Raw genomic sequence first — 114,658 nt, 5'->3', positions numbered from 1 at the left:
CTGAGTTCAGCATCCAGCGCACCCGGCGTTTTACCAAGCAGCACCGCCAGCCCATTCATCGCCTGTCGCGCCTGCGACTGATACTGCGGCAGTTGCGCCTGCAGCGTACTGAGCTGGGCTCGGGCATTTTCTACATCGGTCAGCGGTGCCAGACCATTCTGCTGCTGACTTTGGGTCAGTTCGGTGGTCTGCTGCGCCACCTCAATCTGCTGCTGTAGCGTCTGAATGGTGCTCTGCGCGCCACGCAGCTGCAGCCAGGCTCGCGCCACTTCGGCTTCCAGCGAGACCAGCGCATCGTTGCGCTGCTCAATCGCCACCTGCTGCTGGGCATTGGCGGCCTCAACCTGACGGCGCACTTTGCCCCACAGATCGAGTTCCCAGCTGGCATCAAAGCTGCCCTGATAGAGGTTAACCGGCTGAGTCAGACCATTGAGCTGGCTGGCTACGTTACTGTCGAGCTGATCGGTAGCGCCATTGGATTCCAGTAAGCCTTTAAGTCCGAGCTGCTGACGCGTCACTTTGGCCGAGCCGTTCAGACTGGGAAACAGACTCCCCTGCGCCTGCGTCAGCTGTTCACGCGCCCCGGCAATGCGCAGCACCGTCTGCTGCAGGCTAAGGTTGCCCGCGATCGCCCGTTCAATCAGGCTGTCGAGCTGCGGATCGTTGAAGCTGCGCCACCAGCGGGAATTAATCGCGGCAGTTTGTGGTTTTGACGCTTCCTGCGAATCCAGCGTGTTGTAGCTGCCTGGCACGGCGGGTTTCGGTGCCTGATAGTCAGGTCCGACGGCGCAGCCTGCCAGCCCGAGGGCCAGCAGTAAACTCAGGGGTTTCAGGCGATGAGAGAAATAAACCTTCATGTTAGTGTGCTCCTGCACTGCCTTCGCTCTTAATCGGCGACAGCAGCCAGCAAAATGGAATCAAAATCAGGGCGACAATACTCAGGCCTGAGAAGACATCGATGTAAGCGAGGATGCGCGACTGCGCAATCATCTCCTGATAGAGCTGTCCGGTTGCCAGCGTAACGGGATCACCCACCGCCGAGGTAAAATCACGTATCGCCTGCGCCCAGTGCTGAAGCGTAATGTTGAACGGCTCGTTCAGCGGCGTCATGTTATGCACCATATGCGCCGAGCGTACCTGTTCACGCTCAGTAATGGCCGCGGTCGACAGCGAGATCCCGATCGATCCCGCCACGTTACGGAACATGGTAAACAGCGCCGAGGCATCAGCATTGAGTCGCTGTGGAATGGTGACAAAGGCGATAGTCGTGAGCGGGACAAACAGGAAGCCCAGCCCGATCGACTGTGCGCTGCGCATCAACACCAATGTTTTGAAATCGACATTGGGCGTTAAGGTGGAGGAGTAGAGAAACGCCACAGCCAGACAGCTGAAGCCAAAAGCGATGATGTATCGCGTCTGTACAATCGGCATCAGTTTCAGCACCAGCGGAATCGTCAATACAATCAGCACTGCGCCGGGCGACAGCACCAGCCCTGACCAGGTGGCGGTGTAACCCAGATCCTGCTGCGCCAGCTGTGGCAATACTACGGAGCTGCCATAGAGAATCATCGCCATCCCTGCCATCAGCAGGCCAGCCACCCAGAAGTTGCGGTCTTTCATCACCAGAATATCGACCACTGGCTTACGGGCATACATCAGCCAGTAGATGGCCCCGAAGATACCGACCAGCGCAAGAACTGCGAACAGCACGATAAAGTGCGAAGCGAACCAGTCCTCATCTTCTCCACGATCCAGCATCACCTGCAGGCAACCCAGCCCTAAGGTAATCAGGCTGATACCGATATAATCGATCTTCAGCTTCCCTTTGGCCCATTTACGCTCCCAAGGTGGATCTTCCAGCAGCTGATAAATTGCCAGCACGGTCAGCACGCCGACCGGAATGTTGATAAAGAAGACCCAGCGCCAGCTGTAGTTATCGGTAATCCAGCCACCTAATGTCGGGCCAATCACCGGCGCGACAATAATAGCGATGGAGGAGAGACCAAAGGCCTTGCCGCGATCTTCCGCTTTAAAGTAGTCGAGCAACACAGACTGCTGAACCGGCTGTAATCCGCCGCCGAAAAAGCCCTGCAGCACGCGGAACAGAATGATCTGCCAGAGTTCCGTGGCAATGCCGCACAGGAACGAGCAGATGGTAAACATCACGATGCAAATCAGGAAAAACTGTTTGCGGCCAAACAGCCGGCTGAAGAACGCAGAGATAGGCAGCACGATACCGTTCGCCACCAGATAGGAGGTCAGCACCCAGGTTGACTCATCGTAACTGGAAGAGAGCGAACCGGCGATGTGCGGCAGCGCCACGTTAACGATGGTGGTGTCGAGGATCTCCATAAACACCGCCAGCGTTACCGTGATCGCCACTAACCACGGATTACTGGCGGGTTTCCAGCTCTGCGCCGTACTCATTCCACGGTTACCTTCGGTTCAACCGAGAGACCCAGCGGCAGCGGATGGTTTGGATCAAGGCCCTTATCGATAACGATTTTCACCGGCACGCGCTGAACGATTTTCACATAGTTACCGGTGGCGTTCTCTGACGGGAAGGTTGAGAAGCGCGAACCGGAGCCCATCTGAATACTGTCAACATGCCCTTCAAGCTTCATATCCGGCCAGGCATCAACGCTGATTTCCACTTTGTCGCCCGGATTCATACGTTGCAACTGAGACTCTTTGAAGTTCGCCGTGACCCAGATCTCAGGTGAGACCAGCGAGAACAGTGAGGTACCGGCCTGCACCAAAGTGCCCAGCTGAACGTTACGCCTGGTGATAAACCCGTCATAAGGCGCACGAACCTGGGTATAGGAGAGATTCAGATCGGCCGTGCTTAACTGTGCTTTAGCCTGCTCAACCTGTTGCTGACGCGCTTCAACATTGGTTTCCTGCTGACGAATCTGCAGGGCAACCTGTGAGGCAACTTCAACCTGAGCTTTCGCGCTTTGTAACTGCGCCTGCGCCGAACGTAACTGCGCGGACGCACTGTCAATATTACGCTGACTGGTCGCACGCGGGTCGACGCCACGCTGGCGACGATAATCCGCCTGCGCATTCAGCAGGTTCGCTTCTGCTTTCGCCTGGTCCGCCAGCGCCTGATCGCGCTGTGCCGGATACTGTACTTTTGACAGTGCCAGCTGTGCCTGCGCCTGATGCAGCTGTGCAATCGCTAAACCGAGCTGCGCATTAGCCTGTTCGCGCTGAGCCCGATTGTCGCTGGGATCGATTTCCACCAGCAGATCGCCCTTCTTCACCCGCTGGTTATCTCTTACCAGCAGCTTCACGACATAGCCGGACGCTTTAGGCGCAATGGTAACGGCATCGCCTTCGGTGAAAGCGTCATCCGTGGTTTCAATATTGCGGGTAGAGAACCAGAACCAGAAGCCGACAATCAGCATAATCACCACCACCACCGCCAGAATAATCAGCGGCTTTTTACCGGGGCGTTTGCGCTCAGGCTGCTGGTCGTTGTCCTGATTTTCCTCTGACTGACGGCTTTTATCCGCCGCGTTATCTGCGTCCTGCTGGTGTTGATCGCGTTGATTATTCTCGCTCATAGTTCCCATCACTGGCTAAGGCCCTGATTCCGGGCATAAAGGTCCTGTTAACCTTATCTCGGAAATTGACAAAATCCAGTGCAACTTTACGAAACTTGAGGAATGGCGCACATCCTGCCACTTGTTGAGCGTAGCAGGAGGCGTCAGGGCTAATGGAGTAACTGCAACAGCAGCCAGCCGCTGGCCATCGACCAGGCCAGCAGAGGAAGGGAAAAGAGATGGAATTGCCACCAGACAGCTTTGTCTTTCGCCATGCGCAGGGCAATCAGGTTAGCAAGAGAACCTGGCAGCAGACCGAACCCGCCAATGTTGACGGCCCAGGCGAGCACATCCGTGGGCGGAACTTTTTGCAGCAGCAGAATCGTCGCCGGGACGTTACTGATCACCTGAGACAGACCAATCGCCAGCAGATAGAGCTGTCCCTGGCCAAAATGCGCCACCGCCTCGAAGTGCGCCTGCATCACCGGCAGACGCGTCAGCAGGAAGACGTCAATAAACATGGCGATAAACACCGTCAGCAGGCTCCAGTCGATGCGCAGCAGCACAGGACGTGCCATCACCAGGAAAGTGGCGAGGATTAGCAGCAGTATCCAGCCGGTGATCTCCAGCTCAAGACCGGCGATAAACAGCAGGTACAACACGACGCTGACGATAAACAGCGGCTTCTGCCACTTCGGCTGTTCCGGGTTGTCATGCTTATCAATCGACCGCTTTGAAAAGCTGAACCAGGTTAATAGCATCAGACTCAGCAGCAGCCACGCGGCCAGAGGCAGCATCTGCACGATAAACGCCACCACGCTCAGCTTGCCGTGGCTCCACAACAGAATGTTTTGCGGATTGCCAACCGGCGTCAGCAGCGATCCGGCATTAACCGCCAGCGCCTCAAAAATAATCAGTCGCGAGATCGGTAAACGGGAGAACTTACGCAGCGTCAGCGTCAGCGGCACCAGAATGAACAGCGCCACATCGTTGGTCAGAAAGGTTGAGAGCAGCGCCGCAGCCAACACCATAAAGAGTGCCAGTGCCCGTTCATGCCGGAAACGCGCAATCAGCCGTCCTCCCAGCACGTCAAAGTAGCCGCTGGTTTCCAGCCCCTTGGTCAGGATTAACAACCCGGTGAGCGTGATAATGGTATGCCAGTCTACGGCACCGGGCAGATCGGGCCAGCGGAAATCCGCCAGAAATGCCAGAACTACGCCAATCACGATTAATAAATGCAAAATAGAGTCATGCAAAAAAGATCGAAGCAGTTGAGGCATGGTGAGGGTACGCCTTAGCGTTAACGGGTTTCGGAGAACTTCTTAAAGACAGCCAGCGTTTCATCACTGACGTGATGCTCAATACCTTCTGAATCGCGTCGGGCCGTTTCGGGACTGATGCCTAACGCCAGCAGAAAACTTTCAACAATATGATGGCGGGCGCGGCTCTCCTCTGCCAGCTTCTCACCTTCACCGGTCAGGAAGACCCCCCGGTAAGGCACCTGCTCAACCAGCCCGGCACTGCCAAGCCGCTTCAGCATTTTCGCTACGGTAGGTTGCGAAACGCCCAGACGGGCCGCCATATCGACCTGACGCGCTTCGCCAAATTCACCAATCAAATCAGAGATTAACTCAACGTAGTCATCAATTAATTCCCGACGATGCGCTTCACGCACCTGCCGAAAACCTTCGACATGCTCTTCAATATCTTTCAGTGGTCCTTTTGGCGCAGAAACCACGCTTTTAGCACGACGACTCATTCAGCTTCCTCATTATTATTTCCCGTACCGACACTGCTATACGGATTTAGCTGCGCTCATTGTAAACCAGCCGCAAAGAAGCTCAAATTTTTCGTCATTAGGCGTGGCTAAACAATATAGCCAGTGCTATATTTGTTGATAATGTAAGCAGCAAAAAGCGGGATCCTGATTGATCCGCTGTTGCGCAGGTGTGATGACGTTTCTCACCGCAGGCTGCTGACTACCGCGTCGACAATGATTGGGAGGTGATTCTATGAGCACCCTGAAATGTTGCTTAGATTGCAGCAAATGCTTCCAGGCTGAAAAGAAAACAACCACGGAGATGAAATCCTGGCTGTGCCTGCTGACGCGTTCCCCGTTCACACTGCGTCTGATGTTGATTGAAAAGCTGCTGGGCCATAAGCCTGCCGATCGTCGCTGCCAGAATCTGATCTGGCGCGGCTAACCTTGATTCAGCGCCTTTCAGCCAGCGGCTGAGAGGCCCACTTCCCTCTTTCTGCACCCCTTTTTCTTATTTGTTCTCGAAACCTGTATGCCTTGCGGCATTAACGGCTATGGCTGGTTATTGGCTGTGGACAGCAGAAGCCATCGGAGATCGATTCGAAGTGAAAGGCAGGAGTGGTAAAACCAGCACAATAAAAAACGGCCCACAAGGGGCCGTTTTTTTGCAGGTCAGCTAAGCTAAACTTAGAAGCTGTAACCTACGCCGGCAATCCAGGTGCCAACGTCAACATTGCGGATGCGGCTCTGCTCGTAGCCCACGTCCAGCGCGACGTCCTGAATTGGGTTAAACTGCAGACCTGCACCGTAGGAGAAGCCTACGTCGCTTGAATCAGTTTTAGCGCGTGATGCGGTATCGTTCTGCTGGAATTTACCGTAGCCGATACCCACAACACCGTAGATGCTCGCCCAGTCGTTCAGACGGTAAGCAGGACCACCGGTCACACCGTAGTACTGGCCTTTATTGTAGATGCCAGCTTCGGTACGATCTTTTTCAGTGTAGGTGAATGAACCGATCCAACCCAGTGGGTTAGAACCGTCTTCGTAGCGGTATTTCAGGTTGAAGCCGTTAGCTTTGTTAGCCACGCCCTGATAGTCGCTCTGAGCATAGCCACCAGTTACGGTGCTCTGTGCCATTGCTGAACCTGCAGATACTGCCAGTACACAGGCTAATGCTGAAAGACATGCAATTTTTTTCATAACCACCTCAAATGTGAAAATACTTCTCTCCTGACAACGCTGAAAATATAACAAAAAATAGCGAGAAACTCTGCCCGGATTTTGTTGTCTAACAGAAAGTTTGGTGTAACAGGAAGTTAATGTGACATCCTATGTCATTCATTTTTCTTATAAAATCCGTCATCTTTCTGCAATAATCATTTTGTGCTCATTTCATGCTTTAAGTTAAATCCTAAAAAATCCTGACATTTCTTTACCTAAATGGCCCTGATTCTGGCCAAAACTTGCTCAGTTAAGTCAAATATAAAACGCGATTTCGTAATTCTTTGCTCGCTATTTCCTTTACACTGGCTGCCTCATTACGTTAATGGCCAGGAAAAGTACACAGGATGTCTGCCTCTCCCGCTTCCAAAAATCTTGCCCCGATAGTTATGCCTATTGCCGTGCTACTGATTGCGATGCTGTCGCTGCAGGGCGGCGCTTCACTGGCAAAAAGCCTGTTTCCCTCAGTAGGTGCCACCGGGATTACTGCACTGCGCCTGGGCTTTGGCACCCTGATCCTCTGCGTCATTTTCAAGCCCTGGCGTTTACGCTTCAGCCGGGAGCAGCGTCTGCCCCTCCTGATGTATGGACTGGCTCTGGGCACCATGAATTTTACGTTCTATCTGGCGATTCGTACCGTGCCACTGGGCGTGGCAGTGGGACTGGAATTTACCGGCCCGCTGGCGCTGGCGCTGTTTGGATCGCGGCGGCCACTGGATTTTGTCTGGGTGTTGCTGGCGGTAATTGGCCTGTGGTTCCTGCTGCCTTTTGGTACGGACATGACCGCGATTGACCCGCTGGGCGCAGCGCTGGCAGTGGGTGCGGGTGCCTGCTGGGCGATCTATATCCTGGCGGGACAACGGGCAGGCGCAGAACATGGCCCCGCAACCGTGGCCATCGGTTCGCTGATTGCCTCAGTCATTTTTGTGCCTCTGGGGCTGACATTCGCCGAAAGCGGCATCTGGACATGGGCCGTTATGCCGATCGCGTTGCTGGTCGCGCTGCTCTCCAGCGCCATTCCCTATTCACTGGAGATGATCGCCCTCACCCGCTTACCGGCGCGCATTTTCGGTACATTGATGAGTCTTGAACCCGCCATGGCCGCCTTTTCCGGCATGCTGTTTCTGGGAGAAACGCTGACCGGGCTTCAGTGGCTGGCGCTGCTGGCCATCATCATCGCCTCAGCAGGTTCAACACTGACTATGCGTCCGAAAAAGAGTCAGTTAAGCAGCATTGAATTATCAGACAACAGGCATAAATAAGCGATTTCAGCCCGCCATGCTGGCGGGCGAAATAACAATCATGCTCAGCATGAGAATTATTCTTAACCGCTGCGCTTTACGGTTCATCCTATTTTGAAACAGTCACTTACCTGATATTTACAACTTAGTATAACTTTATGATTTAAATGGCTATTTATTAATATCCATATTTTAACATAGCTTTAACCTTACCCGCACCGTCCTGCTTTTAATAAAGACGCACGCTATTTCATCCATCGTCAAAGTCGTTTCTGCAAAGCTGAAAAGCGCTGCTATACTTATTCGGTACTTGATTAGGACAACCATCAAAGAGAGGACTGAAACGATGAGTACCGCTAAATTGGTTAAAACGAAATCTTCTGACCTGATTTATACCCGCAATGATGTGGCCGAAGATGAGAAGAAAGCCACCATCGCGGTGTTGAACCGTCTGGTAGTCGAGTTTATTGACCTGTCATTGATCACTAAGCAGGCGCACTGGAACATGCGCGGTGCGAATTTCATCGGTGTGCATGAGATGCTGGATGGCTTCCGCACCACGATTACTGACCATCAGGACACCATTGCTGAGCGCGTCGTACAGCTGGGCGGTGTGGCGCTGGGCACCACGCAGGTTGTGAATGACACGACTCCGCTGAAAAGCTATCCGCTGAATATCCATAGCGTTCAGGATCACCTGAAAGCCCTGGCAGACCGCTACAGCGTTGTTGCTAACGATACACGTAAAGCCATTTCTGAAGTGAAAGACGAAGATACCGCTGACATCTTCACTGCGGCATCGCGTGATCTGGACAAGTTCCTGTGGTTTATCGAAGCCAATATCGAATAACACGTAATGTACTTAATCAGGCGGGGAAACCCGCCTTTTTTACGTCTGTGTTACCGCAATTTTATGACCCTGTTAACAGTTATTCCCTCCCCCGCTTCACAGCCTTAACATCTGAGGCACACTACCGCTTGCACCAAAAAAGTTATCTGCACCAAAGTTGAGCACCAACAGGGTGCAATGACAGAATTAACTGCAAAATCGTGTCAGCTGTGTTATTTAACTTTCTGATTTCGCGGATTTTGCAAAGTTGGCATAATTCTTTCATATGACAAGCCGCAAACGCAGGCCCTGCCGCCTGGTAGTAAAAAAAGGAAAAATGATGAAGTCACTGTTAAAAGTTTCTGTGGCCGCGCTGGCGCTGGCCTTCTCCCTCTCCTCCACAGCAGCAGAAAAGAAGCTGGTCGTTGCTACCGACACCGCCTTTGTTCCGTTTGAATTCAAACAGGGTGACAAGTATGTCGGCTTTGATGTGGATCTGTGGGATGCCATTGCGAAAGAGCTGAAGCTCGATTACACCCTGAAGCCAATGGACTTCAGCGGCATTATCCCTGCACTGCAAACGCGCAATGTCGATCTGGCACTGGCGGGTATCACCATTACTGAAGAACGCAAAAAGGCGATCGAGTTCTCTGATGGCTATTACAAAAGCGGTCTGCAGGTGATGGTGCGTAGCAATGAAAACGACATCAAGGGTATCAGCGATCTGAACGGCAAAGTCGTCGCGGTGAAAAGCGGCACCGGCTCTGTGGAGTACGCTAAAGCCAACATCAAATCGAAAGATCTGCGTCAGTTCCCTAACATTGATAGCGCCTACATGGAGCTGGGCACCAACCGTGCGGATGCCGTGCTGCATGACACGCCAAACATCCTGTACTTCATCCACACCGCCGGTAAAGGCCGCTTTAAGGCGGTAGGCGATTCGATTGAAGCGCAGCAATATGGTATCGCGTTCCCGAAAGGCAGCGACGATTTGCGTGAGAAAGTAAACGGCGCACTGAAAACCCTGAAAGAGAACGGCACCTACAACACGCTTTATAAAAAATGGTTTGGCACCGAACCTAAATAATAATTTGCCCGTTATCTGATTTCAGCAGGGAAACTTTTTCCCTGCTTTTTTCCATCGCAACATATCTGGAGTGACACCATGGAGTTTGACTGGAGCGTCATCTGGCCCGCCATGCCAGCGCTGCTCGAAGGCGCCAAACTGACCTTAATTATCTCAATCATTGGCCTGGTTGGCGGCCTGTTTATCGGGCTGGTGGCCGGTTTTGCCCGCGCTTACGGTGGCTGGATCACCAATAACATCGCACTGGTGTTTATCGAGATTATCCGCGGCACCCCTATCGTGGTGCAGGTGATGTTTATTTACTTTGCGCTGCCGATGGCATTCCCTGACCTGCGTATTGATCCTTTCACCGCCGCAGTGGTGACCATCATGATTAACTCTGGCGCGTATATTGCCGAGATTACCCGTGGTGCCGTGCTGTCGATCAACAAGGGATTCCGTGAAGCCGGACTGGCACTTGGCCTGTCGAGCCGCGAGACGCTGCGCTACGTCATTATGCCGCTGGCACTGCGTCGTATGCTGCCGCCGCTGGGCAACCAGTGGATTGTCAGCATCAAAGATACCTCACTGTTTATCGTTATCGGCGTGGCTGAACTGACACGTCAGGGTCAGGAGATTATTGCCGGTAACTTCCGCGCTCTGGAAATCTGGAGCGCCGTCGCGATCATTTATCTGGTGATTACGCTGGTGTTGAGCTTTGTGCTGCGCCGCATTGAGAAAAGGGTGAAAATCCTGTGATTGAATTTAAAGATGTCTCCAAGCATTTTGGCCAGACCCAGGTGCTGCACAATATCGATCTGAAGATTAACCAGGGTGAAGTGGTGGTCATTATCGGCCCATCCGGTTCCGGTAAATCGACTCTGCTGCGCTGCATTAACAAGCTGGAAGAGATCACCAGCGGCGAGCTGATTGTTGATGGCCTGCGCGTCAATGACCCGAAAGTTGATGACCGTCTGATCCGCCAGGAAGCCGGTATGGTGTTTCAGCAGTTTCATCTGTTCCCACAGATGAGTGCGCTGGACAACGTCGCCTTTGGTCCGATCCGGGTACGCGGTGCCAGCAAAGAAGCCGCACGCCAGCTGGCGCGAGAGCTGCTGGGTAAAGTGGGCCTCGCTGAGCGTGCGCATCATTTCCCATCTGAACTGTCGGGTGGCCAGCAGCAGCGCGTGGCGATCGCCCGCGCGCTGGCGGTGAAGCCGAAGATGATGCTGTTCGATGAGCCAACCTCAGCGCTGGACCCGGAGCTGCGTCACGAAGTCCTGAAAGTGATGCAGGATCTGGCGGAAGAAGGCATGACGATGGTGATTGTGACGCACGAAGTCGGCTTCGCACAGAAGGTCGCCTCGCGTCTGATCTTTATCGACAAAGGCAGGATTGCGGAAGATGGCGATCCCGACAGCCTGATCAGCAATCCCCCCAGCGAACGTCTGCGCGAATTCCTGCAGCACGTCTCCTGATCAAAACGGGCCGCTTAGCGGCCCGTTTTGATTGTTGGCAAAGTCTGCCCTGCCCAACTGTGAGACCGACCCTGCGAAGGGAACACGGGCAGATCGGAAAGTCGCTTAAACCATCCCTGGTCGCTCGGCCCGCGCCGTCCATGGCGCGGGACGCTTTCCTCCTCTGCCCGTGTTCCCTGCGCTATTAGCTAATGTGTTGCTGCCATAGCAACCCTGATTGGGTTTGTCAGCAGTCTGAAACGGCCGCATCGCAGCCCGTCCTTTTTTCTCAGCAGAGAGATTCCTGTTACCTGCGTAATGAGATGACTCAGTTCCCCAGGCGACTCAGCAGCTTGCTGCGCTGGGCGGCAGGCATAAAACTCCACGCCAGGAAGCGGCTCTGCTTTTGACCCTGCGCCATATTGACCACCCGCACCTCGGCGACGTCGAGCGTCTGCAGCTGTTTCTCCAGCGCCGGTAAATTTTCTTTGCGCGACACCAGTGAGGTAAACCAGCCAATCTGGCGACCAAACGCTACGCTCTCGGCGATCATTTTGCCGATGAACGCCTTTTCGCCACCGGGATACCACAGCTCATTGTGCTGCCCGCCAAAGTTAAGCGGCGCACTTTTATCGAGTCCAAGATTGCGCACTTTACGCTGTGAACCCGATGCGGCCTCTTCCGCCGACGCGTGGAACGGCGGGTTACACATCACCGCGCTGAAAAATTCATTTTTGCTGACCACACCCGCCAGCACCGCATCGCTGTTTTTCTGACGACGCAGACGGATCTGACGCGTCAGGCGCGGATTGGCTGAGACAATGCGGTTAGCGGCTTTGATGGCGGCTTCATCAATTTCGGTACCGGTAAAGCGCCAGCCATATTCCGCCGCCCCAATCAGCGGATAGATACAGTTTGCGCCGCAGCCAACATCCAGCACGTCCGCCGCCGGGATCGCGCCGTTGTTGTCCAGCGCCAGCAGATCGGCCAGATAGTGCAGATAATCGGCACGTCCTGGCACAGGCGGGCAGAGTGAGCCGGGTGCCAGTTGCCAGTCGATGTCATAAAAGAGTTTGATGAGCGCCTGGTTCAGCAGCATCACCGCCTCCGGGTCCGCGAAATCCACGGACTGCACGCCATAACCGTTAGGCCGGACTTTCGCCGCCAGCGGCGGATGGGCAGCGGTTAGTGCGGCAAAATCGTATTCTCCCTGATGGCGATTGCGGGCGTGGAAGGGCGACGTGCTGGCTGACTTTTTCATACGTTCTCTCAATTATTCAGGCGCGCGTACAATACGCTGTAGGCGGCGGAAAATAAACCCGCACCATCCGCTTACCTCTTTCCGATTCCGTCGGGTGATGCTGTCGGGCTAAGATAAATAAAATCCCCTGCCGGAGACGTTATGAGCCATAAACGCTATTCCTATCAACCCCGTGCTGGTCACGGACTGCCGCACGATCCGCTGAACGCCATCATCGGGCCGCGCCCGATTGGCTGGATTAGCTCAGTCAGCGCCAGCGGTCAGCGCAATCTGGCCCCTTACAGCTTCTTCAACTGCTTCAACTATCATCCGCCGATTATCGGTTTCGCCAGCAGCGGCTGGAAAGACAGCGTGCGGAATATTGCAGAGACCAAAGAGTTTGTCTGGAACCTGGCAACCCGTCCGCTGGCCGAAGCGATGAACGAAAGTTCTGCCTCGCTGCCAGCCGATCAGGATGAGTTCGCCTTTGCGGGACTCACGCCGCTGGCCGCTTCACAGGTCAGCGCCAGCCTGGTGGCAGAGAGCCCAGTCAACTTCGAGTGCCGGCTGACGCAGCTGATTCAGTTGCAGGATGCCAGCGGTAACCTGCTCGACAGCTGGCTGGTGATGGGCGAAGCGGTGGCGATACACATTGATGAATCGCTGCTTGAAGAGGGCATCTATCAGACCGCCAAAGCCGAGCCGATTTTGCGGGCGGGCGGACCCAGCGCCTATTACGGGATCAGTGAAGCGCAGCGCTTTGATTTAGTCCGTCCGGACGCCCGCCGCAGCTAATCTCACTCCAAAAGCGCATCGGCCCGGTGCGCTTTAATCTGCGCCACCGCGCGGGCGATGTCAGGAGCCAGCCAGCGATCCTGCTGCCAGCGCTCAACCACCTGCCGCAACAGCTGCCAGGCGCGCCGTGTGCCCGCTGCCAGCTGTGACTCACCGTGAAATTCCAGCGCCTGTGCCGCCAGCAGGTACTCAATGGCAATAATGTGATCAACATTGCTGACCAGCTTCAGCAGTTTCAACGCTGATCCGGTGCCAAGGCTCAGATGATCCTCCTGCAATCCCGACGTCACATAGTTGTCGAGCACCGCAGGCTGCGCCAGCTGACGGTTTTCCGCGCAGAGTGATGCCGCCACATATTGCGCAATCATCATGCCGGAATTGACGCCGGGCTCCGCCACCAGAAACGGCGGCAGACCGCTGACCAGCGGATTCACCAGCCGATCCAGCCGTCGCTCGGCAATGCTGCCCAGCTCCGCCAGCGCAATCGCCAGCAGGTCGCAGGCCATTGCCACCGACTCACCGTGCGGATGTGACTGCGACACCACGCGCCAGGCCTGTGGGGTGCCCAGAATCAGCGGATTGTCGGTACAGGCGTTGAGTTCGGTCTCCACCTGACGGGCGGCATGGTCGAACTGATCGCGGCAGGCACCGTGCACCTGCGGCATCGACCGCAGACTCAGCGCATCCTGAGTCCGGATGCCGACGCTCGCGTTCAGCAGCGGGCTGTCACGTAACAACTGGCGCAGACGTTCGCCGCTGCGCTGAATCCCCGGACTGGCCTTGAGCGCCAGCACCTCAGGGTCAAAGGCCACCCGCTGTCCGCGCAGCGCCTCAAAGCTCATCGCGCCGGTAACATCTGCCCAGTCCAGCAGACGCTCAGCATCGTCCAGCGCCAGACAGGCTAAGCCGGTCATGCAGGGCGTGCCGTTAACCAGGCTCAGCCCCTCTTTTGCGCCAGGCCGGTAAGGGGCTAACCCCGCCTGTACCAGCGCCAGCTGCGCGGGCATGATTTCGCCACGCCACTCCACCTCGCCGATACCAATCAGCGCCAGGCCGATATGCGCCATGTGGGTCAGATACCCCACCGATCCCTGCGACGGCACCTGTGGCGTAATCTGCTGATTCAGCAGCGCCAGCAGCTGCTGTACCAGCGCCACTGAGACACCCGATTTGCCGTGGCTGTAGTTAGCAATCGCGGCGCACAGAATGGCGCGCACCTCCGCTTTTTTCAGCACCGGTCCGACGCCACAGGCGTGGCTCATCAGAGTATTGCGCGACAGCTGGCCCAGCTCATCTTCAGACAGCGTAATATTGCAGAGCGCCCCCAGCCCGGTATTGATGCCGTACGCCACCTGCCCCGCCGCCACGATGTTGCCGACAATTTCACGGCTTTGAGCGATTCGCTGCCAGGCACTGTCGCTCAGCGTCAGGGTGGCACCGTGCCGGGCAACCTGTACCAGTTCCTGCCATTTGAGCGGACCATCGCCCCAGACCTGCGTCTGCTTCGTCACGTCACTCATACCACCGGTTCCACCTGATGGTGACTGGAGATGAACTGCTTAAAGCGCGTCGATCCCGCCTCGCCGAACATCGCCTCTGGCGTGCCCTGACAGTCAATCGTGCCCTGATGCATAAACACCACCCGGTTAGAGACATTGCGGGCAAAGCCCATTTCATGAGTGACTACCAGCATGGTGCGCCCCTCTTCCGCCAGGCTGCGCATTACCTTCAGCACCTCGCCCACCAGTTCCGGGTCCAGTGCTGACGTCGGCTCATCAAACAGCATTACCTCCGGATCCATTGCCAGTGCGCGGGCAATCGCCACCCGCTGCTGCTGACCGCCCGAAAGCTGAGCGGGATAGAAATCTTTGCGGTTCAGCAGGCCAACCCGATCCAGCAGCTGCTCCGCCTGGGCGATACAGGCTTTTTTATCGCGCTTCAGCACATAGTGCGGCCCTTCAATGACATTTTGCAGCACGGTGAGGTGTGACCAGAGATTAAAGCTCTGAAACACCATCCCCAGACGGGAACGCAACCGTTCAATCTGACGCGGATTGGCGGCCAGCTGATGCCCGCGTGCATGGCGCTTCATCTCTATGGTTTCACCGCCGACGCTGACCACGCCGGAATCGGGCGTTTCCAGCAGGTTAATGCAGCGCAGCAGCGTACTTTTGCCCGAGCCGCTGGCACCGAGAATGGAGATGACATCGCCCTTGTGCGCCTGCAGCGAGATGCCTTTCAGCACCTCCATAGCACCAAAAGATTTATGGATATCGCTGGCCGACAGCGTGACGGGTTGCAGTTCAGACATTTTTCTCTCCTCCGGTAATCGGCTTAGCGGTCAGTAACGGCTTTTTTTCCGGTTTATGTACCGGCGTCAGACGCCGCTCCAGCAGGGCGTAGAGTTGAACAATAATGAAGTTGAGGATCAGGTAGATCGCCGCCGCGCAGAGAAACACCTCCATGGCGCGGTAGGTGCGCTGAATGATCTGCTGCGCCACGCCGGTGACATCCCAGACCGTCACCAGGCTGGCCAGCGCGGTCGATTTCACCAGCAGAATCGCTTCGGTGGAGTACGCGGGCAGCGCGTAACGCAGCATCACCGGCGCGATAATCCGTCGCAGCAGCAGCCCGCGCGACATACCGCACGCCATTCCCGCCTCCACCTGACCGGGCGGCACCGCCAGCAGCGCACCGCGCAGGATCTCCGCAGTGTAGGCAGCGGTACAGAGCGACAGTGCCAGCACTGCACAGGTAAAAGGCTCTCGCAGGAACGGCCAGAAGAGACTATGACGGATCACACCAAACTGCCCCAGACCGTAGTAGATCAGGAAAAGCTGAATCATCAGCGGCGAGCCGCGAAATACCAGGATGTAGCCACGGGCAAACGCACTCAGTACTCGCCAGCGGCTCATGCGCAGCGCCAGAATACCCACCGCCAGCACGCCTCCGCAAAGAAACGCACTAATAAACAGGCCTAGCGTGACCGGCAGTGCGGCGCTGAGTTTAAGGAAGGTGTCAGTGAGGAACGCAAAATCGATCATAAGTCTCCTTAGTGCTGCGCAGCGGTGCGGCCTTGCCAGGCGCGACCAAGACGGGATTCGGCGCGCAGAAAGGCGCGGTTCGACAGCAGCGTCAGCAGCAGGTAACAGGCTCCGCCCACCAGGTAAAAGGAGAAGTAGTTACGGGTCGAACCGGCCGCAATCTGGCTGGCCCGCATCAGCTCGACAATGCCGGTCACCGACACCAGCGCCGAATCTTTCAGGCTCATCTGCCAGACGTTTGACAGGCCGGGCAGCGCATAGCGCGCCACCTGCGGCAGCAGAATGCGTTGCCGGATGCGCCAGCGCGGCATGCCAATTGCGACAGCGGCTTCAATCTCCCCTTTCGCCAGTGCCAGCCGTGCGGCGCGGTAGACTTCCGCCTGATAAGAGCCGGAGATAAGCCCGATAGCCAGCGCCCCGATCAGAAATGGCGGCGCTTCGATAAAGCCGTCCGCGCCAAACAGCTGTCCGATCTGCGTGATCAACCCCGATCCGCCGAAGTAGAACAGGTAGATCACCAGCAGCTCAGGAATGCCACGAAAGATCACCGAGTAACCTTCCCCCAGCCCGCGCACCGCCCGATGCGGGGATAACTTCGCGGCGGCAACGCCCGATCCCACCACTGCGCCAACCAGCAGCGCGGCAAACGACAGCAGCAGCGTGGTCAGCGTGGCACTCAGAATCAACCGTCCCCATCCGTCCGGGCCAAAACTCAGCAGGCTTATCATCCGTTACCTCTCTCAGGGTGTGACGTCAGTTTTGAACCACTTCTCGCTCAGCTTTTTGACGGTGCCGTCGGCCAGCGCGGCTTTGATCGCCTGATCCAGCCGGGCTTTCAGATCGTTGTCTGCCATGCGCACGCCCAACGCCTCGCCCTCTCCCCAGATTGGACCACCCAGCTGTGGACCGCTGAAGCTGAGGTTACGGTTATCCGGTCGCGCCAGCATCGACTGCGCAAAGGTCACATCGTCAAACACCGCATCAATGCGTCCGGCCTGCAAATCAAGGATTGCATCGGCTGAGCTGGTGTATTCACGCACATCCGCCACATCTTTGAAGTACCTGTCGATAAACGGCGTGTAAACCGTGCCGGAGGCGATACCGATCGTTTTGCCCTTCAGCGCCGCTTTCAGCCGGGCGATGGCAGGCTCCACGGTTTTGGCATCGTCGGTGAGCTTGATGATCTGACTGTCGGCGGGCAGCAGTGACCCTTTCACGGTGATAAAGGTGGCGGGCGTGGAGGCGTACGGTAGGGTGAAATTCACCACTTTTTTGCGATCGGGTGTAATCACAATCGCATCCATGATCACATCATATTTTCCGGCATTCAGTCCGGCGATCATGCCATCCCAGTTCTGCACCACCAGCTTGCACTGGATCGCCATGCGCTGGCAGAGATCCGCCATCAGCTCAGGCTCGAAACCGCCCAGCTTGCCGCCCGGCAGGGTGAGGTTCCAGGGTTCATAACTGCCTTCAGTGGCAATGGTGATCGACTTCCACTCTTTAGCCTGGGCGCTGACGCCACAGAGCAGCAGACTGGAAACCAGCGTAGTGAGACATAAACGGCGAAGAGTCAGAGGGTGCGTCATACGGTTCTCCTGAAAGTAGCGGCCTGGTGATCGCCCTGACGATATTTAACATAAATTTCACAGGATGATATGTCATGTATATACAAGTTAACGCAGTGCAGTTCATTGCCGGCTTTATCATTTTGTGAGTCAGACGGGATTTATTCAGATGAAGCACGCGCTTCAGCACTTGTACATACAACCAAGCAAAGGTTATGCCAGCTCTGCAAAAGTGACGAATGGAGGTGGAAGCAAGGGAGCAGCCAGACAGGCTGCCCTCCCCTGCACCCGATTAGCGCAGCGATGCACCAGGGCGGCGCATCGCTGATTGATTACGGCCTGGCCTGCGCCAGCATGGTGTGGATCATCGCCTTCAACACTTTTTGTAACTCGGCGGCACGCACCTGCTGCCAGGCATAAGGCGGGGTTTCATCCATGTAGTTCAGCTGCGCCAGCTCCAGCTGAACCGCCTCGATCTGCTGCTGTGGCTGGCCATAAGCGCGAGTGATGTAACCGCCTTTAAAGCGGCCGTTGAGCACCCAGCTGTAGTCGTGCTGTGCGGCGCACACCGCCTTTATGGCCGCGCTCATTTCAGGCGTGCAGCTTGCGCCGTCATTGGTGCCGATGTTGATATCGGGCAGACGCCCCTCAAACAGGCGGGGAATTTCACTGGCGATGGAGTGGGCGTCAAACAGCAGCGCATAGCCGTGCTGCTGTTTGAGCCGCGCCAGTTCCTGCTGAATCTGCTGATGGTAAGGCTGCCAGATTTGATCGATGTAGCTCTGACGCGCCGTGGCATCGGGCGTTTTGCCTGGTGCAAAGGTCGGCGTGCCGTCGAACAGGGTTTCCGGGAACAGGCCGGTGGTCGCGGTGGTGTAGAGCGGCTGGTTGTCAGGCGGACGATTAAGATCGACGACAAAACGGGAATAGCGGCCAATTAGCACACTGGCCCCGAGGTCACGCACAAAATCATACAGCAGCGGGATGTGCCAGTCGGTGTCGGGCAAGCCGCGCGCGGCCTCGCTCAATCCGGCGTCCACCTCAGGCGTCAGTTCAGTACCGGCGTGGGGAATGCTGACCAGCAGCGGCAGGCTGCCCTGGGAAAAATAGAAAGGGTTCATTGCGGTTCTCCACGATAGATAACGGTACAGGGCAGTTCACCACCCAGCCAGTAAACCAGTTCTGCCGGACGAGCCAGTGGCCAGTGGACGAAGTTTGCCACTTTCCCCGCCTCCAGCGAGCCGTGACTCTCCGCCAGCCCCAGCGCTTTTGCCCCCCACAGGGTGACGCCCGCCAGCGCCTCTTCCGGCGTCATACCAAACAGCGTACAGCCCATGTTGAGCATCAGACGTAGCGACAGCGCAGGCGAGGTGCCAGGATTGGCATCGCTGGCCAGCGCCATCGGCACGCCGTGGCGGCGGAAAAGATCTACCGGCGGGCGCTGGGTTTCGCGCAGCAGATAAAACGCACCGGGCAGCAGCACCGCCACGGTGCCATGCTGCGCCATCGCCCTGGCATCCTCTTCAGTGGCATATTCAAGATGGTCAGCCGAAAGCGCACCATAGCGGGCGGCCAGTGCAGCGCCGCCCAGCGCTGAAAGCTGTTCCGCATGCAGCTTCACCGGTAAGCCCTGCGCGACAGCCCGTTCAAACACCCGCGCCACCTGCTCCGGGGAAAAGGCGAGATGCTCGCAGAATGCATCCACCGCATCCGCCAGCCCCAGCGTCTTCACCTGCGGCAGCAGACGGTCGCAGATGATATCGACCCAGCCATCCGGGTCATGCTTAAACTCCGGCGGAAAGGCATGCGCAGCCAGGCAGGTGGCGTGGACATCGGCGGCCACGCTCTCTCCCAGCCGGCGAATCGCCCGTAGCATCCGCAGTTCGCTCTCTTCATCCAGACCATAGCCGGACTTTATCTCTACGGTGGTGACACCCTCCGCCAGCAGGCGATCGAGTCGCCAGCGGGCCGAGGTCACCAGCTCATCTTCAGTCGCCGCGCGGGTGGCGCGCACGGTGGAGAGAATGCCGCCGCCCTGCGCGGCAATCTCTGCGTAGCTGACGCCATTCAGCCGCTGTTCAAACTCCTGACTGCGGTCACCGCCGAACACCAGATGGGTATGACAATCGACCAGCCCTGGCGTCACGATACCGCCAGGCAGACGATGATGTTGATCGGCAACGAAGGCGGGCATCTCCGCTTCAGGCCCGACCCACACCAGCCTGCCTGCCCGCACCGCCAGTGCGCCCTGTGGGATCAGATGGTACTTTCCGTCACGCATGGTGACCAGGTCGGCCCCCGTCCACACCGCCTCTACGCGCATCTCTTCTGTCATCGCTGCCTCATGCCTCCGCCGTTTACACTGTGCCTTAAAGTATGTATATGTATATACAACCACATCCGATGAGGATCAACCATGGCGACTTTTTTTGCCCCGCGCGCACTGCTGGCGGAGGGCTGGCAGCAGCAGGTACGTATCACAGTCAATCAGGCCGGTTTTATCGACTCTCTTACCCCGGAAAGCCACGCGGATCAGGCTATCCGGCTCAACGGCGAGGTGATCCCGGCCATCGCCAACCTGCACTCGCACGCCTTCCAGCGGGCGATGGCGGGTCTGGCGGAAGTGGCGGGCGATCCACAGGACAGCTTCTGGACCTGGCGGGATCTGATGTACCGCATGGTACAGCGCCTGACGCCAGAGCAGGTGGGTGATATTGCCGCCCTGCTCTACATCGAGATGCTGAAAGGCGGCTACACCCAGGTGGCAGAGTTTCACTATCTCCATCACGACCCCAGCGGCGCGCCCTACAGTGATGACGCGATGCTGCAACAGCTGATTGAAGCGGCGGAGATTGCCGGTATCGGCCAGACAATGTTGCCGGTGCTCTACAGCTACAGCGGCTTTGGCAGTCAGCCAGCGGCGGCGGGTCAGAAGCGTTTTATTCAGCAGACCGAACACTACCTGCAACAGCAGGCGCGGCTGGATACGTGGCAGCAGCGGCGGCCCCTGCTGAACCGTGGTCTCTGTTTCCATTCGCTGCGGGCAGTGAGCGAAAGCCAGATGCACGAGGTGCTGGCGGTCAGCGATCCGGCGCTGCCGGTGCATATTCATGTGGCTGAACAGCAGAAAGAGGTGAATGACTCGCTGGCGTGGAGCGGCGAACGCCCGGTGGCCTGGCTGCTGAACCGCTTTGCCGTGGATGCGCGCTGGTGCCTGATCCACGCCACCCATCTGGATGAGAGCGAACTGTCGCGCCTCGCGCAAAGCGGCGCGGTAGCGGGTCTCTGTCCGACCACCGAAGCCAACCTCGGGGACGGCATTTTCCCGGCGGTGGAGTATATCGCGCAGGGCGGACGCTGGGGCATCGGCTCCGACAGCCATGTCTCGCTCAGCGCCCAGGAAGAGCTGCGCTGGCTGGAGTATGCACAGCGGCTGCGCGATCAGCGCCGCAACCGCATTACCCTGCCCGGCCAGCCGTCGGTGGGCGATTTGCTGTGGCAGCAGGCCGCGGCGGGCGGTGCCCAGGCGTGCGGCATTCAGCAGGGCGCGCTGGCGGTGGGACAACGTGCCGACTGGCTGGTGCTGCGCGATGATGCATGGCTCGGCAGCGTGGAATCTCAGGCGCTGCTGAACCGCTGGCTGTTTGCCGGACAGCGCGATCAGATTCGGGACGTTTATGTGGCGGGTAAGGCCGTGGTTAAAGATGGGGTGCATCCGCAGCAGGCGGCGTGTGCTGCACGCTTTGCTCAGGCGATGGCGGCGCTGCGATGATCGCCCGGTTCACGTACGACGATCTGGCGGTCAGCCGCTGGCGCAACGGCGGCGGCGAAACCCGCGAGATCATCAGCTTCCCGCCCGGCGCGGAGCACTTCGGCTGGCGGGCCAGCATTGCGACCCTGGCGCATGATGGTCCCTTTTCGGCCTTTCCGGACATCGATCGGGTGATTACCCTGCTGCATGGCGATCCGGTGTTGTTAACCGCGCCCGGCGTGCAGCATCGGCTGACGCCGCAAAATCCCTGGGCATTTGCCGGAGAACTCGCCTTAACGGCGCAGCTGCAGGGTAGCGTCAGCGAAGATTTTAATATCATGACCCGGCGCGGTGAATGGCAGGCCACGGTGGAGGTAGTTACCGCGCCGGTCAGTAGTCTGCACGGCGTCGCCTGGGTGCTGGCGGGCGCATGGCAGACCGCTGAGGGAGAAAGGCTGACCGCGCAACGGGGCGCGTGGTGGGTCGATGAGGAAACACAACTCAGCCCGTGCGAGCCGGATGCCCGGCTGCTGTTTACCCGGCTTAACCGTGTCCCCTGAAGCGCCCCAGCAGTTTGTAGCGTGAGCCGGGATAGAGCAGTCGCGCATAGGTGACGATTTTTGTGTCGCTCCAGGTCTGACGGCGAATCAACAGGCAGGGTTCGTGTTCATCCAGCGACAGATGTTTACGCTGACGCGCATCGGGCAGCACCGCTTCAACAATGTGCTCGCCTGCCGTCAGCGGCGCGACCCGCATCAGATAGGTGTAGGGCGTCATCTGCTGATAATCCTGCGTCAGGTAGTCGGGCGCGACCAGCGGATTGACCAGTCGATCCTCAAGCTGCACAGGCAGATCATTTTCGTAATGCACAATCAGCGAATGGTAGAGCGTCTGTCCGGTGGTGAGCCCCAGCACGGCGGCCTGCTCAGGATCGGCTTTGTCCTGGCCGATGGCGAGAATTTTACAGCTGTGCTGATGACCACGCTGAGCGATCTCATCAGCGATGTTATGCACCTCCAGCATAGCGGTATAGCCTTTCATCTCCGCCACGAAGGTGCCGACGCCCTGCATCCGCACCAGAAAACCTTCGCTGGTCAGTTCGCGCAGCGCCCGGTTAATGGTCATGCGGCTGACGCCCAGCTCATTCACCAGTTCACTTTCTGATGGCACACGCTGATTCGCTTTCCACAATCCTTCACGGATCTGGCTGATGATGGCCTGCTTCACCCGCTGATAGATCGGGGCGGGTTCATCGCTCATTGCCGCCGCCAGTTGTGCCAGTGCCGTATGCTCGACCATTTGCTGTTCCTTATGCTGAAAGTCCCTTAAGTTTACTGTCTCACTGCGTGAATGTATATACATCCAGTAGCGCACGCCGTGCCTCACTGGTGCAGTCTGCGCATCCTGATGGTGCACTCTCTCCGTCGCGTTTAACCCGCGACCCGCGCCGGGCGCATATGCGATTTTTGTGATCGGTCTGGCACGGCACTTGCTTAGTCTGTTTAATTGTATAGACAAGAATAGACAAGGATAAACGCTTATGTTTCACTCGCATTATTCCGCTGGTTCAGGGCAAGGAAAGCAGCTTAGCCACGCCAGCACACTTGTATAGACAGGAGTAGACTATGTCAGGTTCGTTTCAGGCATTGCGCCTGGTGCCCGGCGAGGTGGACCTCGCCACATTACGCGCTATCTATCAGGGTAACGTCACGCTGAGTCTTGACGACAGTGCGCGTCAGGCGATTGCGGCGGCGCAGCAGACCGTGGAGACGATTGTCGCCTCCGGCAACGTGGTGTATGGCATTAATACCGGCTTTGGCAAGCTGGCACAGACGCAAATCCCGGCCAGCCGTCTGGCGGATCTGCAGCGCAATCTGGTGCTGTCACACAGCGTGGGTCTGGGCGATCTGCTGCCTGACAATGTCACCCGTCTGGTGGTCGCCACCAAAATCATCAGCCTGGCGCGCGGTCACTCTGGCGTGCGTATCGAACTGGTTGAGGCGCTGCTGGCGCTGTTCAACGCGGGTGTTATGCCCTGTATTCCGGAAAAAGGCTCGGTCGGTGCCTCCGGCGATCTGGCACCGCTGGCGCACATGTCGCTGATGCTACTGGGCGAAGGTCAGGTGCGGGTCAATGGCACGCTGATCCCGGCAACAGAGGGACTGGCAAGCGTGGGCCTGTCGCCGTTTGTGCTCGGGCCGAAAGAGGGCCTGGCGCTGCTCAACGGCACCCAGGTTTCGACTGCGCTGGCGCTGCGCGGCCTGTTTGAAGGTGAGAACCTGTTTGCCGCCGGTCTGATGGCCGGTGCGCTGTCGCTGGAGGCGATCAAAGGCTCGCTGAAACCGTTCGATGCCCGCATCCACAAGGCACGCGGTCAGCAGGGCCAGATTGCGGTCGCGGCAGCCGTCAGCACCCTGATTGAGGGCAGTGAAATTCTGCAGTCGCATACCCATTGCGGCCGCGTTCAGGACCCTTACTCCATCCGCTGCGTGCCCCAGGTAATGGGTGCCTGCCTGGACAACATCTGCCACGCGGCGCGGATTCTGGAAATCGAAGCGAACGCCGCCTCGGACAACCCGCTGGTGTTCAGCGACAGTGGCGATGTGATCTCCGGCGGCAACTTTCACGCCGAACCGGTCGCTTTTGCTGCTGACATCCTCGCGCTGGCGATTGCCGAAGTGGGTGCCATCTCTGAACGGCGACTGGCGCTGCTGCTGGACAGCGGCTTATCCGGTCTGCCGCCCTTCCTGGTGCGTGACGGCGGCGTAAACTCCGGCTTTATGATCGCCCAGGTCACCGCCGCGGCGCTGGCTTCTGAGAACAAATCGCTGGCCCATCCGGGCAGCGTCGACAGTCTGCCCACCTCTGCGAATCAGGAAGATCACGTCTCCATGGCGACTTACGCCGCGCGCCGTCTCGGCAGCATGTGCTTTAACAGCGCCGCCGTAGTGGGCATCGAGGCAATGGCCGCCGCGCAGGGCATTGAATTTAACCGGCCACTCAAAAGCTCCTCGCTGATTGAGCAGGCCATCGACACCCTTCGCGAGCAGGTCGCCTTCCTTGAGGAAGATCGTCTGCTGGCACCCGATATCGAGGCAATGCGTCAGTGGGCAAGTCGCACTGACTGGCCTCAGGCATTGACCGCGCTGCTGCCGAGCATGCGCCCAACTTCTTGAATTAAGGAATCTTTCATGAGCGAAACTCTTTCTCAGGCTGTGGCACGTGAGATCCGTGCACCACACGGTACTACGCTGCACTGCGCCAACTGGCTGATTGAAGCGGCTTACCGCATGATTCAGAACAACCTCGATCCCGATGTCGCCGAACGTCCGGAAGATCTGGTGGTGTACGGCGGCATCGGTAAGGCGGCACGCAACTGGGAATGCTTCGAGCAGATCCTGCGTTCGCTGCGGGCGCTGCAACCGGATGAGACGCTGCTGATCCAGAGCGGCAAACCGGTCGGCATCTTCCGCACCCACGCGGATGCGCCGCGCGTGCTGCTGGCGAACTCCAATCTGGTGCCGCACTGGGCGACCTGGGATCACTTCCATGAGCTGGATAAAGCGGGTCTGATGATGTACGGCCAGATGACTGCCGGTTCCTGGATCTATATTGGTGCACAGGGCATCGTGCAGGGCACCTATGAAACCTTTGTGGAAGCGGGCCGTCAGCACTACAACAACGACCTCAGCGGCCGCTGGATCCTCACCGCCGGGCTGGGCGGCATGGGCGGCGCACAACCGCTGGCGGGTGTACTGGCCGGGGCCTGTGTGCTGGCGATTGAGTGCCAGGAGTCACGCATCGATTTTCGTCTGCGGACCCGCTACGTGGACTACAAAGCCACCACGCTGGATGAAGCACTGGCGTTAATCAGCGAAGCCACCGCCGCGAAAAAAGCGATTTCGGTCGGCCTGCTGGGCAATGCCGCCGAAATCCTGCCGGAGCTGGTGAAACGCGCTCAGGCGGGCGGGCCGAAGCCGGACATCGTGACCGATCAGACGTCGGCGCACGATCCGATTAATGGCTACCTGCCGATTGGCTGGGATCTGGCGCGCTGGCAGCAGGCGCGCGTCTCACAGCCGAAGGCCGTTGAGAAAGCAGCCCGTGCTTCTATGGCGGTTCATGTCCAGGCGATGCTCGACTTCTGTCATATGGGCATCCCGACTGTGGATTACGGCAACAATATTCGTCAGGTGGCGCTGGATGAGGGGGTCAGCAACGCATTCGATTTCCCTGGTTTTGTGCCAGCCTATATTCGTCCGCTGTTCTGCGAAGGCAAAGGCCCGTTCCGCTGGGTGGCGCTGTCTGGTGACCCGGAGGATATCTACAAGACTGACGCGAAACTCAAAGAGCTGTTCCCGCACCATAAAACGCTGCATCGCTGGCTGGATATGGCGCAGGAGCGCATCGCCTTCCAGGGCCTGCCTGCCCGCATCTGCTGGCTGGGACTGGGTGAACGGCATCTTGCCGGTCTGGCGTTCAACGAAATGGTCCGCAACGGCGAGCTGAAAGCGCCGGTAGTCATTGGCCGCGACCATCTCGACTGCGGCTCGGTTGCCTCTCCTAACCGTGAGACCGAAGCGATGAAAGATGGCTCGGATGCGGTCTCTGACTGGCCGCTGCTCAACGCCCTGCTGAATACCGCAGGCGGCGCAACCTGGGTCAGCCTGCATCATGGCGGCGGTGTCGGCATGGGTTTTTCACAGCACTCCGGTGTGGTGATTGTCTGTGACGGCAGCAAAGAAGCTGATGCGCGTCTGGGGCGCGTATTGTGGAACGACCCGGCCACCGGTGTAATGCGTCATGCGGATGCAGGGTATGAGCTGGCGCAGCAGTGCGCGGCTAAACATGGCCTTAACCTGCCTATGCAGAAATAATCCTTTGACTGGGGCGGGCAGCAGCTTGCCCCCTTTTCCCCCGCGATTCCCTTCTTACACCCTGGCATCAACATCACTTCCTTATTACTTATTCCATTTTGATTTAGCCTATAGCCAGATTTAGTCCTGACGGCGATAGACGCCGCATCGTCCGACCACTAAAGTGAAATCTTCTCATTCTGTATGGAGCGCGACTCTGCATGACCCTTTCTTCTGCCCTGCTTGAAGATGCCCTGCGCTGGCGTCGTGAGTTTCATCGCCACCCCGAATTAGGTTACCAGGAACAGCAAACCAGCCAGTTTATTGCGGAAGAGTTAGCGCGGGCGGGTTTGCAGGTGTTTCGTGGCCTGGCGGGCACCGGCGTCATCGGCACACTGGAAAACGGTCCCGGCCCGGTTATCGGGCTGCGTGCAGATATGGATGCGCTGCCGATTACGGAAAAAGGCGACGCTGAGTGGCGTTCTGCGACGCCCGGCGTGATGCACGCCTGTGGACACGACGGTCATAGCGCTATTCTGCTGGCTGCTGCCCGCCAGCTGGCCGCTACACGTCAGTTCAGCGGCACAGTGCATTTCATCTTTCAGCCTGCCGAGGAGAATCTCGGTGGCGCACGCAGAATGGTGGAAGAGGGGCTGTTCCAGCGCTTTCCGATGGATGCGGTCTACGCCATGCATAACTGGCCGGGACTGCCGCTCGGCTCACTGGCGGTTAACCCTGGCGCGATGATGGCGTCGCTGGATTCGTTTGAAATTACGCTGCACGGCAAAAGCTGCCACGCGGCGATGCCGGAAAGCGGTGCCGACCCGATGGTGGTGGCAGCTGAGCTGATTCTGGCGCTGCAGACCATTCCGTCACGCCGGCTCTCGCCGCTGGCGTCAGCCGTGGTCAGCGTGACGCAGATTCACGGTGGTGAAGCGATCAACGTCATCCCGGAGCAGATTGTTTTACGCGGCACGGTGCGCTGCCTGCAGACCAGCGTGCGCGAAAAAGTGCGCGGACTGATTGATGAGTTTGTCGCGACCCTGCCGCGTCCGTTTGGCGTGAGCGGTGAGACTGAGTGGCTGCCGGGCTACCCGGTCACCGCCAATCATGTGGCACCGGCTGAGCGGGTGCGCGAGGTAGCGCGCTCGACACTGGGTGCTGAACAGGTTCACTGGCAGGTCAATCCGTCGATGGCCTCAGAAGATTTTGCCTGCATGATGGAAGCCTGTCCCGGCGCTTACTTCTGGCTGGGCGCGGACGGCGAAACGCCCTCCGCGCCGCTGCACAACGCCCGCTATGACTTCAACGACGCGCTGCTGCCCATTGGCATCCGTTTCTGGCAGAACCTGGTTGAACAGGCGCTGCCGGTAGCCTGAGTCAATACCCGGCGGCGAGGATCTGCTGCTCTGCCGCTGCCAGCGAGTCGCACTGGCCGCTGGCGCGCAGGCAGCAGGCGAGCTGCAGTCGCAGTGACGCAGGCACCGGGCGCTGTTGATTCAGCACCTCTTCGATCCAGCGCGCAGTCACCTCTGCCGTCTTGTCTGCCGGCAGTTCGACGGCCACGTCTGGCTGACGCTCCACCCACACTTCCGCTTCCACGCCTGCGCCCTGAATCATACTGATCGCCGGGCAGCGCTGGGGATTCGCATAGACTTCCCCTTCGGTGCCATTGAGCAGTATCGCAGGCGCATCGATGTCGCTGAAGAATTTCGCCACACGCGGTACATATTCAGGATGCGAGACGCTCGACAGCCGCAGCGCCGCCCGCTCCGCAAACGGCGTCGCCAGTTTTGCCAGCGTGTGCGCACTGTTACGCACGCCCATTCGCCAGCGCAGCGACAGCTGTTTCGCCATCGGCGGGCAGAGGTGATCGATGGTGATAAAAGCCAGCTCGCCCTGATCCAGTCTGGCCTGCGCCGCCTCTGCCGTGGTGACCGGTGCGATGCCGAGCGCCGCAAACACCGCCTCGCTGGTAATGCGCGTCGCGTCGTCGCTGACGCCATGCACCAGCACCGGAAAGCCGAATTTTACCAGCAGCAGCGCCAGCAGAGGCGTCAGGTTGCCCTGACGACGGGCACCGTTGTAGCTGGGGATCACGATCGGCATCGGGCGGTTTTCCGGCGCACGCAGCTGCATCATCTGCGCCTGCATCGCCTGATAAAAGCCGCGCATTTCGGCTTCACCTTCGCCTTTAATGCGCAGCGCAATCAGAATAGCGCCCAGCTCCAGATCCGGTACTTCGCCCGCCAGCATCGCGCCATAGAGCGCCACGGCAGTATCAAAGTCGATATCGCGGGCATGATTTTTACCGCGACCCACCTCTTTAATAATTTTATTCAGTTCCATCACTCGCTTCCGGTTAAGTGCGCGGCTCAGCGCCGCGTGGGACGACGTTTACGCACGGTGTGCTTTGGCACCACGGTGGCCGGTATCGCTGTCGGCTCTGGCGTTTCCGGCTGTTCAATCGGGAAGATCGGCAGCGCCGCTAACAACCGGCTGCCGTAGGCTTTGCTCAGCAGGCGGCGGTCATAAATCACGATTTCGCCATAACATTGATGGCTGCGAATCAGGCGTCCGACCTGTTGAATCAGGGTAAATGAGGCGCTGGGCAAACTCTGCACCTCAAACGGATAGCGCTTCAGGCTTTTCAGCCATTCGCCTTCGGTCAAAATTACCGGACTGTCCACCGGGGGAAAAGCGATTTTGTGGATGTGCACCTGACTCAGCAGATCGCCTTTGAGATCCAGCCCCTCAGCAAACGACTGCAGGCCAATCAGAATGCTGGTGTCACCTTTGGTGACACGCTGACGGTGCAGATCGACCAGGCGGCTGCGCGGCTGATCGCCCTGCACCAGCATTGAGAGCCGCAGATCGGGCAGACAGGCGACAAACTGCTGCATCGCCCGGTTGCTGGCAAACAGCACCAGCACGCCCTTATGCTTCTTCTCCGCCATCTGCTGACGGAAGAAACCGGCCATCTCAGCGATGTGCTCCGCTTCGTGCGTCATCAGCGGCTCAAGGCGCATCTGCGGGATCACCAGCTTGCCCTGTTCCACATGGTTAAACGGTGAGTCGAGCGCCACAAAGCGGTCGCCCGCTTTTTCGCTAAGCCCCGACATCTCCTGCAGGCGATTGAAGCTGTTGAGCGATCGCAGCGTGGCGGAGGTGACCACCACATGCGGAATTTTGCGCCACAGCATCTTCTCCAGCTGGTCGCTGACGCGGATGCCGGCGCAGTGGAACAGCAGATGCGCCTGACCTTCGCGCAGCTCGCGGGTGATCCACTTAGAGACTGGCGCGCCAGAGGCTTTTTCCATCGACGCCAGCCGCCAGAGTTTGCTCACCGATTCGAACCAGCCAAACTGCCGGTTGAGCTGCAGCAAATTACGATGCAGCCGCACCACATCGACCTTGCCGGTCTGCTCGCTGAGTGCATTGATCAGGCCTTCGCTCAGGCCGCGCAGGGCGTCGCTGAGTTTGAACAGCCGGGCGCAGAGATCCAGCAATTCCTGCGGCAGCGCGCCCAGTACAAAGCGGAATTCGCCCGGCTGGTTATTCGGCGGCAGCAGCGGATTCAGCGCCTGCGCAGTGATGGTCAGCAGTTCGCGTAGCTCATCACAGTGTACTTTCAGCCGCTCAGGGTTAGCCAGCGGCGGCGGCGACTTCGGCCGCATCTGCGTCATGATGCTCTCAACCAGCTTGATAAACAGATCAAGCTGCAGGCTGCTCCAGCCCGGCGTGATGTCGGCGCTCATCTCCAGCGCATCGCGGGCCACTTCCGGCAGGTGATGTCCTTCATCCAGTACCAGCATCAGGTTTTTAGCGGGCGGCAGCACCGACTCATTCTCCATCGCCGCCATCACCAGCGCATGGTTCGCCACCACCACATCCACCTGCTCGATTTCGCGCCGCGCCACAAAGAATGGACATTCACGATACCAGTGGCAATGCGAGCCCAGACAGCTCGCTTTGTCGGTGGAGAGGCGCTGCCAGAGGCTGTCGCTGACGTTCTCCTCGCTGTGATCGCGCAGGCCATCCCACTGGTAGCGATCCAGTGACTTCTGTAAGCGACCACACTGCGTCTGTTCTTCTTTGGTACTGCTGACGGCGTCATCATCCAGATAAAGCAGCAGATCGCCCTGCTGATCGTCATCGGCCGCCATCGCCGCCAGATTGCGCGGACAGACGTAGCGCCCGCGACCAAACGCGGCGGTAAAAGTGAGATCGGGGATAATTTTCTTCAGCAGCGGCAGATCTTTGGTGAAAATTTGATCCTGCAGCGCCACGTTGGCGGTGCTGATCACCAGCTGCTTTTCCTGAGCGCGGCTGACCGCGATGCCCGGAATCAGGTAGGAGAGGGTTTTGCCTACGCCGGTCGGCGCTTCCACCGCCAGATGGCGCGCGTCGTCGCCCGCCAGGCATTTCGCCACTTCGGCGATCATCTGGCGCTGCGGCGCTCGCGGAATAAAATCAGGCACCTGCTGCTGAAGCGCTTTATACCACTGCGCTATCTGGCTTTTTACTGCGGCTGTCAGGGCCATGATTTGCGTTACCACACCGAAAAAATGGCCTGTATTTTTACACAGTATCCTGGCGACGTCAGCTTTCGCGCCGAATTTTTCGTGCGCCGTCGTAAAATTCAACGGTTGTCCGACGGCGGTGTTTTACGCCAGCACTTTATACATGTAGGTCGTGGCATCCAGCACGCCTGCGGTGGATTCAGCATAACAGGGAATCGACCCCGCCACCTGCCAGCCCAGCGATCGATAGAGGTCGCTCGCAACATCGCCGCTGCGCGTATCCAGCACCAGCAGGGTTTTACCCTGCCCGCGGGCCAACTGCTCGGCACGCTGCATCAGTTCACGGGCGATACCCTGACGACGCGCCTGCGGATGCACCAGCAGCTTGCTGACGTCGGCCCGATGGCGACCATTTGGCATCGCGCTGCGACTGAGGATCACCGTCGCCACAATCCGCTTGTGCTGACGCGCCACCAGCAGTTCGCTCTCCCCGCTGGTCAGACTGGCCACCCGCTGCTGCCAGAAGCGTGTCATCACCGCCACATCGGCGGCATCCACGAATCCGACACTGGCTCCATCGGCCACGCAGGCCTGAAGAACCGCAGTCAGCGCCCCCATCTCCTGTTGTGCCTGTTCAGTTGAAAGCATTTGATAATCGATCATGGTTTTGCCACCGCTAGCAGATAGTGTGCGCCTTCGGTCAGATGTGCCTCGAAAGCTGATTTTCCGGTAAGGTGAAAACGTAAACAGTCACCGGGCTTCAGCGTCCACTGCTGTTCGGCCACCGACACGGTCAGGCCGCCTGCCTGAAGCAGGATATGTTGCTCCAGTCCCTGAATGGGTGGCGCATCATAATCAATGCGCGCACCAGGCCGTAATTTGCCCTCTACCAGCTCGCATCTAAAATGAAGTGCGGGCGGTGAAACATTGCGGCGGATAAAACCGCTGGACGCGTCATGCCAGACCGGTTGCTGGTCATAAGGTACCAGCAGACTCGACGCTTCTTCTACCTCACTCAGCAGGCGAGACATGGTTAATCCGTAGGCGGCACACAGTCGATTAAGCAATGCGGCAGTAGGGCTGGTCTCGCTTCGCTCAATGCGCGATAATGTCGCGCGACTGATGCCGGTGGCGACAGAAAGTTCATCCAGAGACCAGCCGCGTTGCAGGCGTAATTCTGCCAGCCTTACCGCCAGTCGTTGCTCCGTATTCAGCTCCGGCATGGTATTTTCTCATATAAGGGAAATATTCTCTTAAATGAGATATAGCTGAAAACAGGCGTATCAGTCAAGTTGTACATTGCGAAATGTATTGTACAACTTAATTTGCTTCGTTATGGTAATCGCACTCAGACCAATCGAAAGAGGAATTTATGACCTTATACAGTATCGGTGACGTCGCCGAGCGCTGTGGCATAAACCCAGTCACCCTGCGCGCCTGGCAGCGTCGTTATGGCTTACTGAAGCCGCAACGTACCGAAGGCGGACATCGTCAGTTTGACGAGGAGGATGTACAGCGCATCGAAGAGATCATGCGCTGGATTGAAAGTGGCGTGCCGGTCGGTAAAGTCAAGGCACTGCTGGAAGGTGGCGATGTTGATGCCCATGATGGCTGGACCACACTGCAGGATGAGCTGATCAGCGTACTGCGCCATGTCAGACCCGCAAAACTTCGTAACAAAATTGCCGCGATTGGCCGCGAGCATCCGATTGATGCACTGATTGATCACGTTTTCATGCCGGTGCGCCAGAAGCTGAGTCTGGACCAGAACACCGCCCGTACCATGTGCAGCCTGCTGGATGGTCTGCTGATTGATTATGTCGCGTTCTGCCTGACGGGCAGCCGCAAAAAATCGGGCAAGGATGCGCTGATAATCGGCTGGGGTATTGAGGATCGCACCCGCATCTGGCTGGAAGGCTGGCGTCTGTCGCAGCACGGCTGGCGGATTGATGTACTGGCCGAACCGCTGGACGTGCCGCGTCCTGAACTCTTTCCCGGCATGAACATGTTTGTCTTTACCGGTAAAAAACTGACCCGTCGCCAGCAGGAACAGCTGTCACACTGGCAGGAACAGGGCTATTCCGTGCGGTTGCACGACCCCGCCTGATAACAAAAACGCACGCCGGGCGCTTTGCCTGCTGCCTCGCGCGCGCTATTATCCCCGCCTCACTGTTAACACGCTCAGGTTTCACTCATGAATGTCAAAAAAGCCTTTTTCGCCACGCTGTTTTTCATTATGGCTCTCGGCGGCACCAGCGGTCTGATGCTGGTGGGGTACTCTCTTATTGTTCACTCACGCTAAGCCAGCGCTGCAGGCGTTCAAACAAGCGATCGCTCACTATGGCCAGCAGCGCCACCAGTAGTGCTCCCTGAATTACATAGGCTGTATTAAACCCGCTCAGGCCGATAATCACCGGCGATCCCAGACTTTTCGCGCCCACCGTCGAGGCGATAGCCGCGGTGCCGATGTTAATGATTACCGACGTGCGTATCCCGGCGATGATCACTGGTGCAGCCAGTGCCAGTTCAATCTGCCACAACCGCTGCCAACTACTCATGCCGACCCCGATGGCAATCTCCCGGCTGCTGGCGGGAACACTATCAATGCCCGCCAGCGTACCCTGTAAAATCGGCAGTAATCCGTACAGCAGCAGCGCCACCACCGCCGGCCACGCGCCAAAGCCCATTACCGGCACGGCAATCGCCAGCACCGCCACCGGCGGAATCGTCTGCCCCGCCGCCACGATAGTTTCCATCAGCGGCCGGAAAGCGCGGCCTGCTCGCCGGGTCACCAGCACGCCACTGCCAATGCCAATAACAATGGCCAGCAGGCTGGCGGTAACTACCAGGAACAGATGCGCCAGCGTCAGCTGCCAGAAGCTCTCCTGCTGATAGAGTGGCCGCGCCAGTTCCGGAAACCAGCGGTGAAACAGCGGCCCGCTGTAAGGCATCAGGGTCAGCAGCGCGCCGTAAAACAGCACCAGCCACAGCAGCGGATCCCTTAGCCTGCGCATGTTAAGCCCTCGCGCAGTTGCAGCAGGTCACCAAAGTGGAGCACGCCCAGCGGCTGCTGCCGATCGTCCACAACCGGCAGCTTATCGGTGCGCCGGGCGATAAACTGCGACAGCGCGTCCCGTAGCGTCAGCGCCGCAGCGATCGGTTCGCCCGCCAGCCACTCGCCGCGCCGGACGGCATTACCGACCTGTTCCAGCGACAGCAGCCGGACGCCCATCTCGCTGCGGCCAAAGAAGTCGCGCACAAAGTCATTTTTCGGCTGAGTCAGCAGCTCTGCCGGTCTGCCCTGCTGGACAATTTCACCGTTGTCCATCAGCACAATGCGGTCCGCCAGCGTCAGCGCTTCGTCGATGTCATGCGTCACCAGCACGATAGTGCGGCCCGACAGCCGATGAATACGCAGCATCTCCTGTTGCAGCACGCCGCGCGTCACCGGATCGAGCGCGCCGAACGGCTCATCCATCAGCAGCACTTCCGGGTCAGCCGCCAGCGCCCGCGCCACACCTACCCGCTGCTGCTGCCCGCCGGAGAGCTGATGCGGATAGCGATTCAGCAGCTGCGCGTCAAGGTTCAGCAGCGCCAGCAGCGCCGCGATGCGCTCATCGATCTGCGCTCTGGACCAGCCCAGCAGGACCGGCACCGTGGCGATATTCTTCCGCACCGTCCAGTGCGGAAACAGGCCAATCGACTGAATGGCATAGCCCATGCGTCGGCGTAATGTGCGGGCATCGAGCTGGCGAACCGACTCACCGGCAAAGCGGATGTCACCGCTGTCGAACTCCACCAGCCGGTTGATCATTTTCAGCGTGGTCGATTTGCCGGAGCCGGAGGTGCCGAGCAGTACGCAGAACTCCCCCTTTGCCACCTGCAGCGACAGATCTTTTACCGCCGCTTTGCCGTTAAAGGCGCGGGAAACGCCGTCAAACTCAATCATCTTTTCTCTCCAGCAGTGAGATCAGCAGGCGGAACAGCGCATCAATGACGACCGCCAGCGCAATCACCGGAATGACGCCCAGCAACACCAAATCCAGCGCACTGCTTAACAGCCCCTGAAAAATAATCGCCCCAAAGCCACCTGCGCCAATCAGCGCCGCCACTACCGCCATGCCCAGCGTCTGCACCACGACGACACGCAGGCCCGCGAGCCAGACCGGCAGCGCCAGCGGCACATCCACCGCGATAAACTGCTGCCAGCCGCTCATGCCCGTGCCGCGCGCACTTTCGCGCACCTCATGCGGCACCTGTTGCAGCCCCACTACCACGCTGCGCACCAGCGGCAACAGTGCATAAAGCACCAGGGCGATCAGCGCCGGAGCCATACCAATGCCGCTGATACCCCAGTCACCGAGCCACGGAAAATGCTGAGCCAGACCGGCCAGCGGCGCAATCAGCAGACCAAACAGCGCCACCGACGGCACCGTCTGAATCACATTCAGTACACCGAAGACACTTCCCTGCCAGCCGGGCCGCCGGAACAGCATGACGCCCAGCGGCAGCGCAATCATCAACGCAGGCAAGACGGTACCGGCCAGTAGCGTGAGATGACGGCTCAGCGCCGCATCAAACACCGCATGACGGTTGGCATACTCTTTCAAGAGTGAGAGATCGGCAAGCTGGCCACTGAACAGCAGCAACAGCGGCAGAAGCCAGACCTGCAAATTAAGCAGTAGCTGTGCCAGCCGATTCGGGGTCAGCTGCCGCACCTGATCGGTGATCAGCAGCAGGATTAGCGCACCGCTGCACCACAGGCCACTGGCAAAACTGGTGCGTGCCAGACGGCTGCCCTGCTGACTCAGCAACGTTGCCTGATGACCGCTGAGCCAGATGATCGCCGCCAGCATCAGCTCAGCCATCAGCAGCGCCACAATCAGCGTGGCGCGCCCCGGCGGACGCCATAGCAGCAGCCAAAGCGTCACCAGCGGCAGCAGTAACAGTCCGAAGCGGTTAATCTGCCAGCCCATCAATGGTTCACCCGCCACCAGACGGTTCGGGGCGAAGTTAAGAAATGGCAAAGCCACCAGCGCCAGGCTCAGGAGCGTCAGCAGCAGCAATGCCACCGGCTGCTGAGCCGGACGGCGTATCGCGTCCCGCGATATCTGCATCGGTTACAGCAGCTTTTTCTGCTGCAGCCACTCGGTCGCTACGCTGCTGGCATCCTGACCGTCGACCGCGATTTTGGCGTTGAGCTGTTGCAGCGTCTTCTCATCAAGCGCGCTGAACACCGGCTTCAGCCAGTCGGCAATCTGCGGATAGGCTTTGAGGACCGATTCGCGGATCACCGGCGTCGGCGCGTAAATGGGCTGAACGCCTTTGGGATCGCTGAGCGTCTGCAGACCCAGTGCTGCTACCGGACCGTCGGTGCCGTAGGCCATCGCCGCGTTAACGCCGGAAGTCTGTTGCGCTGCAGCGCTGATGGTCACAGCAGTATCGCCGCCCGCCAGCGACAGCAGCTGATCCTGCTTGAGGTCAAAGCCATAGGCTTTTTCAAAGGCCGGTAAAGCATCGCTGCGTTCGATAAATTCGGCTGAGGCGGCCAGCTTGAAGGTTCCGCCCTTTTTCAGAAAGGCGCTGAGATCGGCCAGCGAAGTGAGCTGGTTCTTCTCCGCCAGGTCTTTACGCACGGCAATGGTCCAGGTGTTGTTGGCCGGAGCCGGTGTCAGCCACACCAGATGGTTTTTCTCCGCATCCAGTTTCTTCACCTTTTCATAGCCTTCCGCGGCATTCTTCCAGGCGCTGTCTTTTTCATCGTTGAAGAAGAACGCGCCGTTGCCGGTATATTCGGGGTAGATATCGAGCTCGCCCGCCGTGATGGCACCGCGTACCACCTGCGTTGTGCCGAGCTGGATTTTATTGACGGTTTTTACGCCGTGCTTTTCCAGCACCTGAAGGATTACGTTGCCCAGCAGTGATCCTTCAGTATCAATTTTGGAGCCGACCCGCACCGGATCCGCCGCCTGTGCCATTCCCATACTGAGCAGCAACGCGCTGACTCCTACCCAACCCCGAACTCTGACCATGGCCTTTTCCTTATCGCAGTCTGTTGTTTTTAGATGATTTTTTCGCGTGATGACGCGCAAGGCGCGGGACGCCTTAGCGTTGAGCCTGCTCGCCTGCCGCTGAGAGGGAGACTGACAAGGCGTACAGCGGAAATAATCTGCCTTAAAAGCGTAGCCTGGCGCAGCGGCGATGCAGCTGACTTTATCGCAAATTAATAACAATTTGGGATTAAAAAATTATTATCTATAACCGAAATGAATTTACGTCTGGGCGTCTAAACGGCTATTCTCGAAAATCTGTTTTTATAATAAAAGACGTACAACATCATGTCCGACCTGACCTCTTCCGCCCATGTGGCAACAGCAGGGAGTTCGCCCGGTGGCGAAACACAGTGGATTCGCAGCGCAGCTGACGTCTCCCGATTAGTGAACAGCGGCGACAGCGCCCGTAACAATGCCCGTATTGTGGTGGCGATTGCGCTGGGAGGCGTGTTCCTTGACGCCTACGACCTTGGCGCGCTGGCGTTTGGCATTAAAGACATCACGCGCGAGTTTAGTCTCACTCCGACCGGCACCGGCATGGTCGCCTCGGCCATTACCTTCGGCGCAATCATCGGCGCGCTTATTGGCGGCTATCTCACCGACAAAATTGGCCGTTATCGGGTCTTTATGGCCGATATGTTCTTTTTCGTAGTGGCCGCCATCGCCTGTGCGTTTGCCCCGAATGAGTACGTGCTGGCTGGCGCGCGCTTTGTGATGGGGCTGGGCGTCGGGATCGATCTGCCGGTGGCGATGGCGTTTCTGGCGGAGTTTTCAAAGCTGCGCGGCAAGGGGAATAAAGCCGCCAGCGTGGCGATGTGGTGTCCGACCTGGTACGCGGCGATCAGTATCTCTTATCTGCTGGTGCTGCTGCTTTATGCGGTGCTGCCGGAAAGTCACACTGACTGGCTCTGGCGGCTGATCCTCGGTTTTGGGGCCGTTCCGGCGATGGTTATCATCGCCATCCGCAGCCGTTACATGAGTGAATCGCCGGTATGGGCGGCTAATCAGGGCGATCTGAAAGGCGCCGCCGCGATTTTACGCCGTGCCTGGAACATCAACGCGCAGGTAGCACCCGACGCCGGGCTGACCGTTGCCACACCCGTGCGCAAGGCGAGCTGGCGCAACTATGGCGCACTGCTGCAGGGCGTTTATGGCCGCCGCACCCTGCTGGCAACCATCACCTCTGTCGCCTCGTCGTTTGCTTATAACGCAGTGGCGTTTGGTCTGCCGGTAATCATCTCCAGCTTGTTTGCTCAGTCAATGCTCACCACCATTCTGGTGTCGCTGGCGTTGAACCTGCTGTTCGCCTTTGTCGGCGGGATGCTGGCGGTGCGACTGGTGCCGCGTCTGGGTGCGTGGAAGATGTCGGTGGCGGGGTATGGCTGTCAGTGCGTGGCGCTGCTGGGTCTGGCGCTGATTGGACGCCCGGAAAGTGGCCAGGAGGCCGTGCTGGCGATCGGCATGCTGGCGCTTTTCCTGTTTGGTCAGGGTTTCGGGCCGGGTTCTCACACAATGACCTTTGCGTCGCTGAGCTACCCGACTTCGCTGCGCGGTGTGGGCGTCGGCTTCAACCAGACGCTGATGCGCGGCAGTTCGACCGTTTCGCTGTTTCTGTTCCCGGTGCTGGTCGCGGCGCTGGGTACTGGCGTGTTCTGGGTGATCTTCCTGGCCCCGCTGGCGGGACTGCTGGCGCTGCTGGCGATCCGCTGGGAACCATCAGGCTATGATGTGGATGCAGAGGATTTCACTGTACGTCATTGACTTACCCCCTTCGAATGATAAGATGACCCATAAACTACGCCATTGACGTATAGCTATGTTATTTATTGAAACTCCAGTTTTCACGGAAGATGTAAAGGAACTACTCAGCGATGATGAATATCGTGAGTTTCAGCAATTCATGGCCGACAATCCCCATTGGGGTGATGTTATCCAGAATACGGGCGGTCTGCGTAAAGTCCGCTGGGCTGCCAAGGGCAAAGGCAAGCGCGGCGGCGTTAGGGTGATCTACTATTACAAAGTCTCTGACTCACAAATCAGGCTGCTGCTGATTTATAAAAAAGGCGTCCAGGATGATTTATCCGAGGATGAAAAACATCTGTTAAGGGCGTTGAATGAGGGCTGGTAATGGACAAGAAACTGTTTGAGCGTTTGAAAGAAAGCATGACGCAGATGAATGAAATTGTCGAAGGCTCCCGAGAGCCTTCCCGCGAGACTACGGTCACTGCAGTTAAAGTCAAAGCGATCAGAAACGCCACAGGTCTTTCACAAAGCGGGTTCGCTAAGCTGATTTCTGTAAATGTGGACACGCTGAAGAACTGGGAACAGGGACGACGGGAGCCAACCGGCCCGGCGAAAGCATTACTACGGGCCATAGAGCGCGATCCGAAGCACGTCATCCCGGCTCTGGCGGATAAATAGACAATTGAGAAACCGGCGTGTACCTCTCTGTAAGCAAAGCAGAAAGGCTTACAGAACATGAATTAATCGCAGGACCCGAGATAACAATAATTCCTGACTTCTCTCACCCACGATTAAACCGCACCTCAGTGCGGTTTTTTTTATGTCGTTACGGCCGGGAAAGGAAACTGCTCCAGATAGTCCGGGATACGCGGGAAGGTATGTAAAAACCACGGCGTGAACTGCTCTGGCTGCTGCTGCATCTGCTGCTCAATCAGCGCCATTGGACGATAATCGAAGGCATCCGCCTCCTGCGGATTCAGCTGCGGCAGAGTGTCGCAGACGGCAAAGAAGACGTGACCATATTCATGCTCGGTCAGGCCGTTGCTCAGCTTCAGGTTATAGCTCAGCTCAAATACCGGCGTCAGCGTCACGATCATCCCCATCTCTTCACGCAGACGGCGTCCGGCGGCGTCGCGGGTCGATTCATGCGGATAAGGATGACCACAGCAGGTATTACTCCACAAGCCACCACAGTGATATTTATCGCTGGCACGCCGCTGCAGTAACAGCTCCTGCCGGGAATTGAAGACGTAGACCGTCACCGCGCGGTGCAGTAATCCTTTTTCATGCACTTCCAGCTTTTCCATTTTGCCGGTGGGACGATCGAGGTGGTCAACGAGGATAACTTCAATAGCAGACATGGCGTTTCCTTGAGATTATTCCCAACTATTCTGGCACAGAATAAGCAGTCTGGGGGGAACATCGCGGAATTTTTGCGCGTGTCAGGCGGAGATAAGCAGATGAAGCAGAGAGAAAATCAGGCCAGCGACGCTGGCCTGACGAAGGATTACAGGCGGAAGCTCTGAACCACCTGCTCAAGCTGGATGCTCTGCGACTCCATCGCCTGTGCGGCAGCAGAAACCTGCTCAACCAGCACGGCGTTCTGCTGGGTAGTGCCATCAAGCTGGGTAATCGCCACGTTAACCTGTTCGATACCCAGGCTCTGCTCGCGGCTGGCTGACATAATTTCGCTCATCAGGGTGGTGACACTGCTTACCCCCTTCATCAGCTCATCCATGGTCTGGCCCGCCTGCTCAACCAGCGCGCTGCCGGTATCGATGTTTGCCACCGACTCTTCGATTAACTTTTTAATCTCACGCGCCGAGTTGGCTGAACGCTGCGCCAGGTTGCGCACTTCTGAAGCGACCACCGCAAAACCACGACCCTGTTCACCGGCCCGGGCGGCTTCTACCGCGGCGTTCAGCGCCAGGATATTGGTCTGGAAGGCGATGCTGTCGATCACGCTGATGATATCGACCACTTTACGGGACGAGTGATGAATCTCACCCATGGTGGTGACCACCTGACGAACCACCTCCGTACCACGCGCGGCCACCTGCGAGGCATCGCCCGCCAGCTGGTTAGCGTGCGTTGCGTTGTCGGCGTTCTGACGCACGGTGCCGGTCAGCTGCTCCATCGACGCGGCCGTTTCAACAATCGAGCTGGCCTGATCTTCGGTACGGGAGGAGAGATTGGCGTTGCCGCTGGCAATTTCGCGCGATGCGGCAGTAATCGCCAGCGCGCTGTCGCCCACCTGCTGCAACAGTCCCTGCAGATAGCTGATGAACTTGTTGAAGCTCTGCGCGACGGCGTTGAACTCCGGGCTGTTGCTGGCGGGCAGACGCTGCGTCAGATCGGCACCACCGGTCGACAGTGCTTCGATGTTGCTGTTCAGCACGTTAAGACGTTTCATCATGGCGCGGACAAAGCCCAGCGACACCAGCAGCAGGATCACCGCCAGTGGGATCTGCACCAGGCCCAGGCGGGTCAGCATGTTGTGCGACTGCGCTTTCAGCAGGCTGGTTGGCAGGCTGCTGGCGAGATACCACGGGCTGCCAGGAATGGCCTGCACGAACAGGGTCTGCTCGCCCTCGCTGCTGTCATAGGTGGTTTCCAGCGGCTGATTGCCAACACCGTTCAGCAACGTTTTCAGCGGTGCGGCCATCGGCATCTGCACGTCAGCCAGGTTTTCCAGCTTCGGCGCGGCATTGACCAGCGCGCCATTGCCCACGACTTTGCCGTCGGCTTCGACGATCAGCACATTGCCGTGAATGGTTTCACCCATCTGCTTCGCCAGCTGGTTGAAGAACCCCAGCGTCACGTCGATAGTGGCGACTCCCCAGGCCGAGCCATTGCGGTAGATAGCCATAGCGCAGTTGGTACGCGGCTGCGGGCTGGCAGCATCCTGATAAGCTTTTGCCCAGGCACACTGCCCTTTCGCGGCAGCCAGGCCATCTTTGTACCAGGGTTGTTCCCAATATTTATCGGCGGCGTCGGAGTTCCAGTAGGTGTTGACCTGCAGTTCATTACTGGCATTACGGGCAAAGAAGCTGCTGTTTTTCTCTTTGGCCGGATCGCGACGGTTTGGCAGTGGCCAGATACCGCCACCAAACACGTTGCTGTCCTGATACTGGTTTACCAGCGTCGGTAACAGGGTGTCGATAGTGGCGCTGTCCATGACAGAGGCGGCTTCGGTAATCGCACGCTGCTGTGCCTGCACGCGGTTCATCTGTTCAACGATGCCGGAGGCGAGTGAGTCGACCTGATAGCGGACCAGACGACTTTCGCTGTCGACCAGTTGTGGCGCGACAAACTGATTGATGACCCAAACTGTAACGAGTAAAAGCGCAACAAAGAACGCGATCATTGTTGCGGTGAAGCGGGATTGTGTTGTTTTAAACATCTTTGTTCCCCTGAACCTGGTGCGGCGCGATTGCCTGATCGGGTTAACGGCTCGCTTAACGGGAACTTGAGATGAGCGGGATCACATATTAGAGAAATGTTTGATTTGTGTGAAAATTTAATTTCATGGCGGTACTATCACGTCCCCGACGGTTGCCGGGGATTGCCTGAGCAGGCGCGTCATGACTGGCCTATTCTTCGGAATTGATCACCTGCTGGCGCGGACGGAAGACGTGATCATTGCCCTCCGCTGTTAACAATTCCCGTAACTTCTGGCCGCCATGTTCATCGGCCTGCGCGAACTGACGCTCTGCTTCGGTGATCGGCGTGGTCCAGAGCAAAGTCGGTCGATCGCCATCGCGCTTGGGTAGCTTAAACTGCGCCTGTTCGGTTGCCAGTTCATTCGCCAGCAGGAAGCTTTCAAAGCCGACCGGTGCCACTTCCGACGCCAGCGTGTGGCCCTCTCCGAGCCAGGTGAGCCGCGCCCACGGCAGATGCACGAACTCCGCCAGCGCGCTCGCCATCTGCACCGCGTTGCCTTCGGTCATGATTTCACCGTCAACCGCCATGCCCAGCTCGACACGGCGATACTGCGGTGCCAGCTCATCGAACAGATAATCGACCTGCGGCATGGGCCGGATACTCATGCCAAGCGTCAGAAAAACCCACACGCCCTGATGCCAGTGCTGCGAGATCGCCATCGGCGGCCAGCTACCCTGATCGATCGCGTAATACTTCACAGACTCGCCAAAATGCGCCTGATAGCAGGCCATGAGATCCTGCTGGACCCTGTCCCACTCGCTGCCGTCGTGCCATTCGCGCCAGAACTGACGCTGATGCTCCGCCCGGGCATAGTAGTCGTTAGTTGATGCCGACCCCAGCGGGGCCGTCAGCCGGTTCTTTTTGATGCAGCCCGCAGAGAAGCTCACCTGCTTCTCCTGATAAAGACTCCAGCCGGGGATTACCGCCAGCAGCTGGCCGTAATACCACAGCGCTGCGCCATCATCAGAAGGCTCCCACAGCACCTGCAGACCCGCCGGGTCCAGCGCGGGTTCCGCCTCCAGATTACGGCAATACTCAGCGCTGAGCAGTGGCGCGATGCCCTGCTCCATCGCCTCACGATCTTCCTGTGCCGGTGCGGGCAGCAGGTTTCTAAGCCAGCAGCCGCGCACCGCATACTGACTGCGGAACAGGTCGGTCGGCCAGATGTAAAAATAGGCGGTGCGCTCATCCTGTTCGACAATGGCGGTCAGGGTGCGCTGCTGATTGTGGACTTCAGCAATCAGGGATTTGTACGTCATAGTGCCTCGACAAAGCCTGGAGGAATCCATTTTCCCCGAGAATAGAGCAGGATCCTGGCTGCCGCACGCTGAGACAAGGGTAAAAGTCTCAAAGTATGGGGATGATGGTAGGGAGTAGGGGTATTGATGAGATGAGGCACTTTAATAGTATGGCCGTTATTAGTTTCAAAGGCCGCTATGAGCGAAAAGCGGACATTGAGCGATCACACCCTCCCGTCATAAACGTTCGGTCATATTGCAGGAACAGAAAATGGAATGGGCCCAATATATGCACCTTTTCGAATATATAGTTGATCGTCAATCTTTACGCAGCGATACTGCTTGTTGTTTCATACCCAGGAGTTGTCATGGTTCAGCTTAATCCTCTTCAGCTTTTCAAAGCGTTGTCTGATGAAACACGACTCAGTCTTGTGCTGTTACTGCGGGAAAAGGGAGAGCTTTGCGTCTGTGAACTCACATCCATTCTCAGGGAAGCTCAGCCAAAAATTTCCCGTCATCTTGCATTACTCAGAGACAGCGGCCTGCTTATCGACAGGCGTGACGGCAAATGGATTCATTACCGGCTATCACCACACATGCCCGCCTGGGCTGCAGCTGTAATTGAACAGGCTTATCTGTGTCAGCGGGATGACATTATGCATCTCAGCCAGCAGGCTGAGCGGGACAACGCAACGACTAACGGCAAGCCTGTCTGCATTTAAAATTTGACCATACATATATGTATTTGCATATATATATTCTTGATTTCGCTGTGCCCATTCTGACAGGTGTAGTATCAGAGGAGATAGTATGTTTCTGGCGGGTGCGATTTTTATTCTGACGCTGGTACTGGTTATCTGGCAGCCGAAAGGACTCAGTATTGGCTGGAGTGCCGTTATCGGGGCCGCGCTGGCTTTGCTGACCGGCGTGGTGCATATCGGTGATATTCCGGTTGTCTGGCAGATTGTCTGGAACGCCACGGCCACGTTTATTGCTGTCATCATCATCAGCCTGCTGCTGGATGAGTCCGGCTTTTTTGAGTGGGCGGCACTGCATGTTTCCCGCTGGGGTGGTGGCAGAGGGAGGCTGCTGTTCACGTATATTGTTCTGCTGGGCGCGGCGGTGGTGGCGCTGTTCGCCAATGATGGCGCGGCGCTCATCCTGACGCCAATCGTTATCGCCATGCTTCTGGCGCTGGGCTTTAGCCCCGGTGCCACGCTGGCATTTGTGATGGCAGCCGGATTTATCGCGGACACGTCCAGCCTGCCGCTCATCGTATCGAACCTGGTTAACATCGTTACGGCGGACTTCTTTAAGCTGGGCTTTAGCGAGTATGCCTCTGTCATGGTGCCGGTAAATATTGCTTCCGTCGCGGCCACGCTGCTAATGCTGCACCTGTTTTTTCGCAAAGACATCCCGGCAACCTATGACCTGGCCAAGCTGAAAACGCCACGGGATGCCATCCGTGACATGCGCACCTTTAAAACCGGCTGGCTGGTGCTGCTTCTGCTGCTGGCTGGCTTTTTTGGTCTGGAACCACTCGGCGTGACGGTAAGTCTGGTAGCGGCGGTAGCTGCATTTATTCTCTGGCTGGTTGCCCGGAAAGGGCACGCTATCGACACCCGGAAGGTGCTGAAAGGTGCGCCCTGGCAAATAGTCATTTTCTCGCTGGGCATGTACCTCGTCGTGTATGGCATGCGTAACGCCGGACTGACAGATTATCTCTCTGCCGCCCTGAACCGCTTTGCGGAGCACGGCGTATGGGGTGCCACCCTGGGCACCGGTTTTCTGACGGCCTTCCTGTCATCGGTGATGAACAACATGCCCACAGTGCTGATTGGTGCGCTCTCCATTGACGGCAGTACCGCTCAGGGTGTGGTGAAGGAGGCGATGATTTACTCCAACATCATCGGCTGCGATCTCGGTCCGAAAATCACCCCGATCGGCAGCCTGGCAACCCTGCTGTGGCTGCACGTCCTGGCGCAGAAAAACATCACCATCAGCTGGGGCTATTACTTTCGCGTGGGCATCGTGATGACCCTGCCTGTGCTTTTTGTGACGCTGGCTGCACTGGCCTTGCGCCTGTCTTTCTAACTTTAATCCGGGGCTGTGTGTGCACAGCGCCTTAACGGAGCATCACTTATGACTGGCATAACCATTTACCACAACCCCACCTGCGGGACGTCGCGTAATACACTGGGACTTATCCGCAATAGCGGCGCAGAGCCATCGGTGATTCTGTATCTGGATACACCACCTACCCGCGACGAGCTGCAAAAGCTGATTGTGGATATGGGGATCAGCGTACGCGCACTGCTGCGCAAAAATACGGAGCCGTATGAAAATCTGGGTCTGGCAGAGGACAGGTTCAGCGATGACGAACTGCTGGATGCCATGCTGGCTCACCCCATCCTCATTAACCGTCCGGTAGTTGTGACACCTCTCGGCACAAAGCTCTGTCGTCCGTCTGAAGCGGTTCTGGACATTCTGCCTGACCCGCAGAAAGGGGCATTTACGAAAGAAGATGGTGAACAGGTCATTGATGAATACGGGAATCGCATCAGTCACTGACTCCGGGGCATCCAGCCGGCAGTACAGAAGATGTAAAAATAGAAGCCGGCAGATGCCAGCTTTTTTTATATGCTGCGCTGGTTGACCCGCTCTGAGAGCTGCGCAGCGCTTTCTTTCCTTTCGCTGTAGCGATCGGTCAGGTAATCACTGCGTCCGCGCGTCAGTAGGGTGAATTTCATCAGTTCCTCCATTACATCAACAATGCGATCATAATAGGGAGAAGGCTTCATGCGACCGTCTTCCTCAAACTCAGCCCAGGCTTTTGCCACGGATGACTGATTCGGGATAGTGATCATACGCATCCAGCGGCCGAGGATTCGCATCTGGTTGACGGCATTAAATGACTGCGAGCCGCCACTGACCTGCATAACGGCGAGAGTTTTTCCCTGAGAAGGCCGGACGGCTCCGGACGTCAGGGGTATCCAGTCGATCTGGGCCTTCATGATACCGGTCATGGCACCGTGACGTTCCGGCGAGCACCAGACCATACCTTCCGACCAGAGAACCAGCTCGCGCAGTTCCACAACTTTCGGATGCGTTTCCGGGGCATCATCAGGCAGCGGCAAACCGGACGGATTAAAAATTTTCACCTCTGCGCCCATGCCCATCAGTAGCCGGGCGGCTTCTTCCGTCGTCAGTCGGCTGTAAGAACGTTCCCGCAACGAGCCGTAGAGCATCAGGATACGGGGCGGATGTGCCACTTCTTTGGGACGCAGTTTCTCTTCCATCATCAGCGCGTCCAGAAGTGTGGGGTCAATGTTTTTCAGGGTATCGTTCATGTTTTTCATAATGAGGTCTCTTCATGAGTCGTCGCGGATGACAGGCTGCAACTAACGCCTGCACAGCATTCTTCTGTCAGAAAGTCCATCAGCTGTTCAAGCTGCGCATAGCACGGTCTTCAAAACAGGGTACGGCTCTGCCGTTCCTGGCTAATCAGGCACAGAAAGGTGATGGCTGAGCGTGGACGCCGGAATGCTGAGGCGCTTCTGCAGTTCTCCGACTGGCAGGCCATCATGGCCCGCCTTAACCAGCTCCCGATAAATGCCCAGGCGCGTCGGGTGTCCTAATTCTCACAGTGCGTTTGCTGCTGTGTTTAAATCCATACATCCTCCATAACAATACTTCCAGAATAATGGAAATAATGATGAAGTCAGACAGGCGCGAAATGGTTGTATTTGAGCGATCGTTAAAGCTGAAAATCCGCTTCTGGCACAAAGCGGACGTTGGTATCTAACCCAGGCAGCCTATTAAGATTCACCTATTAAATTGACTGATCAAACGTGCCTATCCGAACCCTTGGAACAATTACTGCGGTTCCATCATTTCTTAACAGGCGACAACTTCCATTTTTTTAACGGCGAGTACTCTCACCCCAGCCGCCCCATCCTCACCATCGCCCGATACCACGCCCCGCGCTGAATTGACCATCTTAACCCCACCGCAATCGCATTAATCTTCTGGTCAATAAGCGCCTGCTGAAAGCGCCCTATCTCACGGCCAGACATCGCCTGCGCCCACGCGGGCATCAGCCCGAATCCCGACTTCAGCATGATTTTCATCACCGGTTTCGCCTGCCAGCTCGGTGCAGGCGCATTCATCAGCAATCGCGTCACTTCGGCGGTGCGTTCATCAAAGCGTAGCTCCGGACGCATCTGTTGCAGGTAATCCGCCACATCGACGACGCTTTTTGGGACCTTCTCTGCCCCCAGCGCTTCGGCAATCAGCGCCGCTTCCTGATAGTACTGATCCTGCTCCGCACGGGTAAGCTGCGGATTTTTGTAGCGCAGATGAGCCGCCAGAAAACGGCTGGTCTCCGCCACATGCACCCAGGTCAGCAGATGCGGATCGCTGGCGGCATAGGGTTTGCCCGCGCTGTCGACGCCGCTGACTTTCAGGTGAATGCGTTTCACCCGCTCGATCAGCGTCTGTGCATCCTGCGAATTACCGTAGGTGGTGACGGCGATAAACTGGCTGGTGCGGCGCAGACGGCCCATCATATCTTCGCGAAAATTGGAGTGATCCCAGACGCCCGCCAGCGCCGCCGGATGCAGCATCTGCAACAGCAGCGCGCTGATCCCGCCACACATCATGGCGGTGAAGTCACCGTGGACGCGCCAGATCACGCTGTCCGGGCCAAACAGGCCGGGATCGCCAGGCGGTTGGGAGAGGTCAAATTCATTCATCGACAGGCCGTTAAGGCGGAAGACCTGCTGCTGAATGCGGTCACGCAGATTAATCATGGCGGCTCGGATAGTGGATATGATGCGGCGCGCGGTAGCAGGACGCTCACGACACGCCGCATCACCTTCCCCTGAGTTCAGGGAAAAGGCTGACGGTTATTGATAGCTGAACTGCGCATTCTCGGTACGAACGGAATCGAGTCCAATCATCACGTTGAATTTGCCGGGCTCGGCAACATGCTGCATCTGTTGGTTCCAGAACTTCAGTGCATCGACATCGATTTTAAAGGTCACGGTTTGCGACTCACCCGCTTTCAGCATGATGCGTTTGAAGCCTCGCAGTTCCTGCACCGGACGACTGACAGACGCGACCGGATCGTTGAGGTACATCTGCACCACCGTCGCGCCATCGCGCTTACCGCTGTTGGTTACCGTCACGCTGGCCTCAACGCTGCCGTCGCGCGGCATGGTCGATGAGGACATTTTTACCGGCGACACGGTGAAGCGGGTGTAGCTCAGGCCGTAACCAAACGGATAGAGCGGGCCGTTAACGGCGTCATAGTAGTGCGACGTGTACTTATTCGGCTTCGCAAAGTTGTAAGGACGACCGGTTGGCAGATGGTTGTAGTAGATCGGAATCTGACCCACTGAACGCGGGAAGGAGACCGGAAGTTTGCCCGACGGGTTATAGTCGCCGAACAGCACATCGGCGATGGCGTTGCCGCCTTCGGTGCCGCTGAACCAGGTCTCCAGCACCGCATCAGCCATGCGATCTTCATTCACTATCGACAGCGGACGTCCGTTCATCAGCACAATCACCAGCGGCTTACCGGTGGCTTTCAGTGCCGCGAGCAGTTTCTGCTGGCTCGGTGGGATCACCAGGTCGCTGCGGCTGGAGGCTTCGTGCGCCATCCCCTGCGCTTCGCCCACGGCGGCAACCACTACATCAGCCTGCTTCGCTTTGGCAACCGCGTCATCGATCATCTGCTGCGGTGAACGCGTATCCACCGAAACCGCCTGCTCATAGAGGTTCAGGAAGTCCTGAATCCCTTTGTTGTCGCTGACATTTGCCCCCTTCTCATAAAGCAGTGTCGCTTTGCCTTCGGTGGCATTGCGCATGCCCTGCAGCAGCGAAACGGATTGCTTCGCTACCCCCGCCGCGGACCAGCTGCCCATGATGTCGCGCTGACTGTCTGCCAGCGGGCCAATCAGCGCAATGGTGCCCGATTTTTTCAGCGGCAGCGTTTCCAGGCGGTTTTTCAAAAGTACGATGCTTTTACGCGCCACATCGCGTGCTTCCGCGCGATGCAGACGGCTTTCCGCATTGGTGTCCTGCGGGTCGCCTTCTTTCGGACCTAAATGGCTGTAGGGATCGTTAAACAGCCCCATGTCATATTTGACGTTAAGCACATGGCGCGCCGCGTCATCAATTTCCGCCATGCTGACCTTGCCACTCTTCACCAGGTCCGGCAGATACTTACTGTAATATTCGTCGCTCATGCTCATATCGACGCCCGACTTCAGCGCGATACGCACCGCTTCCTGCGGATCGCTGGCAACGCCATGCTTGATCAGCTCTTTGATTGCGCCGTGGTCGCTGATGGTAATGCCTTTGAATTTCCACTTATCGCGCAGCAGATCTTTCAGCAGCCAGCTGTCCGCCGTGGCGGGGACGCCATTGATGGAGTTCAGCGCCACCATCACGCCGCCGCTGCCTGCATCCAGTGAGGCTTTATAAGGTGGCAGATAGTCCTGGAACATGCGCTGTGGGCTCATGTCCACGGTGTTGTAATCGCGTCCACCCTCAACGGCACCATAGAGTGCGAAGTGTTTCACGCTGGTCATCACGCTGTAGCGATCGGCGGCACTTTTGCCCTGCATCGCCTGCACCATGCTGCGACCCATTTCGCTGGTAAGATACGTATCCTCACCGAAGCCTTCGGAACCACGGCCCCAGCGCGGTTCACGGCTGACATCGACCATTGGTGCCCAGGTCATATTCAGACCGTCGTCAGCCGCTTCATAGGCAGAGACGCGTCCCACCTCTTTCACGGCATCCAGATCCCAGCTGGCCGCCAGGGCCAGAGGAATCGGGAAAATAGTGCGCTGACCGTGAATCACGTCGAAGGCGAAAAACAGCGGGATCTTGAGGCGGCTGAGCTGCATCGCCTGATCCTGCATCGCGCGGATATCCTGGCGCGTGACAGTATTAAAAATCGCGCCAACCTGACTCTTCTGAATCATGTCGCGAATGGCTTCTTTCGGATTATCAGGCCCGACACTGATTAAACGCAGCTGACCAATCTTCTCGTCCAGCGTCATTTTTTTTAATAGCTGGTTAACGAAGGCATCACGCGCCTGTTCGGTCATCGGGTGGTTACCTGGCACTGTCTCAGCCAGTGCGGGTTGCATCGCGAGGGAGACAGCGAGACTAACAGAGTAAATCCATTTCATCAGGTTGGGTTCTCTTAAGTAACTGCGCAATATCGAATAAACAGGCGGCAGTGTGCCACAAGATGAGAATAGCAGGTAGCGGCCAGAGTCACACTGCGTTGAGGTCAGTTGACGTGCTACAGTTAGGACGCACTGATAAGACAAGGGAATTGCTCATGATACAAACCTCTGCCCTGCTTTCTGACCTGCGCCGCCTGGTCGGCCCTGCCCATCTGCTGACAGAACCTGAACAGACTGCCCGTTATCGCAAAGGCTTTCGCTCCGGCGAAGGTGAGGCGCTGGCGGTGGCGTTTCCCGGTACGCTGCTGGAGCTCTGGCGGGTACTGCAAACGCTGGTGAAGGCGGATGTCATCATCCTGATGCAGGCGGCGAATACCGGCCTGACCGAAGGTTCAACGCCGCACGGCAATGATTACGACCGTCCGCTGGTGATTATCAGTACCCTGCGACTGGATAAGCTTCAGCTTATCGACAACGGCCAGCAGGTGCTGGCGTTCCCCGGCAGCACACTCTATCAGTTGGAAAAAGTGCTGAAGCCGCTGGGACGTGAACCCCACTCGGTGATCGGCTCCTCCTGCATTGGGGCCTCGGTGCTGGGTGGCATTTGTAATAACTCCGGCGGATCGCTGATCAAGCGCGGTCCGGCCTACAGTGAGATGGCCCTGTATGCGCAGATTGATGCGCAGGGAAGACTGAAGCTGGTGAACCATCTGGGTATCGATCTGGGGACCTCACCGGAAGAGATTCTGGGACGGCTGGATGACGACCGCTGGCAGCCCGGCGACGTTCAGCACGATGGCCGTCACGCCTCCGATCATGAATATGCCGACCGGGTCCGTGAAGTCGATGCGGATACGCCCGCCCGTTATAACGCTGATGCGCGTCGCCTGTTTGAAGCCTCCGGCTGTGCCGGAAAACTGGCGGTCTTCGCGGTGCGACTGGATACTTTCGCCAGCGAACCGCAGCAGCAGGTATTTTACATCGGGACTAACGAACCCGGTGTGCTCAACGATATCCGCCGTCACATCCTGGCGCGTTTCACCCATCTGCCGGTGGCGGGCGAATATATGCACCGCGACATTTATGACATTGCGGAAGTCTACGGCAAAGATACCTTCCTGATGATCGACAAGCTGGGCACCGATAAGATGCCGCTGTTTTTCACGCTGAAGGGTCGGATTGATGCCTGGCTGAGCAAACTCTCGTTCGTTAAACCGCACTTCAGCGATCGACTGTTGCAGCGCCTGAGCAAACTGTTCCCGGCGCATCTGCCCAAACGTATGAAGCAGTATCGCGACAAATATGAACATCATCTGATGCTGAAGATGTCGGGCGACGGCGTGGCGGAGGCGCGTAACTATCTGCGCGACTACTTCCGTGAAGGCGGTGGCGAATTCTTTGAGTGTGAAGGCAAAGAAGGTGCGCACGCGTTTCTGCATCGCTTTGCGGCAGCGGGTGCAGCAGTACGCTACCACGCAGTCCATGCAGATGAGGTCGAGGATATTCTGGCGCTGGACATCGCCCTGCGTCGCAACGATGCGGACTGGTTCGAAACCCTGCCCGATGCGATCCGCGCATCATTAAGCCACCGCCTCTACTATGGTCACTTCTTCTGTCACGTCTTCCATCAGGATTATATCGTCAGAAAAGGGGTAGATGTGCACGCGCTGAAAGCAGAGATGCTGGAGATCCTGCAGGCGCGCGGCGCGGAATATCCCGCTGAGCATAACGTCGGTCATCTCTATCAGGCCAGGCCGCAGCTGGCAGCGTTCTATCGCCAGCTCGATCCGACCAATAGCTTCAATCCCGGCATTGGCAAAACCAGCAAGCAAAAAGGCTGGGCGGTGAAGCAGGTTTAATCGCATTATCGGTCAGCCTGCCTGTCTGTGCAGGCTGACCGTCACACTTCTGGTTGCGCCACTCACTCCCCATTGCGCCCTGTTTTTATGACTAACAACTTCATCAAAAAATTAATGCCTCTTCCCAGATTGCACCTTCTTTATTTTCTCTCATTGGGTTCTGCGCAACATCTCACAAATCATCGCCCTGCTAATTGATAATTCGCGTCGCGAAAAATAGATTGTCGCCACAATCATAATTTTTTATTAAATTGGATTTTATTCAGGGAGGATGATGAGTGCGCAATAATAATTACGCGTTCGCGTTAATAGAATCAGTCACTTTAACCATTGCGTTATCAGCAATGAGTACATCGCCGGTTTTTGCCAGTGGATTTATTGACGACGCATCGCTAAAAGGCAATGTATTTTACTGGCAGCGTCAGCGCGATCGCAGAGATACCGATCCCGCCAGTGACTATCAGGGACAGTATCGGGCTAATTTACATCACGCCTCGCTCAACAGTAATCTCGACTTTCAATCAGGCTACGCCGGGGAGTGGGTGGGTCTGGACCTCGCCATTTTTGGTGCCGCCGAGCTCGCCAACAGCGGCCCCGCCGCCCCTAATGAAATTGGCTTCAGTAAGGCACGCACCCGCTGGGATGAAAAGTGGAATGGCGACAGCGGCGGCGCATCCATTTATAAAGCCGCGCTGAAGTTTAAATATAACGATTACTGGTTACGCGCCGGATATATTCAGCCAACCGGCCAGACGCTGATTGCACCGCACTGGAGTTTTTTACCTGGCACCTATCGCGGCGTTGAAGTGGGTGCGCTATATGATTTTCAGGAAGCCGGCGCATTATCATTCTCGTGGATGTGGAGTGATAAATATAAGGCACCCTGGTATCGTGACTTATATAATTTCCGGCAGGCCGACGGTAAAACCTCTGTCAGCTACCTGCACTCATTCGGCATGAAATATGACTTCAGGAATAATCTGATCATTGAAGGGGCATTCGGCCAGGCGGCGGATTATATGGATCAATATTTTGCCAAAGCTTCCTGGTCGGCCACGCCTTACGGCAATGCACTCTCCACCAGCTATCAGTTTTATGGCGCACACGACCACGTCTCAGGCGGTGCGGCTAATTCCCGGGATGTCTATGACGGCCTCGCCTGGCTACAGGCAATCACGATCGGCTATAACGTCGGCCCGGTGGATCTGCGTGTGGAAGGCACCTGGGTCAAAGCAGAGGGCAATCAGGGCTTCTTCCTGCAGCGCATGACGCCGGGCTATGCCAGCTCCAATGGCCGACTGGATATCTGGTGGGATGCCCGATCCGACTGGAACGCCAATGGCGAAAAAGCCGTCTTTGCCGGTGCGATGCTCGACTTATCGCCGTGGCAGCTGACGGGCTGGAAAGTGGGCGCATCGTATGTCTGGGGCTGGGATGCCAGACCCGCCACTCTGCCTGGCGTTGACCAGAGTCAGCGTCTGAAAGAGTCCGCCTGGAACCTCGATCTGATCTATCAAATCCAGCAGGGCCGCGCCAAAGATACCCTGTTCAAACTGCACTACACCCGCTACGACAATCACAGCGATCTGCCCAGTTACAGCGGCGGTTACGGCAACATTTTTCAGGATGAGAAGGACATCAAATTTATGGTTATCGTGCCGTTTACGCTGTTCTGATGCCCTGCGGACTTCCGGATATCTCTTCACCAGCAAGGATGAAAATCAACATGTTAAAATTAAGCCTTATCGCGCTCACGCTGTTGGGCGTTGCAGCCACAGGCCACGCCAGCCCGTCAGAGCAGCAGGTGGTAAATCAAATCAGCCAGTTTGGCATCACTTATCAGGTGAATGACAACCAGGCCGCTCTGAATGGCACCGACTGTGCCGCGCTGGGTGCCGACTATGCCGCCTGCAATCGCGCGACCATTACCCTGACCAATAACGGCCCGGCACTGACCGACAAACACTGGGCCATCTACATGAGCAACGTTCACCAGACGCTGCGGGTCGAAAACGACCAGTTTAAAATGACCCATCTGGTTGGCGACTTAACGCGGCTGGAGCCGACGGACAAGTTTACCGGCATTGGTGCAGGTGAGTCAGTGCAGATTCCCATCGTTAACGAATACTGGCAGCTGTTTGTCACTGATGTGATGCCGCGCTGGTATGTCACGTCCGGGCAGGCAACGCCCAAAATTATTGCCAGCACCGATCATGAAGACCCCAGCACGTTTATGTTGCCGCTGGGTGACCACTGGCGACGCAGTGCCGATGACCACAATGTTCTGATGCAGCCCGCCAGCCGGTTCGATAAAAACAGCGATGTTGCTGCCCTGCCCGTCTCTGCGCTACGAGGTCAGATTACTCCCACGCCGCTTGAGGTGAAGCTCCGCCCGCAGGATGCCGATCTCAGCCGCGGCATCAGGCTGATGCTTACCGGGCTGACACCTGAAACCGGTGAGGTGGTAAAGCAGCGCATGACCCTGCTTGGCCTGAAAGAAGCGCCAGATGGATTTGCCATTACGACGCAGATCAAGCCGGGCCACTTCAGCGGCAAAACGGCGCAATCGGGCGCATACAATCTGGATATCACGCCCCGCCGTGCCCTTGTAGTGGCCTACGATGCTGCCGGGGCTTTCTACGGTCTGATGTCGATTCTCTCACTGGTCCCTGGCGAAGGTGCGGCGCGTATCGCCGCGCTGGAAGCTCATGATGCGCCGCGCTTTGCTTATCGCGGCGCGTTTCTTGATGTTGCCCGTAACTTTCACAGTAAGCAGGCGGTGATGCGGCTGCTTGATCAGATGGCGGCATGGAAGATGAACCGCTTTCACTTTCACCTGAGTGACGATGAGGGCTGGCGGATTGAAATTCCTGGCTTACCGGAATTGACTGACGTGGGTGCTAAACGCTGTCATGATCTGACTGAACAGCGTTGTCTGCTGCCGCAGCTCGGTTCCGGTCCCTTCAGCGATAACAACGGCAGTGGCTTTTTCAGTCGTGCCGACTACATCGACATTGTGAAATATGCGCAAGCGCGCCACATTCAGGTGATCCCGGAAATTGATATGCCGGCCCACGCCCGTGCGGCGGTCATCTCAATGGAAGCGCGCTATCAGCGGCTGATGAAAGCGGGAGACGCTGAACAGGCCAGCGTGTACCGTCTGGTCGATCCCACCGACGACTCCAATACCACCTCGGTGCAGCTCTACGACCGCACCAGCTATCTCAACCCCTGCATTGAGAGCTCACAGCGCTTTGTCGACAAGGTGATCGGCGAGGTTCAGGCGATGCATCAGGAAGCGGGACAGCCATTAAGCACGTGGCATTTCGGCGGGGATGAAGCGAAGAATATCCGCCTGGGTGCAGGCTACTCGGACAAAAACAGTCCCAAACCGGGTACCGGCCTGCGCGACTGGCGTAACGAAGATCTGCCGTGGGCAAAATCGCAGGCGTGTCAGGCGCTGGTGAAGAGCGGCAAAGTAGAAGATCTTGCACACCTGCCGAGCTATTTTGCTTTGTCCGTCAGTGAGATTGTTAACCGGCACGGCATTGGCAAAATGCAGGCGTGGCAGGATGGTTTAAAAGATGCCAGAAATGCCGCAGCCTTCGCTACTCCGCGCGTTGCGGTCAACTTCTGGGACACCCTTTACTGGGGCGGTTTTGACAGTGCCGCCGACTGGTCACAGAAAGGATACGATGTGGTGATCTCCAGTCCTGACTATCTCTATCTGGATTTCCCGTATGAGGTGAACCCGCTGGAGCGTGGCTACTACTGGGGCACGCGTTTCAACGACGAGCGTAAAATCTTTGGCTTTGCACCGGACAACCTGCCGCAGAATGCGGAGACGTCGGTGGATCGCGACGGCAATGTTTTCAATGCTAAATCAGAGAAGCCGTGGCGCGGTGCTTATGGCATGTCGGCCCAGCTGTGGAGCGAAACCGTGCGAACAGATGCTCAGATGGAGCATATGATCTATCCGCGCCTGTTTGCGGTCGCGGAACGAAGCTGGCACCGCGCCAGCTGGGAGCGGGATTACCAGCCAGGTCAGGAATATGCGGGCGGCAAAACCCACCTCGTCGATCAGCAGGCACGTCTGCATGACTGGCAGCGATTTGCCAACCTGCTGGGACAACGTGAACTGGCGAAGCTGGATAAAGCGGGTATCGATTATCGCCTGCCGGTGCCAGGAGCAAAAATCGTTGATAGCATCCTGTCGATGAATGTCGCCTTGCCTGGGGTAACGCTGGAGTACAGTCTGGATAAGGGGGTGAACTGGCAGCGCTACGATGCTAACAGACCGCCGCAGGTCAGCGGTGCCGTGGCAATCCGCTCGGTGAGCCGCGACGGGCAGCGCACCAGCCGCGTGGAAACGTTGTAGTAAGCGAGAGTAAGAAAACAGGCCGGGAAATCAGCGTTGTGAATATAAGAAAGGCCGACAGAAGTCGGCCTTTTTTACAACTAAACCAGTTTCTCTTCCGGCTCCGGTTCAGCACCCGGCATCTGACGGCGCTCGATAATCATGGTTTGCGGTGTCGAGAGCAGAATGCCCTCTTTACGCAGACGCGTCAGAATATCGAACAGCAGGTCGCTCTTCGCCCCTGCGATCTGGCGCTGACCCGCTACGTTACCCGTGACGCTCAGCACAATCCCCTGCTGGGTCAGATCTTTAAACGAAACAGACGGCTCCGGCGTCTCCAGAATGCGTTCATTCTCGTTGTAAACCTCCAGCAGAATATCGCGCACCTTCACCGGATCGATATTCAGCGGGAAGGTCAGTGTAATGGTGACCACACCCTGCGCATTACCCATGGTCGCATTGCGCACGTTCTGCGAAATAAACTGCGAGTTCGGCACAATCACCGTGGACTTGTCGCCCAGCTGGATCTCGGTGGCACGCACGTTAATGCGGCGAATATCCCCTTCGATGCCGCTGATGCTCACCAGATCGCCGACTTTAACCGGACGTTCGGTTAACAGAATCAGCCCCGAGATAAAGTTCTTCACGATCTCCTGTAAGCCAAAACCGATACCGACCGACAATGCGCTGACGATCCACGCCAGTTTGTTCCATTGCAGCCCCATGATCGACAGCGTCAGCAGGATAATCAGCACATAACCGATGTTGCTGAACAGCGTCACCAGCGACACCCGCATCCCCACATCCATAGTGGTTTTTGGCAGAAAATCGGTGTCGAGCCAGCGGCGCACGGAGCGCAGTACATAGATTCCGACAATCAGGCAGATTATCGCATTCACCATGTGTGCTGGCACGATGTTAAGGGATTCGAGTCCTTTACCGCCCCAGAACTCAATAACTTTTTGTAGCAGCTCAATCGGTGTTGAAGAGCCAAAGGTACTGTTGACCAGCGCCATCGCCACAACCAGCACCAGGAAGGTTTTACCGATGGCCGTCAGCAGCGTAGCCGTCTGCTGCAGGTGACGCTCATTAATGTTAAGCGAACTCTGAATGCGACGACCGGTGGCGTTACTGGTTGAGAAGAGGCTCTCACAGCCATCTTTCAGCAGATGACTAAGGAAGTAGAACGAGCCAAACAGCAGGCCGCACCAGATCACCTCATAACTCAGGAAGCGCGCCAGCGTAACGTAACCGATCAGCAGCGAGACCAGAATCGCAATGGCGGTCAGCGTCAGGCCCATCTGAATCAGACCGACCAGCGTTGAGCGCGCTTCCGGCGGGGTGCCCGCCAGCGTCATCCGACGACGCACGCGATTGGTGCGCATGCTGATCGCCAGCGCGGTGCTGCCAATCAGCAGTGCCGTCAGCCCGTTGGCAAAAATGGTGGTATTCAGACTGGTGCCGACGCTGTAGTTGAACGCCTCGACCGTCTGAAAGATAAAGACCAGCACCGCAGTAATGGGTGGAAACGGTTTTAATGCCATCGCCACTTCATTGGAGATGGTCGGTAATCGCCAGCTGGGCCGACGGGTAGAAAGAAACGCACGTCCCAGTCCGGCAATCAGGCCACAAAAAACGCTGAGCTGCACCAGACGATCGACAAAGTCCTGAACGTTTTCAGAGACCTCATCACGGCGAGTAAAGGCCAGGGCAATAAAGTTAAAGGTGAGGACAACCGCCACCAGCGTGGTGAGCGCTATCGCTGCCGCCAGGAAACTGCGACGCAGCTTCCCTTCCGGCAGTTTATTAATGCTGACCCAGGCCAGAAATTCCTCACTGTAGCGACGACCCACGGTCATCACCAGCAGCGCCGCCAGCAGCCAGAGGACACTGCCCACGCGCCAGCCCGGTTCCCAGGAGAGCGCAGCGGTGTCCTGCAACTCCTGCAGGAACTCACCAATTTTCTCGCCATCCAGATCCTGTGTGCTGAGCAACGGTGACCAGAAGCGCGCCCCGAGGATGCTGCCGGAGTTCAGCGCCAGCTGGCTTTTCAGCTGATCGCGTCGCAGGTTAACAATCTGCGAGGAGAGCATCAGTGCGCCATTTTTAATGCCTTCAGCCTGCTTAATCTGGTCGTCGAGTTTGCTTTTCTGACTCTCCAGCGTGTTACGCTTGCGCGTCACTTCCGGCGTCTCTTTGACGCCGCTGTCCGCTTTCGGGGCCGGACCCAGCACCTGCAACTGGGCTTCCAGCTGCTGGCGATCGGGAACCAGCGCCTGACCCAGCGTATCGGCATTGCCGGAGAGCTCCAGCGCCATTTCATTCAGCTGCGTCAGCTTGTTTTCGCCAGCATCAACAGAAACCTGACTTTTAATTTTGTCGAGGATCTTCTGCATTTTCGGCAGTTCAACCGCGGCATTCAACTTCGGCGGAGCATCCTGTTCCTGAGCAGCACCGGCCGTATCATCTGCGGCCAGCGCCAGCGCCGGGGCAAACCCTGCCAGCGCCAGCATCAACAATGCAAAAAGGGATCGTATAAACATAGGTGTAAGATTCCGGCAGCTTAATTCAGGCGATCGTCCCTCGCCAGTCGCGCGTAAGTTTAGGGCTTTGCAAGGGATGGCAATATAGGAATAACGGGCATTTTTCGGGCTGATTCGGAACAGGCAGCGGCGTGAACATCTTTATACGCCCCTCTGCCTGCTTCTTCCCGGCTACCTGCTCAGCCTGCAGGCAACGCCAGTGCGCGCTGTGCGCGACACCAGCTATTCTCTACTCGACGTCGGTACTGCCGGCACCATTGCTGGCAACCTGGCCCGACTTCTGCTTTTTATACGCCAGTGCAGCGGCAGGCACCGGCGCGGCTTTGCCAGTCTCAATCCAGCTGCGCAGACGGTTAGCATCGGCGAAGTGAGTATATTTGCCAAAGGCATCCAGCACCACCAGCGCCACCGGACGATTGTTAATCATCGTGCGCATCACCAGGCAGTGGCCCGCCTCGTCGGTATAACCGGTTTTGGTCAGCTGAATATGCCAGTCGTTTTTATAGACCAGATGGTTGGTATTGCGGAACGGCAGCGCATAGTTCGGATGGGCAAACACCGCCGTCTCTTCTTTTGTGGTGCTGAGCGCGCCAAGCATCGGATATTCCCGCGTCGCTTTGAGTAACTTCACCAGATCCTGTGCGCTGGAGACATTCTGCGTTGAGAGGCCGGTTGGCTCTACATAGCGGGTCTGTTTCATGCCGAGTGACCGTGCTTTGGCATTCATTGCCTGGATAAAGGCGCGATAACCGCCCGGATAGGCGTGCGCCAGGCTGGCGGCGGCACGGTTTTCTGAAGACATCAGCGCCAGTAACATCATATTGCGGCGGCTGATCTGGCTGTTGAGCTTCACGCGCGAGAAAACGCCACGCATTTCCGGCGTCTGGCTGATATCAACGTTGATCATCTCGTTCATCGGCAGATGCGCATCCAGCACCACCATCGCGGTCATCAGCTTGGTGATGGACGCAATCGGCCTGACCCGATCCGGGTGGCTGGAGAAGAGCACTTTATTGGTGGTGAGGTCGACAATCATCGCACTGCCAGAAGCGATCTGCGGCTGAGCAACAGGCGCAAGTTGCGACAGCGAAGTCGTCGCCTGCGCCGGAAGTGAAACAATCTGCCCGGAAACGAGCAGCGCCAGCGAAAGCAGGGTGGAGCGAATTTTTGCAGGCATCGTAGAAAAAAACCCGGTTATGATTGTGTACTGTGTCAGACCGACACAGGCCGCCCGCTTCAGTCACGTCGGCGCGCGGGCTGGCAGCAGCATCATACGCGTAAGGTTAAGAAATTTCCTGGTGAGATTGTTTCCGGGCGTAAAAAGAGAACTGCCGCCAGAGCGGCGGCAGTGGTCAGTCAGAACAGATGCGGTCCATATCCCCACAGCACCACGGTCAATGCCAGTAACACTTCAAAAACCAGCACGCCGATGGCAAGCGTAGAACCGGAAAAACGCAGGCTCTCTTCACGATCGATATTCAGAAACAGGGGAATGCCAATATAGAGCAGATAGCCGGTGTAGAGCAGCGCCAGCGCCCCAGCCAGTACGCAAAGCCAGACCAGCGGATAGAGTGCCACCAGCCCGCTGAGAAACAGTGGCGTCGCCACGTATCCCGCAAACACGGTGCAGCGCTGGACGCCGGGGCGCTGTGGATAATCACGCGCCATCCAGTGGATCACGCGTCCCATAACCGCAACGCCACCCAGAATAATCAGGTAGAACAGAATGCCCAGTCCGATTCCGGTCGCCAGGTTAAGTTGCACATATTGCCCCTCGCCCAGATTCCAGCCCAGCTGAGTCGTACCGATAAAGGCGCAGATCACCGGGATCGCCGCCATCAGCAGAACATGATGGGTGTAGTGGTGCGAGACGCTCTCATTCTCTTGCTTGATATGACGCATTTCCTGGTTCGGATGCGCCAGAAGTCCCCAGACATGGTTCATACAGTCACTCCTCTGATGCGATGGGCCGCCCGGTGATGCATGCGTCTTTGGGGGCAGCGTCTCCTCAAGTATAAACGGCAGTGAAATTTTCGTCGTGACCGGACAAAAAAACAGCATAAATAAACGGACCCGTGGTAGCCGGGCGGAAGCGAAGCCAAATCGCGTATAGACTGAAAGAAATCATCACCGAACAGGGAGAGTCAGTTTGCATCTGGATATCAACGCATTAATAACGCAGTACGGTTATCTGGCACTTTTTATTGGCTGTATTGCCGAGGGGGAGACATTTACGCTGCTGGGCGGTGTCGCCGCGCATGAGGGGCTGTTGCATTATGTGGGGGTCGTACTGGCCGCGATGGGTGGCGGCATTGTCGGCGATCAACTGCTTTACTGGGTCGGTCGCCGCTGGGGCACGCGGATCCTGCGCCGTTTTAAAAAGCATCAGGACAAAGTGGTCAAGGCAAACCGTCTGATTAAACGCCGTCCCAGCCTGTTCGTCATTGGCGTACGCTTCATGTATGGCTTCCGGCTGATTGGTCCCATCATCATTGGTGCCAGCCGCCTTAAACCGATGAAGTTTTTTATTCTTAACGTTATCGGGGCGGCTATCTGGTCGCTGATCTTTGTGACGCTGGGCTATTTCGCGGGCGGCATCATCGCACCGTGGCTGCATAAACTCGATCAGCATCTGAAACATCTGCTGTGGCTGGTCGGCGCGGTCGTCTTCGCTTTTGTGCTGCGCTGGGTAATCCGTCGCTGGCACAACCGCCGGGCCGACCAGCAATAAATGATCACCATATTCGCCAGATGACGCACCGGTCTCCAGACGCTGAACAGAGTCTGGCGACCGGTTGACGATGATGTGAGTCTTATCCGCCCATCTTACCCTCTCTTTCCTTATTCAACCCCGCGTTAACCATCTGTGCCCAAACGAAGCCGCATCGGAGGGCTCAGCTATAGTTAGGATGGACACTGACAGGGAGATGAGCATGAGTAAGGTAAAACGTAAGATTGAAGACCACGGCGTCATCGGTGATTTGCGCACCTGTGCGCTGATCGCTAATGACGGCACCATTGATTATCTCTGCTGGCCTGAACTCGACAGCCCGTCGGTGTTTGCCGCCCTGCTCGACAGCGATGATGCCGGCCTTTTCTCCCTGGCACCTGACTGGCCGAATGCGCGGCGTCAGCAGCTTTACCTGCCCGATACCAATATCCTGCAGACCCGCTGGCTGGATGATGAGGGCGTAGCGGAAATCACCGACTACATGCCGATTTGTGATGATAAGAACAAACTGCCGCGCCTGATCCGCCGGGTCAAAATGGTCCGCGGCAGCGCAACCTTCCAGCTGCGCTGTTCACCGCGTCATGACTACGCCCGGGCGCAGACCCGTGCCGAAGCGCACAACGGCTGCATCGACTTCCATGCCGAAGGTCAGCCGTCACTGCGCCTGGCGGCCTCCGTGGTCATGACGCTGGAAGATGACAGCGCCACCGCACACTTCACATTACAGCCCGGCGAACATGCGCAGTTCGAATTTGGCAGCGTGGATGATGCACACATCGAAGCGCTGGCCACCGAACACTGTTTTGAAGAGACGCTAAACTACTGGCGACGCTGGAGCGCACGTAGCACTTATCAGGGACGCTGGCGCGAGATGGTGCAGCGCTCGGCACTGGTCCTGAAGCTGCTGACCTCGCATCAGCATGGCTCGATTGCGGCGGCGGCAACCTTTGGCCTGCCTGAAGAGCTGGGCGGCGAACGCAACTGGGACTATCGCGCTTCCTGGATCCGCGACGCCTCGTTCAGCATGTATGCCCTGATGCGGCTGGGCTACATTGATGAAGCCAAACACTTTACCCACTGGGTCGGCCGCTGTGTTGAAAACAGCCATCACGATGAGATGCGCCTGCAGGTGATGTACCGGCTGGACAGCGGCACCGAGCTGCATGAGATGGAGTTACTCAATCTCTCCGGCTATGCCGACTCCCGTCCGGTTCGCATCGGCAATGATGCCTGGCAGCAGACCCAGCTCGATATCTATGGCGAGCTGATGGACGCGGTCTATCTGGCTAATAAGTATGGTGAGGCGATCTCTCAGCGCGGCTGGGAGCATGTGGTCAAAATGATCGACTGGCTGTGTGAGCACTGGAATCAGCCCGATGCCGGTATCTGGGAGATGCGCGGCGAGCCGGAGCACTTCCTGCATTCGCGTCTGATGTGCTGGGTGGCGCTGGATCGCGCACTGCGACTGGGCATGAAGCGATCGCTGCCAATGCCTTACGAACGCTGGGATCGGGCGCGTCGTGAGATCCGCGAAGATATCTGGGCAAACTTCTGGAACAGTGAACGCGGCCATTTCTCTGCCACGCGTCATGGCGAACATCTTGACGCCTCCATGCTGCTGATGCCGCTGGTGCGCTTCGTCGGTGCCACCGACCCGGACTGGATTGCCACGCTTGATGCGATCAAAACCAATCTGGTCAGCGACGGCATGGTGCGGCGTTACAACACGCATGAAACACCGGCCGATGGGCTGAAGGGATCGGAAGGCTCTTTTGGTGCCTGCTCATTCTGGTATGTCGAGTGTCTGGCGCGCGCGGGCCGGATTCAGGAAGCGCATTTTGAATTTGAGAAGCTGCTGAGCTACGCCAATCCTCTGGGCCTGTATGCCGAGGAATTTGACAGCCACGGTCATGCGCTGGGCAATACGCCGCAGGCGCTGACGCATCTGGCGTTGATCAGTGCCGCCTTTTTCCTGAATCGCAAACTCAGCGGTGAACAGACGCAGTGGCAACCTTAATCAGGACTCCCCCCGGAAAGCCGCATTTTACACGCCCTGCTTTCCGGAAATGCGCTAACATCCGCGGTGAATTTACGTAAAGTATTGCAGGCAAGTTAAATTCCCGATTCACAACGTCAGATTAATGAACATATAATGCGCAGCAGGTCACATTGGCCAGCATGAATTCGACACATAGACCAGCCTGAAATATGGCGATAAAGAATTGTAAAATATGAAAATTATTCGCGCTTTCGCTTCAATCGCTCTGGCTCTGGCGGCGTTCAGCCAGTCAGCCTTTGCTGTGGTTTACCCGTTACCGCCGGCCAACAGCCGTCTGATCGGGGAAAATATTGAAATTACGGTTCCTGAAGACAGCAAGCTGCCGCTGGAAGCTTTTGCGGCGCAGTACCAGATGGGCCTCAGTAACATGCTGGAAGCCAATCCGGGTGTTGACGTTTATCTGCCTAAAGCTGGCAGCAAGATGATCATCCCACAGCAGCTAATCCTGCCTGACGCACCGCGTGAAGGCATCGTGATCAACAGCGCGGAGATGCGTCTGTATTACTACCCGAAAGGCAGCAAAACCGTGGTGGTATTGCCCATTGGTATCGGTGAACTGGGTAAAGATACCCCGGTTAACTGGACCACAGCGGTAGAACGTAAGAAAGATGGCCCGACCTGGACGCCAACCAAAGGTATGCATGCGGATTACGCGGCGCGCGGCGAAAAGCTACCCGCGTTCTTCCCGCCAGGCCCGGATAACCCGATGGGTCTTTATGCGCTCTATATCGGTCGTCTCTATGCAATTCACGGCACCAATGCCAATTTCGGTGTCGGCCTGCGCGTGAGCCACGGCTGTGTGCGTCTGCGCGCTGACGATATTAAGTGGCTGTATCAGAACGTGCCGGTCGGCACGCGCGTACAGTTCGTTGATCAGCCGGTAAAAGCGACCGTAGAGCCAGACGGTTCACGTTACGTTGAAGTGCATAATCCGCTGTCGACCACCGAAGAGCAGTTCAACTCACGTGAACTGGTGCCAATTACGCTGACGCAGGCCGTAAGCAAAGTGCTGGTTGATGCCAGCGTCAATCAGGATCAGGTTAACGGTGCCATTCAGGGCCGTACCGGTATGCCGGTAAAAGTGAACGGTGTGAAAAATAATATCCAGACCGCACCAGTCCCGATGCCGGAAAACCCGCAGGCTGCGCCACAGGAACAGCCGATGACGCCGGTGACCCCACAGGGTGCCAGCAGTGATGCTGCACAGCCACAGCAGCCCGCCACTGAGCAGGCCGCTCCGGTCAAACCAGCAGCACCTGCAGCAGCGGCCAATACCAACTCGTAACTGCCGCCCTGCTCTGAGAAGCCAGCGCCTGTCGCTGGCTTTTTTATTGCCTGCTTAATGGCGTTGTAGCCAGCGTTCCCTGTCCTGCTCCCCACCCGACCATCATTAATCTGTCATAGAAAGCGCGTATCACACTCCGTTAACCCGATGCAAATCAGCATCCGGCATCAGCCACGTGAGGTACACCATGAGCGAAAACAGTCTCTCCTCCTCATCAGCCCAGGGACGCCCCGATTTTAACGGCAAGGGCAGCCGCTTCAGCAAGCCGCTGTTTTTCATTCTGCTGATCGCCGGGCTGGCCTTCGCCGGACTCAACCTGGTCAATGATGTTGAAGAGACCAATATGCCGGTCACCAGCTATCTGCCGTTCTTCCTGCTGGGACTGGCGCTGCTGATTGCGCTCGGCTTTGAGTTCGTCAATGGCTTTCACGATACCGCCAATGCGGTCGCCACGGTGATCTACACCCATTCGCTGACGCCCGGCGTGGCGGTTGTCTGGTCCGGTTTCTGTAACTTTATGGGTGTGCTGCTCTCCAGCGGCGTAGTGGCCTTTGGCATTATCTCGCTGCTGCCGGCCGAGCTGATCCTGCAGGCCAGCAGTGGCAACGGCTTTGCCATGGTCTATGCGCTGCTCTTCTCCGCCATTATCTGGAATCTGGGCACCTGGTATTTTGGTCTGCCCTCGTCATCGTCGCATACGCTGATTGGCTCAATTATCGGCGTCGGGGTGGCTAACGCCATGCTGCACGGCCGCAGCGGACTGAGCGGCGTGGACTGGGATCAGGCACTCAAGGTGGGTTATGCCCTGCTGCTGTCGCCGGTGGTCGGTTTTGTCTGCGCCGGACTGCTGCTGTGGGTGATGAAGATGTTTATCCGCAATCGCCAGCTTTATCAGGCCCCGAAAAGTGACCAGCCGCCGCCGGTCTGGATTCGTGGCCTGCTGATCCTGACCTGCACCGGCGTCTCCTTTGCGCATGGCTCCAACGATGGCCAGAAAGGAATGGGGCTGATTATGCTGATCCTCGTCGGCACCATGCCGATCGCTTACGCCCTGAACCGATCGCTGCCGGCCGATCAGGTCCCGCGCGTGGCCGCACTGACTGAAGTGACCGCGCATCAGCTGCTGCAACTGCAACCGGCGACAGCACATCCTCCGGCGGCCCGCGACGTGCTGACCGGCTTTGTCGGCAGCAACCAGATGAATGCCGAGGTATTACCGGCGCTGGCCAGGACGCTTAACGAGGCAGGCGATCAGATTCGCCGCTACGGTTCGATGGATAACATCCCCGCCCAGGCGGTGACCAATACCCGCAACCAGATGTATCTGGCCTCGGAGTCGATTAAGCATCTGCAGACCGCGAAGGTCACACTGCCCCAGGAGACCGAACGCAATCTGAAAGCGGTGAAAACCGAACTCGACAGCGCTACCCGCTTTATTCCGATGTGGGTGAAAGTGGTGGTGGCGATTGCGCTGGGGCTGGGCACCATGGTCGGCTGGCGCAGGATTGTGGTGACGGTAGGAGAACGGATTGGGAAAACCCATCTGAGCTATGCCCAGGGTGCCAGCGCCGAGCTGGTGGCGATGATGACCATTGGCGCAGCCGATGGCTTTGGCCTGCCGGTGTCGACCACTCATGTGCTGTCGTCCGGCGTGGCGGGCACCATGGCAGCCAACCGCTCTGGTCTGCAGTTTTCGACCCTGCGTAATCTGGCCGTCGCCTGGGTATTAACGCTGCCGGTCTCTATTCTGCTTTCCGCCCTGCTCTACTGGGTGTTTATCCATTTCTGATAGTCAGTGCTCACCACCGATCAGGTGGTGAGCCGTTGCTGTGTATAGAGTCGCAGCGTAATCAGCAGCGCGCCCAGCACCATCATGGCGGCAGCCAGATAGACCGACTGCATCCCCCAGTGTCCGATAAATAAGCCTGCCACCGGGCCGGTTAAGCCCAGGCCCAGATCGAGAAAAGCGGAATAGGTGCCCAGCGCCGAGCCCTGATCCTGACGCTCAACACGTTTAACTGCCTCAACGCCCAGCGCCGGAAAGACCAGCGAAAAGCCGCTACCGGTGAGGAACGCACCCGCACCTACCAGCCAGGCGCTGTCAGCCTGCCAGATAATCAGCAGTCCCAGACACTCCAGCAGGAAAGAGAACAACGACACGCGCAGTCCGCCAAAGCGGGTAATAAAGCGACCAAACCCCAGCCGTACCAGTACAAACCCCAGACTGAACAAGGTCAGCGCATAGGCCGCGCCCTGCCAGTCGCGGCTGGCAAAATAGAGGGTGATAAAGGTGGCGATGACGCCAAAGCCGATGGTGCCGAAGCCCAGCGCCAGGCCATAAAGCCAGACGCGGGAGAAGACGCGATGAAACGGAATGCGCTCGCCGACGCTGACCGAGACCGCGGGTTTGCGGCTGGCCATCAGATAACCAACGACGCCCATCAGCGCAATCAGCCCGGCAAATCCGCTCATACCAAATTGACTGTTCAGCAGCACGCCCAGCGGCGCACCAACAGCCATCGCCAGATAAGTGGCGACACCGTTCCAGGAGATAACGCGCGCGGTCTGCAACGGCCCGACAATATTCATGCCCCACAGTGTGGAGCCGGTGCTGCTGAAGCTTTCCCCCACGCCGAGAAACAGTCGCCCGATAGCCAGCAACGCCAGACTCAGCCACGGCCAGTGGCTCAGCAGTGCCGCGACGATGGTCAGCACGCCGCTCATGCCGCAGCAGAGCAATCCCAGCATTACCACCCGTTTTGGCCCCAGGCGATCGGCCAGACGGCCCGACTGCGGACGACTGAGTAACGTCGCAAAATATTGAATGCTGATAATCAGACCAGCAATAAAGGAGCTGAAGCCAAGCTGATTTTTGACGAACCCCGGCAGCACGGCCAGCGGCAGTCCGACAGAGAGATAGCAGAAGAAAGTGAAGATGATAACTGAGAGGATTCGTTTGTTGAGCTGACTGTTGCTCAATACAGCGGTGTCAGACATAGCAGGCTTGTGGTGTGGGAAATTTTGCATACTATACCGTCAGGCTGCTAAGGGGTCGCCTGATTTTTTATCAAATCACACAGTAATGCGATGAGCTGAAGAGCCAGACATACTGAAGTCCAGGTTCACCCCATCCGGTGTTAGTATTATTGATAACAGATTCTCCAGAATGACTGAAGAGACCATTGCATCGTATATCTGTAAAATGGAAAGACTATTTAAATTATGAGAGACAATAAAAATTTACTGCGCAAAATTAAAAATTGGTAAAACATTATTTAACTGCGGACAATAAGTGCAAAAGTTATTTATTCATTAATAGCAACCGTTTAGCCCCGACAATAGTCAGCAAGCCGGGGCTGAACAATAAAAAATACGTTATTCAAATTCAGCTCTACACAGTAAGGTTTTGCTATAAAACTTACCGCTTATACAATGAACTAACAGGCTTATCATCAAGTTCAACTCCACAATTCTTAATGAAGATGGCTGACATAATATAATGACCAATTAAAAGCGTCAATAATACGATTTCTTTTTCCGAAAATTGCTCTTTAAGTTGAGAAAATGTTTTTTCATCACTGACTTTGCCATTCAAAATAGTGTCGACATAATTTATTGCCGCCTTGAGTCTGACTTCCTCAGGCAGGCTATTTTTTAATGCTTCAAGGTCACTGGCGGTTATTTCTGTTTGCATTGCAATAGGTAAGTGGTGCAAAACCTCATATTCACAGTCATAAGCATAGGCGACCCGGAGTATGATCCCCTCTCTTATATGATCAGCAAGAATGCCATCGCCGAAAGCAAGACCGTATTCAAGAAATTTTTCAGTAATATTAATACCACCTGTCAGCATTGATCGCGTGACATTCACAGGACACATCGAAAATACCTTCTCCATTTCAGGAGTAATAATGGATGTCGGATGAATTCTTTTCATGGCATACTGGACCTGAAATTAATTAAATAGCCTTAAGCAAGGTAACCTGCCTTGCTCCGTTAAAATCAGAATCTGATCATCAGATATGAGGATCTCATAAAAAGCTTATGATCATTAACCCCGGACATAACCAATGCAACTGATTCTTACGGAGTGATTAAAACTTCGAGAGGTCTATTTTTCTTAACAAAAAGTGCCTGAAAACGTTTCACTAAAAACGAGAAAATACCCCTCTCTTTTTTAACCTGAAATTAACTTTAAAACTGCTGCCAATTTTACATGAATGACCACAATAGATTCTATAACATCAAATATTATTTGAGCGAGCAGGTCAGGGATACGTAAACGAAAGCATAATTGTACGCTATCGCAAGGAGGCGACTGGTCGATGGTCCGTATTTTTCTAACCGTTTGATATCGGTTGCGCGGAGTCAGATGAACGTGAAAGGGCACATTTAATAGCGCGGAACCATCCGGAGCTTCTGGAAAAACGTTAAGCTTTCAATCTGAACGTCGAGATGACTTTTTGTAAAGCGCGCTGATATCTGGCTGACATTCATAATTTTAAATTTGCCAGATTCTTTTTATTCCTGAGACCCGGGCCATGATTATTACCAGAATATTTCTGAGTAATGCGTTACCCAGTTGCAGAATAAAAAGACGCAAACTGTGGATATCCGTCAGGAATGGCTGATAAAGCGGAGGGATTAAGTCTGTTCGTTAAACTGAATTCCCTGAATAGCAGCTGCAATTGCTTCAGTGGTTTTTAGAGCACGGATTTCACTGAATAAGCCATCGGCTTCGCCATACGCTTTGCGCAGATAACTGAGCCACTGTTTAATCCGCGCCACGTGATAGAGGCCGGTATCGCCCTGCTTTTCCAGCCGACTGTATTTCTGCAATAACCGCACCACATCGGGCCAGGCCATCGGCGGCTCATTGTATTTCACGACCCGGCTCAGGTTGGGGATGTTCAGTGCACCGCGGCCAATCATCACCGCATCGCAGCCGGTGACCGCCATACAGTTTTGCGCGCTTTGCCAGTCCCATATTTCGCCATTAGCAATCACCGGAATGCGCAGCCGCTGACGAATTTCGCCAATCGCCTGCCAGTTGATCGCTTCTGCGCGATAGCCCTCTTCTTTAGTCCGCCCATGCACTGTCAGCTCGCTGGCACCGGCCTGCTGGACCGCGTCGGCAATTTCCAGGCTGCGGGCGCTGGAATCCCAGCCGAGCCGCACTTTTACCGTCACCGGCAAATCGGCAGGCACCGCTTCACGCATCGCTTTCGCGCCGCGATAAATCAGATCGGGATCTTTCAGAAGGGTTGCGCCGCCTCCGCTGCCGTTGACCAGTTTAGAGGGGCAGCCACAGTTGAGATCAACACCCCAGGAACCCAGTTCCACCGCGCGTGCGGCGTTCTCGGCTAACCATTCGGGATGCTGCCCCAGCAGCTGCATACGCACCCGCGTGCCGGATGGCGTACGGCTGGCGTGATGCAGTTCGGGGCAGAGCCGGTAGAAGGATTTTACCGGCAGCAGTTGATCGACCACGCGCAAAAACTCGGTGATGCAGAGATCGTAGTCGTTCACTTCCGATAACAGCTGGCGCACCAGTGAATCCAGCACGCCCTCCATCGGAGCCAGTAAAACCCTCATGGTCAAACGTTTCCGGTGCGCTTCGGAGCCGGACGACGTGGACGGGCTGCGGGCTTATCGCCCTGAGGCGCAGCCTGGCTCTGACGACGTGCCTGAGGACGTTTGTCGCCGGATGAACGCGATGCGCCTGCACCCTGTCCGCCCTGACCACGCCCACGACCGCCGCCACCTGCACCGCCGCGAGACTGCTGCTGACGACCGTTGATGATCGGCTCCGCTTTGATGCTTGGATCGGGTTCATATCCCTCAATCGCCAGACGCGGGATTTCACGCTTCAGCAGACGCTCGATATCACGCAGCAGTTTGTGCTCATCGACGCAGACCAGTGACAGTGCGACACCGGTTGCAGCCGCACGGCCGGTACGGCCAATACGGTGAACGTAATCTTCGGCGACGTTAGGCAGCTCGTAGTTCACGACGTGTGGCAGCTCTTCAATATCCAGGCCACGGGCCGCGATATCGGTCGCAACCAGCACGCGAATGCCGCCTGACTTAAAGTCGGCCAGCGCACGGGTACGGGCACCCTGGCTCTTGTTGCCGTGGATCGCGGCAGCAGTGATGCCATCTTTGCCCAGTTGCTCGGCAAGGTGGTTAGCGCCGTGTTTGGTACGGGTAAAGACCAGCACCTGCTGCCAGTTACCTTCGCCGATCAGCTGCGACAGCAGTTCCCGCTTACGCTTCTTATCAACGAAATGCACCTGCTGCGCGACCTGCTCAGAAGCGGTGTTGCGGCGAGCCACTTCAATCATTTCCGGGTTGGTTAGCAGTTTTTCCGCCAGACCTTTGATCTCATCCGAGAAGGTGGCTGAGAACAGCAGGTTCTGACGTTTGGCTGGCAGACGCGCCAGCACGCGGCGGATGTCATGGATAAAGCCCATATCCAGCATACGGTCCGCTTCATCCAGCACCAGAATTTCGACCTGTGACAGGTCAACGGCATTCTGCTGCGCCAGATCGAGCAGGCGACCCGGCGTGGCGACCAGCACATCGACGCCACCACGCAGCTTGACCATCTGTGGATTGATGCTGACGCCACCAAATACCACCAGCGAACGCAGCGAGAGATATTTGCTGTAGTCGCTGACGTTTTCGCCGACCTGCGCTGCAAGTTCACGGGTCGGGGTCAGGATCAGGGCGCGTACCGGGCGACGACCGCGTACGGGCGTCGCGGTGGCAGAGAGTTTCTGTAACAACGGTAAGGTAAAGCCGGCCGTTTTGCCGGTGCCGGTCTGGGCACTCGCCAGCAGATCGCGGCCTGCCAGCACCACAGGAATCGCCTGGCGCTGGATAGGTGTAGGTTCGCTGTAGCCTTGTTCGGCAACCGCGCGCAAAATATCGGCACTCAGGCCGAGAGAGTCAAATGACATTACGTGGTTTACTCCGGTCCGCTCTGGCCGTGATTCACGGTGTAGTTTTCAGAGGGATAGTGACGGCAGCTGGGGCTGACGCGTGAAAAGGGCACAAACTACGATGCGTAAGCGGGCGAGTGTAGCAGCTTTAAATGAAGTGTGCGAGATAGCTCACATTTACTGACATAACTTAACTGTGCAGAAACAGGAAGGCCACCTCGCGGTGGCCTTCAACTTAACTACGTTTATTTTCGATGCGCCGCGGTGGCTCTTTCGCCAGCAGCGAAACCAGCGCCGGACCCAGCAACATCACGACGCCGAGGCAGGCCAGCAGCAGGTTATTGTGGTAAATCCGCGACACCAGGAACAGTGTCATCATGGCGGCGCCAAAGTAGTAAGTGGTGGTCGCTTCTTCAAGATAATCGCCGAGCGTGCGTAAACGGGCGATGCGCTGTGTCACCAGCATGGCAACAAAAACCAGTGCGTACATCGCCACCAGCGTGCTGCAGACATCAACCAGCGCCTTGTGTTTCCAGCCCCAGATCAGCGCAGCGATCACCAGCAGATGCATAGCGATATGCAACAACGTCTGACCCGTGATGATTTGAATACGATTAGACCATTTCATTCAATTCTCCTGGCAGACCCAACAGGTCGCCCAAGTGCTACCGGCACAAGCCGGAAACGGTTTCCTCAATGTAAAACAATTTTCGGATAACGCCCTAAATATCGCGCTCTCTCACCACCCATTTGTGACAAAGACTACACTTTGATTCTATTGATGATGAAAAGGAGTGCGTCGCGAGTATGCCACAAAATGCGCAAGGATTTTCAATAAAAGTCCTGACGATCAATACACACAAGGGGTTCGCCCCGTTTAATCGCCGCTTCATCCTGCCCGAATTGCGCGAAGCCGTTCGTGCAACCTCGGCGGATGTGGTCTTTCTCCAGGAGGTGATGGGCACCCATGCCATCCACTCTCTTAATCATGAAGAGTGGCCTGAATCGCCTCATTATGAGTTTCTGGCTGACACCATGTGGAACGATTTTGCCTACGGCCGCAATGCGGTCTATCCGGAGGGACATCACGGCAATGCGGTGCTGTCACGCTTCCCGATAACCGACTATGAGAACCGGGATATCTCGGTGGCAGGCAGTGAGAATCGCGGCATGCTGCACTGTCAGATCGCCCTGCCCGAGCCGCACGGCACGCTGCATGTCATCTGTGTTCACCTGGGTCTGAAAGCGGCGCATCGTCACGCGCAGATGAAGAAGATCTGTGAAATGGTCAACTCGCTTCCGCCCGACGCGCCGGTTGTCGTAGCAGGCGATTTCAACGACTGGCAGCGGCGCGCGAACGCCATCTTAAAACAGGGCGCAGGCCTTAAAGAGGTATTCAGTATGAAAACCGGACGCCCGGCGCGCACTTTCCCGGCGCGCTTCCCGCTATTGCGACTTGATCGCATCTATGTGCGCAATGCCACCGTCAGTCATCCGTGGGCGCTGCCGCGTAAGCCCTGGTCCCATCTTTCCGATCATGCGCCGCTGGCGGTGGAGATTCACCTATGAATTTTAACTGGCAGGAAGGCAACCGGCTGCTGTTGCTGGAAAATGGTGAAGCGTTTTTCCCGCGCGTCTTTGGTGCGATCCAGCGGGCTGAACGCTCAGTTCTGATCGAAACCTTTATTCTGTTTGAGGATGACGTCGGTAACGCCCTGCATCGCGAACTGCTGGCAGCGGCCCAGCGCGGCGTGCGGGTCGAAGTGATGGTCGATGGCTACGGCTCCGCTGAACTCTCCGACAACTTTGTGAATAGCCTGACCAGCGCAGGTGTGCGTTTCATCTACTACGATCCGCGCCCGCTGGTGATGGGGATGCGCACCAACGTCTTCCGTCGTCTGCACCGTAAAACGGTGGTGGTGGATGATGTGGTCGCCTTTGTCGGCGGCATCAACTTTTCGGCTGAACATAACACCGATTACGGCCCCGAGGCGAAGCAGGATTACGCGGTACAGGTCAAAGGCCCGGTCGTGGCTGACATCGCCCGCTATCTGCAACAGGCGATTGGCAGCGAACAGCATACCCGCCGCTGGTGGGGATCGCGTTCTCATCGTCCGGCGGTGAATGCTAAACCCGGCGATGCCCAGGTCCTCTATGTCTTTCGTGATAACGACGAGCACCGCGACGACATCGAAGTGCATTATCTGGAGATGCTGCGCGAGGCGAAGCGGGATGTGATTATTGCCAACGCCTACTTTTTCCCTGGCTACCGGCTGCTGCGTGAGATGCGCAATGCTGCACAGCGTGGCGTCCGGGTACGGCTGATCGTGCAGGGCGAGCCGGATATGCCGATTGTGAAAGTAGGCGCGGAGCTGCTTTACAACTATCTGGTCGATGGCGGCGTTGAAGTCTACGAATATATCCGGCGTCCGCTGCACGGCAAAATTGCCGTTAAAGATGATTACTGGGCCACGGTCGGCTCCAGCAACCTCGATCCGCTAAGCCTCTCTCTGAATCTGGAAGCTAACCTGATCATCCACGACCGACCGTTTAACCAGACGCTGCGTGACAATCTGGAAGCGCTGCTGGCCAACGACTGCCAGCGCGTGCAGGAGGATCGCCTGCCGCCGCGCAACTGGTGGCAACTGAGCAAAAGCGTGGTGGTCTTCCATTTCCTGCGTCATTTCCCGGCCATCGCGGGCTGGCTTCCGGCACACACGCCGCAACTGGCTCAGGTCAGTGCACCGGTACAGCCTGAAATGGAAACGCAGGATCGTGTAGAAGCAGACAACCCGGGAGCAAAATCCTGATGGCAAAAAAACATCCACGCTGGCAACTGGCAAAAAAAATCCTCACCGTGCTGTTTTTCGTTGCGGTGGTGGTTCTGCTGGTGGTTTATGCCCGCAAAGTGAACTGGGAAGATGTTTACGACGTCATCGTTAACTATAACCGTTTTGTCGTCCTGACCGCCGCCGGACTGGTGGTGCTGAGTTACCTGGTATACGGCTGCTATGACCTGATTGGCCGCGCCTACTGCGGTCATAAGCTGGCGAAGCGGCAGGTCATGCTGGTGTCGTTTATCTGTTACGCCTTTAACCTGACGCTGAGTACCTGGGTAGGCGGCGTCGCCATGCGCTACCGGCTCTATTCCCGACTCGGCCTGGACAGCGCCACCATCACCCGCATCTTCTCACTGAGCATCGCCACTAACTGGCTGGGCTATATTCTGCTGGCGGGCGTGGTGTTCAGCGCTGGCATGGTTTCCATTCCCAGCGGCTGGTTTATTGGTGAGACCACGCTGCGGCTGATTGGCGTGGTTCTGCTGGTGCTGGTGGCGATTTACCTCTGGGCCTGCGCCTTCTCAAAACAGCGTCGCTGGACCATTAAAGGCCAGACGCTGCAGCTGCCTTCACTGCGCATGGCACTGCTGCAGTTTGCGGTTTCCTGCGCCAACTGGATGGTGATGGGTGCGATTATCTGGCTGCTGCTGGGACGTGACGTGGGCTATCCGATGGTGTTGGGTGTCCTGCTGATCAGCAGTATTGCCGGGGTAATCATTCATATTCCGGCGGGTATTGGCGTGCTGGAAGCGGTGTTCCTGGCACTGCTCAGCGGTCAGCACGCTTCGCATGGCACCATTATTGCGGCGCTGCTGGCCTATCGCGTGCTCTACTTTATTCTGCCGCTGCTGTTAGCGCTGGTGCTCTATCTGGTACTGGAGAGTCGGGCGAAGCATCTGCGTCAGAAGAACGAGCAGAAGTTACAGAAGTCGTAATAAAAAAGGGAGGCGCAACCTGTGCGCCTCCCCCTTTTACACTGAAAATCAGCGGCGGTTACCGAAAATCCGCAGCAGCATCAGGAACAGGTTAATGAAGTCGAGGTAGAGCGTCAGCGCGCCCATGATCGAGTAGCGACGCAGGTTTTCCGTGTCGCGGGCATCGATCTGTTCACCGATGTTTTTCAGCTTCTGCGTGTCATAAGCGGTTAATCCCACAAACACCACCACACCGATGTAGGTAATCGCCCACATCAGCGCCGGGCTTTTCAGCCAGAAGTTCACCAGCGATGCCAGCACAATGCCTATCAGCGCCATAAACAGCAGGCTGCCAAAACGGCTCAGATCGCGTTTGGTGGTATAGCCGTAAAAGCTCATCGCGCCAAACATCCCCGCCGTGACAAAGAAGGTGCTGGCAATGGAGGAGTAGGTGTAGACCAGGAAGATACTCGCCATAGTAATGCCGGTCAGCGCCGAATAGAGCATAAACAGCCCGGTGGCCACGGCTCCGCTCAGACGATGCACCATGCCTGACAGAAAAAACACAAGCGCCAGCTGCGCGATAATCAGCCCGAAGAAGGTTATGCGGTTGGCAAACACCAGCTCCATCACCGCGGGCGTGCGCGCCGCGAACCAGGAGACAAATGCGGTCAGTAACAGACCGCAGGTCATCCAGCCATAGACCTGCGCCATATAGGCTTGTAAACCGCGAGATGCGGGTTGAACGATGGAATCATTGCGTGGATATCGGTCCATGATGCACCTCTTGTTAAACGGATGAACAGCGCCCTGCCGGGAGCCATGCCAGAGTTAAGTGTGGCACAGCTCAGCTCAACTGTGCCACAACATGCCGGTTAACGCCGCGACAGACACTGCTGATAACGGCTGTCGACGCGCTGCGCAAACCACGCCGTCGTCAGATTCCGGGTAATTTTCGGGCTTTCCAGCTTAATACCTGGCAGCATTTCGCGCGGCAGCTTACGACCCGCCATTTTATCCGCCAGGGCAAAGACCTGTTTCCAGAGTTCGCTGTCGCTGAACGATTCTTTCTCTCCTTTCTCCAGGTCGCGGCGAATGGCGCTGTTGCTCATATCGATCTGCTTCGAGAGCGTGCGCACTGCCAGTTCGGTACCGCCTGCCGCGTCTGAGCCATAGAGGATCAGGTCGCCATCCAGCGCCAGCTTCATGCCGGTGGCCTTTGACACCGCCGCCTGGAACGCCGCGTTGCGGCTGGCATACCAGCCCGCATTGTAGTCGGCAAAACGGTAGAGCGGCTGGCTGTAGTCAGCCGGATAGCCAAGCAGGTGCAGGGTGCCGAAGTAGATCCCGCCGTGACGGGTAAAGACTTCGCGCCGGATCGTGCCATCTACCGGCCACGGGTAGCCTTTGGCGTGCGCTTCGGCAAACGCAATGCTGACCTGCATCGGCCCACCCGTGTGGATCGGATTGAGATTGCCAAACAGCGTCTGGCCCATCGGCACCATGTCGATCAGGTCATCGAAAATGGCGCTGAGATCTTTTTCACTGCGTACTTTATCGAGCCGGGCCGCATAGCTTTCGCCGGTCGGCGATTTAATCTGCAGCGCGGTGCGTACCAGGAAGGCAGGCACATGCACCTGGGCCGCACGGCGGTTGATCTCACCCCAGGCGATTTTCGGCAGTCCCGGCACGGCAGCTTCAGCGCTGAAGTTGCTCTCCTGATCCGCCACGGCAATCACCGCGCAGAGGTTACTGGCGCTGGGTTCGAGCTGCTGCGTGCGGAAGGTAGTGTAGATATCGTCGCTCCAGGCCGCTTTATTGCTGACGTGCGACGGCAGCAGCCGCTGGATCTGTGCTTTGACATCTTCAGGCTGCCGCGCGGGCGCCTCGGGGGTTTTCTTGCTGCTACAACCCGCCAGCACCAGTGCGGCAACCAGTGTCAGACGTTGCAGAATCGGGGTGGATGACATGCCTGTCCTCAGAATGAACCAAAACCCTACTCTATCATCGCCAGAGTTTCACAGGCAGGAGAGAACTGAACTAAGGTTACCTTTTTTAACGTTAAAGGAACTTACGATGTTTAAACTCTGGCCTGTTGCGGCGTTCAGCCTGTTATTAACCGGCTGCGGCGCTAATAATACGCCTGCCCAGGTGCAGTCACCGGGCCCGCCCACCTCCTCTTCACTGAAAGTGCTGGAGAGCGGCGCCAGCGTGATGCAGTCCCGTCCGCCTATTGACGCCATCAATACCTATCTCGATGGCTTCCATTTTTATAACGGCGATAAAAACGGTCAGATGGAGGCACACCACTATGTCACCGTGCTGAACGACGATGTGATGCAGGCGGTGATTTACGACGGCAACACGCGCGACGCGCGACTGATGGGCGTGGAGTACATCATCAGCGAACGGCTGTTTAAGACCCTGCCGCCCGAAGAGAAGAAGCTGTGGCACAGCCATCAGTATGAGGTGAAATCGGGCACGCTGATCGCGCCAGGCTTACCGAAAGTTGCCGACCATGCGCTGATGACCCGCATTGTGAATACCTATGGCAAAACCTGGCACACCTGGCACACCGATCGCGACAAAACGCTGCCGATCGGCATTCCGGCGCTGATGATGGGCTTTACCGAAGATGGTCAGATGGATTCCCGGCTGCTGGCAGATCGCGATCGTCGCTTTGGCGTGGACAGTAAGCAGATCCGGGCCGAGCGGACGGATATCGTGGCGCATCCGGCGGCCCCGGGGGCTAACGCCTGGGAGAAGGGCCAGGTTATTCAGCTTAAGCGCACCAGCGGTGGTGGTGAGCACAGCCACGGTCAGACCAGCTTTGGTCCGGCGGAGCAGCTGAAGCAACCGTAGGCGTTGTGTATGCGTGTTAGCGGGCTGTGACGCGGATAGGATCAGCGGTAACGCAGCGGGCGGAGAAACCTCTGCCCGCTTGTGCCATTAATGCCTTAGTCCCAGCGCCGGGCCGCCTGGTAGTCGCTGTCGCGAGCATCCACCCAGCGATCGCCCTGCTCTGTCGCTTCGCGCTTCCAGAATGGCGCGCGGGTTTTCAGGTAATCCATGATGAACTCCGCGGCCGAAAAGGCGCTGCCGCGATGGGCGCTGGTCACGCCCACCAGCACGATCTCATCGCCGGGAAACAGCTCGCCGACGCGGTGGATCACCGTGACGCGCTGCAGCGGCCAGCGTTCGCGTGCCGCATCAACAATCTCCTGCAGCGCTTTTTCGGTCATGCCGGGATAGTGCTCCAGCGTCAGCGCCGCCACGTTATCACCCAGATTGTGGTTACGCACTTTGCCGGTAAAAGTCACTACCGCTCCATCTTCATCACAGGCCGCCAGCCAGCGATACGCTTCCGCCATATCAAAGGGTGCGGGGCCGACGCAAATCTGTGTTTCCATCTCAGCCTCCGGTCACGGGCGGGAAAAAGGCCACTTCATCACCGGCGTGCAGCGGGTGACTCATCGGCACCAGCGTCTGGTTGACGGCCGCCAGCAGTTTGCCCGACTCCAATGCCAGCGCCCAGCGATGGTCGCGTTCGGCCAGCGCAGCGCGCAGCGCCGCCACATCCGGATAGTCAGCGTTAACCTCAAGGGATGCGGTGCCGGTCAGCTCACGCACCTGGGCGAAAAACAGCACCTTAATCATGGGCGACCGCCTGAAAATCGCCGCTTTTGCCGCCGCGCTTGCTGATTAAGCGCAGCTGATCGATGACGATATCCTTCTGCACGGCTTTGCACATGTCGTAAATGGTCAGCGCGGCAACCGAGGCGGCCGTCAGCGCTTCCATCTCGACGCCGGTTTTGCCGGTCAGTCGGCAGAGCGAGGTGATGCGGACCCGGTTCTGTGCAGGTTCTGCTTCGAGGTTCACTTCCACTTTGCTCAGCATCAGCGGATGACAGAGCGGGATCAGCTCCCAGGTGCGTTTTGCTGCCTGGATCCCGGCGATGCGCGCGGTAGCGAAGACATCCCCTTTATGATGGCTGCCGTCGATAATCATCTGCAGCGTTTCCGGCTGCATCAGCACCAGCACTTCGGCGCGCGCTTCACGCACGGTTTCAGCCTTGGCGGAAACATCCACCATGTGCGCTTCGCCCGCAGCGTTTATGTGTGTGAGTTGAGACATACTTACCGTTTCTTCAGATGTGAGACAAAATTACAGGGCGCAGTACGCGCATCAAGCTGTTCGACAATAATGCGCTCCCAGGCGGTGCGACAGGCGCTGGTCGAACCCGGCACGGCCAGAATCAGCGTCCCGTTTGCCAGACCGGCAATGGCGCGCGACTGCAACGTCGAGCCGCCAATCTCCTCATAGGAGATCATCCGGAACAGTTCGCCAAATCCGTCAATCTCGCGGTCAAACAGCGGCAGCAGCGCTTCCGGCGTGCTGTTTTTCAGGTTAAAGCCGGTGCCGCCATTGATGATCACCACCTGGACATCGTCACTGGCGATCCAGCGCGATACGGTGGCGCGAATGCGATAAAGGTTATCCGGCACGATGGCGTGATCGACTACCTCATGACCCGCTTCCGTTGCCGCCTCGCGCAGATAGTCGCCGGAGGTATCGTTGCTGGCATCGCGACGGTCTGACACCGTCATCACCGCAATCTGCACGGCCTGAAATTCGCTGGCTGGTTTACCCATACTTCCTCCTGAAATTAGCCGCCAATGTAAGAGAGATTCTGTGTGATACCGGTGTTGCCCTGATGCAGGAAGTGCGTCTGCTTCTTCTGTCCCAGGCTGCTGGCGATGCGCGCCTGCAGTTCGGCCTGCTGCTCATCGGATGCCAGCAGGTCACGCAGCGGTATGCCGCCGTCACCAAACAGGCACAGGTGCAGATTACCCTGCGCCGAGACGCGCAGACGGTTGCAGCTGGCACAGAAATCTTTGGCATAAGGCATGATCAGGCCAATCTCGCCGACATAATCGGGATGGTAAAAGACCTGCGCCGGGCCGTCACTGCGCCCACTTTCACGGCGCTGCCAGCCCTGGGCAATGAGCTGATCGCGGATCACCATGCCGGACACGTGCTGATCGCGGAACAGCGTGCCGCCGTCGCCAGTCTCCATCAGTTCGATAAAGCGCAGCTGAATCGGACGGGTGCGGATCCAGTCGAGGAAGGTGGCCAGATTACGGCTGTTGAGATCGCGCATCAGCACGCTGTTGACTTTGACCTGGCGAAAACCGGCGTCCAGCGCCGCATCAATGCCGCTCATCACCTGATGGAATTTATCCTGGCCGGTGATGGCGTGAAACTGACGGGCGTCCAGGCTGTCGACGCTGACGTTGAGTGCGGTCAGACCCGCATCGCGCCACTGCTTCACGTCGCGCGCCAGCCGGTATCCATTGGTGGTCACTGCGATCTGACGGATAGCGGCGTTTTCACGCACTGCCGCAATGATGTCAGTGAAATCACGGCGCAGCGACGGCTCACCGCCGGTCAGCCGCACTTTTTCGGTTCCGGCTGCGGCGAAAGCCCGCGTGACGCGGCGGATTTCATCCAGAGAGAGAAAGCTTTTGTTACGAATTCCCTGCGGTTTGTAGCCGTCAGGAAGACAGTAGGTACAGCGGAAATTACAGACATCCGTGACCGACAGGCGCAGGTAATAGAACTTACGCGCGTATGCATCATTAAATTGTGACACCAGAACACCTTTCCAGATTGGGAGATGCAGTCATTTCTTCCTGCACCCTGGCAGCTCAATGGCTACGGCCTGAACCCCCTATCCGCAGACTTAGGCATTCAGGCTTGAGTGTACGCTGACCCGTTGATCAGCGCGGTAAACATGATGGTAGCGTGAATTACGCCACTCTTCCATTTGCTCTTTTCGCTATATATTCTTATACATATCGAATTTTCACCGCATTTTCGCGACAGGATACGTTAAAATGCGATCCAGATTTTGACGCAAGTCATCCGCGCGGGCTTAGCGTTTAGAGCCACGCTACGCGAAAGGAGAGTAAGGAGAAGTATGAATCGCACACTGGCCGATCTTGATCGCGTTGTGGCACTGGGCGGCGGACACGGTTTAGGCCGCGTGATGTCGGCCCTTTCCCCGCTGGGCTCACGTCTCACCGGCATCGTCACCACCACCGACAACGGGGGATCGACCGGCCGCATTCGTCGATCCGAAGGCGGTATCGCCTGGGGCGACATGCGTAACTGTCTTAACCAGCTGATTGCAGAACCGAGCGTCGCCTCCGCGATGTTCGAGTATCGCTTTGCCGGTAACGGCGAACTGGCCGGACACAATCTCGGTAATCTGATGCTGCGGGCGCTGGATCATCTGAGCGTTCGCCCGCTGGAAGCGATCAATATCATCCGTAACCTGCTGAAGGTCGACGCCTTTTTAATCCCGATGTCGGAGCAGCCGGTAGATCTGGTGGCGATGGATGCCGAAGGCAATATGGTTTACGGTGAAACCGCGATTGACGAGATGAAGCAGCCGCCGCAGGAGTTGATGCTGCATCCCAACGTCCAGCCGACGCGGGAAGCGCTACAGGCCATTGCAGAAGCGGATCTGATCCTGATTGGCCCAGGCAGTTTCTATACCAGCCTGATGCCTGTTCTGCTGATGGAAGAGATGGCGCAGGCACTGCGTCGCACGCCTGCCACTATGGTGTTTATCGGTAATCTGGGTCGCGAGCTGAGTCCCGCCGCGGCGAGTCTTTCGGTGGCTGACAAGCTTCAGATGATGGAACGTTATATCGGCAAGCGGGTGATTGATGCGGTCGTGGTCGGTCCGGCGGTCGCCACTGAGGGCATTAAAAACCGGCTGATTGTCCGTGAACCGCTGGAGGCCGCTGACATTAAATATCGTCACGACCGCCAGCTGTTACGGGTGGCGCTGGAACACGCCATTCAGGGCTTTGACGGCGCTACGAGGCCGCGATAAACAGCGTTCGCAGCTCATGCAGCTGATCGCGCACGCTGGCTGCCTGTTCGAACTCCAGGTTCTGCGCGTGCTGCTGCATCTGCCCTTCCAGCTCGTGGATCTTCTTCTGCAGCGCCTGCGGCGTTAGCAGCTGCAAATCGGCCAGTGCCTGAGCTTCGCCAGGTCGGGCGGGTTTCGCTTTACCACGGGTTTTCACCACGTTGTTGCCCAGTTCCAGAATATCGGTGATCTTCTTATTCAGGCCCTGCGGCACAATGCCGTTCTGCTCGTTGTGCAGCTGCTGCTTCTCACGGCGGCGCTCCGTCTCCTCAATAGCGCGCGCCATTGACGGCGTGATTTTATCGCCATAAAGAATCGCCTTGCCGTTGATGTTACGCGCCGCACGACCAATGGTCTGAATCAGCGATCGTTCGGAACGCAGGAAGCCCTCTTTATCCGCATCCAGAATCGCCACCAGCGACACTTCCGGCATATCCAGCCCCTCACGCAGTAAGTTGATGCCTACCAGTACATCAAACTCACCCAGACGTAAGTCGCGGATAATCTCCATACGTTCTACGGTGTCGATATCGGAGTGCAGATAGCGCACTTTCTCGCCATGCTCCGTGAGATACTCGGTAAGATCTTCCGCCATGCGCTTGGTCAGCACCGTCACCAGCACACGTTCGTTGATCGCCACGCGCTGACGGATTTCAGACAGCAGATCGTCGACCTGCGTCCCGACCGGACGCACTTCGATGATCGGGTCCAGCAGGCCGGTAGGACGTACCACCTGATCGACCACTTCATCGCCCGATTTTTCCAGCTCATATTTGCCCGGCGTTGCCGAGACATAGATGGTCTGCGGGGCAAGCGCCTCAAACTCTTCAAACTTCATCGGACGGTTATCCAGCGCCGACGGCAGGCGGAAACCATACTCCACCAGCGTCTCTTTGCGCGCCCTGTCACCTTTGTACATGCCGCCAATCTGCGGGATGGTCACGTGGGACTCATCCACCACCAGCAGGCCATCGGCAGGCAGATAATCAAACAGCGTCGGTGGCGCTTCGCCCGGTCCGCGTGCGGAGAGGTAGCGCGAGTAGTTCTCGATGCCGGAGCAGTAACCCAGCTCACTCATCATCTCCAGGTCAAACTGGGTACGCTGGGTGATGCGCTGCTCTTCCAGCAGCTTATTGTTCTCCAGCAGCACCCGGCGGCGGTCCGCCAGCTCGACTTTGATCTCTTCCATCGCCTGCAGAATGCGCTCACGCGGCGTAACGTAGTGCGTCTTGGGATAGATGGTGAAGCGCGGCACCACCGACTCGATCTGGCCGGTCAGCGGGTCAAACAGCGACAGACGCTCGACCTCTTCGTCAAACAGTTCGACACGCAGCGCGATATCGTCCGACTCCGCCGGGAAGATATCGATCACTTCGCCACGCACCCGGAAGGTCCCGCGCTGGAACGCCTGATCGTTGCGGGTGTACTGCAGCTCTGACAGACGGCGCAGGATGCTGCGCTGATCGATAATCATGCCGCGGGTCAGGTGCAGCATCATTTTCAGATAAAGATCGGGATCGCCCAGACCGTAGATCGCCGAAACCGACGCCACCACGATGACATCGCGCCGCTCCAGCAGTGCCTTGGTCGCAGACAGACGCATCTGTTCGATGTGTTCATTCACCGACGCATCCTTTTCAATGAAGGTGTCGGAGCTCGGCACATAGGCTTCAGGCTGATAGTAGTCGTAGTAAGAGACGAAAAACTCGACGGCGTTATCCGGGAAAAACTCTTTCATCTCGCCATAGAGCTGAGCCGCCAGCGTCTTGTTCGGTGCCAGCACCATCGTCGGGCGGTTGAGGTCGGCAATCACGTTGGCGACGGTAAAGGTTTTACCGGAGCCGGTCACGCCTAATAAAGTCTGATGGGCCAGTCCATCCTCCAGCCCCTCTTCCAGGCGACGGATCGCCTCAGGCTGGTCGCCCGAAGGTTTAAAGGCGGAATTGAGTTTAAAAACTTTGGTCATGAATGCATTTCCTGCTGGAGAAGTCGGCGGGCAGGCACTTATTTTACTCTGCTATGGTGATTTTGCCAGAAAATAATACTGGATATAAAAACAGTAATCGGGCAGGATTGATGCAATCAGGACCGTACTAAGCTTACCCGCATTGCAGGCGTGTCATTGTAAAGCCAGTTGCGCAATGTTATCCCCAGACCAGGATCGGATTTAACATTTGTCAATAGAACGTCACAAAATTACAGTTCGGTTACCTGACAGAGAATTCGCAGGCTTGTTTTTTGATAACCAGCTGATTTTATTGACTTAAGCTTATAAGGCCAGAATCTCGTCATTATGTTACCAGGCCGCGTATTTCCTCGCTTCCAACCGGTTTTCATTACCTAATGCACAAGGTTATCCACAGGAATGGTGGATAAGTGATGGCAGCCCCGCCGCCATCTGCTGTGTATAATTTTTCCCTGCCCTCCCGCCCCGGTCAAAATAATTTTTTTTGCGTTAAATTTCGCGTCAACCGCTGACGGATTATTCTGCATTTTTAATCTGTCTTCTGGCATGGCACGCAAATTCTCACCATTACACTAAGATTCTTAATCAGACATTCTGCATGACTGCAGCACGTCTGCACCACAAACAGCGCCCGCAGGCACTGTAAAAGTGCAGGCGCGTGATGACCATGGGAAATTGATAAGTTTTTCTCACCTTTTGTTCCTGATACGGCGCACTGCAGCAGGAAACAGGGCCGTTTTAAGATCTGGCCTGGGAATTGCAGGAGTCAGTAACGTCGCCGCGCTTTACGCGCACTGTGCTGCAATGGTGAGGCTGCCGTTGCTGATGACTTGTTTGCCAGACGACAAAGAGCGGAAGCAATCAGGCTAATGATCGGGAAGGAGAGTGTCAGATGCTGAGTCTACGTTCGGTAAATCAATTTTACGGTCAGAACCATATTCTGTGGGATGTGGATCTGGAGCTGTCGCCTGGCACCTGCACCGGCATTCTGGGCCGTCCCGGCATGGGCAAAACCACGCTGGTCAACTGCATTATGGGCAGATTGCCGATTAACAGCGGCACAATTTCCTGGAAAGAGGATGGCTCGCCGCCGGAGGATTTGCTGCTGCAACCGGCCGAACAGCGGGCGCAGATGGGCATCGGCTATGTGCCTCAGGGCCGCCATATTTTTACCCAGATGAGCGTGGAAGATAACCTGCTGATTGCCCTGCTGGCGGGAGCCAGCCAGCGCGACCGTCATCGTGCCATTCCTGAAATGGTATTTGATTTGTTCCCGGCGCTCTACTCACTGCGCCAGCAACGCAGCGGCGATCTGCCCATTGATCAGCAGCAACAGCTGGCCCTGGCGCGCGCGCTGGTGCTGCAGCCCAAACTGCTGATTCTGGATGAGCCGACCGATGGGATGTCGCCGTGGCTGGAAGAGGAGATGGGCAACCTGATCCGCCGGCTTAACCTCGACTACGGGCTGACCATCCTGCTGCTGGAGCAGCGCCTGTCGCTGATTCGGCGGGTGGCGGACTATTTCCTGCTGCTGCACCGTGGCCGTAATGTGGCGCAGGGCAGCATGGAGCAGCTCGATGACCACACCGTGGATAAGTGGCTGACGGTCGCCTGACGCTGAGTCTCTGCCCTGGCAGATGTCAGGAATGCAGACAGCACCGAATAACCTGACGTTCAGGCGGGCAAGCACTGCACAGGCTGAGACTGATAAAACAAAAAGTCTGTGGGGCCAGGCTTTTACTCTGGCAGCGTCAGATAGTGTCCACAGGAGGCCTGCTGCGCCGCATCGGTGAGATACGGAATCGTACCCAGACAGGGGGCAGGCAGTCGCTGCTTCAGACTGGAGAGATATTCCTGATAGCGTTTGCCTGGCGGCTCGACGGTATTGGCAATCCAGCCCACCAGCGGCAGACCGCACGCGCGCACCGCCTCGGCGGTGAGCATGGCGTGATTGATGCAGCCGAGCTTAATTCCCACCACCAGAATCACGGGCAGCTGTTCGCTGACCACCCAGTCCGCATAGGTGTGCGTCTCTGACAGCGGGGTGTACCAGCCACCCGCCCCCTCCACCAGAATCCAGTCTGCCAGCGGCTCCAGCGCCGCCAGACCTGCTGACAGTGCCAGATGAGTGATCGGCCTGCCCTCTTCGGCGCTGACGATGTGCGGCGAGGTCGGTTCCATAAACGCCAGCGGATTGACCTGCTGGTAGCTCAACGGCACGCTGCTGAAGCGCTGCAGCACCAGCGCATCACTGTTGCGAATGCCTTCAGGCGTCATCTCACAGCCTGACGCAACCGGCTTGTAGCCTGCACAGCGGTAGCCCGCGGCAGCCGCCGCCTGCAACAGTGCGCCGCTGGCGACCGTTTTACCGACTTCGGTGTCGGTGCCGGTAATAAAAAACCGTTTCATGAAAGCGTGACTCCATAGATTAAATGGTAACTCAGGCGATAGCCGTGACGATCGCGCGGCCAGTGTGCCTCTAACTGGTTGAGCCGTTGTCGGGTGAGTAGCTGCCCGTCGCGGCCCTGATGCAGATGGGTCGCGCCAATCCCTTTCAGCGAACGCATGGCACTGAGCGCATCGGGAAAATGCAGCGTCACTCTTTCCGCGCTGCAATACAGTTGCTCTGCGTGGCAGGCCGCCGCAATCTGCGTCTCGCTGAGAAAGCGGTTAGCATGGGGTAACGCATCCAGATGGGACCAGGCTTCATGTACCTCCTGCAACGAACCGTCGCCCAGCGTAGAAAACAGCAGCGTGCCCTCGGGTCGTAGTACGCGCCGGAACTGGGCCAGCGCGCCGGGCAGATCGTCACTCCACTGCACCGCCAGGTTGCTCCAGACCAGGTCAAAGCTGTTATCCGCCAGCGGCAGTGCGTCGATGTCGCCCGCCAGATAGTGCTGGGCTGCGTTGTTGCGGCGTGCCTGTTGCAGCATTTGCGGAGAGAGATCCAGCGCCGTCACCTGTTTGCCGCGTTCGTGCCACAGCCTGCTGTACCAGCCGGTGCCACACCCGGCATCCAGCAGCTGCACGCCGCTGTGAGCCGGTGCGCGAGCCAGCAGCGCATCGCCGCTAAGCCGTTGCAGCGCAGCATGGGCATCATAATGACTGGCCGCCCGGCCAAAGGCGCGAGCTACCGCCTTCTTATCAACCCGCAGCGTCATACAGCGCCTCCAGTAGCACATCGATATCTTCAGGGCGATGTGCCGCAGTCAGGGTAATACGCAGCCGGGCCGTCCCCGGCGGCACGGTAGGCGGTCGGATCGCACTGACCCAGCAGCCCGCCTCCGCCAGCCGCTGAGAGAGCGCCATTGCATCGCTGTTTTCACCTATCAGCAGCGGCTGAATCGCGCTGGCAGAGTCCATCAATCGCCACGGCAGCGAGGCCGCCCCGCGCCGGAAATGCGCAATGTTCTGCTGCAACTGCTGGCGCAGCGCATCGCCCCGCTGAACTTCGCGCAGCGCCGCCTGCAGCGCGGTGGCTTGTGCAGCGGGCATGGCGGTGGAGTAGATCAGATGCCGGCTGAACTGCAGGAAATAGTCGGCGGTATCCGCATCGCACAGCAGTGCGGCACCACTGACGCCAAACGCTTTGCCAAAGGTGACCACCAGCAGTTCCGGCTTAACGCCCTGCTGCCAGCAGCTGCCGCGCCCCTGCTCACCCACCACGCCGATGCCGTGCGCATCATCTACCAGCAGCCAGCCCTGTGCCTGCTGCGTCTGTTGTACCAGCGCAGCCAGCGGCGCGCTGTCGCCATCCATGCTGAAAATCCCTTCGGTCACCACCAGCGTCTCGCCCTCGCAGGGTGACGCGAGCCGTGCTGCCAGACTCTCCGGGTCGTTGTGACTGAAACGGCGCAGCTGCGCCGGGCTGTGGCTGGCGGCATCAAGCAGCGAGGCATGACTGAGCTTATCGGCCAGAATGCGATCGTTTTTCTCCCCCAGCAGATGAATTACCGCCTGATTGGCCGCGAACCCGGAGATAAACAGCAGCGCGCGGTCGTAGCCCAGCCAGTCGGCCAGCTGGGCCTCAAGTTCGGCATGCTGACGGTGATAACCGGTGACGTGTCCCGAGGCACCCGCGCCCGCACCCGCCAGCGCTGCGCCCTGCTGCCAGCCCGCAATCACCGCCGGATGGCGGGTTAAACCGAGATAGTCATTGCTGGAGAAGTGAAGATAACGGCGGCCGCCGCTCTCTAACGTGCGGGTGGCTTGCTGATCGATGATTCGACGCTGTCGCCAGCCATCGGCCGCACGGCGCTGCGCCAGCCCCTGCTGAAGTCGTTGCTGCCAGCTCATTACAGCGCCGCGTTGTAGAACTGTTCAGTGTCAGCATGCAAGAGCTGCTCGCTGAGTTGTTCTTCCTGCTGCTGATCGCCATGCTGGGTGTGGGTATGCTCCGGGTTCAGCCCCAGTTTGTGGAACAGCACGCGGTCTTTATCCTCTTCCGGATTCGGCGTGGTCAGCAGCTTGCAGCCGTAGAAAATCGAGTTCGCCCCGGCCATAAAGCACATCGCCTGAGTCTGCTCGCTCATCTGCTCGCGGCCCGCGGAGAGACGCACATGCGAGGTCGGCATCATGATGCGCGCCACCGCGATGGTGCGGATAAAATCGAACGGCTCTACGTCATCGTTGTCCGCCAGCGGCGTGCCTTTGACCTTCACCAGCATGTTGATCGGCACGCTCTCCGGCGGGGTCGGCAGATTGGCTAACTGCACCAGCAGACCGGCGCGATCGTTCACGGTTTCGCCCAGGCCGACGATGCCGCCCGAACAGACTTTGATACCGGCGTCACGCACTTTGCCCAGCGTATCGAGACGTTCCTGATAGCTGCGGGTAGTGATGATAGAGCCGTAGAATTCCGGTGAGGTGTCGAGGTTATGGTTGTAATAATCGAGACCCGCGCCCGCCAGCCGCTGCGCCTGTTGATCGCTGAGCGTACCGAGCGTCATGCAGGTTTCCATTCCCATCGCCTTTACGCCTTCAACCATTTTTTCCAGGTAAGGCATATCGCGCTCGTGCGGGTTTTTCCACGCGGCACCCATGCAAAAACGGGTCGAACCGGCGGCTTTGGCCTGACGCGCGGAGGTCAGCACCTCTTCCACTTCCATCAGACGTTCCGACTCCAGGCCGGTCTTGTAGCGCGCGCTCTGCGGGCAATATTTGCAATCTTCCGGGCAGGCACCGGTTTTGATCGACAGCAGGGTACTGACCTGCACCTGGCGCGGGTCGAAGTGCTGACGATGCACCTGCTGCGCTTTAAACATCAGTTCAAGAAAAGGTTGTTCAAACAGCGCTTGCGCCTGTGCAATTGTCCAGCGTTGAGCCATTACGTACTCCAGAAAAGGGTGTCATCCCGACAGAAAGCAGGGGTATACTTGTAAACTATATTTTTTTATTTTGGTTTACAACTCCGATGACTACCTCTGTTTTCGCCCTGGATGATGCCCGTTTTGATCGCCAGCATATCTGGCATCCCTACACCTCGATGCAGGATCCGCTGCCCTGCTACCCGGTCGTCGCCGCGCAGGGTTTTCAGCTGCAGCTGGCCGATGGCCGTGAGCTGGTGGATGGCATGTCCTCGTGGTGGGCGGCGATTCATGGTTACAACCATCCGCGCCTGAACCGGGCGCTGACGGAGCAGGTCACGCAGATGTCGCACGTGATGTTTGGCGGCATTACCCATCCGGCAGCAGTGGCGCTCTGCCGTCAACTGGTGGCGATGACGCCTGAGGCGCTGGAGTGCGTTTTCCTGGCCGATTCCGGCTCGGTCGCGGTGGAAGTGTCGATGAAAATGGCGCTGCAGTACTGGCTGGGCCGGGGTGAGACGCGTCAGCAGTTTCTGACGCTCAAGCGCGGCTATCACGGCGATACCTTTGCCGCGATGTCGGTCTGTGATCCCGAGAACTCGATGCACAGCCTGTGGCGCGGTTATCTGCCTGAGCACCACTTTGCGGCGGCACCGGCCTGCGGTTTTGATGATGAATGGGATGCGCGCGACGTCGAGGATTTTGCCCGGCTGATCGAACAGCATCACAGGCAGCTGGCGGCGGTGATCCTGGAGCCGATTGTGCAGGGTGCAGGCGGGATGCGTTTCTATCATCCGCGCTATCTGCAGCAGGTCCGGGAAGCGTGTGATCGCTATGGCGTGCTGCTGATTGCGGATGAGATCGCCACGGGATTTGGCCGCACCGGTAAGCTCTTTGCCTGTGAACATGCGGGTATTACCCCGGATATTCTCTGCGTCGGAAAGGCACTGACCGGCGGCATGATGACGCTGGCGGCGACCCTGACCACCCGCGAGGTGGCTGATACCATCAGCCGCAGCGCGGCAGGCTGTTTTATGCATGGCCCGACATTTATGGGGAATCCGCTGGCCTGCGCGGTGGCGGCGGAGAGCCTGAGCATGCTGGCGGACGGTCACTGGCAGCGTCAGGTAGCCGCGATCGAACAGCAGCTGCGGGCTGAGCTGTTGCCGCTGCGCCGTTCACCGCAGGTGGCTGAGGTGCGCGTGCTGGGGGCGATTGGCGTAGTGGAAACACACCAGGCGGTCAACATGGCGGCGCTGCAGCAATTCTTTGTTGAACAGGGTGTCTGGATCCGGCCGTTTGGCCGCCTGATCTACCTGATGCCGCCCTACATCATCACGCCCCAGGCGTTGAGTCAGCTGGTGCAGGCCATTGGCAACGCACTGGCACATTCGCAACATTTTGCCGCCTGAAGCGGGCTGACCGCTGGCACTGATGGCGCTTTTGGTTATGATGAAAGGCTATTCATCGACAGTTAAGGAGATGTGATGCGCGTTTTTAGTCAGGATTTTAATGACGGTGAGAAGATGCCAGAAAAGCATGTTTTCAACGGCATGGGTTATCAGGGCGAGAATATTTCTCCCCATCTTGCCTGGGAAGCGGCCCCGGAAGGGACCAAAAGTTTTGTGGTGACCTGCTACGATCCTGATGCGCCGACGGGTTCCGGCTGGTGGCACTGGGTCGTAGCGAATATTCCGGTCAGCACCACATCACTGCCGCAGGGTGCCGGTTCCGGCAAAGCGTCACTGCCAGCAGGCGCAATTCAGACCCGTACCGATTTTGGTCAGGCGGGCTATGGTGGCGCGGCACCGCCACAGGGCGAAACCCATCGCTACATATTCACCGTGCATGCGCTGGATGTGGAGACGATTGAGGTGGATGAAGACGCCAGTGGCGCAATGGTCGGCTTTAAAGTGCATTTTCACGCACTGGCGAGCGCCTCACTGACCGTGAATTATCAGTAAGACTGACAACTGACAAACCCAAAGCTAAATGATCTGGCAGCAACGCATTAGCTTAAATAGCAGGGAACAGGGTCAGAAGAGGAAAGCGTCCCGCGCCAGGGATGGCGCGGGCCGAGCGTGCCATGGATGGCGGCTTTTGCGTCTTTCTGATCTGACCCTGTTCCCTGTGTCTGCACGATCTCATAGCTGGCAGTGGCAGACTTCGTTAACAATCTCACGCCTCTCCCGCTCAGGAGAGGCGTTTTTCAGGATGCGTTACGCCTGCAGCTGGTGAATCACCACCCACATCGGGCCCTGCCCTACCGCATAACGTCCCAGCGGCTGTAACAGCCCTTTCGGTTCGCTAATCGCATAGACTTCGATGTGATGCGATTTCTGTCCCGCCGCCACCAGAAAGCGTCCGCTGTGATCGATATTGAACCCGCGCGGCTGCGTTTCCGTCGGCTGGAACCCTTCCAGCGTCAGTTCATCGCCCAGTTCGCTGACGCTGAAAATCGCCAGCGTGCTGCTGGTGCGATCGCAGGCATAGAGGAAACGGCCATCCGGCGTCAGATGAATATCGGCTGCCCAGCGCGTGCCGCTGAAATCAGGCGGCATCATATCCAGCGTCTGCACGCTTTCAGCTTCGCCTTCTCCGGTATTTAATGCCCAGACCTCAACCGTGCTGTCCAGCTCGTTAACGCAGTAAGCGAACTGCCCGCCCGGATGGAACTGCATATGACGCGGGCCTGCGCCCTCTACCGTTGTGACCTGCGCCTGTCTGCGCGGGGTCAGCTGACCGTCTGCGCCCAGCGCAAACAGACAGATGCGGTCCTGCTTCAGTGCTGGTACATAGAGTGTCTTGTTATCGGTATCGATATTGGCCGAGTGGCAGCCATCCAGGCCGTTGATCACCTGCAGCGGGGCCTGTGGAATGCCATCATCACCAATCGGGCTGACGCTGACGCAGGCATCATTGTAGGAACCGCAGAACAGGAAGCGGCCCTCACGATCGGTGGAAATGTGGGTCGGACTGCCCGGCAGCGGTGCCTGACCGGCGTCGGTCAGCGTGCCATCGGCGGCAATCCGGAACGCCAGCACGCGAAAATTGGGACGCACACCGACATAGAGAAAATCGCGTTTCGGACTCACCACCATCGGCTGAACCTGGCCGGCGACATCGATCACCTGAAGCAACGTCAGCGCACCCTCATCATTCATCTGCCAGACGTGAATCTGCTGGCTCTCGGGACTGGCGGTGTAGACAACCTGTTTCATGCATTCTCCTTTTTTTGCTGCCTGATCATATCTGTGAATCACTGTAGCGCGTTTTATTACCCTGCGCTGGAATCATTTGTGCCCTGTTTTTTGTCTCCGGACCGTGGACAGGTGTAGACTTCAGCCCCTGCAAACCTGAAAAAACGAGAGGATGAATGAGCTACCGAGTAATTGCCCTCGACCTCGACGGCACGCTGCTGACCCCAGCCAAAACGATTCTGCCGCAGTCAATTGACGCGCTGAACCAGGCCCGCCAGGCGGGTGTTCATGTCGCTATCGTGACCGGACGCCATCACTGCGCTATCCACCCTTTTTATCAGGCGCTACAACTGGATACACCCGCAATCTGCTGTAATGGCACCTATTTGTATGATTACCAGGCAAAAAAAGTACTGGCGTCCGATCCTCTCGACCCGCAACTGGCGTTACAGGTGATTGAGAGGCTGGATCAGCAGCAGATTCACGGCTTACTCTACGTGGATGATGCCATGCTCTATCAGACGCCGACCGGTCATGTGATGCGCACCCTGAAGTGGGCCGAATCGTTGCCTGAGCATCAGCGTCCGCTGTTCCGTCAGGTGCCTGATTTAGCCCAGGCGGCACGTGACGCCGGTTCGATCTGGAAGTTTGCCCTGTCGCACGACAACACACCTGAACTGCAACAGTTCGCCACTGCGGTGGAAGCGGAGCTGGGGCTGGCCTGCGAATGGTCATGGCACGATCAGGTGGATATCGCTAAAGGCGGCAACAGCAAAGGTAAACGGCTGGCGCAGTGGGTTGAATCGCTGGGGCTGAGCATGTCTGATGTGATCGCGTTCGGGGATAACTACAACGACCTCAGCATGCTGGAAACAGCCGGACTGGGCGTGGCGATGGGCAATGCCGATGAGGCGATCAAAGCGCGGGCGAAAAGGGTGATCGGCACCAATCTTGAACCCGGCATTGCCGACACCCTGCGTCAGTACGTGTTGTAATCAGGGCGTTACCGAAACACTTTTAATCTGGGCATAGAGCCACTGTTCGGGCCGGATACCCAGTTCGTCCCGCGCCCACGGCGTAATGCGCGCCCAGAGTTCGCTGATGCCGATACGCAGCTTCACCTCCACCTGGTCCCCGACCTCCAGCAGCTCGACTACCTGTGCCGGTAAAATGTTGCGGATGGAGGTGTGCTGTGGCGGTTGCAGCGCCAGCGAGACATCTGATGAGGCAATGCGAATACGCAGCGGCGTTTTCACTGGCTGATTCACCCGGCTGACCCAGATGTGCTGATCGCCCAGCGACAGCGCGGTCATTGGATAGTCAGGATGCTGCTCCAGCACCTGCACCCGCAGCACGCTGGTCAGGTCGCTCACTGGCAGCCATGGCCGCATCGCGCTGCTGCTCCAGACCCGCTCCAGCGGACCAAAGGCTTTGACCCGCCCTTCATCCAGCACCAGCACGTTATCAGCCAGATGCAGAATCTCATCCAGACTGTGCGAAACAAAGAGCATTGGAATATCGACCTGCTTCGCCAGTTTTTGCAGATACGGCATCAGCTCACGTTTGCGCGGCAGATCCAGCGACACCAGCGGTTCATCCAGTAGCAGCATATCCGGTGCGGTCAGCAGTGCCCGGCCAATCGCGACCCGCTGCTTTTCACCGCCCGACAGCGACAGCGGAAAGCGCGACAGCAGCGCCTCCAGCCCCAGCAGCGAGACCAGGCTGTCGAACTGCGCTTTCATTGACGTCGCCATACCATATTGCAGGTTGCCCCGGACCCGATAATGCGGGAACAGCCGCGCATCCTGAAACACATAGCCAATGCGGCGTTTTTCCGGCGGCAGCGCTATCTTCTGCTCCGCATCAAACAGCAGGCGATCGTTAAGCTCAATTCGCCCGCGCTGCGGCTGCGTCAGTCCGCTGATGGCGTTGATGAGTGAGGTTTTACCGGCACCGGAGACACCGAAAATGGCGGTGATCCCGTTGGCCGGGATCTGCAGGTTGACCTCCAGCTGGTGTTCGCCCTGCTGCTGCATAAAATTGAGTGATAGCATCAGCTTCCCATCCGCTTACGGCTTGCCCGTGCCAGCCATTCCGACGCCAGTAGTGAACCCAGTGCCAGCACGATAGCGATCACACAGAGCCGCGCAGCCGCACCCTCTGCACCGGGCGTTTCAATCAGGGTAAACATCGCCAGCGGAAGCGTGCGCGTTTCACCGGGAATATTAGACACAAAGGTAATGGTGGCACCGAATTCGCCCAGCGACCGGGCAAACGCCAGCACCGTTCCGGCGATGACACCCGGCAACGTCAGCGGCAGTGTGATAGTGAAAAAGACCCGCCAGCGTCCGGCACCCAGCGTGCGCGCTGCCTGCTCCAGCCGGCTATCCACAGCTTCCAGCGCCAGCCGGATGGCGCGTACCATCAAGGGAAACGCGATAACGGCAGAAGCCAGCGCTGCACCGCGCCAGCTGAACGCAAAGCTGAAACCGAACCAGTCAAACAGCTTTGCACCAATGATGCCGCGTCGCCCCAGGCTAACCAGCAGCAGATACCCCACCACCACCGGCGGCAGCACCAGTGGCAGATGGATCAGGCTGTCGAGCAGCGCTTTGCCGGGAAAACGGCAGCGCACCAGAATCCAGGCCATCAGAATGCCAAACGGCAGACTGCCCAGCACGGCTATGCCAGAGACTTTAAGGCTAAGCAGCACTGCCTGCCATTCGGGATCGCTGAGTATCATTTCGTCGGTGTGAATCCGTAATGTTTGAAAATCGCCGCCGCCTGCGGCCCTTTCAGGTAATCATAAAAGGTTTTAACGGTAGCCGTGTCGTGATCGTTTACGATCGCCATCGGATATTCCACCGGTTTGTGGCTGTCTGCCGGAAAATGCGCGACCACCTGCACTTTGTCGCTGGCGACCGCGTCGGATCCGTAGACAATGCCATACGGAGTTTCGTTACGCTCGACCAGCGCCAGTGCTGCCCGCACATTATTAGCGGGCGCTAACGCGGGTGCAACGCCGTCCCAGGCTCCCAGCTTTTGCAACGCCTCTTTAGCATAGATACCCGCCGGAACGTGGTCCGGATCGCCAACCGCCAGACGTTCGCCGTGCAGCAATGTTTTCCAGTCGGTCTGCGGATCCAGCGTCACTGCTTTAGCTGCGGCACTTCGTGGCGCAATCAGTACCAGGTCGTTGTCCAGCAGGGTGTAGCGGGTGCGGGTTATCACGCTTTTCTTCGCCACCGCATCATCCATCCACTGCTGATCGGCAGAGATAAACAGGTCGGCAGGCGCACCCTGTTCAAGCTGACGCGCCAGCGTAGAGGATGAGGCGAACGAAGAGACGACTGTCACGCCCTTTTCCTTCTGATACTGACTGGCAATATCCTGCATCGCATTGGTCAGCGAAGCCGCGGCAAACACAGTAATGTTATCGGCGGCCACTGCCTGTCCGGCCAGCGATACGGTGACCAGCGCCGCGACGCCCCAGCGGGTGTAAGTTGATGTCATGATTCTCTCCGGCTATTCGTTGTGTAGCGAATAATATAACGCAATATCAGGGAGGTTCAGTAAATTATCGGCAGGAGACAGAGAAGGTTGAATCGATGCGGGACAAAAATGACGACGCCCGCCAGGATGGCGGGCGTAACGGAAATTAATTATGGGAACGGGCTGAAGATTTTTCGCGATGACCCACTTTAGAGAAGATATTAAACACTTCACCCAGGCCATAAATCATGCCCAGCATCAGCGCCATTACCACAGGGACCATCAGTACGGCCACGGCGAGGCTTTTCAGTAATTCCAGCATGGAGAGTCTCACTCTGCAAACAAAAAAGTGATTGTAACGGGTCAGTAAAATTTTGCGCAGCCCTTTTCGTGCTTTTACTTTGGACATAAAACGCCGCTATCATCGGCCTTCGCCTTAACCCTTTGCCGGAGCTGTCATGGAAGCCGAACTGTCCCTTCATATCCGTTTACAACAGAAACTGTTTGCCGATCCGCGGCGTATTGAGCTGCTGAAACGCGTCCAGCAGACCGGATCGATCAGTCAGGGGGCAAAGCTGGCTGGCATCAGTTACAAAAGTGCCTGGGATGCGATCAATGAGATGAACCAGATGGCGGATGAAACGCTGGTGGCGCGGGCAACCGGCGGTAAAGGCGGCGGCGGTGCCACGCTGACCCGCTACGGTGAACGCCTGATTCAGCTTTTTCATTTGATGGAGCAGATCCAGCAGAAAGCCTTTGATGCGCTGCAGCAGGATACGCTGCCGCTTGACAGCCTGCTGGCGGCCATCGCTCGCTTCTCACTGCAGACCAGCGCCCGCAACCAGCTGTTCGGCACCGTGGTCAGCAACGATGCGCAGCAGGTGGTTCAGCATCTGTTGATTCAGCTGGCTGATGGCGTCACGCAGCTCAATGTTGCGCTGACCCAGCGCAGTGCCGATCGTCTGCAGCTGGCGGCAGGTAAAGAGGTTTTGGTGCTGATCAAAGCACCGTGGATCCGCATCAGTCGTGACGCCGCAGAGGGAGACAATCAGCTGACCGCCACCGTCACTGCCATCGAACCGGGTGAGCAAATGAGTGAGGTGCTGATGCAGCTCGCCAGCGGCGAAACCCTGTGTGCCACTCTGAGTAATGCACAGTTACAGCAGCTGAAGCTGCAGCCCGATGATGCGGTGATCGCCAGTTTCAATGCAGAGAACGCTATCGTCGCTACCCTGCTCTAGCGGTTGAGTTGACTTCATTGCGGGCAATGGTTACAACTCAGTGACTCGATGCAAAAAATGGAACAGATCATGGCTTCATTGCATATTTTGCAAGGCACGTTTCATCTTAGTGATACCCGGATACTGAGTCTGAATCAGGTGGAACTGCAGCGCGGCGAAAGCTGGGCCTTTGTCGGTGCCAACGGCAGCGGTAAATCATCACTGGCGCGCGCGCTCTCCGGTGAACTGCCGCCGCTGGCCGGTTCGGTCAGCAGCGATTTCGCCAGGCCGGTCCGGCTGTCACTGGAACAGTTACAGACGCTGGTGGCGCAGGAGTGGCAGCGCAATAACACCGACATGCTCAGTGAAGGTGAAGAGGATACGGGACTGACCGTGGCAGAGGTGATTCAGGCCGAGGTGAAGCAGCCGGAACGTTGCGAACAACTGGCTCAGCAGTTTGGTATCGAACCGCTGTTGTCACGCCGCTTCAAATATCTCTCTACCGGCGAAACCCGCAAAACCCTGCTTTGTCAGGCCCTGATGAACCAGCCAGATTTGCTGATCTTAGATGAGCCTTTTGATGGACTGGATGTGGCGTCGCGCGCCAGCCTGACCGACACGCTACGCAATCTGCAGCATCCGGCGTTTACGCTGGTGCTGGTACTTAATCGCTTTGACGACATTCCCGATTTCGTTCAGCAGGTGGGTGTGCTGGCGGAATGCACGCTCACTCACAGTGGCCCACGCCAGACGATTTTAACGGAAGCGCTGGTGGCACAGCTGGCACACAGTGAACAGCTGATGGGAATGGCGCTACCGGAAGCAGATGCGCCGGATCAGCTGCCTTCGCTGGCAGATGATGCTCCGCGCGTTATCCTGCGCAACGGCACCGTCTCCTACAACGATCGACCGGTCATTCAGGGGCTGAACTGGCAGGTTAACGCAGGCGAGCACTGGCAGATTACCGGCCCGAACGGTGCCGGAAAATCGACGCTGCTGAGTCTGGTAACCGGCGATCATCCCCAGGGCTACAGCAATGATCTCACCCTCTTTGGCCGTCGTCGCGGCAGTGGCGAAACCATCTGGGATATCAAACAGCATATTGGCTATGTCAGCAGCAGTCTGCATCTCGATTATCGCGTCAGCACTAATGTGCGGACGGTCATCCTGTCGGGCTTCTTCGACTCCATCGGTCTCTATCAGGCGGCATCCGATCGGCAGAAATCGCTGGCACAACAGTGGCTGACACTGCTCGGAATGGATAACCGGCTGGGCGATGCGCCGTTCCATTCACTCTCCTGGGGACAGCAGCGGCTGGTGCTGATTGCCCGCGCGCTGGTTAAGCATCCGACGCTGCTGATTCTGGATGAGCCACTTCAGGGACTCGACCCGATTAACCGTCAGCTGGTAAGGCGCTTCGTCGATGTGCTGATTGGCGAAGGTCGCACGCAGCTGCTGTTTGTTTCCCATCATGCCGAAGATGCGCCTGCCTGCATCACACATCGTCTGAGCTTTGTTCCCGATGAGAGTGGCTACGCTTTTCAGCAGGATACGCTGCGCTAACGCGTTAATAACGCCCACTCAACGCCGCTCTCGCGGCGTTTTAAAGCACACCTGTGTAATCGCTACCATTCAGACCTGCCTTTTACCCCGCATTACTGCACACAACGCCACGAAATAAGAATATTCAGCTTGTGTAAACGATACCATTTATCCAGACTTGATCACGCTTTCGTGCGCGCTGATGTGCTACTTTTTACCGATGCCTCTCTGGCTTTTGACGCTTACCAGGATCTCACATGGAAAAATTCAACCCGGTCGATCATCCGCATCGCCGTTACAATCCACTGATTGATCAATGGATTTTAGTCTCACCTCATCGGGCCAAGCGTCCGTGGCAGGGCGCGCAGGAAACGCCAGCGGTTAATACCTTGCCGTCGCACGATCCGGACTGCTTCCTGTGTGCCGGAAATACCCGCATTACCGGTGATAAAAACCCGGACTATTCTGGCACGTACGTCTTTACCAATGACTTTGCTGCGCTGATGACCGACACACCTGACGCGCCTGAAAGCGACGATATCCTGATGCGCTGTGAAAGCGCACGCGGCACCAGTCGGGTCATCTGCTTCTCGCCCGATCACAGCAAAACCCTGCCGGAGATGTCACTGAGCGCGCTGGAAGAGGTGGTGCGCACCTGGCAGGCGCAGACCGCCGATCTGGGTCAGCACTATCCGTGGGTGCAGGTGTTTGAAAACAAAGGCGCGGCGATGGGCTGCTCTAATCCGCATCCGCATGGTCAGATCTGGGCCAACAGCTTCCTGCCGAATGAAGCGCAGCGCGAAGATGATCATCAGCGCGACTATTTCGCTAAACATGGCTCGCCGATGCTGGTCGATTATCTGGCACGTGAGCAGAAGGATGGCAGCCGCACCGTGGTGGAAACCGAACACTGGCTGGCCGTCGTGCCGTGGTGGGCTGCCTGGCCGTTTGAAACTCTGCTGCTGCCAAAAGCGCACGTCAAACAGCTGACCGATCTCAGTGAAGCGCAGAGTGCCGATCTGGCAAAAGCCATTAAGCTGCTGACCAGCCGCTACGACAACCTGTTCCAGTGCTCCTTCCCCTACTCCATGGGCTGGCACGGCGCGCCGTTTAACGGCGAAACCAACGATCACTGGCAGCTGCATGCGCACTTCTATCCGCCGCTGCTGCGCTCAGCAACAGTGCGTAAATTTATGGTTGGCTATGAAATGCTGGCCGAAACCCAACGCGATTTAACGGCGGAACAGGCGGCGGAACGTCTGCGTTCTGTCAGCGACGTTCACTTCCGTGAGGCACAACAATGAGCTTAAAAACCATCACGCAGCAGCTTTTCTCAGACACCTTCGGCTACGCCGCCACGCATACCATTCAGGCACCGGGCCGCGTTAACCTGATTGGCGAGCACACCGACTATAACGACGGCTTTGTGCTGCCCTGCGCCATCGATTACCAGACGGTCATCGCCTGCGCCCGCCGTGACGATCGCCAGATTCGCGTGGTCGCTGCCGATTATGAGAATGCGCAGGACACCTTCTCGCTGGACGAAGAGATTGTCAGCGTGCAGGAACCGATGTGGGCCAACTATGTGCGCGGCGTGGTGAAACATCTGCAGCAGCGACATGCCGATTTCGGTGGCATTGATATGGTAATCAGCGGCAACGTGCCACAGGGCGCAGGGCTGAGCTCATCCGCCTCGCTGGAAGTCGCGGTCGGCACCGTGGTGCAGCAGCTCTATAACCTGCCGCTGGATGGCGCGGCTATCGCGGTGAATGGTCAGGAAGCGGAGAACCAGTTCGTTGGCTGTAACTGCGGCATCATGGACCAGCTGATCTCCGCACTGGGCCAGAAAGATCACGCGATGCTGCTCGACTGTCGCACGCTGGGCACCCGTCCGGTGTCGATGCCGGAAGATATCGCGGTGGTGATCATCAACTCCAACTTCCGCCGCACCCTGGTCGGCAGCGAATACAACACCCGTCGCGAGCAGTGTGAAGCGGGCGCGCGTTTCTTCAATAAGAAGGCGCTGCGTGATGTTGAACTGGCGGAGTTTGAAGCGGCCCAGGCGCAGCTCGACCCACAGGTAGCAAAACGCGTGCGTCACGTTCTGACCGAGAACGCCCGCACGCTGGAAGCGGCCGATGCGCTGAGCCGGGGCGACCTCTCCCGTATGGGCCAGCTGATGGCTGAATCGCACGCCTCCATGCGTGACGATTTCGAGATCACCGTGCCGCCGATCGATACGCTGGTTGAGATCGTGAAAGCGCAGATTGGTGAACGCGGCGGCGTGCGCATGACCGGCGGCGGCTTTGGTGGCTGCATCGTGGCACTCATGCCACTGGATCTCGTCGATCAGGTGAAAGCCGCCGTAGCAGAGCAGTATGAAGCCGCGACTGGCATCAAAGAGACCTTCTACGTCTGTAAAGCCTCTGAAGGAGCGGGCCAATGCTGAATGACGTCAACTCCCATGCGCCCGACGGTCAGCCGTGGCGCATAACGGTGCTGCGCAATGCCAACGGCATGCTGGCAACCTTTATGGACTGGGGCGCAACCTGGCTTTCTGCCCGCGTCCCGATGCAGGATGGCAGCGTGCGTGAAGCACTGCTCGGCTGCACCACGCCCTCTGACTATCTGCATCAGGATGCCTATCTGGGTGCTACGGTGGGCCGTTACGCCAACCGTATCGCCGGGGCAAAACTTAATAAACTGAACCGTCAGCTGGTGCCAAACCAGGGTGCCCATCAGCTGCATGGCGGGCCGGAAGGCTTTGATAAACGCCGCTGGCAGATTGTCAGCCAGTCTGACAGCGAAGTGCACTACCGCATTGATTCGCCGGATGGCGACCAGGGCTATCCGGGCAATCTGATTGCCGACGTGCGCTATCAGCTGGATGACCAGAACTGCCTGAGCATCCGCTACGAAGCGCGCTGCGATCAGCCCTGCCCGGTCAATCTGACTAACCATGCCTACTTTAATCTTGATGCGCATCATGGCGACGCCCGCCAGCATCGCTTACAACTGCACGCCGACCACTATCTGCCGGTCGACAGCGAAGGTATTCCGAATGCGCCGCTGAAAGCCGTTGCCGATACCAGCTTTGATTTCCGCAACGCCAAAGTCGTGGCGCAGGATTTCCTGGCAGACGATGACCAGCGCGCGGTGAAGGGCTATGACCATGCGTTTCTGCTCAACTGCGCAGGCGATGATAGTCAGCCTGCGGCAGAACTCTGGTCGCAGGATGGCAGATTACAGCTCAGCGTGACCACCTCGGCACCGGCACTGCAGTTCTACACCGGCAACTACCTGGCCGGCACGCGTGCCCGTGAGCAGGCGAGCTATACTGCATTCCAGGGCATTGCGCTGGAGAGTGAATTTTTACCGGATTCGCCGAATCATGCTGAGTGGCCTCAGCCGGATTGCTGGCTGCAGCCGGGAGATCGCTGGGAATCGGTGACGCGGTATCGCTTCACGCCACGCTGAGCCTCCGGCTGAAAAACGCGCAGTGCGTCACACACAGGCTTACGCGCTGCCCGCTTTTCCGTTATGGTATGGCGCAATCAGCTCGTGTATCAGGCGGGCAGCAGCAGGTTTCCAATCTCACAGAAACATCACAGTATTAAGGAGTTAAGCTATGGCTGTAACTAAGCTGGTTCTGGTGCGACACGGCGAAAGCCAGTGGAACAACGAAAACCGCTTTACCGGTTGGTATGATGTTGACCTTTCTGAGAAAGGTCGTGGCGAAGCCAAATCAGCAGGTCAGCTGCTGAAGAAAGAAGGCTTTGTTTTTGATTTCGCTTACACCTCCGTACTGAAGCGTGCGATTCACACGCTGTGGAATGTGCTGGATGAGCTGGATCAGGCCTGGCTGCCGGTTGAGAAAACCTGGCGACTGAACGAGCGTCACTACGGTGCGCTGCAGGGTCTGGACAAAGCGGAAACGGCCGCTAAATATGGCGACGAGCAGGTTAAGCAGTGGCGTCGCGGCTTTGCCGTTACCCCGCCAGAGCTGGATCGTTCAGATGAGCGCTTCCCGGGCCATGACCCGCGTTACGCGAAACTGACCCCGGAGCAGCTGCCAACGACCGAAAGCCTGGCGCTGACCATCGACCGCGTCATCCCTTACTGGAACGACACCATTCTGCCGCGCATCAAAAGCGGTGAGAAAGTGATTATTGCCGCACACGGCAACTCACTGCGTGCGCTGGTGAAATATCTGGATAACCTGAGCGAAGATGAAATCCTCGAGCTGAATATCCCTACCGGCGTTCCGCTGGTGTATGAGTTCGATGAAAACTTCAAACCGCTGAAACGCTACTACCTGGGCGACCAGGACGAGATTGCTGCGAAAGCCGCAGCCGTTGCGAATCAGGGTAAAGCGAAGTAATTTCTCGCTGACAAGGCAAAAAGGCCAGACGAAAGTCTGGCCTTTTTTATTGGGCTGCGCCCGGCAATGCTGTGTGTCATCTTTAACTGCCAGACTCAAGCTGCTTACAACGTCAAATCACGATAAATTTTACAGCAATAAATTAGCTTAGTGCGCAGGGAACACGGTCCGAGGAGGAAAGCGTCCCGCCGCCCGGAAAAAAACGCCGGGAGCGTTTTTGAACAACGCAACGCGTTGGCCCGGTTACGGGCGCACCTCAGGGATGAGGTGCGTACTAAAAACGCCGGGAGCGTTTTTGAACAACGCAACGCGTTGGCCCGGTTACGGGCGCACCTCAGGGATGAGGTGCGTAATCGCGCGGGCAGAGCAGGCCATGGATGGCGGTTTTCGCGTCTTTCCGATCTGACCATGTTCCCTGTGCAGAGGCACAATCCTCTAAGCGAATCTGTCCAGACTTTATTAAAAGTCTGGACAGGCCAATCAACCGCGGCGCTGTTTAACCGCTGCCGCCAGCTGACGCAGCACCTTGTCGGTATCTTCCCAGCCGATACAGGCGTCGGTGACGCTTTTGCCATAGACCAGCGGCTCGCCGCTCTCCAGACTCTGGTTGCCTTCCACCAGATGACTCTCAATCATCACACCCACAATTGCCTGCTCACCGCTGATTAGCTGCTGTGAAACATCGTCTGCCACCACCATCTGACGCTGGAACTGCTTGCTGCTGTTGGCATGGCTGAAGTCGATCATCACCTGCTGTGGCAGACCCGCTTTTGCCAGACCTGCTTTAACCTCAGCAACATGCTGAGCGCTGTAGTTCGGCTCTTTGCCGCCGCGCAGGATGATATGGCAGTCACCGTTTCCGCTGGTTTCAACAATGGCGGAGTGGCCATACTTTGTCACTGACAGGAAACAGTGCGGCGATCCCGCTGCGTTAATCGCATCAATCGCGACTTTGATGGTGCCATCGGTGCCGTTTTTAAAGCCTACCGGGCAGGAGAGACCGGATGCCAGCTCGCGGTGTACCTGAGATTCCGTGGTGCGCGCACCAATCGCGCCCCAGCTCATCAGGTCAGCCACATACTGCGGGGTAATCATATCCAGAAACTCGCCCGCTGCCGGTAAGCCGCTGTCGTTGATCTCCAGCAGCAGCTTACGCGCCAGACGCAGACCGTCGTTAAGCTGGTAGCTGTTATCCATGTAGGGGTCATTAATCAGCCCTTTCCAGCCCACCGTCGTGCGCGGCTTTTCAAAATAGACCCGCATGACCACTTCCAGCTCGCCTTTCAACTCATCACGCAGTGCCAGCAGGCGGCTTGCATACTCTTTCGCCGCTTCAGTGTCATGAATTGAGCAGGGTCCAATCACCACCAGCAGACGATCGTCCTTGCCCTGCAGGATCTGATGAATCGCCTGACGGGCCTGTGAAACGGTCTGTGCAGCACGATCGGTCGCCGGGAATTTTTCGAGCAGCGCAACAGGCGGTAACAGCTCTTTAATCTCTTTGATGCGTAAATCATCGTTCTGGTAATTCATACTGATTCCATATTATTTCTTGCCCGGCGCCCGCCGGACACATCCTGCCCAATGTAGCCCGAAGCGCCAGGGGTGTAAATTCCTGCTGCGGGTTAAATGTGCGGGTCATATTTGCATTAATCAGGTTAGCGACTAGACTTTTTAATGGTAAGCACTGAGGAACGTCCCGCTTACCTTATTTAATTACCCTGTTTAAACCAACTGGCGAATTTTATTTCGTCAGGGGTTTTATTACCCGAAATTGCACCTCTGGGCTTAAAGCCTCTTCATTAATTAACGGGAGCATAATGATGAAAAAGTTTGCCTTAATCTTTTTGACAGCAGCAATGACACTGAGCAGCGGCGCGGTACTGGCTGCAGATAGCAGCAGCAATAACGGTACAGCAAACCAGGCGGCCAGTGCAGGTGCAGCAGCAGGTGGCGCGAAAGAGAATCTGCCACCCAATAATGTCGATAACAGCAAAATTAATAACACTGGCACCAACACGAATCCTGCAACGTCTGGCAGCACTACCAGCACTGGTAATATGTCTGCTAATGAAATTGACCAGAACAGCCAGTGTAAAGATGGCAAATGTCCGAACGTGAATAAAAAAGTTCAGACCAAAGTGGGCGGCGGTGACGTAAACACGAAAACCGACGGCACTTCACAGTAATTCTGTTTAGCCTGGAGAGCTACGGCTCTCCGGGTTTTTCTCCCCTCAGCCCCACTCTTCCGCTATGCTAATCCTGTGAAATTTACAGGAAATCCTTCATGGCCGTTTTGCTTTTGATTGACGATCATCCGCTGGTTGAAGTGGCACTGGAAGCTGCCCTGAGCCAGTCACCCATACCCATTAAACTCCTCTCTGCCAGCAGTGAAAAAGCCGCTCGCCCCTTACTTCAGGAGCAACCGGACATTATCGTGCTGGATATCGGCCTGCCGGACAGTGATGGGCTGGAGTTTCTTCGTCGTCTGAAGATCCATCGGCCTGATTGCCCGGTGCTCATCTACTCTGCACAGCAGACCCGCCACTATGTGCGTCGTGCTCAGGCGCTGGGTGCGGCCGGTTACGTGGTAAAGAGTCAGCGTATGACGCAATTACTCAGCGCCATCCTGGCGGTGCTGGGCGGTCAGACGGCTTTTCCGGTGATGGATGATGAGCCTGAGCTACCGCTGACCCAGAAGGAGCGTCAGATTCTGGCACTGCTGGCCAGTGGGTTATCCAATCTGCAAATCGCGGCTCAGTTGCACATCAGTAACAAAACGGTCAGTACCCATAAAAAGAATATTCTGGAAAAAACCGGTGCCCGCTCAGTGGTGGAACTGGCTGACCTGTGGAAAGCCCAGCAGTGAGAGTTATTCTGCTGATCCTGCTGTTCTGGTGCGGCACCGGCCTGGCTGAGGTGCGTCCGGTGAGCAGCGTGAATCTGCCGATGATGCTGCCGGTGACGCACGCGGAAACGATGCAGGGCAGGATCCTGCGCGTCGGCCTGCTGGAAGAGAACCACGCGCCCTGGGCAATGCGCATCGGCAATGACCTCTATGGCATTAATGCCGACTATCTTTCCGCGCTGCGACAGCTGACCGGCGCGCAGTTCACGCTTAACCTCTACAGCGATCAGCCGCATCTGATGCAGGCGCTGACCAGCGGCCAGATCGATTTTGCGCTGGGCATGTGGAGTGCCCCGCTGCCACCCGGCACCCTGAGCAGCGAAAACTGGTTCAGCAGTCCGCTGCGGGTTTACCGCAATCAGCAAAACCAGCGTGCCGTGATGTTTAACAGCCAGAATGCCTCGCTTGCGATCAGTGATAGCACCCTGGCACAGCTGCCATCTGCGCTGGCTGCCCGTCACAACTGGCAACGCTACAGCAGCGATCTGCAGGCGCTCTATACCCTGCTTAATCAGCAGAATGACTATGTAGTGGCGGATGAAACCAGCGCCGGTTTTCTGCTGAGCCAGCTGCAACAGGGCCAGATTTATCAGATCGCCTCCCACATTGAGGCCGGCCAGCTTAACCTGCGCGCGGTGGCGCGCGATCCCCAGCTTATCAGCTGGATAAATCAGAGCCTGCGTCAGCTGCCTGCAGAACTGATGAACACGCTACAGGCGCGCTGGAGCAGCAGCCTGCCGCGCTATCAGGACACCCAGACTCTGATGCTCAGCCCCGTTGAGCGCGCCTGGATAGCCGATCATCCGCGTATTACCTATACCGCCGAACCAGACAACTACCCCTGGAGTTATCGCGATGCCAGCGGAACGGCCCGAGGCTATGGCGTGGATTTGCTGAAAGCGATTGCGCAGAGCACCGGATTAGAGTTTGAGCCGGTGTGGGTCAGTAATCCCCGCCAGGCCAGCACGTTGATTCAGCAAAAGCAGGCAATGCTGCAGCTGATGCAGCCGCTGAATGGCGATGCGATGCAGAGCACATCGCTACCGGTGTGGCGCGCGCTGTGGGGCATCTACAGCGTCCAGTCCGATACGCTGGCGCACTGGCGCGACCTGCGCGGCAAGCGGATCGGCGTGTTGCAGGATGACCTGGCGCTGCGTCTGCTGCCTGCGGATCTGCAGCCACAGCCGTTTGCCGATCGTAATAGCCTCTATGACGCGCTGGCAAAGGGGCAGATCGACGTGCTGGTCGATAACGTGCTCTCCGCCCGCTGGCGCATCGCCAGCCGGGATGATGCCCGCATTCACCTCGCCTTTGCCGCCAGCGACATCGCCTGGCCGATTGCGCTGGGCGTCACGCCGGACCAGCCGGTGCTGCTTACTCTGCTGGATCGCGCGCTGCAGCAGATTCCGGCTGATACCCAAAGTCAGATGCGCGATAGCTGGTCAACGCCGCCACAGCCCGGCAGCGTGATGGTGATGCGTTCGCTGCCGATGATGGTGCTGGCAGTAGCGGGTGCAGCCATTGTGCTGCTGCTGTTACTGCTGGCGCGCCGCTACTGGCAGCAGCGCAGGGAGCGTCAGCAGCGCGAGCAGGCGGAACATGCCAATGCGATGAAGAGCCAGTTTCTGGCGACCGTCAGTCATGAGCTGCGTACCCCAATGCAGGCGATCCTGGGTCTGCTGGAACTGGAGAAGCAGCAGCACAGTAGCCAGAATCTTTCGCTGCTGCACAGCAGCGCACAATCGCTGCTGACTCTGCTGAATGACCTGCAGGATCATGCACGCATCGAGAGCAACAGTTTTACCCTGGCACCCCGTCCGCTGGCGCTGGCGCAGTGGCTCGACCAACAGCAGCATTTTTATCATCCGTTGATGCGCGCTGACGGCCCGCGTCTGATCGTCGAGGCGCTGACGCCGCTGCCTGACACCGTATTAATTGATGCCGACCGCCTGCAGCAGGTGGTCAACAACCTGATGACCAATGCGCTGAAATTTACCCGCCACGGCGCGATTCGTCTGACCCTTGCCGCAGAGCAGCAGCTGGTTCTGACGGTGAGTGACAGCGGCAGCGGGATTCCGCCGGAGGAACAGCAGAAGCTGTTTGACCCCTGGTATCAGGCACCGTCCGGAAAATCTGTTTCCGTACAGGGCAGCGGGCTGGGGCTGTTTATCTGCCGGGAAATGGTGCTGCGGATGGGCGGCGACATCCGGCTCGCCTCTGAATCGGGTCACGGTACTCAGGTCACCGTGACGCTGCCGCTGCAAATCTGCGCGCCGGTAAGCCACGCAGACGACACGCCCCTGCCCGGCTTTCCACAGCTTAGGGTGGCGATTGTCGATGACCATCCAGCCAATCTGCTGGTGATGCAGCAGCAGCTGGCGCGCTTTGCGATTCAGGCTGACATCTTCGAACAGGGACGCGCACTGCTGCAGGCCGACGCAAAGCAGCCTTATGATCTATTGTTTATCGACCAGATGATGCCGCGCCCTGACGGTACGCTGCTATTGCGGATATTGCGTCGGCGTGATCGCCAGCGCAGACGTCAGGCGATGCGGGTGCTCTGCTCGGCTGACGCGCAGCTGCTGTCGCAGTCGCCTGAGGCGGGCGAGCGTGTGCTGATTAAACCGGTGCAGTTAGCCGATCTCAGCGCAGTGCTGGGAGAGTGGCAGCAGGCGTGGCAGGACGATTCGCTGGCGACACTGGATGACAACCTGTGGCAGCAGGCGTGGCAGGACGATCCGCTGGCGACACTGGATGACAACCTGTGGCAGCTGGCGCAGCAGAATGACAAATTCCTCAGCCGTCTGAGCCAGACGTTGCACAGTACGGTGAAACAGGACCTGGCTGTGATGCGTGAGGCACACGAACGCGCAGACTGGACGCAGTTCGCCGAAGCAGCACACCGGATGAAAGGAAGCTGCCTGCTGGCAGGGCTGGAGCATGGCGCGCAGCTCAGCCAGCAGCTGACGGAGCAGGTTAAACAGCATCAGGACACGTCTGAGACGTGGCAATTACTGATATTATTCGTAAACAGGTTACTGAAAAAACTGGAATCTTATGGCACATACCCACACTCATAGCGGGCAGGATAGTAATCGCACGCGTCTGGCGGCCGCCTTCGGGGTGACCGTCGTCTTCATGGTTGCTGAAGTGATTGGCGGCTGGCTCTCAGGTTCACTGGCGCTGCTGGCGGACGCCGGACATATGCTGACCGACGCCGCCGCGCTGCTGATGGCCTTGCTGGCGGTCCATTTCTCACGCCGTAAACCTAATGCACGCCACACCTTTGGCCTGCTGCGTCTGACCACGGTAGCGGCTTTTGTTAACGCAATTGCGCTGCTGGGCATTACCGCGCTGATCGTCTGGGAGGCGGTACGCCGCTTTGCCGACCCGCAGCCGGTGACCGGCGGGCTGATGCTGGGGATCGCGATTGGCGGCCTGCTGGCCAATATTCTGTCGTTCTGGCTGCTGCATCACGGTAGCGGAGAAAAGAACCTCAACGTGCGGGCTGCCGCGCTGCATGTCCTGGGTGATCTGCTGGGTTCGGTGGGCGCGATCATAGCGGCGGTAATTATTCTGCTGACCGGCTGGACGCCTATAGACCCGATTCTGTCACTGCTGGTCTCCCTGCTGGTGCTACGCAGCGCCTGGGCGCTGCTGCGTGAGAGTCTGCAGGAGTTACTGGAAGGGGCACCGCATTCGCTGGATGTGAACCGGCTGATTCGGGATCTGACGCTGAACATCGCCGAAGTGCGCAATGTTCACCATGTGCATTTGTGGCAGGTCGGTGAAAAGCCGCTGCTCACCCTGCATGCGCAGGTGATCCCGCCTTACGATCACGATGCGCTGCTGTATCGTATTCACGACTACCTGCGCCAGAACTACCAGATTGCGCATGCGACGGTGCAGATGGAGTATCAGCCCTGTGCCGGTGCTGAGTGTGAACTCGGCTTAAGCAGCGCGGCTGCCTCCGGCCATGATCACAGTCATTCTCACGACCATGATCATGAACCAGCTCACGCTAAAGGCGAAGCGCACACTCACTGAGCCGATAGCGCGCGGGAACCCTGTTGCCGCGCGCTGTGGATCCACATACGCGATCCGTTCAGCGCAATCAGCGTCAGAATCACATACTCCAGCGACATCGCATACACGCCCTGACGGGCGAAAATCATCACGCTAATCACGTTGATGATGACCCACAGCAGCCAGTTCTCAACATATTTGCGCGTCATCAGCACCATCGCCGCAATCGACAACACCATCAGGCAGGAATCCCAGAACGGGAAGGCATCCGGCTGCAACGCGGGCATCGCTACCGACAGGCCAGGAGCGTTCATCAGCGTCACCGCTGTACGGGTTAACAGCGCAAACACCGGGTCGATATAAAGGGTCATCAGCGCAATGGCGATTACACAACCCGCCGCCCAGGCCAGCGCTTTGGGCAGTGGCAGCCAGCGGATTTTCAGCTCGGCCTGATGATCGGGGGTCTGACGGCTCCAGGCGTACCAGCCATAGATATTGGCGGCAAAGAAGAAGAGCTGCAGCAGGAGGCTGGCATAGAGCTGGATCTGAAAGAAGATCACCGCAAACAGCGTAACGTTGATCAGACCGAACGGATAGTTGATGATTTTTTCCAGGCTGGCAAACCAGATACAGAGTAAGCCCGCCAGCGTGCCGATGGCTTCAATCCATGAGAGATCGTAGCCTCCGGCACCCAGAGGAATGTGAACCAGAATATTATGTGTGCTGAAGAAGTCCATGCTGAGCACCTGTCCGGGAACGCTTAGGCGTTGCCCTTCACGTTGAGTTTAAGTTCTGCTGCAAAGGATAGCATGCGATTAAGCGGCAGTAACGCCGCCTCACGCAGCGTCTCATCCACCTGAATCTCATGTTCCGCGCCGCCCGTCTCCAGCGCCTCTGCGATGGCTTTGAGGCCGTTCATCGCCATCCATGGACAGTGAGCACAACTGCGGCAGGTTGCGCCCTCACCCGCGGTCGGCGCTTCCAGCAGCGCTTTATCCGGTACTGCCTGCTGCATCTTATAGAAGATGCCGCAATCGGTCGCCACAATCATCTGCGGATGTGGCAGGGATTTCGCCGCCTGAATCAGCTGGCTGGTCGAGCCAACGGCGTCCGCCAGATCGACAATCGCCTGCGGCGACTCCGGGTGCACCAGCACCGCCGCGTCGGGATAGAGTGCTTTCATACGCTGCAGCGCCTGGGTTTTAAACTCGTCATGCACAATGCATGCGCCCTGCCAGCAGAGCACATCCGCGCCCGATTTCTGGGTGACGTAGCGGCCAAGATGACGATCGGGTGCCCAGATGATCTTTTCGCCCAGGCTGTCGAGGTGTTCAATCAGCTCAACCGCAATGCTGGAGGTGACTACCCAGTCGGCGCGGGCTTTGACAGCCGCTGAGGTGTTGGCATAGACCACGACGGTACGATCGGGATGCGCATCACAGAAGGCGTTAAACTCTTCAATCGGGCAGCCGAGATCCAGTGAGCACTCTGCCTGTAGCGTCGGCATCAGCACGGTTTTCTCCGGGCTGAGGATTTTGGCGGTTTCGCCCATAAAGCGCACGCCCGCTACCAGCAGCGTGGTCGCCGGATGATGACTGCCAAAGCGCGCCATCTCCAGTGAGTCGGAGACGCAACCGCCGGTCTCTTCCGCCAGCGCCTGAATTTCCGGATCGGTGTAGTAGTGCGCCACCATCACGGCGTTACGCGCCTTCAGCAGCGCTTTGATTTTTTCACGGTAAAACGCCTTCTCATCGTCACTCAGGCGGGCGGGTTTAGGCGGAAAAGGATAAACGGCGGTTTCAGGATCGAACATCACACTCATGACACAGCTCTCGTTTTATCTAATTAACGAAAATCGCCTGATAAGGCGAATAATGGCGATAAATCCGCCGTCGTGTTTTATATTCTAAACACGATAGCGGAAAAGCCAGACTGTGTCGTGGGATTTTTAGTCCGCCTGTATCATTAACTGAATCGGTTCTGAAGCTGCTTTATTAGGAAGCGACTGCGGCGCTTCCAGCGCCAGCAGGAAGGCTTTGATATCCAGCCCGCCTGCAAAGCCCGTCAGCTTGCCGTTGGCACCGATCACGCGGTGGCACGGCGCAACAATAGAGAGTGGATTACGCCCGTTGGCCGCGCCGACCGCACGCACCGCCAGTGGATGGCCGATCTCTCTGGCAATCTGGCTGTAGCTGCGCGTTTCACCAAACGGAATCGCCACCAGCGCCTGCCAGACTTTTTCTGGAAGTCGGTGCCGACCATGTCGAGCGGCAATTCAAAACAGCGACGCGCGCCGGTAAAGTATTCGCCTAACTGACGCTCAGTTTCGATCAGAATGGGATGATCGTCATTGCGCGTCTGCGGCAAAAATCGGGTGCGCTTCGGATCGTCATTTTCCCACAAGATGCCCGCCAGGCCACTGTCGCTGGCAACCAGTTTCAGTTCACCTACCGGGGTAACTATCGGTTTGAAGTAGTACATGGTGATTCTCCCGTCACGGTTTCATCGCCTATTATCGCACTTTTCATCAGCCTGACTGGCTGTTTTCGGTCATGGTTCTAAACTGTTTTGCTGTCCGAAAACAGCCAGTCTGCCGGGATTCACCGTTGTAGGCTGCGCTTATTTACCGGAGAAATAACATGCTCGATCCCGACATTGCTTATCAGGCGCTGACCTCTCGTGATACCCGCTTTGACGGCGTTTTCTTTGTGGGCGTGACGTCAACCGGTATCTATTGCCGTCCGGTCTGTCCGGTCAAAGCCCCCATGCAGAAGAACTGTCTTTTCTTCAGCAGCGCCGAGGCGGCCGAAAAAGCGCGCTTTCGTCCCTGCCTGCGCTGTCGGCCAGAACTGGCCCCCGGCAATGCGCCCGTTGATCAGCCGCATCGCGTGGCAGAGCGGCTGATTCAGCGCATCGAGGAAGGCATGCTGGAGGAGCGCGAAGGTCTGGAAGCGATTGCAGCTGAATTCGGCCTTAGCCTGCGTCAGCTGCGCCGTATCGTGCAGCATGAACTCGGCGTCTCGCCGCTGGAGCTGAAGCAGACACGGCGTATGCTGCTGGCAAAACAGCTGCTGACAGAAACACAGCTGCCGGTTACAGAAGTCGCCTACGCCAGCGGTTTCAGCAGCCTGCGTCGCTTTAATGATGTGTTCCAGGCGCGCTACCGCATGACGCCGAGCGCGCTGCGTCGGGATGACACCGGCACTAAGCGTGCGCAGCCAGGCGACCGCGTGACGCTGCGGCTGGCCTATCGTCCTCCCTATGACTGGGGGGCGATGCTCTGGTTTTTGCAGACGCACCTGATGAAGGAGGTCGAAGCAGTGGAAGATGGCAGCTGGCGACGCACCGTGGCGCTGGGTCGCTGCCGGGGCTGGGTCAGCGTTTCCCATCTGCCGCAGAAGAACGCATTGCAGGTGACGCTCTCAACGTCCCTGACGCCGGTGCTGCCTCTGCTGCTGCGCCGTCTGCGTGACCTGTTCGATCTCGACGCGCAGCCGCAGCGTATCGCCGCCTGCCTGGCCCAGGATCCGCTGCTGGCACCCAGCCTGATCGCACATCCG

Annotated in this window: 105 protein-coding genes, 2 pseudogenes and 1 riboswitch (2 of these 108 only partly in view); of the genes and pseudogenes, 48 read left to right on the top strand and 59 right to left on the bottom strand. The window is 57.4% G+C overall.

From position 1 onward, the window contains the following. From F3I20_RS10310 to mntR, 5 genes are all read right to left on the bottom strand, one after another. A protein-coding gene (locus tag F3I20_RS10310; RefSeq protein ID WP_150015272.1) for an efflux transporter outer membrane subunit crosses the window boundary here: on the bottom strand, nt 1–857 show its 5' portion. The gene continues 673 nt to the left of window position 1, outside the view; 857 of the gene's 1,530 nt are visible here — the first part of the coding sequence; the start codon lies at nt 855–857; its stop codon lies off the left edge, out of view. Between the two features lies 1 nt (nt 858). Beyond that, nucleotides 859–2,427 carry a DHA2 family efflux MFS transporter permease subunit gene (locus tag F3I20_RS10305; protein WP_150037167.1) on the bottom strand — a complete coding sequence of 523 codons (1,569 nt, stop codon included), beginning with the start codon at nt 2,425–2,427 and terminating at the stop codon, nt 859–861. After that, entirely contained in the window at nt 2,424–3,569 is a 1,146-nt protein-coding gene (locus F3I20_RS10300) for an HlyD family secretion protein (protein ID WP_150015274.1), read from the bottom strand. Before F3I20_RS10300 ends, F3I20_RS10305 begins: the two co-directional genes overlap by 4 nt. Before the next feature lie 149 nt (nt 3,570–3,718). Then, a complete protein-coding gene (locus tag F3I20_RS10295; RefSeq protein WP_150015275.1) occupies nt 3,719–4,828 on the bottom strand; it encodes an SLC13 family permease in 1,110 nt (369 codons plus the stop codon). 20 nt (nt 4,829–4,848) lie between these two features. Beyond that, a complete protein-coding gene (mntR, locus tag F3I20_RS10290; RefSeq protein ID WP_010254350.1) occupies nt 4,849–5,307 on the bottom strand; it encodes a manganese-binding transcriptional regulator MntR in 459 nt (152 codons plus the stop codon). A 253-nt stretch (nt 5,308–5,560) separates the two neighbouring features. Between mntR and F3I20_RS24415 the strand changes: the two genes are divergently transcribed. Then, nucleotides 5,561–5,752 carry a hypothetical protein gene (locus F3I20_RS24415; protein ID WP_033782439.1) on the top strand — a complete coding sequence of 64 codons (192 nt, stop codon included), beginning with the start codon at nt 5,561–5,563 and terminating at the stop codon, nt 5,750–5,752. A gap of 242 nt (nt 5,753–5,994) precedes the next feature. Here F3I20_RS24415 and ompX read toward each other — a convergent pair whose 3' ends face one another. Then, the gene (gene ompX, locus F3I20_RS10280; RefSeq protein WP_150012099.1) at nt 5,995–6,507 is read right to left on the bottom strand and encodes an outer membrane protein OmpX; all 513 of its coding nucleotides are present in this window, start codon (nt 6,505–6,507) and stop codon (nt 5,995–5,997) included. Nucleotides 6,508–6,875: 368 nt separating this feature from the next. On the opposite strand from ompX, the gene rhtA reads away from it, so the two are divergent. The 5 genes from rhtA (at nt 6,876) to glnQ (ending at nt 11,142) form a co-directional block, all read left to right on the top strand. Next, nucleotides 6,876–7,790: a threonine/homoserine exporter RhtA gene (gene rhtA / locus F3I20_RS10275; RefSeq protein WP_150012101.1), complete on the top strand. Its 915-nt coding sequence runs from the start codon at nt 6,876–6,878 to the stop codon at nt 7,788–7,790. 325 nt (nt 7,791–8,115) lie between these two features. Further along, nucleotides 8,116–8,619: a DNA starvation/stationary phase protection protein Dps gene (gene dps / locus F3I20_RS10270; RefSeq protein WP_033731968.1), complete on the top strand. Its 504-nt coding sequence runs from the start codon at nt 8,116–8,118 to the stop codon at nt 8,617–8,619. A gap of 319 nt (nt 8,620–8,938) precedes the next feature. Next, on the top strand, nt 8,939–9,685 hold the full coding sequence (gene glnH / locus F3I20_RS10265) for a glutamine ABC transporter substrate-binding protein GlnH (RefSeq protein WP_150037299.1): 747 nt from the start codon (nt 8,939–8,941) through the stop codon (nt 9,683–9,685). A 78-nt stretch (nt 9,686–9,763) separates the two neighbouring features. Next, nucleotides 9,764–10,423: a glutamine ABC transporter permease GlnP gene (gene glnP / locus F3I20_RS10260; RefSeq protein ID WP_013357248.1), complete on the top strand. Its 660-nt coding sequence runs from the start codon at nt 9,764–9,766 to the stop codon at nt 10,421–10,423. After that, nucleotides 10,420–11,142, top strand: a complete 723-nt coding sequence (gene glnQ, locus F3I20_RS10255; protein ID WP_010254327.1) for a glutamine ABC transporter ATP-binding protein GlnQ — start codon at nt 10,420–10,422, stop codon at nt 11,140–11,142. The genes glnP and glnQ overlap by 4 nt, the downstream gene beginning before the upstream one ends. 307 nt (nt 11,143–11,449) lie before the next feature. Here the strand turns inward: glnQ and rlmF are convergent, their stop codons facing one another. Next, nucleotides 11,450–12,382, bottom strand: a complete 933-nt coding sequence (rlmF, locus tag F3I20_RS10250) for a 23S rRNA (adenine(1618)-N(6))-methyltransferase RlmF (RefSeq protein ID WP_150037168.1) — start codon at nt 12,380–12,382, stop codon at nt 11,450–11,452. A gap of 141 nt (nt 12,383–12,523) precedes the next feature. On the opposite strand from rlmF, the gene F3I20_RS10245 reads away from it, so the two are divergent. After that, nucleotides 12,524–13,156, top strand: a complete 633-nt coding sequence (locus F3I20_RS10245) for a flavin reductase family protein (RefSeq protein ID WP_150037169.1) — start codon at nt 12,524–12,526, stop codon at nt 13,154–13,156. Between the two features lie 2 nt (nt 13,157–13,158). On the opposite strand, the gene F3I20_RS10240 is transcribed toward F3I20_RS10245, so the two are convergent. The 7 genes from F3I20_RS10240 to hutI form a co-directional block, all read right to left on the bottom strand. Then, a complete protein-coding gene (locus F3I20_RS10240; RefSeq protein ID WP_150037170.1) occupies nt 13,159–14,676 on the bottom strand; it encodes an HAL/PAL/TAL family ammonia-lyase in 1,518 nt (505 codons plus the stop codon). Beyond that, nucleotides 14,673–15,467, bottom strand: a complete 795-nt coding sequence (locus F3I20_RS10235; RefSeq protein ID WP_013357244.1) for an ABC transporter ATP-binding protein — start codon at nt 15,465–15,467, stop codon at nt 14,673–14,675. The genes F3I20_RS10240 and F3I20_RS10235 overlap by 4 nt, the downstream gene beginning before the upstream one ends. Next, the gene (locus F3I20_RS10230; protein ID WP_150037171.1) at nt 15,460–16,200 is read right to left on the bottom strand and encodes an ABC transporter permease; all 741 of its coding nucleotides are present in this window, start codon (nt 16,198–16,200) and stop codon (nt 15,460–15,462) included. Before F3I20_RS10230 ends, F3I20_RS10235 begins: the two co-directional genes overlap by 8 nt. A gap of 8 nt (nt 16,201–16,208) precedes the next feature. Further along, nucleotides 16,209–16,928 (bottom strand): ABC transporter permease, encoded by a 720-nt coding sequence (locus F3I20_RS10225; protein ID WP_150012109.1) that lies wholly within the window; start codon nt 16,926–16,928, stop codon nt 16,209–16,211. 12 nt (nt 16,929–16,940) lie between these two features. After that, a complete protein-coding gene (locus F3I20_RS10220) occupies nt 16,941–17,789 on the bottom strand; it encodes a transporter substrate-binding domain-containing protein (protein WP_150012111.1) in 849 nt (282 codons plus the stop codon). A gap of 311 nt (nt 17,790–18,100) precedes the next feature. Further along, nucleotides 18,101–18,889, bottom strand: coding sequence for an N-formylglutamate deformylase (gene hutG, locus F3I20_RS10215; RefSeq protein ID WP_150037173.1), 789 nt, complete (start codon nt 18,887–18,889; stop codon nt 18,101–18,103). Next, nucleotides 18,886–20,103 (bottom strand): imidazolonepropionase, encoded by a 1,218-nt coding sequence (gene hutI, locus F3I20_RS10210; protein WP_150012115.1) that lies wholly within the window; start codon nt 20,101–20,103, stop codon nt 18,886–18,888. The genes hutG and hutI overlap by 4 nt, the downstream gene beginning before the upstream one ends. Before the next feature lie 81 nt (nt 20,104–20,184). On the opposite strand from hutI, the gene F3I20_RS10205 reads away from it, so the two are divergent. After that, nucleotides 20,185–21,540: a formimidoylglutamate deiminase gene (locus F3I20_RS10205; RefSeq protein WP_150037174.1), complete on the top strand. Its 1,356-nt coding sequence runs from the start codon at nt 20,185–20,187 to the stop codon at nt 21,538–21,540. Further along, nucleotides 21,537–22,079 (top strand): HutD/Ves family protein, encoded by a 543-nt coding sequence (locus tag F3I20_RS10200; protein ID WP_150037175.1) that lies wholly within the window; start codon nt 21,537–21,539, stop codon nt 22,077–22,079. Before F3I20_RS10205 ends, F3I20_RS10200 begins: the two co-directional genes overlap by 4 nt. On the opposite strand, the gene hutC is transcribed toward F3I20_RS10200, so the two are convergent. Then, a complete protein-coding gene (gene hutC / locus F3I20_RS10195; RefSeq protein WP_150012119.1) occupies nt 22,063–22,818 on the bottom strand; it encodes a histidine utilization transcriptional repressor HutC in 756 nt (251 codons plus the stop codon). The two genes, F3I20_RS10200 and hutC, sit on opposite strands and share 17 nt — an antisense overlap. Nucleotides 22,819–23,144: 326 nt before the next feature. Here hutC and hutH point away from each other — a divergent pair, with 326 nt between their 5' ends. From hutH to F3I20_RS10180, 3 genes are all read left to right on the top strand, one after another. Next, nucleotides 23,145–24,695 carry a histidine ammonia-lyase gene (gene hutH / locus F3I20_RS10190; RefSeq protein WP_150037176.1) on the top strand — a complete coding sequence of 517 codons (1,551 nt, stop codon included), beginning with the start codon at nt 23,145–23,147 and terminating at the stop codon, nt 24,693–24,695. A gap of 15 nt (nt 24,696–24,710) precedes the next feature. After that, nucleotides 24,711–26,396, top strand: coding sequence for a urocanate hydratase (hutU, locus tag F3I20_RS10185; protein ID WP_150037177.1), 1,686 nt, complete (start codon nt 24,711–24,713; stop codon nt 26,394–26,396). 200 nt (nt 26,397–26,596) lie between these two features. After that, nucleotides 26,597–27,754, top strand: a complete 1,158-nt coding sequence (locus F3I20_RS10180) for a M20 aminoacylase family protein (protein WP_150037178.1) — start codon at nt 26,597–26,599, stop codon at nt 27,752–27,754. 1 nt (nt 27,755) lies between these two features. On the opposite strand, the gene ybiB is transcribed toward F3I20_RS10180, so the two are convergent. From ybiB to F3I20_RS10160, 4 genes are all read right to left on the bottom strand, one after another. Next, nucleotides 27,756–28,724 (bottom strand): DNA-binding protein YbiB, encoded by a 969-nt coding sequence (gene ybiB / locus F3I20_RS10175; RefSeq protein WP_150037179.1) that lies wholly within the window; start codon nt 28,722–28,724, stop codon nt 27,756–27,758. Between the two features lie 26 nt (nt 28,725–28,750). After that, complete coding sequence (dinG, locus tag F3I20_RS10170) at nt 28,751–30,919, bottom strand: ATP-dependent DNA helicase DinG (protein ID WP_150037180.1); 2,169 nt, start codon at nt 30,917–30,919, stop codon at nt 28,751–28,753. Nucleotides 30,920–31,042: 123 nt separating this feature from the next. Then, complete coding sequence (locus F3I20_RS10165) at nt 31,043–31,561, bottom strand: GNAT family N-acetyltransferase (RefSeq protein ID WP_150012131.1); 519 nt, start codon at nt 31,559–31,561, stop codon at nt 31,043–31,045. Next, on the bottom strand, nt 31,558–32,121 hold the full coding sequence (locus tag F3I20_RS10160; RefSeq protein WP_150037181.1) for a helix-turn-helix transcriptional regulator: 564 nt from the start codon (nt 32,119–32,121) through the stop codon (nt 31,558–31,560). The genes F3I20_RS10165 and F3I20_RS10160 overlap by 4 nt, the downstream gene beginning before the upstream one ends. Before the next feature lie 149 nt (nt 32,122–32,270). Here F3I20_RS10160 and F3I20_RS10155 point away from each other — a divergent pair, with 149 nt between their 5' ends. Further along, nucleotides 32,271–33,005, top strand: coding sequence for a MerR family transcriptional regulator (locus F3I20_RS10155; protein ID WP_150012135.1), 735 nt, complete (start codon nt 32,271–32,273; stop codon nt 33,003–33,005). A gap of 87 nt (nt 33,006–33,092) precedes the next feature. After that, on the top strand, nt 33,093–33,200 hold the full coding sequence (locus F3I20_RS24640; RefSeq protein ID WP_013357227.1) for a YohO family small membrane protein: 108 nt from the start codon (nt 33,093–33,095) through the stop codon (nt 33,198–33,200). On the opposite strand, the gene F3I20_RS10150 is transcribed toward F3I20_RS24640, so the two are convergent. From F3I20_RS10150 to osmF, 4 genes are read right to left on the bottom strand one after another with little or no spacing between them, the layout of a single operon-like run. Next, nucleotides 33,181–33,912 carry an ABC transporter permease gene (locus F3I20_RS10150; RefSeq protein ID WP_033782410.1) on the bottom strand — a complete coding sequence of 244 codons (732 nt, stop codon included), beginning with the start codon at nt 33,910–33,912 and terminating at the stop codon, nt 33,181–33,183. The genes F3I20_RS24640 and F3I20_RS10150 overlap by 20 nt on opposite strands. Then, entirely contained in the window at nt 33,900–34,847 is a 948-nt protein-coding gene (locus F3I20_RS10145) for an ABC transporter ATP-binding protein (RefSeq protein WP_150012137.1), read from the bottom strand. Before F3I20_RS10145 ends, F3I20_RS10150 begins: the two co-directional genes overlap by 13 nt. Continuing rightward, a complete protein-coding gene (locus F3I20_RS10140; protein WP_150012139.1) occupies nt 34,840–36,015 on the bottom strand; it encodes an ABC transporter permease in 1,176 nt (391 codons plus the stop codon). Before F3I20_RS10140 ends, F3I20_RS10145 begins: the two co-directional genes overlap by 8 nt. Nucleotides 36,016–36,018: 3 nt before the next feature. After that, a complete protein-coding gene (gene osmF / locus F3I20_RS10135) occupies nt 36,019–36,930 on the bottom strand; it encodes a glycine betaine ABC transporter substrate-binding protein OsmF (RefSeq protein WP_150012141.1) in 912 nt (303 codons plus the stop codon). Nucleotides 36,931–37,236: 306 nt separating this feature from the next. Here osmF and F3I20_RS10130 point away from each other — a divergent pair, with 306 nt between their 5' ends. Genes F3I20_RS10130 through nadS form a run of 3 tightly spaced genes read left to right on the top strand, consistent with a single transcriptional unit; the run spans nt 37,237 to nt 39,372 of the window. Beyond that, on the top strand, nt 37,237–38,712 hold the full coding sequence (locus tag F3I20_RS10130; protein WP_150037182.1) for an MFS transporter: 1,476 nt from the start codon (nt 37,237–37,239) through the stop codon (nt 38,710–38,712). Nucleotides 38,713–38,767: 55 nt separating this feature from the next. Then, complete coding sequence (locus tag F3I20_RS10125; RefSeq protein ID WP_150037183.1) at nt 38,768–39,079, top strand: type II toxin-antitoxin system RelE/ParE family toxin; 312 nt, start codon at nt 38,768–38,770, stop codon at nt 39,077–39,079. Then, nucleotides 39,079–39,372: a NadS family protein gene (nadS, locus tag F3I20_RS10120; protein WP_150012147.1), complete on the top strand. Its 294-nt coding sequence runs from the start codon at nt 39,079–39,081 to the stop codon at nt 39,370–39,372. Before F3I20_RS10125 ends, nadS begins: the two co-directional genes overlap by 1 nt. A gap of 140 nt (nt 39,373–39,512) precedes the next feature. On the opposite strand, the gene idi is transcribed toward nadS, so the two are convergent. The 3 genes from idi to F3I20_RS10105 form a co-directional block, all read right to left on the bottom strand. Continuing rightward, on the bottom strand, nt 39,513–40,055 hold the full coding sequence (idi, locus tag F3I20_RS10115; protein WP_150037184.1) for an isopentenyl-diphosphate Delta-isomerase: 543 nt from the start codon (nt 40,053–40,055) through the stop codon (nt 39,513–39,515). Between the two features lie 146 nt (nt 40,056–40,201). After that, nucleotides 40,202–42,097: a methyl-accepting chemotaxis protein gene (locus F3I20_RS10110; protein WP_150037185.1), complete on the bottom strand. Its 1,896-nt coding sequence runs from the start codon at nt 42,095–42,097 to the stop codon at nt 40,202–40,204. 190 nt (nt 42,098–42,287) lie between these two features. After that, nucleotides 42,288–43,397, bottom strand: coding sequence for a suppressor of fused domain protein (locus F3I20_RS10105; RefSeq protein WP_150012153.1), 1,110 nt, complete (start codon nt 43,395–43,397; stop codon nt 42,288–42,290). 347 nt (nt 43,398–43,744) lie between these two features. Between F3I20_RS10105 and F3I20_RS10100 the strand changes: the two genes are divergently transcribed. The 3 genes from F3I20_RS10100 (at nt 43,745) to arsC (ending at nt 45,947) form a co-directional block, all read left to right on the top strand. Next, a complete protein-coding gene (locus tag F3I20_RS10100; RefSeq protein WP_150012419.1) occupies nt 43,745–44,098 on the top strand; it encodes a metalloregulator ArsR/SmtB family transcription factor in 354 nt (117 codons plus the stop codon). A gap of 88 nt (nt 44,099–44,186) precedes the next feature. Then, nucleotides 44,187–45,470, top strand: coding sequence for an arsenic transporter (locus tag F3I20_RS10095; protein WP_150037186.1), 1,284 nt, complete (start codon nt 44,187–44,189; stop codon nt 45,468–45,470). A gap of 48 nt (nt 45,471–45,518) precedes the next feature. Further along, entirely contained in the window at nt 45,519–45,947 is a 429-nt protein-coding gene (gene arsC, locus F3I20_RS10090; protein ID WP_150012157.1) for a glutaredoxin-dependent arsenate reductase, read from the top strand. Between the two features lie 65 nt (nt 45,948–46,012). Here the strand turns inward: arsC and arsH are convergent, their stop codons facing one another. From arsH to bglX, 4 genes and pseudogenes are all read right to left on the bottom strand, one after another. Then, nucleotides 46,013–46,735 carry an arsenical resistance protein ArsH gene (gene arsH, locus F3I20_RS10085; protein ID WP_370452850.1) on the bottom strand — a complete coding sequence of 241 codons (723 nt, stop codon included), beginning with the start codon at nt 46,733–46,735 and terminating at the stop codon, nt 46,013–46,015. Beyond that, nucleotides 46,732–46,996 (bottom strand): annotated as a pseudogene (locus F3I20_RS10080) (ArsR/SmtB family transcription factor). Before F3I20_RS10080 ends, arsH begins: the two are co-directional and overlap by 4 nt. A gap of 318 nt (nt 46,997–47,314) precedes the next feature. Beyond that, complete coding sequence (locus tag F3I20_RS10075; RefSeq protein ID WP_150037187.1) at nt 47,315–48,187, bottom strand: oxygenase MpaB family protein; 873 nt, start codon at nt 48,185–48,187, stop codon at nt 47,315–47,317. A 96-nt stretch (nt 48,188–48,283) separates the two neighbouring features. Further along, nucleotides 48,284–50,581 carry a beta-glucosidase BglX gene (gene bglX / locus F3I20_RS10070; RefSeq protein ID WP_150037188.1) on the bottom strand — a complete coding sequence of 766 codons (2,298 nt, stop codon included), beginning with the start codon at nt 50,579–50,581 and terminating at the stop codon, nt 48,284–48,286. Nucleotides 50,582–50,736: 155 nt separating this feature from the next. Between bglX and dld the strand changes: the two genes are divergently transcribed. From dld to F3I20_RS10055, 3 genes are all read left to right on the top strand, one after another. Next, complete coding sequence (gene dld, locus F3I20_RS10065) at nt 50,737–52,440, top strand: D-lactate dehydrogenase (RefSeq protein WP_150012163.1); 1,704 nt, start codon at nt 50,737–50,739, stop codon at nt 52,438–52,440. Between the two features lie 308 nt (nt 52,441–52,748). Next, nucleotides 52,749–54,116 carry a chitoporin ChiP gene (chiP, locus tag F3I20_RS10060; RefSeq protein ID WP_444505514.1) on the top strand — a complete coding sequence of 456 codons (1,368 nt, stop codon included), beginning with the start codon at nt 52,749–52,751 and terminating at the stop codon, nt 54,114–54,116. Nucleotides 54,117–54,166: 50 nt separating this feature from the next. After that, a complete protein-coding gene (locus F3I20_RS10055) occupies nt 54,167–56,818 on the top strand; it encodes a beta-N-acetylhexosaminidase (protein ID WP_150012167.1) in 2,652 nt (883 codons plus the stop codon). An 80-nt stretch (nt 56,819–56,898) separates the two neighbouring features. On the opposite strand, the gene F3I20_RS10050 is transcribed toward F3I20_RS10055, so the two are convergent. From F3I20_RS10050 to F3I20_RS10040, 3 genes are all read right to left on the bottom strand, one after another. Next, nucleotides 56,899–59,340: a DUF3772 domain-containing protein gene (locus F3I20_RS10050; protein WP_150037189.1), complete on the bottom strand. Its 2,442-nt coding sequence runs from the start codon at nt 59,338–59,340 to the stop codon at nt 56,899–56,901. A 229-nt stretch (nt 59,341–59,569) separates the two neighbouring features. Next, nucleotides 59,570–60,517, bottom strand: a complete 948-nt coding sequence (gene pbpG / locus F3I20_RS10045; protein ID WP_150012171.1) for a D-alanyl-D-alanine endopeptidase — start codon at nt 60,515–60,517, stop codon at nt 59,570–59,572. A gap of 179 nt (nt 60,518–60,696) precedes the next feature. Further along, nucleotides 60,697–61,284, bottom strand: a complete 588-nt coding sequence (locus F3I20_RS10040) for a Yip1 family protein (protein ID WP_033782385.1) — start codon at nt 61,282–61,284, stop codon at nt 60,697–60,699. 205 nt (nt 61,285–61,489) lie between these two features. Between F3I20_RS10040 and F3I20_RS10035 the strand changes: the two genes are divergently transcribed. From F3I20_RS10035 to F3I20_RS10020, 4 genes are all read left to right on the top strand, one after another. Then, nucleotides 61,490–62,071, top strand: coding sequence for a DedA family protein (locus tag F3I20_RS10035; protein WP_150012173.1), 582 nt, complete (start codon nt 61,490–61,492; stop codon nt 62,069–62,071). A gap of 202 nt (nt 62,072–62,273) precedes the next feature. Beyond that, on the top strand, nt 62,274–64,088 hold the full coding sequence (locus tag F3I20_RS10030; RefSeq protein WP_150037190.1) for a glycoside hydrolase family 15 protein: 1,815 nt from the start codon (nt 62,274–62,276) through the stop codon (nt 64,086–64,088). A gap of 214 nt (nt 64,089–64,302) precedes the next feature. Continuing rightward, the gene (locus F3I20_RS10025; RefSeq protein WP_150037191.1) at nt 64,303–65,415 is read left to right on the top strand and encodes a L,D-transpeptidase family protein; all 1,113 of its coding nucleotides are present in this window, start codon (nt 64,303–64,305) and stop codon (nt 65,413–65,415) included. Between the two features lie 187 nt (nt 65,416–65,602). Then, nucleotides 65,603–67,204 (top strand): inorganic phosphate transporter, encoded by a 1,602-nt coding sequence (locus F3I20_RS10020; protein WP_150037192.1) that lies wholly within the window; start codon nt 65,603–65,605, stop codon nt 67,202–67,204. Between the two features lie 20 nt (nt 67,205–67,224). Here the strand turns inward: F3I20_RS10020 and F3I20_RS10015 are convergent, their stop codons facing one another. The 5 genes from F3I20_RS10015 to F3I20_RS09995 all read right to left on the bottom strand — a co-directional run bounded on the left by F3I20_RS10015 (nt 67,225) and on the right by F3I20_RS09995 (nt 72,987). Then, entirely contained in the window at nt 67,225–68,412 is a 1,188-nt protein-coding gene (locus tag F3I20_RS10015; RefSeq protein WP_150012181.1) for an MFS transporter, read from the bottom strand. Between the two features lie 421 nt (nt 68,413–68,833). Next, on the bottom strand, nt 68,834–69,352 hold the full coding sequence (locus F3I20_RS10010; protein ID WP_150037193.1) for a carboxymuconolactone decarboxylase family protein: 519 nt from the start codon (nt 69,350–69,352) through the stop codon (nt 68,834–68,836). Nucleotides 69,353–70,059: 707 nt separating this feature from the next. Continuing rightward, complete coding sequence (gene dusC, locus F3I20_RS10005) at nt 70,060–71,010, bottom strand: tRNA dihydrouridine(16) synthase DusC (protein ID WP_150037194.1); 951 nt, start codon at nt 71,008–71,010, stop codon at nt 70,060–70,062. A gap of 2 nt (nt 71,011–71,012) precedes the next feature. Beyond that, the gene (gene rhlE, locus F3I20_RS10000; protein WP_150037195.1) at nt 71,013–72,377 is read right to left on the bottom strand and encodes an ATP-dependent RNA helicase RhlE; all 1,365 of its coding nucleotides are present in this window, start codon (nt 72,375–72,377) and stop codon (nt 71,013–71,015) included. Nucleotides 72,378–72,594: 217 nt separating this feature from the next. Continuing rightward, entirely contained in the window at nt 72,595–72,987 is a 393-nt protein-coding gene (locus tag F3I20_RS09995) for a YbhQ family protein (protein ID WP_031594396.1), read from the bottom strand. A gap of 179 nt (nt 72,988–73,166) precedes the next feature. Here F3I20_RS09995 and F3I20_RS09990 point away from each other — a divergent pair, with 179 nt between their 5' ends. Genes F3I20_RS09990 through F3I20_RS09980 form a run of 3 tightly spaced genes read left to right on the top strand, consistent with a single transcriptional unit; the run spans nt 73,167 to nt 76,134 of the window. Continuing rightward, the gene (locus F3I20_RS09990; protein WP_150012189.1) at nt 73,167–73,928 is read left to right on the top strand and encodes an endonuclease/exonuclease/phosphatase family protein; all 762 of its coding nucleotides are present in this window, start codon (nt 73,167–73,169) and stop codon (nt 73,926–73,928) included. Continuing rightward, nucleotides 73,925–75,169, top strand: a complete 1,245-nt coding sequence (gene clsB, locus F3I20_RS09985; protein ID WP_150037196.1) for a cardiolipin synthase ClsB — start codon at nt 73,925–73,927, stop codon at nt 75,167–75,169. Before F3I20_RS09990 ends, clsB begins: the two co-directional genes overlap by 4 nt. Beyond that, nucleotides 75,169–76,134, top strand: coding sequence for a lysylphosphatidylglycerol synthase transmembrane domain-containing protein (locus F3I20_RS09980; RefSeq protein WP_150012193.1), 966 nt, complete (start codon nt 75,169–75,171; stop codon nt 76,132–76,134). The genes clsB and F3I20_RS09980 overlap by 1 nt, the downstream gene beginning before the upstream one ends. Before the next feature lie 48 nt (nt 76,135–76,182). Here F3I20_RS09980 and F3I20_RS09975 read toward each other — a convergent pair whose 3' ends face one another. Continuing rightward, nucleotides 76,183–76,890 (bottom strand): Bax inhibitor-1/YccA family protein, encoded by a 708-nt coding sequence (locus F3I20_RS09975; RefSeq protein ID WP_061061965.1) that lies wholly within the window; start codon nt 76,888–76,890, stop codon nt 76,183–76,185. Between the two features lie 98 nt (nt 76,891–76,988). Next, nucleotides 76,989–78,083 carry a DUF1615 domain-containing protein gene (locus tag F3I20_RS09970; RefSeq protein ID WP_150037197.1) on the bottom strand — a complete coding sequence of 365 codons (1,095 nt, stop codon included), beginning with the start codon at nt 78,081–78,083 and terminating at the stop codon, nt 76,989–76,991. 106 nt (nt 78,084–78,189) lie between these two features. On the opposite strand from F3I20_RS09970, the gene F3I20_RS09965 reads away from it, so the two are divergent. After that, on the top strand, nt 78,190–78,975 hold the full coding sequence (locus F3I20_RS09965) for an OBAP family protein (protein ID WP_150037198.1): 786 nt from the start codon (nt 78,190–78,192) through the stop codon (nt 78,973–78,975). A gap of 95 nt (nt 78,976–79,070) precedes the next feature. Here the strand turns inward: F3I20_RS09965 and moaE are convergent, their stop codons facing one another. From moaE to moaA, 5 genes are all read right to left on the bottom strand, one after another. Next, nucleotides 79,071–79,523, bottom strand: coding sequence for a molybdopterin synthase catalytic subunit MoaE (gene moaE / locus F3I20_RS09960; RefSeq protein WP_150012199.1), 453 nt, complete (start codon nt 79,521–79,523; stop codon nt 79,071–79,073). 1 nt (nt 79,524) lies between these two features. Then, entirely contained in the window at nt 79,525–79,770 is a 246-nt protein-coding gene (gene moaD, locus F3I20_RS09955) for a molybdopterin synthase sulfur carrier subunit (RefSeq protein WP_150012201.1), read from the bottom strand. Then, nucleotides 79,763–80,248: a cyclic pyranopterin monophosphate synthase MoaC gene (gene moaC / locus F3I20_RS09950; RefSeq protein ID WP_150037199.1), complete on the bottom strand. Its 486-nt coding sequence runs from the start codon at nt 80,246–80,248 to the stop codon at nt 79,763–79,765. Before moaC ends, moaD begins: the two co-directional genes overlap by 8 nt. A gap of 2 nt (nt 80,249–80,250) precedes the next feature. After that, nucleotides 80,251–80,766 carry a molybdenum cofactor biosynthesis protein B gene (gene moaB / locus F3I20_RS09945; RefSeq protein WP_150012205.1) on the bottom strand — a complete coding sequence of 172 codons (516 nt, stop codon included), beginning with the start codon at nt 80,764–80,766 and terminating at the stop codon, nt 80,251–80,253. A gap of 14 nt (nt 80,767–80,780) precedes the next feature. After that, nucleotides 80,781–81,767, bottom strand: a complete 987-nt coding sequence (moaA, locus tag F3I20_RS09940; RefSeq protein ID WP_150037200.1) for a GTP 3',8-cyclase MoaA — start codon at nt 81,765–81,767, stop codon at nt 80,781–80,783. After that, nucleotides 81,757–81,890: riboswitch (molybdenum cofactor riboswitch) on the bottom strand. Its footprint overlaps the gene before it by 11 nt. Nucleotides 81,891–82,094: 204 nt before the next feature. Between moaA and F3I20_RS09935 the strand changes: the two genes are divergently transcribed. Next, complete coding sequence (locus tag F3I20_RS09935; protein ID WP_150037201.1) at nt 82,095–83,018, top strand: gluconeogenesis factor YvcK family protein; 924 nt, start codon at nt 82,095–82,097, stop codon at nt 83,016–83,018. On the opposite strand, the gene uvrB is transcribed toward F3I20_RS09935, so the two are convergent. After that, nucleotides 83,002–85,023: an excinuclease ABC subunit UvrB gene (gene uvrB / locus F3I20_RS09930; RefSeq protein ID WP_150012211.1), complete on the bottom strand. Its 2,022-nt coding sequence runs from the start codon at nt 85,021–85,023 to the stop codon at nt 83,002–83,004. The two genes, F3I20_RS09935 and uvrB, sit on opposite strands and share 17 nt — an antisense overlap. Nucleotides 85,024–85,915: 892 nt before the next feature. Between uvrB and F3I20_RS09920 the strand changes: the two genes are divergently transcribed. Continuing rightward, the gene (locus F3I20_RS09920) at nt 85,916–86,638 is read left to right on the top strand and encodes an ABC transporter ATP-binding protein (RefSeq protein WP_110331537.1); all 723 of its coding nucleotides are present in this window, start codon (nt 85,916–85,918) and stop codon (nt 86,636–86,638) included. A gap of 122 nt (nt 86,639–86,760) precedes the next feature. Here F3I20_RS09920 and bioD read toward each other — a convergent pair whose 3' ends face one another. The 4 genes from bioD to bioB are packed head-to-tail and all read right to left on the bottom strand — an operon-like array spanning nt 86,761 to nt 90,350. Then, nucleotides 86,761–87,432, bottom strand: a complete 672-nt coding sequence (gene bioD / locus F3I20_RS09915) for a dethiobiotin synthase (RefSeq protein ID WP_150037202.1) — start codon at nt 87,430–87,432, stop codon at nt 86,761–86,763. Further along, nucleotides 87,429–88,184, bottom strand: a complete 756-nt coding sequence (bioC, locus tag F3I20_RS09910) for a malonyl-ACP O-methyltransferase BioC (RefSeq protein ID WP_150037203.1) — start codon at nt 88,182–88,184, stop codon at nt 87,429–87,431. The genes bioD and bioC overlap by 4 nt, the downstream gene beginning before the upstream one ends. Next, complete coding sequence (bioF, locus tag F3I20_RS09905) at nt 88,168–89,319, bottom strand: 8-amino-7-oxononanoate synthase (RefSeq protein WP_150037204.1); 1,152 nt, start codon at nt 89,317–89,319, stop codon at nt 88,168–88,170. The genes bioC and bioF overlap by 17 nt, the downstream gene beginning before the upstream one ends. Further along, complete coding sequence (gene bioB / locus F3I20_RS09900; protein ID WP_150037205.1) at nt 89,319–90,350, bottom strand: biotin synthase BioB; 1,032 nt, start codon at nt 90,348–90,350, stop codon at nt 89,319–89,321. Before bioB ends, bioF begins: the two co-directional genes overlap by 1 nt. Before the next feature lie 86 nt (nt 90,351–90,436). Between bioB and bioA the strand changes: the two genes are divergently transcribed. Both bioA and F3I20_RS09890 read left to right on the top strand, forming a co-directional pair. Further along, nucleotides 90,437–91,741: an adenosylmethionine--8-amino-7-oxononanoate transaminase gene (gene bioA / locus F3I20_RS09895; RefSeq protein ID WP_150037206.1), complete on the top strand. Its 1,305-nt coding sequence runs from the start codon at nt 90,437–90,439 to the stop codon at nt 91,739–91,741. Nucleotides 91,742–91,816: 75 nt separating this feature from the next. Then, nucleotides 91,817–92,293, top strand: a complete 477-nt coding sequence (locus F3I20_RS09890; protein ID WP_150037207.1) for a kinase inhibitor — start codon at nt 91,817–91,819, stop codon at nt 92,291–92,293. Nucleotides 92,294–92,548: 255 nt separating this feature from the next. Here the strand turns inward: F3I20_RS09890 and pgl are convergent, their stop codons facing one another. Next, nucleotides 92,549–93,550: a 6-phosphogluconolactonase gene (pgl, locus tag F3I20_RS09885; protein ID WP_150012227.1), complete on the bottom strand. Its 1,002-nt coding sequence runs from the start codon at nt 93,548–93,550 to the stop codon at nt 92,549–92,551. 155 nt (nt 93,551–93,705) lie between these two features. Here pgl and F3I20_RS09880 point away from each other — a divergent pair, with 155 nt between their 5' ends. Continuing rightward, entirely contained in the window at nt 93,706–94,524 is an 819-nt protein-coding gene (locus F3I20_RS09880) for a pyridoxal phosphatase (protein ID WP_150037208.1), read from the top strand. Here F3I20_RS09880 and modC read toward each other — a convergent pair whose 3' ends face one another. The 4 genes from modC to F3I20_RS09860 all read right to left on the bottom strand — a co-directional run bounded on the left by modC (nt 94,525) and on the right by F3I20_RS09860 (nt 97,343). Next, a complete protein-coding gene (gene modC, locus F3I20_RS09875) occupies nt 94,525–95,583 on the bottom strand; it encodes a molybdenum ABC transporter ATP-binding protein ModC (protein ID WP_150037209.1) in 1,059 nt (352 codons plus the stop codon). Next, nucleotides 95,583–96,272: a molybdate ABC transporter permease subunit gene (gene modB, locus F3I20_RS09870; protein ID WP_150012233.1), complete on the bottom strand. Its 690-nt coding sequence runs from the start codon at nt 96,270–96,272 to the stop codon at nt 95,583–95,585. The genes modC and modB overlap by 1 nt, the downstream gene beginning before the upstream one ends. Next, nucleotides 96,269–97,042 carry a molybdate ABC transporter substrate-binding protein gene (modA, locus tag F3I20_RS09865; RefSeq protein ID WP_150037210.1) on the bottom strand — a complete coding sequence of 258 codons (774 nt, stop codon included), beginning with the start codon at nt 97,040–97,042 and terminating at the stop codon, nt 96,269–96,271. Before modA ends, modB begins: the two co-directional genes overlap by 4 nt. Nucleotides 97,043–97,187: 145 nt before the next feature. After that, nucleotides 97,188–97,343, bottom strand: coding sequence for an AcrZ family multidrug efflux pump-associated protein (locus F3I20_RS09860; RefSeq protein ID WP_033731900.1), 156 nt, complete (start codon nt 97,341–97,343; stop codon nt 97,188–97,190). A gap of 136 nt (nt 97,344–97,479) precedes the next feature. Between F3I20_RS09860 and modE the strand changes: the two genes are divergently transcribed. From modE to gpmA, 6 genes are all read left to right on the top strand, one after another. Then, nucleotides 97,480–98,262: a molybdenum-dependent transcriptional regulator gene (gene modE / locus F3I20_RS09855; RefSeq protein ID WP_150012237.1), complete on the top strand. Its 783-nt coding sequence runs from the start codon at nt 97,480–97,482 to the stop codon at nt 98,260–98,262. Between the two features lie 69 nt (nt 98,263–98,331). Continuing rightward, nucleotides 98,332–99,804: a molybdate ABC transporter ATP-binding protein ModF gene (modF, locus tag F3I20_RS09850; RefSeq protein WP_150037211.1), complete on the top strand. Its 1,473-nt coding sequence runs from the start codon at nt 98,332–98,334 to the stop codon at nt 99,802–99,804. Between the two features lie 236 nt (nt 99,805–100,040). After that, entirely contained in the window at nt 100,041–101,087 is a 1,047-nt protein-coding gene (gene galT, locus F3I20_RS09845) for a galactose-1-phosphate uridylyltransferase (RefSeq protein ID WP_150012241.1), read from the top strand. Then, the gene (galK, locus tag F3I20_RS09840; protein WP_150012243.1) at nt 101,084–102,232 is read left to right on the top strand and encodes a galactokinase; all 1,149 of its coding nucleotides are present in this window, start codon (nt 101,084–101,086) and stop codon (nt 102,230–102,232) included. The genes galT and galK overlap by 4 nt, the downstream gene beginning before the upstream one ends. After that, nucleotides 102,226–103,260 carry a galactose-1-epimerase gene (gene galM / locus F3I20_RS09835; RefSeq protein ID WP_150012245.1) on the top strand — a complete coding sequence of 345 codons (1,035 nt, stop codon included), beginning with the start codon at nt 102,226–102,228 and terminating at the stop codon, nt 103,258–103,260. Before galK ends, galM begins: the two co-directional genes overlap by 7 nt. Nucleotides 103,261–103,411: 151 nt before the next feature. Beyond that, on the top strand, nt 103,412–104,164 hold the full coding sequence (gene gpmA / locus F3I20_RS09830) for a 2,3-diphosphoglycerate-dependent phosphoglycerate mutase (RefSeq protein WP_003851893.1): 753 nt from the start codon (nt 103,412–103,414) through the stop codon (nt 104,162–104,164). Nucleotides 104,165–104,644: 480 nt separating this feature from the next. Here gpmA and aroG read toward each other — a convergent pair whose 3' ends face one another. Further along, on the bottom strand, nt 104,645–105,697 hold the full coding sequence (gene aroG / locus F3I20_RS09825; RefSeq protein WP_150037212.1) for a 3-deoxy-7-phosphoheptulonate synthase AroG: 1,053 nt from the start codon (nt 105,695–105,697) through the stop codon (nt 104,645–104,647). Nucleotides 105,698–105,984: 287 nt separating this feature from the next. Here aroG and F3I20_RS09820 point away from each other — a divergent pair, with 287 nt between their 5' ends. The 4 genes from F3I20_RS09820 to zitB all read left to right on the top strand — a co-directional run bounded on the left by F3I20_RS09820 (nt 105,985) and on the right by zitB (nt 111,119). After that, the gene (locus F3I20_RS09820) at nt 105,985–106,353 is read left to right on the top strand and encodes a YbgS-like family protein (protein WP_190285945.1); all 369 of its coding nucleotides are present in this window, start codon (nt 105,985–105,987) and stop codon (nt 106,351–106,353) included. Nucleotides 106,354–106,451: 98 nt separating this feature from the next. After that, nucleotides 106,452–107,033 (top strand): response regulator transcription factor, encoded by a 582-nt coding sequence (locus F3I20_RS09815; protein ID WP_150012249.1) that lies wholly within the window; start codon nt 106,452–106,454, stop codon nt 107,031–107,033. Continuing rightward, a complete protein-coding gene (locus F3I20_RS09810) occupies nt 107,015–110,152 on the top strand; it encodes an ATP-binding protein (RefSeq protein WP_150037213.1) in 3,138 nt (1,045 codons plus the stop codon). The genes F3I20_RS09815 and F3I20_RS09810 overlap by 19 nt, the downstream gene beginning before the upstream one ends. Continuing rightward, nucleotides 110,130–111,119 (top strand): CDF family zinc transporter ZitB, encoded by a 990-nt coding sequence (zitB, locus tag F3I20_RS09805; RefSeq protein WP_150012253.1) that lies wholly within the window; start codon nt 110,130–110,132, stop codon nt 111,117–111,119. Before F3I20_RS09810 ends, zitB begins: the two co-directional genes overlap by 23 nt. Here zitB and pnuC read toward each other — a convergent pair. The 3 genes and pseudogenes from pnuC to F3I20_RS09790 form a co-directional block, all read right to left on the bottom strand. Beyond that, entirely contained in the window at nt 111,113–111,835 is a 723-nt protein-coding gene (gene pnuC / locus F3I20_RS09800) for a nicotinamide riboside transporter PnuC (protein WP_150012255.1), read from the bottom strand. The genes zitB and pnuC overlap by 7 nt on opposite strands. Before the next feature lie 23 nt (nt 111,836–111,858). After that, the gene (gene nadA, locus F3I20_RS09795; protein WP_150037214.1) at nt 111,859–112,920 is read right to left on the bottom strand and encodes a quinolinate synthase NadA; all 1,062 of its coding nucleotides are present in this window, start codon (nt 112,918–112,920) and stop codon (nt 111,859–111,861) included. A 126-nt stretch (nt 112,921–113,046) separates the two neighbouring features. Next, nucleotides 113,047–113,534 (bottom strand): annotated as a pseudogene (locus F3I20_RS09790) (methylated-DNA--[protein]-cysteine S-methyltransferase). Between F3I20_RS09790 and F3I20_RS24155 the strand changes: the two are divergent. Next, nucleotides 113,439–113,660, top strand: a complete 222-nt coding sequence (locus F3I20_RS24155; RefSeq protein WP_223814482.1) for a hypothetical protein — start codon at nt 113,439–113,441, stop codon at nt 113,658–113,660. The pseudogene F3I20_RS09790 and the gene F3I20_RS24155 sit on opposite strands and share 96 nt — an antisense overlap. Before the next feature lie 77 nt (nt 113,661–113,737). Beyond that, a protein-coding gene (locus tag F3I20_RS09785; RefSeq protein ID WP_150012261.1) for an AlkA N-terminal domain-containing protein crosses the window boundary here: on the top strand, nt 113,738–114,658 show its 5' portion. It continues 555 nt past the right edge of the window; 921 of the gene's 1,476 nt are visible here — the first part of the coding sequence; it begins with the start codon at nt 113,738–113,740; its stop codon lies off the right edge, out of view.

Origin of the sequence: Candidatus Pantoea gossypiicola, assembly GCF_008632075.1 — a bacterium.
GTDB lineage: Bacteria > Pseudomonadota > Gammaproteobacteria > Enterobacterales > Enterobacteriaceae > Pantoea > Pantoea gossypiicola.
This window is presented reverse-complemented; position numbering and strand designations above follow the sequence as displayed.

Excerpts from the sequence above, each read along its gene's own strand:
- F3I20_RS10305 (WP_150037167.1), bottom strand. The coding sequence starts at position 2,427 with ATGAGTACGGCGCAGAGCTGGAAACCCGCCAGTAATCCGTGGTTAGTG.
- F3I20_RS10300 (WP_150015274.1), bottom strand. The coding sequence starts at position 3,569 with ATGAGCGAGAATAATCAACGCGATCAACACCAGCAGGACGCAGATAAC.
- F3I20_RS10295 (WP_150015275.1), bottom strand. The coding sequence starts at position 4,828 with ATGCCTCAACTGCTTCGATCTTTTTTGCATGACTCTATTTTGCATTTA.
- mntR (WP_010254350.1), bottom strand. The coding sequence starts at position 5,307 with ATGAGTCGTCGTGCTAAAAGCGTGGTTTCTGCGCCAAAAGGACCACTG.
- F3I20_RS24415 (WP_033782439.1), top strand. The coding sequence starts at position 5,561 with ATGAGCACCCTGAAATGTTGCTTAGATTGCAGCAAATGCTTCCAGGCT.
- ompX (WP_150012099.1), bottom strand. The coding sequence starts at position 6,507 with ATGAAAAAAATTGCATGTCTTTCAGCATTAGCCTGTGTACTGGCAGTA.
- rhtA (WP_150012101.1), top strand. The coding sequence starts at position 6,876 with ATGTCTGCCTCTCCCGCTTCCAAAAATCTTGCCCCGATAGTTATGCCT.
- dps (WP_033731968.1), top strand. The coding sequence starts at position 8,116 with ATGAGTACCGCTAAATTGGTTAAAACGAAATCTTCTGACCTGATTTAT.
- glnH (WP_150037299.1), top strand. The coding sequence starts at position 8,939 with ATGAAGTCACTGTTAAAAGTTTCTGTGGCCGCGCTGGCGCTGGCCTTC.
- glnP (WP_013357248.1), top strand. The coding sequence starts at position 9,764 with ATGGAGTTTGACTGGAGCGTCATCTGGCCCGCCATGCCAGCGCTGCTC.
- rlmF (WP_150037168.1), bottom strand. The coding sequence starts at position 12,382 with ATGAAAAAGTCAGCCAGCACGTCGCCCTTCCACGCCCGCAATCGCCAT.
- F3I20_RS10245 (WP_150037169.1), top strand. The coding sequence starts at position 12,524 with ATGAGCCATAAACGCTATTCCTATCAACCCCGTGCTGGTCACGGACTG.
- F3I20_RS10240 (WP_150037170.1), bottom strand. The coding sequence starts at position 14,676 with ATGAGTGACGTGACGAAGCAGACGCAGGTCTGGGGCGATGGTCCGCTC.
- F3I20_RS10235 (WP_013357244.1), bottom strand. The coding sequence starts at position 15,467 with ATGTCTGAACTGCAACCCGTCACGCTGTCGGCCAGCGATATCCATAAA.
- F3I20_RS10230 (WP_150037171.1), bottom strand. The coding sequence starts at position 16,200 with ATGATCGATTTTGCGTTCCTCACTGACACCTTCCTTAAACTCAGCGCC.
- F3I20_RS10225 (WP_150012109.1), bottom strand. The coding sequence starts at position 16,928 with ATGATAAGCCTGCTGAGTTTTGGCCCGGACGGATGGGGACGGTTGATT.
- F3I20_RS10220 (WP_150012111.1), bottom strand. The coding sequence starts at position 17,789 with ATGACGCACCCTCTGACTCTTCGCCGTTTATGTCTCACTACGCTGGTT.
- hutG (WP_150037173.1), bottom strand. The coding sequence starts at position 18,889 with ATGAACCCTTTCTATTTTTCCCAGGGCAGCCTGCCGCTGCTGGTCAGC.
- hutI (WP_150012115.1), bottom strand. The coding sequence starts at position 20,103 with ATGACAGAAGAGATGCGCGTAGAGGCGGTGTGGACGGGGGCCGACCTG.
- F3I20_RS10205 (WP_150037174.1), top strand. The coding sequence starts at position 20,185 with ATGGCGACTTTTTTTGCCCCGCGCGCACTGCTGGCGGAGGGCTGGCAG.
- F3I20_RS10200 (WP_150037175.1), top strand. The coding sequence starts at position 21,537 with ATGATCGCCCGGTTCACGTACGACGATCTGGCGGTCAGCCGCTGGCGC.
- hutC (WP_150012119.1), bottom strand. The coding sequence starts at position 22,818 with ATGGTCGAGCATACGGCACTGGCACAACTGGCGGCGGCAATGAGCGAT.
- hutH (WP_150037176.1), top strand. The coding sequence starts at position 23,145 with ATGTCAGGTTCGTTTCAGGCATTGCGCCTGGTGCCCGGCGAGGTGGAC.
- hutU (WP_150037177.1), top strand. The coding sequence starts at position 24,711 with ATGAGCGAAACTCTTTCTCAGGCTGTGGCACGTGAGATCCGTGCACCA.
- F3I20_RS10180 (WP_150037178.1), top strand. The coding sequence starts at position 26,597 with ATGACCCTTTCTTCTGCCCTGCTTGAAGATGCCCTGCGCTGGCGTCGT.
- ybiB (WP_150037179.1), bottom strand. The coding sequence starts at position 28,724 with ATGGAACTGAATAAAATTATTAAAGAGGTGGGTCGCGGTAAAAATCAT.
- dinG (WP_150037180.1), bottom strand. The coding sequence starts at position 30,919 with ATGGCCCTGACAGCCGCAGTAAAAAGCCAGATAGCGCAGTGGTATAAA.
- F3I20_RS10165 (WP_150012131.1), bottom strand. The coding sequence starts at position 31,561 with ATGATCGATTATCAAATGCTTTCAACTGAACAGGCACAACAGGAGATG.
- F3I20_RS10160 (WP_150037181.1), bottom strand. The coding sequence starts at position 32,121 with ATGCCGGAGCTGAATACGGAGCAACGACTGGCGGTAAGGCTGGCAGAA.
- F3I20_RS10155 (WP_150012135.1), top strand. The coding sequence starts at position 32,271 with ATGACCTTATACAGTATCGGTGACGTCGCCGAGCGCTGTGGCATAAAC.
- F3I20_RS24640 (WP_013357227.1), top strand. The coding sequence starts at position 33,093 with ATGAATGTCAAAAAAGCCTTTTTCGCCACGCTGTTTTTCATTATGGCT.
- F3I20_RS10150 (WP_033782410.1), bottom strand. The coding sequence starts at position 33,912 with ATGCGCAGGCTAAGGGATCCGCTGCTGTGGCTGGTGCTGTTTTACGGC.
- F3I20_RS10145 (WP_150012137.1), bottom strand. The coding sequence starts at position 34,847 with ATGATTGAGTTTGACGGCGTTTCCCGCGCCTTTAACGGCAAAGCGGCG.
- F3I20_RS10140 (WP_150012139.1), bottom strand. The coding sequence starts at position 36,015 with ATGCAGATATCGCGGGACGCGATACGCCGTCCGGCTCAGCAGCCGGTG.
- osmF (WP_150012141.1), bottom strand. The coding sequence starts at position 36,930 with ATGGTCAGAGTTCGGGGTTGGGTAGGAGTCAGCGCGTTGCTGCTCAGT.
- F3I20_RS10130 (WP_150037182.1), top strand. The coding sequence starts at position 37,237 with ATGTCCGACCTGACCTCTTCCGCCCATGTGGCAACAGCAGGGAGTTCG.
- F3I20_RS10125 (WP_150037183.1), top strand. The coding sequence starts at position 38,768 with ATGTTATTTATTGAAACTCCAGTTTTCACGGAAGATGTAAAGGAACTA.
- nadS (WP_150012147.1), top strand. The coding sequence starts at position 39,079 with ATGGACAAGAAACTGTTTGAGCGTTTGAAAGAAAGCATGACGCAGATG.
- idi (WP_150037184.1), bottom strand. The coding sequence starts at position 40,055 with ATGTCTGCTATTGAAGTTATCCTCGTTGACCACCTCGATCGTCCCACC.
- F3I20_RS10110 (WP_150037185.1), bottom strand. The coding sequence starts at position 42,097 with ATGTTTAAAACAACACAATCCCGCTTCACCGCAACAATGATCGCGTTC.
- F3I20_RS10105 (WP_150012153.1), bottom strand. The coding sequence starts at position 43,397 with ATGACGTACAAATCCCTGATTGCTGAAGTCCACAATCAGCAGCGCACC.
- F3I20_RS10100 (WP_150012419.1), top strand. The coding sequence starts at position 43,745 with ATGGTTCAGCTTAATCCTCTTCAGCTTTTCAAAGCGTTGTCTGATGAA.
- F3I20_RS10095 (WP_150037186.1), top strand. The coding sequence starts at position 44,187 with ATGTTTCTGGCGGGTGCGATTTTTATTCTGACGCTGGTACTGGTTATC.
- arsC (WP_150012157.1), top strand. The coding sequence starts at position 45,519 with ATGACTGGCATAACCATTTACCACAACCCCACCTGCGGGACGTCGCGT.
- arsH (WP_370452850.1), bottom strand. The coding sequence starts at position 46,735 with ATGAAAAACATGAACGATACCCTGAAAAACATTGACCCCACACTTCTG.
- F3I20_RS10075 (WP_150037187.1), bottom strand. The coding sequence starts at position 48,187 with ATGATTAATCTGCGTGACCGCATTCAGCAGCAGGTCTTCCGCCTTAAC.
- bglX (WP_150037188.1), bottom strand. The coding sequence starts at position 50,581 with ATGAAATGGATTTACTCTGTTAGTCTCGCTGTCTCCCTCGCGATGCAA.
- dld (WP_150012163.1), top strand. The coding sequence starts at position 50,737 with ATGATACAAACCTCTGCCCTGCTTTCTGACCTGCGCCGCCTGGTCGGC.
- F3I20_RS10055 (WP_150012167.1), top strand. The coding sequence starts at position 54,167 with ATGTTAAAATTAAGCCTTATCGCGCTCACGCTGTTGGGCGTTGCAGCC.
- F3I20_RS10050 (WP_150037189.1), bottom strand. The coding sequence starts at position 59,340 with ATGTTTATACGATCCCTTTTTGCATTGTTGATGCTGGCGCTGGCAGGG.
- pbpG (WP_150012171.1), bottom strand. The coding sequence starts at position 60,517 with ATGCCTGCAAAAATTCGCTCCACCCTGCTTTCGCTGGCGCTGCTCGTT.
- F3I20_RS10040 (WP_033782385.1), bottom strand. The coding sequence starts at position 61,284 with ATGAACCATGTCTGGGGACTTCTGGCGCATCCGAACCAGGAAATGCGT.
- F3I20_RS10030 (WP_150037190.1), top strand. The coding sequence starts at position 62,274 with ATGAGTAAGGTAAAACGTAAGATTGAAGACCACGGCGTCATCGGTGAT.
- F3I20_RS10025 (WP_150037191.1), top strand. The coding sequence starts at position 64,303 with ATGAAAATTATTCGCGCTTTCGCTTCAATCGCTCTGGCTCTGGCGGCG.
- F3I20_RS10020 (WP_150037192.1), top strand. The coding sequence starts at position 65,603 with ATGAGCGAAAACAGTCTCTCCTCCTCATCAGCCCAGGGACGCCCCGAT.
- F3I20_RS10015 (WP_150012181.1), bottom strand. The coding sequence starts at position 68,412 with ATGTCTGACACCGCTGTATTGAGCAACAGTCAGCTCAACAAACGAATC.
- F3I20_RS10010 (WP_150037193.1), bottom strand. The coding sequence starts at position 69,352 with ATGAAAAGAATTCATCCGACATCCATTATTACTCCTGAAATGGAGAAG.
- dusC (WP_150037194.1), bottom strand. The coding sequence starts at position 71,010 with ATGAGGGTTTTACTGGCTCCGATGGAGGGCGTGCTGGATTCACTGGTG.
- rhlE (WP_150037195.1), bottom strand. The coding sequence starts at position 72,377 with ATGTCATTTGACTCTCTCGGCCTGAGTGCCGATATTTTGCGCGCGGTT.
- F3I20_RS09995 (WP_031594396.1), bottom strand. The coding sequence starts at position 72,987 with ATGAAATGGTCTAATCGTATTCAAATCATCACGGGTCAGACGTTGTTG.
- F3I20_RS09990 (WP_150012189.1), top strand. The coding sequence starts at position 73,167 with ATGCCACAAAATGCGCAAGGATTTTCAATAAAAGTCCTGACGATCAAT.
- clsB (WP_150037196.1), top strand. The coding sequence starts at position 73,925 with ATGAATTTTAACTGGCAGGAAGGCAACCGGCTGCTGTTGCTGGAAAAT.
- F3I20_RS09980 (WP_150012193.1), top strand. The coding sequence starts at position 75,169 with ATGGCAAAAAAACATCCACGCTGGCAACTGGCAAAAAAAATCCTCACC.
- F3I20_RS09975 (WP_061061965.1), bottom strand. The coding sequence starts at position 76,890 with ATGGACCGATATCCACGCAATGATTCCATCGTTCAACCCGCATCTCGC.
- F3I20_RS09970 (WP_150037197.1), bottom strand. The coding sequence starts at position 78,083 with ATGTCATCCACCCCGATTCTGCAACGTCTGACACTGGTTGCCGCACTG.
- F3I20_RS09965 (WP_150037198.1), top strand. The coding sequence starts at position 78,190 with ATGTTTAAACTCTGGCCTGTTGCGGCGTTCAGCCTGTTATTAACCGGC.
- moaE (WP_150012199.1), bottom strand. The coding sequence starts at position 79,523 with ATGGAAACACAGATTTGCGTCGGCCCCGCACCCTTTGATATGGCGGAA.
- moaD (WP_150012201.1), bottom strand. The coding sequence starts at position 79,770 with ATGATTAAGGTGCTGTTTTTCGCCCAGGTGCGTGAGCTGACCGGCACC.
- moaC (WP_150037199.1), bottom strand. The coding sequence starts at position 80,248 with ATGTCTCAACTCACACACATAAACGCTGCGGGCGAAGCGCACATGGTG.
- moaB (WP_150012205.1), bottom strand. The coding sequence starts at position 80,766 with ATGGGTAAACCAGCCAGCGAATTTCAGGCCGTGCAGATTGCGGTGATG.
- F3I20_RS09935 (WP_150037201.1), top strand. The coding sequence starts at position 82,095 with ATGAATCGCACACTGGCCGATCTTGATCGCGTTGTGGCACTGGGCGGC.
- uvrB (WP_150012211.1), bottom strand. The coding sequence starts at position 85,023 with ATGACCAAAGTTTTTAAACTCAATTCCGCCTTTAAACCTTCGGGCGAC.
- F3I20_RS09920 (WP_110331537.1), top strand. The coding sequence starts at position 85,916 with ATGCTGAGTCTACGTTCGGTAAATCAATTTTACGGTCAGAACCATATT.
- bioD (WP_150037202.1), bottom strand. The coding sequence starts at position 87,432 with ATGAAACGGTTTTTTATTACCGGCACCGACACCGAAGTCGGTAAAACG.
- bioC (WP_150037203.1), bottom strand. The coding sequence starts at position 88,184 with ATGACGCTGCGGGTTGATAAGAAGGCGGTAGCTCGCGCCTTTGGCCGG.
- bioF (WP_150037204.1), bottom strand. The coding sequence starts at position 89,319 with ATGAGCTGGCAGCAACGACTTCAGCAGGGGCTGGCGCAGCGCCGTGCG.
- bioB (WP_150037205.1), bottom strand. The coding sequence starts at position 90,350 with ATGGCTCAACGCTGGACAATTGCACAGGCGCAAGCGCTGTTTGAACAA.
- bioA (WP_150037206.1), top strand. The coding sequence starts at position 90,437 with ATGACTACCTCTGTTTTCGCCCTGGATGATGCCCGTTTTGATCGCCAG.
- F3I20_RS09890 (WP_150037207.1), top strand. The coding sequence starts at position 91,817 with ATGCGCGTTTTTAGTCAGGATTTTAATGACGGTGAGAAGATGCCAGAA.
- pgl (WP_150012227.1), bottom strand. The coding sequence starts at position 93,550 with ATGAAACAGGTTGTCTACACCGCCAGTCCCGAGAGCCAGCAGATTCAC.
- F3I20_RS09880 (WP_150037208.1), top strand. The coding sequence starts at position 93,706 with ATGAGCTACCGAGTAATTGCCCTCGACCTCGACGGCACGCTGCTGACC.
- modC (WP_150037209.1), bottom strand. The coding sequence starts at position 95,583 with ATGCTATCACTCAATTTTATGCAGCAGCAGGGCGAACACCAGCTGGAG.
- modB (WP_150012233.1), bottom strand. The coding sequence starts at position 96,272 with ATGATACTCAGCGATCCCGAATGGCAGGCAGTGCTGCTTAGCCTTAAA.
- modA (WP_150037210.1), bottom strand. The coding sequence starts at position 97,042 with ATGACATCAACTTACACCCGCTGGGGCGTCGCGGCGCTGGTCACCGTA.
- F3I20_RS09860 (WP_033731900.1), bottom strand. The coding sequence starts at position 97,343 with ATGCTGGAATTACTGAAAAGCCTCGCCGTGGCCGTACTGATGGTCCCT.
- modE (WP_150012237.1), top strand. The coding sequence starts at position 97,480 with ATGGAAGCCGAACTGTCCCTTCATATCCGTTTACAACAGAAACTGTTT.
- modF (WP_150037211.1), top strand. The coding sequence starts at position 98,332 with ATGGCTTCATTGCATATTTTGCAAGGCACGTTTCATCTTAGTGATACC.
- galT (WP_150012241.1), top strand. The coding sequence starts at position 100,041 with ATGGAAAAATTCAACCCGGTCGATCATCCGCATCGCCGTTACAATCCA.
- galK (WP_150012243.1), top strand. The coding sequence starts at position 101,084 with ATGAGCTTAAAAACCATCACGCAGCAGCTTTTCTCAGACACCTTCGGC.
- galM (WP_150012245.1), top strand. The coding sequence starts at position 102,226 with ATGCTGAATGACGTCAACTCCCATGCGCCCGACGGTCAGCCGTGGCGC.
- gpmA (WP_003851893.1), top strand. The coding sequence starts at position 103,412 with ATGGCTGTAACTAAGCTGGTTCTGGTGCGACACGGCGAAAGCCAGTGG.
- aroG (WP_150037212.1), bottom strand. The coding sequence starts at position 105,697 with ATGAATTACCAGAACGATGATTTACGCATCAAAGAGATTAAAGAGCTG.
- F3I20_RS09820 (WP_190285945.1), top strand. The coding sequence starts at position 105,985 with ATGATGAAAAAGTTTGCCTTAATCTTTTTGACAGCAGCAATGACACTG.
- F3I20_RS09815 (WP_150012249.1), top strand. The coding sequence starts at position 106,452 with ATGGCCGTTTTGCTTTTGATTGACGATCATCCGCTGGTTGAAGTGGCA.
- zitB (WP_150012253.1), top strand. The coding sequence starts at position 110,130 with ATGGCACATACCCACACTCATAGCGGGCAGGATAGTAATCGCACGCGT.
- pnuC (WP_150012255.1), bottom strand. The coding sequence starts at position 111,835 with ATGGACTTCTTCAGCACACATAATATTCTGGTTCACATTCCTCTGGGT.
- nadA (WP_150037214.1), bottom strand. The coding sequence starts at position 112,920 with ATGAGTGTGATGTTCGATCCTGAAACCGCCGTTTATCCTTTTCCGCCT.
- F3I20_RS24155 (WP_223814482.1), top strand. The coding sequence starts at position 113,439 with ATGATCGTCATTGCGCGTCTGCGGCAAAAATCGGGTGCGCTTCGGATC.